Genomic DNA, 113805 nt, shown 5'->3' on the forward strand with positions numbered 1-113805 from the left:
TGTGGAGCTGACCGGTACTAATAGGCCGAGGACTTGACCACATCCAAACACACGTCCAAGAAGATGTGTCGCGTCCACTGTGCGGTTCTGAAAGCACGAACACACCCCGTGTGTTCACCCCACCCCCCACCACCACCACTACGGTGCCCGGAGGGCGGGACACTTTCACAGCGTTACGGCGGTCATGGCGAGAGGGAAACGCCCGGTCTCATTCCGAACCCGGAAGCTAAGCCTCTCAGCGCCGATGGTACTGCCCGGGGGACTGGGTGGGAGAGTAGGACGCCGCCGGACACCATTCCATCAAGGGGGTCACAGCACACACGCTGTGACCCCCTTGATGCATTTCCGGCACCCCCGACACCGATCTGGACGAGGTACGACGAATCCATGACTGGACCCCGACGAGGCGCTGGCGGACCCGATCGCGGAGGCCGTGGTCGACCGACCGGCGCTGGTCGGTCGGATCGTCCCGGCGACGACGAGCGTCGCGATACAGGCGGGCAGGGTCGCCCCCGCGCCCAGGGTGGCGGAACGTCACGTGACGACCGTGCGCGAGGCGGGGAGCCGGGCCGCCGGGCCGCTCACGGTGGTCGTCAGGGTGGTTCGTCCTGGCAGGACCGGCGACATGGTGCGGGATCTGGTGCACGGAACGGGGGCGCACCCACGAACTCCGCACGGCCCAGGGATGACGGTCGTGGCGTGGACCGAGGACCGGACGCGAGGTCCGGCAGCGGTGATCGCCGCGAGCGCGGTCCTGCGGCGCCGCAGCGCGACGGTGGGGACCAGCTGCACGGGGCCCGTGAGCGTGCTCGGCTGAGCGGCGAGTGGCGTCCGCGGTACGGCGCCGGGCACCAGCCACGGAGCGCTGGCGGGTCTGCCGACCTCGGTGGCCGTTCCGGTGGTGCTGCCGCGTCGTGGCGAGACCGCCGTCCGGCGAGGGAGGACCGCCCGGGTCGTCCCAGCGACCGCGCCGAGCTGGGCCGGTCCGCTGCCGGCCCCGCGGCGGGCAGCCGTCGCAACCAGGCCCCCGGCTCGGGTCGGCCGGCGTGGCAGGACCGTCGGCCCGCCAGGGACGGTGGTCGGCCGGCATGGCAGGACCGTCGTCCGGCCGGGGACGGTCGGCCGTCGCGTGACCGGGGTGAGGACCGTTCCCAGGGTCCCGACCGCCGCTCCGGAGCAGCGCGGTCCCCGCGCGACGACCGGGGCCCCGCGCGCGGTGCGGGTCGGGCGGTCGGAGGTCGGTTCGAGTCCCGTGGCGAGGTCCGGGGCGAGGACAGGGGCGAGCGGCGGCCGGCTGGCCCGCCCATCCCCGAGTGGGCCGACCCCCGGGAACTGGACGCACCGGTGCGGCGCGCGCTGCGGGGGTTGGAGAGCCGCAACGCCACGGTCGTGGGGCAGCACCTGGCGGCAGCAGGGGGCCTGGTGGACGAGGATCCGCAGGCTGCCCTCGCCCACGCCCAGGCCGCCCGGGAGCGCGCCTCCCGCATCGCCGTGGTCCGGGAAGCCGTCGGCGTCGCGGCCTACCACGCCGGTGAGTTCGCCGAGGCCGCCCGTGAGCTGCGGGCTTACCGGCGGATGAGCGGCGACGAGTCCTACCGCGCCGTCCTCGCCGACTGCGAGCGCGCCCTGGGACGGCCGGACGTCGCGCTGCGCCTGGTGGCCGAGGCGCTGGCGCAGGAGCCGCCCCACGACGAGGTCGTCGAGCTCCGGCTGGTGGAGGCCGGCGCTCGCCAGGACATGGGGGAGGTGGCCGCGGCCGCGCTGGTGCTGGAGGCCGCCCTGGGCGGCCGTCCGGAGCCGGCCCAGCTGCAGGCCGGCGACCTGGGTCAGCTGCGCCTGGCCACGGCCTACGGTGACCTCCTCGAGGCCCGGGGCGAGGAACAGCAGGCCCAGGCCTGGTTCGAGGCGGTGATGGCCGCCGACCCGGCGGACGAGACCGGGGTCGCCGCCCGGTTCGACGCGGTCGAGTTCGACGAGCTGGACGACGTCGACGAGTTCGACGGGGTCGACGACGTCGACGAGGACTCCGACAGCTCCGACGACGACGACCCGGCGGATGGCGTGGCGGTGGACGGCGAGGGGCGCGCCGACGGCGTCGAGCCCGGCGGTGAGGCCGGGGTGGGGGTCGCCTCGGGCGGTGGTGCCGAGGACGAGCTGCCCGGCACGGACGTCCCCGTCGAGTACGACCCCGACGAGCAGGACCTGGAGGAGGAGGTCGCCGAGCTGCTGGGTGAGATCCCCGTGCCCGGGTTCTCCGACACCCAGGTCGAGCAGCCGGTCATCCGCACGCAGCCGCGCCCGATCCCGGCCGACAGCACCGGTCTGTTCAGCGCACCGGAGGACGGCTCCCCAGGGGAGCACACCCCACCGACGAACTGACCCCGTCCGTCCCCCACGACCGGGTCCGTCCACAGATCGTGGGCGGGCCCTGGTGGTCGTCGACCGCGCAGGCGACGCTGCCGGCATGCCCAACTCCACTGCGGACCACCCGGCCACCGACCGGAACGACGTGGTGCTGCGGGGTCGGCTCGCCGCGCCGGCGGTCGTGCGCGAGCTGCCCAGCGGCAACACCCTGCTCGTGTTCAAGCTGGTGGTGCGGCGACCGGTGACCCGCCCACGGGAGCCGGGTCACGACACGATCACCTGCGTGAGCTCCGCCGCCGGTCTGGTGCGCCGAGCCCCCACGTGGCAACCCGACGACGTCCTCGAGGTCGAGGGCTCGCTCCGCCGCCGCTACTGGCGCAGCCCGACCGGCGGCGCCGTGGTGCACGAGGTCGAGTGCCGACGGGCGCGGCGCTGCCGAGCGCCCGGCGCGCGAGGGGAGTGAGGAGTCAGTGCGGCCGGAAGACCAGCCCGGTCCGCGGTTTCGGCACGAACAGCGTCGACTTACGGGGCATGCGCGCACCCGCACGGGCCACCGCCGCGACGTCGGCGGTGGACGAGGGGTGCAGCAGCAGGGCCACCCCGGCGTGCTCGACGGCCGAGGCCAGCGCCTCGCCGACGTCGTGGGCCACCAGGACCGACTCCGGGTCGTCGGCCCGGTCCCAGCAACCGGTGATCAGTCCGTGGTGGGCCAGCACGACGTCGAGGGACCGCCACGCCTCCGGTCGGTCCGCCGGCACCCGGGCGAGCACCTCGGCTGTCGGCTCCGCCAGCAGGAGGGCCGAGCGACCGTCGGTGACCAGGAACCGTCCGGCTCCCGGCGACCAGGAGTCCCCGCGACCGGGGACGGGCACCTCGGCCGCGGTCACCGCGAAGCCCCGAGCTGCCCGGCGCCCGGCCTCGTGCAGGTCCAGACCGGGGACCACCCGGTGGATGGCCCGCACCCGCAGACCGTGCGGGCCCATCGGTGTCAGCAGGGCGAGCACGCGACCCGGTCGCCGGCCCGCACAGGCCTTCGCCGCCGCGAAGCGGTGGTGCCCGTCCGCGACGACGGCGGCCACCTCGGCGAGGCCGCGCTGCAGCCGGTGCAGGGTCACCGGGTCGGTGACCCTGCGCAGCTCGTGGACCACCCCGTCGCCGTCACCCACCCGCAGGTCGGCGCGCGCGGCCAGCGCGGTGTCGGTGACGTCGGCGACGTCGGGGGACGGGTCGTGGGCGAGCACGATGGGCTCCAGGTCGGTCCCGGTGGCCGCCAGCAGGAGCCGTCGTCCCTCCACCGCCGGCGGGTACACGTCCTCGTGGGGCAGCACGGCCGGCGAGCCGTCATCGGGCAGGTCGAGCGCGGCCAGCCAGCCGACGGTCGCGGCCCCGTCGAGCCCGCGCATCAGGTAGACCCACATCGCCGGGTCGGAGTCCTCGACCAGCACCCCCTCCGCCCGCCACCGTCGCAGGGTCGCCGCGGCCCGGTCGGCCGACGCAGCGTCGCACCCGCCGGCGTCACCACCGGACCGGTGGTCGGTGGCGCCGGGCAGGATGAGACGGACGACGTTGTGGGGGTCCGTCGCGGCCAGACGGGCCCGCCCCTCTGCGGTCACCAGGTCGTAGGCCGGCGAGCTGACCTTCGCCAGGTGGTCCGGTTCGGCGGAGGCGTAGGTCAGTGCCCGGAACGGGTGCACCGACAACCCGTGACCGGCCGAGCGGGGCGGGGGCATCCCGCGATCCTAGGAGGCCGACGACGACCGTCCGCGGGCGCGCCGGGCGCCGACCCGTGGTCCCATCTCGGGGTGACCGACGACCCCGACCGACCGGTGCCGCTGGCCCCCGGTGCCCCCGAGCGCCCTGACCGGGCCCACGACGTCGCCCTCCTGGACCTCGACGGCGTCCTGTACGTGGGACCGGACGCCGTGCCCGGTGCCGCCGACGCACTCGGGCGCGCCCGGGCCTCGGGCATGCGGCTCGGTTTCGTGACCAACAACGCGGCCCGGACCCCGCAGGAGGTCGCGACGCACCTCACCGAGCTCGACATGGCCGCCGAGCCCGACGACGTCATCACCAGTGCGCAGGCGGCCGCGACCGTCGTCGCCGGCCGGTTCGGGCACGGGGCCGCCGTGCTCCCCGTCGGGGGACCCGGGGTGGCGGCCGCACTCGTCGAGGCGGGGCTGCGCCCGGTCGAGCGTGCCGAGGACGACCCGGTCGCGGTGGTGCAGGGGTACGGCCGCGAGGTCGGCTGGACCCAGCTCGCCGAAGCCGTGGTGGCGGTCCGCAGCGGGGCCCAGCACGTGGCCACCAACGTGGACGCCACCATCCCCTCACCGCGCGGCGTGCTCCCCGGGAACGGTGCCCTCGTCGGGGTGGTGGCGGCGGTGACGGGTCAGCAGCCGCTGGTCACCGGCAAGCCCGACCCGGCCATGCACGCCGAGTGCGTCCGCCGCACCGGGGCACAGCACCCGCTGGTGGTGGGCGACCGCCTCGACACCGACGTGGAGGGCGGACGTCGCGTGGGGGTGGCGACCATGCTCGTCCTGTCGGGGGTCACCGCCCCGGCCGACCTGCTCGCGGCCCCGCCGCGGGCTCGTCCCGACCTCCTGGCCAGCGACGTCTCCGGCCTGACCCACCCGCACCCCCCGGTCGAACCGGTGGAGGACGGCTGGCGCTGCGGCGCGTGGACCGCGACCGCCGCCGACGACGGGCTGCAGCTGGGCGTCGGCGGCGCGCCCGACCCCGATGCCCCCGACGACCTGGACGGCCTGCGGGCCCTCTGCGTGGCCCACTGGGCCAGCGGTCCTGCGGAGGACGCCGAGCCGCCCCGGGTCGCCCCGGCGCCGGGTTCCCCCGACGCGGTCGGGGAGGCGCTGAGGCGTTGGGGTCTCAGCCCCCGGTGAGCCCCCCATGAGCCCCGGGAGGGGGCGCCGGGTGCGGTGCTGGATCGGTGCGCGTCAGAGCAGGGCGCGCAGACGCAGCATGTCGCGGAGCCCGGCCTCCAGCTTGACCCGGCCGGTCGCCCAGGCGGACCCGAACGACAGCCGGCCCGAGGTCAGCTCCAGGAGGTCCTCGCTGGTGGTGGTGATGCGGATGTCGGCCTTGGGCACTGCCGGCCCGGCCGGCACGGCCGCCATGCCCTGGGCGGTGCCGTTCACCAGGCGCCCCTGGACCACCTGGTCGAGGTCGGTGATGCGGCAGGACACCGTGCGGTCCAACCCGCCGAGTGCCGGGTTCGCGGCGAGGTCGCCGACGAACTTCTCCAGAGCGGTCATGCACTGCTCGAGCGTGGCCACGTGCGGCTGCCTCCGGGGGTGTCGGTCCCGCTCCTCGTCGGGGTCGCGGGCACGCTACCGCGGGGCGGGCGCCGGCCCCCGGCGCCCCCGGAGCGTCGGCGGTGGCCGGTAGCCTGCGGGGTACCCGGGGAGGTGCTCCGGGGCACGGGACTCGGCAGGAGGCACCAGGCATGAGCACCCCGCCCGGGTCGTCCCCCGCGACCCCGAGCGAGCAACCCGCACCGCTCGTCGAGCCGTCCGCCGACGGCCCGGGCGGCCCGGTCGACCTCGGCGACCAGGTGGCTGGGTTGCCGGTCGCCGAGCACGTCGCCGTCCTCACCGCCGAGCACGACCGCCTGCACCGGCTGCTCGCCACGATCGACCAGCTGTGACCGCACCCACCCGCGGTGGTCGGCGCTGATGGCCCGTCGCGCGCGGCTCGACGCCGAGCTGGTCCGCCGCAGCCTCGCCCGGTCCCGTGAGCACGCCCAGACGCTCATCGCGGACGGCCTCGTGCTGGTCGCCGGGCAGCCGGCGACCAAGCCCTCCACCGGCGTGGAGGCCGGCACCCCGCTCGTCGTCCGGCCCGACCCGGCCGGGCCGTCCTGGGTGTCGCGCGGGGCCCACAAGCTCATCGGGGCTCTCGACGCGTTCGACGTCGACCCCGCCGGCCGCCGGGTCCTGGACGCCGGGGCCTCCACCGGTGGTTTCACCGAGGTCTGCCTGAGCCGCGGCGCCCGCGAGGTGGTGGCCGTCGACGTCGGCTACGGCGAGCTCGCCTGGTCGCTGCGCACCGACGCCCGGGTCGCCGTCCACGAGCGCACCAACGTCCGCACCCTCGCCCCCGAGCAGATCGGCGGTCCGGTCGACCTGGTGGTGGCCGACCTGTCGTTCATCGGCCTCCGCCTCGTGCTGCCCGCCCTGCTGGCCTGCACCCATCCCGACGGTGAGCTCCTGCCGATGGTCAAGCCGCAGTTCGAGGTGGGCCGGGAACGGTTGGGGTCCGGCGGGGTGGTCCGCGACCTCGGCCACCGGGCCGAGGCGGTCACCGCCGTGGCGGAGGCGGCCCACGCACAGGGCTGGGGCACCGCCGGGGTCGTCGCCAGCCCGTTGCCCGGCCCCTCGGGCAACGTCGAGTTCTTCCTCCACCTGCGCCGCGCCGCTCCGGCGCCCGACCACGCGGCGATCACCCGAGCAGTCCAGGAAGGCCCCACGTGACCTCGACCCCGCCCGCCGACAGCTCCGCCTGTGCCCCCGCCGGGGGGGTGCGTCGGGTGCTCCTGGCCGTGCACACGGGGCGCGCCGACATCATCGCGCTGGCCCGCACCTCGGCCGAGCGGCTGGCCCGCGCCGGCCTGGTCGTGCGGGTGCTCGACGACGAGGCCGAGGACCTCGCCATCCCCGGCGCCGAGGTGGTGCCCTTCGGCCCCGGGGCGGCCGAGGGGGCCGAGGTGGTCATCGTCATGGGCGGTGACGGCACCTTCCTGCGCGCCGCGGAGCTGGCCCGCGCCACCGACGCGGCCCTCACCGGGGTCAACCTCGGCAAGGTCGGCTTCCTGGCCGAGACCGAACCCGAGACCGTCGAGGAGACGCTGTCGGCCATCGAGCAGTGCGAGTACTCGGTGGAGGAGCGGCTGACCCTCGCCGTCGACGTGTTCGACGCCGACGGCGGCCTGGCCGGCCAGACGTGGGCGCTGAACGAGGCGTCGGTGGAGAAGGTCGAGCGGTCCCGCGTGCTCGACGTCGTGATCGCCATCGACGGCCGGTCGCTGACCAGCTTCGGCTGCGACGGCGTGCTCGCAGCCACCCCCACCGGGTCCACCGCCTACGCCTTCAGCGCGGGCGGCCCGGTCGTGTGGCCCGACGTGGAGGCCCTGTTGCTGGTGCCCACCAACGCGCACGCCCTGTTCGCCCGCCCGCTGGTCACCTCCCCGGAGTCCGTGCTCACCATCGCCGTGCCCGCCGACGGCACCCGGGCCCGGGTCTCGGCCGACGGCCGGCGCACCGTCGAGATCCCGCTGGGCGGGCGGGTCGACGTCCGGCGCTCGGAGCGGCCCGTCCGCATCGCGCGGGTGCAGCCCCGCAGCTTCGGCGACCGGCTGGTGGCCAAGTTCGGCCTGCCCGTGCGGGGGTTCCGCAACGTGCGCGGCCACGTCGGCCCCGGTCAGGAGCTGAACCGGTCGCGCAACGTGCTGCTCCGCGACGACACCGCCGACGGCCCGACCGACACGGGGGTGCCCGGTGGCCAGGCGTGAGCGCGGGGGGCGCGCCCCCGACCCCGGCTCCGGCACCCGCGCCGCCCGGCCGCGGCGCAACGGTGCGCTGACCGAGCTGCACATCCACGGGCTGGGCGCGATCGACGACGTGACCCTCGACCTCGACCCGGGCTTGACGGTCGTGACCGGCGAGACCGGCGCCGGCAAGACGATGGTGGTCACCGGCCTGAGCCTGCTGTTCGGCGGTCGGGCCGACCCCGGGCGCGTGCGGGCCAACGGCCGGGCCGGGGTGGAGGGGCGGCTCGCGTTGCCGGCCGACTCCCCGGTCTGGGCGCGGGTGGCCGACGCCGGGGCCGAACCCGACGACGACGGCACCCTGATCCTCGCCCGCACGGTGAGCGCCGAGGGGCGATCACGGGCCCACCTCGGCGGGCGCAGCGTGCCGGTCGGCGTCGTCGCCGAGATCTCCGAGGACCTGCTGGCCCTGCACGGGCAGACCGACCAGCTGCGGCTCACGCGGCCGGCCGAGCAGCGCCGCGCGCTGGACCGCTACGCCGGCGCCGCCCACCTGGCCCTGGTCGAGGAGCACCGCCAGGCACATGCCCGCTGGCGTCGGCTGGCCGACGACCTCGAGCACCGGCGCGGCCAGACCCGCGAGCTGGCCCAGACCGCCGAGGTGCTGCGCCGGGGGCTGGAGGAGATCGCCGCCGTGGCCCCCCAGCCCGACGAGGACACCCAGCTCGACGCCCAGGCCGCCCGGCTCGGCGACGCCGATGCCCTGCGGGTCGCCGCCGACGAGGCCCGGTTGGCACTGGTGGGGGACACCACCGGCGACCTGGGCGCCGGCGACGACGCCCCGCAGGACGCCGTCAGTGCCCTCGCCGCCGCCCAGCGCGCGCTGGCCGCGGCCGGCGATCCCGAGCTGCGGACGCTGGCCACCCGGTTGGGCGACGTCGGCGCGGTGGTCGCCGACGTCGGCCTCGAGCTGGCCGGCTACGTCGCCGACCTGGACGCCGACCCGGCCCGGCTGGCCGAGGTGCTCGACCGGCGGGCCGCCATCACCGCGCTCGTGCGCACCTATGCCGACCCGCCCAGCGGCGTGGCCGGCGTGCTGGCCTGGGCCCAGGACGCCGAGGAACGGCTCGGCCGCCTGGACGTCTCCGACGAGGCGCTGGAGCGGCTGACCGCCGACCGCGACGCGGCGCGCGAGGAGCTGCGGGCGCTGTCCGTGCGGGTGACCGCCGGCCGCACCGCCGCTGCCGACGGCTTCGCCGCCGACGTCGGCCGTGAGCTGGCCGGGCTGGCCATGGCCGCCGCGCGGGTGTCCTTCGCCGTCGACACCGACCCCGAGCACCCCGGCCCCGAGGGCGCCGACGAGGTCGCGCTGCTGCTCGCCGCCCACCCCGGTGCGCCGGCCCGCCCGGTGCACAAGGGCGCCTCCGGCGGTGAGCTGTCGCGGGTGATGCTGGCGATCGAGGTGGTCTTCGCGGGCGCCGACCCCGTGCCGGTGATGGTCTTCGACGAGGTGGACGCCGGCGTCGGCGGGCAGGCGGCGGGGGAGATCGGCCGTCGCCTGGCCGCGTTGGCCGCCGAGCACCAGGTCGTGGTGGTCACCCACCTGGCGCAGGTGGCGGCGTTCGCCGACACGCACCTGGTGGTCGACAAGTCCGCCGACACCGGTGCCGGCGTCACCGCCACCGACATCCGTGCGGTGACGGGGGAGGACCGGGTCCGCGAGCTGGCCCGCATGCTCTCCGGCCTCACCGACTCCGACACCGGGCAGGCCCATGCCCGCGAGCTGCTGGAGAAGGCGCGAACCCGCTGACCCCGGGGCACCCCGGTCGGGCAGTCAGGTGCGGCGGTCAGGTGCGGCGCTTGGCGTAGCTGGCCAGGCCGAACTGCAGCAGGGCGAGGCCGCGTTCGCCGCTGGCCTGCAGCTGTGCACCGAGATCAGTGTCCTGGGCGGGGTCCGGGGCGTCGGCGAGGTCCGGGGCGTCGCCTGCCCCGCGCGTGACGTCCGCGGCGAGCACCCGGTCGCGGGCCAGCTCCAGCAGCGACTGGTACAGCCCCAGCACCGCGTGCGCGGCCAACCACGGCTCCAGCTCCCCGGGGGCGGCGCGCGTCTCCAGGGTGATCTGCTCGGCCAGCGCGTCGGTCAGCTGGCCCAGGATCTCGCGCTCCCGCACCTGCAGGGTCCGCGAGCCGCGGATCACCCGCGCCATCTCGGCCACCGCCGGCGCGGCGGCCGGGTCGCCGAGCCGGCTGCAGGCCGCGACGATGAACGTGCCCGCCGCCGCGGCCACCGACTCCCCGGCCGGGCGCCGTCGGACGGCGTCGAGCAGCGCCGCCTGCATCGGCGGGTCGGCCTCGAAGACCAGTCCCTCCTTGACCGGGAAGTGGTTGAACACCGTCTTCTCCACCACGCCGGCGCGCTGCGCGATCTCCAGCACGCTGACGTGGTCGAAGCCGCGCTCGGCGAAGAGCGCCGCCGCCGCGTCGACGATGGCCTCCCGGGTCTGCTGCCGCCGGACCTCGCGCAGGTTGACGCCCTTCTTCCGGCGCCGGGGGGTGCGCGGGGCGCGGGCGGACCCCGCCCCGGTCGCGCTCCCGGTCGGAGCGGCGGGCGCGGGCTCGGGCACCGGCTCGGGCGCGGGCTCGGTCGCCTCGGGCGCGGGCTGACCCGCCTCGGGGACGTCGGTGAGCACGCGCTCCACCTCGTCGGGGGCGGCGGCGCGGGCCTCGGCACGGGCCTGCTCGGCGACGACGTCCTCGGCCCGGACCCCCGACGTCGCGGGTGGGTGCACGGGTGCAGTCGCAGCACCGACCGCGGCCCCCTGGCCCTGGGACCGGACAGTCGCTGCAGCTCGCCCTGCCCGGGCCCCACCAGTCACGCGAGCCACGCTAGAGGGCCGGGTCCAGTGGCCATGACCCGGTGGGTGCCCCCTTCCCGGCGTGTCGCCGGCGCCCGGTGTCGCTCACGGTGGGTCACTGCACGGTCGCTGCGGTGGAGTCCGGCCGGTGCCCCCGGAGCGCGTCGGGGACCGGTCCTGTCGGGGGGCCGTGCGACGATCGTGACCATGCGTATCGGCTCCCTGCGGCGTGGGCGCGCCACCGAGACCGCCCCCGGTGTCAGCGGGACGGTCCGGCTCGACCGCCGCACCAAGAACCTGACGAAGCGGCTGCGGCCGGGCGACATCGCCGTCATCGACCACGTCGACATCGACCGGGTCAGCGCCGACTCGCTGGTCGCCTGCAAGGTCGCGGGGGTGGTCAACGCCGCGGCCAGCACCTCCGGGCGTTACCCGAACCTGGGCCCGGGCATCCTGGCCGCTGCCGGCATCCCCCTGGTGGACGGCGTCGGCCGCGAGGTCTTCGCCGCGGTGAAGGAGGGGGCCACCGCCCGGCTCGAGGGCGACACCCTCTACCTGGACGACCAGCCCGTCGCGACCGGCACGGAGCAGACCGAGGCCACGATCGCCGAGGCGATGACCGAGGCCCGGGCCGGGCTGTCGGCCCAGTTGGAGGCCTTCGCCGCCAACACGATGGAGTACATGAAGTCCGAGCGCGCGCTCCTGCTCGACGGCGTCGGCGTGCCCGACGTGCACACCGACATCGACGGCCGGCACGTGCTCATCGTGGTGCGCGGCTACGACTACAAGGAGGACCTCGCGGCGCTGCGGTCCTACATCCGCGACTACCGCCCCGTGCTCATCGGGGTCGACGGCGGCGCCGACGCCCTCAAGGAAGCCGGCTACCAGCCGGACATGATCATCGGGGACATGGACTCGGTGTCCGACGACGTGCTGCGCTGCGGGGCCGAGGTCGTGGTGCACGCCTACGCCGACGGTCGGGCCCCCGGTCTGCAGCGGGTGCTCGACCTGGGCGTCGACGCCATCACCTTCCCGGCCGCGGCCACCAGCGAGGACATCGCCATGCTGCTGGCCGACGAGAAGGGCGCCACGCTCATCGTGGCGGTGGGCACCCACGCCACGCTCGTGGAGTTCCTCGACAAGGGCCGCGGCGGCATGGCCTCCACCTTCCTGACCCGGTTGCGCCTGGGCGGCAAGCTCGTCGACGCCAAGGGCGTCAGCCGGCTCTACCGCAGCCGCATCTCGACCCTCGCCCTCGTGCTGCTCGTGCTGGCGGCCCTGGTGTCCATCGGGGCTGCGCTGGCCGTGTCCACCGCCGGCCGCATCTACGTCGACCTGCTCGTCGACCAGTGGGACAGCCTCGTGTTCTGGTTGGAGAACCTCTTCTCGTGATCGACTTCCGCTACCACCTCGTCTCCCTGATCGCGGTCTTCCTGGCCGTCGCGCTGGGCATCGTGATCGGCACCACCGCGCTCAACGGCGGGCTGCTGGACAACCTGCAGGGGCAGGTCGGTGCCCTGCAGGAGGACAAGCGCACGCTGGAGGACACCAACCAGGCGCTGCAGACCCAGCTCGACGCCACCGGCGGGTTCGCCGAGGAGATCGGGCCCGCGCTGGTCGCCGGCACCCTGACCGACCGGTCGGTGCTGCTGGTGGTCGGCAACGAGGACGTCACCGGCGACGCCGTCGACGAGGTCTCCGGGCTGCTGGAGGACGCCGGCGCGACGGTGAACGGGACCCTGCGGCTCACGCCGGCCTACAGCGACCCGGCCACCGCCAGCAGCCTGCAGAGCTACCTCACCGGTCCGGGCGCGCTGCCCGCCGGTGTGACGCTCCCCGAGGACGCCGCGGACACCGACGAGCTCGTCGCCGGGCTGCTGGCCCAGGTGCTGGTGGTCCCGGCCGGCGGCGCCGGCGCCGCACCGAGCAGCGCGGCCACCACCCAGGTGCTGAGCGGCCTGTCGACGCTGGGCGTGCTGACCCAGGAGAGCCCCAGCGTCAGCCCCGCCGACCACGTCGTGTTCTTCACCTCGGGCTCCCTGTCGGCGGAGGACGCCGAGCAGCGCAACGCCGCGCTCATCGCCCTGGTCACCGCCCTCGACCGGCAGGGCTCAGGTGTCGTGGTCTCCGGCGATGCGGGCTCGGCCGGTGCCAGGGGCCTGGTCGGCGCCATCCGCGCGGACACCTCGGCCTCCACGCTGGTGTCCACCGTCGACAACGCCAACGCCCCCGAGGGCCGGATCAGCACCGTGCTCGCCCTGTCCGCCGAGCGCGAGGGCACCTCCGGCAAGTACGGCAGCGGTCAGGATGCCCAGCCGGTGCCGCCGGTGCCGACCGCGGCCGCGGAGGTCGTCAACTGATGGCCCGTCGCGCCGCGTTGGTCGCCGCCGGCGCCGTCCTCGCCCGGGCCGCGCTGACCGGAGCGCTGCGCGTCGGCGCAGGTCCGGCCGGGCAGCGGTGGCGGCGGGTCAACTACGCCGGCCGCCCGCTGACGCTGCTCGGCGGTCCGGCACTCGCCTGGGCCACCACCCTCTCGGCCACCGCCGGTGCACCGTCGGGCTGGCGCCCGGCCGCGGCCCTGGTCGGCACCGTCGCCGGGGCGGTCGGTGCCTACGACGACCAGGTCGGGGCCCGGCCCGAGCAGGCCCGCGACAAGGGCCTGGCCGGGCACCTGGCCGCGCTGCGGGCAGGTCGGGTGTCCGCCGGGGCGGTCAAGGTGGTCGGGCTCGGCGCGGCCGGGGCGGTGGCCGGCCTGCTCACCGTCGACCGCCGCGCCGACGGCGGACAGCCCGGCCGGCTGCTGCCCGGCACGGTCGATGTCGTCCTCACCACCGGCCTGGTCGCCGGCACCGCCAACCTGGTCAACCTGCTCGACCTGCGGCCGGGCCGGGCCGCCAAGGCCGGCACGCTGCTCGGGCTGCCCCTGCTGGCCGGCCCCGCCGGCGGGCTGGCGGCCGGTCCGGTGGGCGCCTCGCTCGCCGTGCTCCCGGCCGACCTGGACGAGCAGGTCATGCTCGGGGACTGCGGCGCCAACGCCCTCGGCGCCGTGCTCGGGCTGCGGCTGGCGGCCGGTCCGTCCCGGGCCCGTCGTGCGGTGGCCCTGGGTGCGGTCACCGCGCTGACCCTGGCCAGCGAGCGGGTCAGCTTCACCCGGGTCATCGAGTCGACGCCGGGTCTGCGGGAGCTCGACCGGCTCGGCCGGCGTCCGGCCTGAGGTGACCCGCACGCAGGCCGTCCGCGGGGTCGCCGGGGCGGCCGCGCTCATCGCCGTCCTCACCGTGCTGGCCCGGGTCGCCGGGTTCGGCCGCACCGTGGTCTTCACCAACACCGTGGGCGCCGACAGCACCGGCGACACCTACCTGGCGGCCAACAACGTCCCCAACATCGTGTTCGAGGTGGTCGCCGGCGGGGCCCTGGCCAGCCTCGTCGTCCCGATGCTGGCCGGGGGCATCGCCGCCGGCGACCGCGAGCAGGTGCGGGCCACCGCCTCGGCGCTGCTCGGGTGGTCGCTGCTGGTGCTCACCCCGTTGGCGGTGGCCCTGGCCCTGCTCGCCCGCCCGATCGCGGCCGCGTTGCTCGGCGACGACGCCGCCGACCCGGGCAAGGTGGACCTCGCGGCGCGGTTCCTCGTGGTGTTCGCCCCCCAGGTGGTGCTGTACGGCCTCGGCATCGTGCTCACCGGCGTGCTGCAGGCCCACCGCCGCTTCGCCGGGCCGGCCCTGGCGCCGCTGCTGTCCTCGGTCGTGGTCGCGAGCGCCTACCTGACCTTCGCCGCGATCGGGGGCGGCCGGGAGGTCGGCGACCTGTCCCGCCCGGCCGAGCTGGTGCTGGGGGTCGGCACCTCCCTGGGGGTGGTGGCCCTCGCCGGCTGCCTCCTCGTGCCCGTGCGTGGCCTGCGGCTCGGGTTGCGCCCGACGTTGCGGTTCCCGGTCGGTGCGGCCCCGCGCGTGCGCCGGCTCGCCGTCGCCGGGGTGCTCACCCTGGCCGGCCAGCAGCTCGTGGCGGTCGTCGCCATCCGGCTGGCCAACGCCGGCGCGGTGCCCGACGGCACCAACGTCGTCTACTTCGCCGGGATGACCCTGTTCCTGCTGCCCTGGGCGGCGTTGGCGGTGCCGCTGGCCACCTCGGCCTACCCGGGGTTGTCCGAGCGGGCCGCCGCCGGGGACGACGCCGGGTACCGGGCGCTGCTGGCCCCGGTGGTCGCCCTCGTCGTCGCCGCGTCGGCGCTCGCCGCGGCCGGGCTGGTGGCGGTCTCCGGGCCCATGGCCCGGGTCTTCCTGGTGTCCCCCGAGGACGCCGACCGGGCCGCCGCCCTCGCGCCCACCATCGTGGCCTTCGTGCCCGGGTTGCTCGGCTACGGCCTGGTGGCGGTGCTGAGCCGTGCGCTGTACGCCCGGGGGCTGTGGCGGTCGCCCACCGTCTGCGTCGGTGGCGGTTGGCTGGTCGCCGTCGTCGCCGACCTGGTGCTGTCGGCCACGCTGCCGGTCCAGGACCGAGCCGTGGCGCTCGCCCTGGGGCACACGGTCGGCGTGACCGTGGCCGGCGCGGGCCTGCTGCTGGTGGTGCGCCGGGTCGCCGGGCCGTCGGCGCTGGCCGGGGTGGCCCGGGTGGGCGGGGTCGCCGTGGCCGGAGGCGTGCTCGCCGCCGGCGCGGGCCTGGTGGTCGCCCGCGCCCTCGGCGCCGACCCGGTGCCCCCCGGCGGCGTGCTCGCCGCCGTGGGCACCGGGGTGGTGGCCGGCGCCGTCGTCCTCCTGGTGGCGGGGACGGTCATGATGGTGGGCGCCCGGCGACCGCTGCGGGCCGCCGTGGCCGCGCTGCGCGGGTCCGGGAGCACGATCGGGACGACGACCGGGAGCACGACCGGGACGACGACGGGGGAGGAGACCCGGTGAGCACTGCACCGCTGCACGGACGGCGCATCGCCGAGGTGCTGGCCACCAGCACCGGCGGGGTCGGCACCCACGTGCGGTCGCTGGTGGGCCCGCTGGGCCGGGCCGGCGCGCTGCTGCGGGTCTGCGGGCCGGCCGCCACCGACGAGCTGTTCGGGTTCGGCGCCGCCGGAGCCGCCTTCCGCCCGGTGCAGATCGGACCCGTCCCCGGTGACCCCCGGGCGGTGCTGGCCCTGGCCCGGGCCACCCGCGGCGCCGACCTCGTGCACGCCCACGGCCTGCGGGCCGGCCTGGTCGCCGCGCTGAGCCGGCACCTCGTCCCGCACCCGGCCGGGGGCCGCGCGTCGCTCGTGCTCACCCTGCACAACGCGCTGCAGCCCTCCGGCGGTGCGGGTCGGTGGGTGCTGAGCCGGGTCGAGGCCGCCACCATCCGGGCCGCAGACCTCGTGCTGGCAGCCTCCGGCGACCTGGCCGACAACGCGTGGCAGGCGGGGGCGCGCGACGTCCGCGTGGCGCCGGTCTCGGCGCCGCCGCTGCCGGCGCCCACCCGCGACCGGGACGCGGTGCGCGCCGAGCTGGGCGTGCCCGACGGGCGGCCGCTGGTGGTCGCCGTCGGGCGCCTGCACCCGCAGAAGAGCTACGGCACCCTCCTCGACGCCGCCGCCGAGTGGTCGGACCCGACCGCGGTGGACACCGCCGGGACCGGTGCCCCGGTCGTGGTGGTGGCCGGGGACGGGCCGCAGGAGGCCGAGCTGTCCGCGCGCATCGCCGCCGAGCGCCTGCCGGTGACGCTGCTCGGCCGGCGCACCGACGTGGCCGACCTGCTGGCCGCCGCCGACGTGTGCGTGCTGCCCTCGGTCTGGGAGGCCCGCTCGCTCACCGCCCAGGAGGCCCTGCGCTCGGGCACCCCGCTGGTGGCCACCCGGGTGGGCGGCATCCCCGAGCTGGTCGGTGACGCCGCCGTGCTGGTGCCCCCCGGGGACGCCGCAGCGCTCGCCGGTGCGGTGAGGGACCTGCTGGCCGACCCCGCCCGGGCGGGGCAGCTGGCGGACGCCGGCCGGGTCCGGGCGGCGCAGTGGCCCGACGACGCCGACACCGCCCGTGGGCTGGTGGCGGTGTACCGCGAACTGCTCGGCGCGCCCGCGTGAGCGCCACCCGGCGGGTGGTGGCTGCCGCGCTCGCCCTGCTGGCCCTGGTGCTCGGGCTCACCGACCCGGCCCGCGCCGCCCAGGGACCCGTGGCCGACCGCGTGGTGGTGCTCGGTGTACCGGGGTTGACCTGGTCCGACGTCGACCCGGTGGCCACCCCGGCACTGTGGGACCTGGCCGGGCAGTCGGCCATCGGCTCGCTGTCGGTGCGGGCGGCCCGCTCCACGACCTGCGTGCTCGACGGCTGGGCCACCCTGGGGGCGGGCAACCGGGCCCGGTGGGCCGGTCGCGTCGACCCGCTGCCCCCCGTGCCGTTGCCGGAGGAGCAGACCGGCGGCGACGGCGCGGCGGCCGAGCCGCCCGGGTTGTTCGACAGCCCGCCCGAGGACACCTCGCTGTCCTACTGCGGGCTGCAGGAGCAGGTCGCCGCCGTCGGCCTGGCCGACCCGCAGGCCGCCGTCGCCCAGATCGCGGTGGACCCGGCGACCGAGCGCTTCGGCGCAGAGCCGGCAGCGCTGGCCGACGCGGTGGGCTGCGCGGTCACCACCGGCCGCGCCGCGACCGTGGCGGCCGCCGGCCCCGACACGCTGCTGACCGCCCTGGACGCGCTGCCGGCCGACCCGGTGGCGACGGCCGACCTGCTGGAGGACTGCCCGCTGTCGCTGGTGTCCCTCGACCCCCTGGTCGACGCGGGCACCCCTGGCGCGTCGGAGACCGACACCGGCACCGACCCGACGTCCCGCCCCGTCGCCCTCGACGAGGTCGACCGCACCGTGGGCGGCCTCCAGTCCGTCCTGGGCGGGTTGCCCGGCCGCACGCTGCTGCTGGTGGTCGGGGTGTCGGAGGTCAACGACGGCCGGCCCCAGCTGCACGTCGCGATGGCGGCCGGTGCGGGCCTCGACGGGGGGTGGCTCTCCTCGGCCAGCACCGGGCGGGCGCCCTTCGTCCAGCTCATCGACGTCGCCCCGACGGCCCTCGCCGCGCTCGGGGTCGACCAGCCGGCGTCCATGAACGGGCAGCCGATGACCGCCGTGGGCGGGCGCCCCGGTCTGTCCGCCGCGGTCGAGGAGCTCCAGCAGGCCAACAGCCGGGCGGTGGTCCACTACCGCAGCACCGGGGACTTCTTCTGGGCGCTGGTGCTGACCGTCGCCGTCGTGGTGGGGCTGGGGCTGCTGACGGTGGGCGGCTGGCGGGCCCCCCGGGCCACCCCGCAGCGCCTGCGCGACTGGTGGGCGCGGCACTGTCCCACCGCCTCGACCCGCGACCGCCTGCGCCGGGTGCTGCGGCCCGTGTGCCTGGTCGCGGCGTCGGTCCCGGTGGCCAGCTACCTGGCCTCGCTCGTGCCCTGGCAGGACAGCAGCTCGCCGCGTGTCGCCCTGGCCGCCTCGGTGGTGGGGGCGACGCTGCTGGTGACCCTGGTCGCCGTGCTCGGACCGTGGCGCCGGCACCGGTTGGGCCCGGCCCTGGCCGTGCTGGTGGTGACCGCGGCGGTGCCGGTCATCGACGTCCTCACCGGGTCGCACCTGGAGCTGGACGGGCTGCTCGGCTACGACGCGATCGTCGCGGGCCGGTTCACCGGGTTCGGCAACCTCACCTTCGGCCTGATGCCGGTGGCCGCGCTGCTGCTCTCGGCGGCGCTGGCCACGTGGGTGGGACGGCGGGCCCCCGGTGACGGTCGGCGTCGGGCGATGGTCACCGTGCTGGTCGTCGGGGTGGTCGTGGTGGTGCTGGTCGGCGCGCCCGGCCTGGGGCGGGACTTCGGCGGGGTGCTGGGCGCGGTGCCCGGTTTCCTGCTGCTGGCCATGTTCCTGGGCGGCGTGCGGGTGACCGTCGTCCGGTTGGTGGCGGTGCTGGGCGTCGCGGTGGTCGCCGTCGGCGCGGTGGCGGTGCTGGACTGGACCAAGCCGCCGTCCGAGCGCAGCCACCTGGGCCGCTTCGTGGCACAGCTGGCCGACGGGCAGGCGTGGACGGTGATCAGCCGCAAGGCCGAGGCCAACATCGGCATCCTGCTGAGCAGCCCGCTGGCCTGGACCCTGGCGGTCGCGGCGGTGGCCGCGGTGTGGCTGCTGCGGCCCGGCGGTCCGCTGCGCAGCACGCCCACCCACCGGGCCGGGGGCCTGCCGGCCCGGGACGTCGCGGTGCTGCGGGCCGCGCTGACGTCGGTGGCCCTGGCCCTCGTGGTGTCCACCGTGGTCAACGACTCCGGTGTCGCCATCCCGGCGACGGCGGCCACCCTGCTGCTGCCGCTGCTGGTGTGGCTCGTCGCACCCCCGATCGGGCCCGTGGAGCGGGAGCGTCCCCGTGTTAGCGTGAGCGCCCGTGGGTCGACTGACTGAACAGCGGAACCTCCTCCCCAACTCAGCCCCGACGAAGTTCGTCTTCGTGACCGGTGGCGTGGTCTCCTCCCTCGGGAAGGGGCTGACCGCGAGCTCGCTCGGGGCCCTGCTCTCGGCCCGGGGGCTGCGGGTCACGATGCAGAAGCTGGACCCCTACCTCAACGTCGACCCCGGCACGATGAACCCGTTCCAGCACGGCGAGGTGTTCGTCACCGAGGACGGCGCCGAGACCGACCTGGACATCGGCCACTACGAGCGGTTCCTGGACACCGACCTCACCGGCCGGGCCAACGTGACCACCGGCCAGGTGTACTCCGACGTCATCGCCAAGGAGCGACGCGGCGAGTACCTGGGCGACACCGTGCAGGTCATCCCGCACATCACCAACGAGATCAAGGCCCGGATGCTGGCCGGGGCAGACGCCGCCGGCCGCGACGGGGACCCGGTCGACGTCGTCATCACCGAGATCGGCGGCACCGTCGGCGACATCGAGTCGCTGCCCTTCCTCGAGGCCGCCCGCCAGGTGCGGCACGAGATCGGCCGGGACAACTGCTTCTTCCTGCACATCTCGCTGGTGCCCTACATCGCGCCGTCGGGTGAGCTGAAGACCAAGCCGACCCAGCACTCGGTGGCCTCGCTGCGCAGCATCGGCATCCAGCCCGACGCGCTGGTCTGCCGCTCCGACCGCGAGATCCCCGACGGCATGAAGCGCAAGATCAGCCTGATGTGCGACGTCGAGGCCGAGGGCGTGATCTCCTGCGCCGACGCGCCCTCGATCTACGACATCCCGAAGGTGCTGCACCGCGAGGGTCTGGACGCCTACGTCGTCCGCCGGCTGGGCCTGCCCTTCCGCGACGTCGACTGGACCGTGTGGGGCGACCTGCTCGAGCGGGTGCACAACCCCAGGCACACGGTCACCGTCGGCCTGGTCGGCAAGTACATCGACCTGCCCGACGCCTACCTGTCGGTCACCGAGGCGCTGCGGGCCGGCGGGTTCGCCCACCGCACCCGGGTGCAGATCCGCTGGGTGCCCTCCGACGACTGCCAGACCCCCGAGGGCGCGGCGGCGGCGCTGGCCGGCGTCGACGCGGTCTGCGTGCCGGGCGGGTTCGGGGTGCGCGGCATCGAGGGCAAGCTCGGGGCCCTGCGGCACACGCGCACCCAGGGCATCCCGACCCTGGGCCTGTGCCTGGGCCTGCAGTGCATGGTCATCGAGGCCGCCCGCAACCTCGGCGGCATCGAGGGCGCCAACTCCGCCGAGTTCGAGCCGGCGACCCCGGACGCGGTCATCTCCACCATGGCCGACCAGGTCGACATCGTCGGCGGACGCGGCGACCTCGGTGGCACGATGCGGCTGGGCAGCTACCCGGCGGCGCTGACCACCGGGTCGGTGGCCGCGGCGGCCTACGGGTCCACCGAGATCACCGAGCGGCACCGGCACCGCTACGAGGTGGCCAACGCCTACCGCGACAGGCTCACCGACGCCGGCCTGGTCATCTCGGGCACCTCGCCCGACGGCACGCTGGTCGAGTTCGTCGAGCTCCCCGCCGACGTCCACCCCTTCTACGTGGGCACCCAGGCCCACCCCGAGCTCAAGAGCCGGCCGACCCGGCCGCACCCGCTGTTCGCCGCCTTCGTGAAGGCCGCGGTCGACCGGCAGGAGTCCGGCCGCATCCCCGTGCCCGAGACCGTCGAGATGGGCATCTGATGTACGAGGTCCTCGGCCGCGAGGAGGTCTACGAGGGGCGGGTCATCTCGCTCCGCCGGGACACCGTGGCGATGCCCGGTGGCGGCTCCTCGGTGCGCGAGGTGGTCACCCACCCGGGCGCGGTCGGCATCGTCGCCCTCGACGACGACGGCGCGCTCGTGATGCTCAAGCAGTACCGGCACGCCATCGGCGCGCACCTGTGGGAGCTGCCGGCCGGGCTGCGGGACGCCGAGGGGGAGCCACCGCTGCGGACGGCGCAGCGCGAGCTGGCCGAGGAGGCCGGGCTGGCCGCCGACCGGTGGCAGCTGCTGACCACCTCGCTGTCCACGCCGGGGTTCTGCGACGAGCTGGTCGGCCTCTACCTGGCCGAGGGGCTGACCGGGGTCGAGCGCCCCGAGGGCTTCGTGGTGGAGCACGAGGAGGCGGACATGACCGTCGAGCGGGTGCCGCTCGCGCAGGCCCTGCAGATGGTCTTCGACGGCACGGTGCGCAACGCGCTGGCCGTCATCGGCATCCTGGCCGTCACCGCGCACCGCTCGGCCTCACCCCAGCTGCGCCCGGTCGACACCGCCTTCTGACCCAGCCCTCCCGACGATCACGGGCCTGCGTCGAGGACACGCCGAGCCCGGGTGTCCTGGGGGCCGTGATCGTCGGAGCTGCGGAGGCCGAGGCGGCGCAGCTCCAGCTCGGCGAGGACCCGGGTGGCGCCGGGGTCGCCGGCCCGCCAGGCGGCACCGATCCCGGCCGGCAGCCCGGCCAGCGCCGGCAACGGTGCAGTGGCCACCGCGCGGGCGGCGAGCAGGTCGACGTCGAGCCGGCCGGCGGCGGCCGCCTCGCGCGCCCAGCCCAGCCGCCAGCGGGCCCACCGCAGCAGCGCCCACCCGACCGGGACGACGACCAGGGCGAGGGCGAGCACCCACGCCAGGGTGTGCACGGCGTCCTGCACGCCCTGGCCGGCACCGGCCACGCCGTCCCCGGAGTCCCCCAGCGCGTCGAACGGGGCCGACAGCTCGTCACCGACGAGCGGGACGTCCTCGGCGACCCCGGCCGCGTCGCCCATGGTGTCGCTGATGGAGCGGCCCAGGGACTCCAGCTGGACCCCGGGTTCGGCCAGCACGAGGACGGCGGCGTGCACCGCGCGGGCCAGCACCACCCACAGCACCGCCCAGGCCAGCAGGGCGAGGTCGGCGAGCACCTGGCGGGAGCGCAGGGCAGGACGGTCGGCGTAGGGGCGCATGCCGGCGATCCTGCGGTGCCGGGCGCGTCCGCACCCGGTGATCACGCAGTCCAGGACGACCTCACCCGGCGCGTCGGCTCCCCAGGTCCGTGGTCATCGGGTGGAGTGGGTGGGTGGCGAGGGGAGCGGCGGTGGCGGCGGGACCGCCGGTGGCGCGTGTGGTCAGCGGCTACCTGGACCACCTGGCGGTCGAGCGGGGCCTGGCCGCGAACACCATCTCCTCCTACCGCCGCGACCTGCGCCGCTACGCGGAGTTCCTCGAGGACGTCGGCGTGCGCGGGTTCGGCGAGGTGGGGGAGTCCGACGTCGCGGCGTTCCTGGTCGCACTGCGCAGCGGGGACGAGGACCACCCGCCGTTGTCGGCGTCGTCGGCGGCCCGCGCGGTGGTCGCGGTCCGCGGGCTGCACCGGTTCGCCCTGCTCGACGGCGTGGTCGCCGACGACGCCGCGGCCGAGGTGCGTCCCCCGACGCCGGGCCGCCGGCTGCCCAAGGCGATCACCGTGGAGCAGGTGGAGGCGCTGCTGACCGCCGCCGGAGCGGGGGAGGGCCCGCGACCGCTGCGGGACCGGGCGCTGCTGGAGGTGCTGTACGGGACCGGCGCCCGGATCTCGGAGGCCGTCGGCCTGGCCGTGGACGACCTGCACACCGCGTCGGGTGTGGTGCGGCTCGCCGGCAAGGGCGGGAAGCAGCGGGTGGTGCCGGTGGGCAGCTACGCGGTGCGCGCCGTCGAGGACTACCTCGTGCGGGCCCGGCCGGCACTGGCGACCGAGCGGGCCGTGCGCGGCGCGCTGTTCCTGAACTCCCGGGGTGGCCCGCTGTCGCGCCAGTCGGCCTGGGCGGTGCTGCGCAGCGCGGCCGAGCGGGCCGGGCTGGCCGAGCTCGCCGACCTCTCCCCGCACACGTTGCGGCACTCGTTCGCCACCCACCTGCTCGACGGCGGCGCCGACGTGCGCGTGGTGCAGGAGCTCCTGGGCCACGCCTCGGTGACCACCACCCAGGTCTACACGTTGGTGACCGTGGACCGGTTGCGCGAGGTCTACGCGACCAGCCATCCCCGGGCGCTGCGCTGACCAGTCGGTTGGCACTGCTGGGACGGGAGTTGCACAGGGAGGTCACGCCGCGGGCGAGAACTGCCGATGGATGGGTCGGAGGACGACAAGTCGACAAAGCGTCCCCCGTTCGAGCAGACGCAAGGCCCGACGCACCCGACCGGAAGAGGCACCGAGGATGGCGACACCCGTCGTGACGAGCTCCGCCGTCGCGCACCCGTACGCGGATGCGGAGGTGGAGATGGGCGCCCCGGCCGGCCGGGTGGACCCGGCGAAGGCCCGGCAGCGCCCGCTGCCCACCCCCAAGCCGCTGGACCGGCACGGGCCCGCCCGCATCGTGGCGATGTGCAACCAGAAGGGCGGGGTGGGCAAGACCACCTCGACCATCAACCTGGGTGCGGCCCTGGTCGAGCACGGCCGCCGGGTCCTGCTGGTCGACCTCGACCCGCAGGGCGCCCTCTCGGTGGGCCTGGGCATCCAGTCCCAGCAGCTGGAGCGCACCGTCTACAACGCGCTCATGGAGCGGCACACCACGCTGCGCGACGTCATCGTGCGCAACGTCGGCCACGTGCGCGGTCTGGACCTGGCGCCGTCGAACATCGACCTCTCCGCCGCCGAGGTGCAGCTGGTCAGCGAGGTCGCCCGCGAGCAGTCCCTGCTGCGCGTGCTGGCCGAGGTGCGCCAGGAGTACGACTACGTGCTCATCGACTGCCAGCCCTCGCTGGGTCTGCTGACGGTCAACGCGCTCACCGCCGCCCAGGGCGTGATCATCCCGTTGGAGTGCGAGTTCTTCTCGCTGCGCGGCGTGGCCCTGCTGGTGGACACGATCGACAAGGTCAAGGAGCGGCTGAACCCCTCCCTGGAGGTGGACGGCATCCTCGCCACGATGTACGACTCGCGGACCGTGCACGCCCGCGAGGTCTTCAGCCGGGTCGTCGAGGCCTTCGGGGACACCGTGTTCCAGACCGTCATCACCCGCACCGTCCGCTTCCCGGAGACCACGGTCGCCGGGCAGCCCATCACCACCTGGGCGTCGACCTCCACCGGTGCGCAGGCCTACCGAGACCTGGCCAAGGAGGTCCTGGCACTGTGAGCGAGCGTGCGAGCGAGCCAATCTGCACAGTGACCATCGGAACGATGGTCCCGAGCGCCAGCGAGGGGGCATCGTGACCCGTCGTCCCGTCCTCCCCGGCGCGAGCGAGCTGTTCTTCCGGCGCACCGACACCGCCTCGAGCGAGGCCGCCGAGGCGGCCCCGGTCGCGCAGCTGCCGTCGCTGGCCGCGGCCGCCGCCAGCCCGTCGCTGCGCGGCAACAAGCGGACGGCGGAGCCCGTGCTCCCCGCCGAGGACGCCGCCCCGGCGGCGACCCCGCTGCAGCTGATCCACGGGGAGGCCCGGGACGAGCTGGCCTCCCTGCGGACGCTGCCCAGCACCTCCCGCGGCCGCAGCCGCGTCAAGCACGAGGAGAAGATCACCGTCTACTGCTCGGCCGAGGAGCTGCTGGCGCTGGAGACGGCCCGGCTGAGCCTGCGCGGCGACCACGGCGTGGTGGCCGACCGTGGCCGGATCGTGCGGGAGGCCGTCGCCGTCCTGCTGGCCGACCTGGACGCCCACGGCGAGGACTCCGTCCTGGTCCAGCGCCTCCGCAGATGATCAGCCGCCGCTAACCTCGGGGTGTGACCAGCCTGGCCGAACCGCCCGTCGCCGCTGCCGGCGACGGGCGGTTCCGCGTGCGGCTGACCAACTTCGAGGGCCCGTTCGACCTGCTCCTGCAGCTGATCGGCAAGCACCAGCTCGACGTCACCGAGATCGCCCTCTCGCAGGTGACCGACGACTTCATCGCCCACCTGCACGGCATGGGCGACGAGCTCGACCTCGACCAGGCGTCGGAGTTCCTGCTGGTCGCGGCCACCCTGCTCGACCTCAAGGCCGCCCGGCTGCTGCCCGCCGCCGAGGTGGAGGACGACGAGGACCTCGCCGTCCTGGAGGCCCGGGATCTGCTGTTCGCCCGGTTGCTGCAGTACCGCGCCTACCAGCAGGCGGCCGGGTTCCTGCGCGAGCGCGAGGCCGAGGCCGCCCGCCGCTTCCCGCGGGCGGTGCCGCTGGAGCCCCGGTTCGCCGCGCTGCTGCCCGAGGTGTTGCTGGGGGTCACGCCCGAGCAGTTCGCCGAGCTCGCCCGGCGCGCGCTGACCCCCACCCCGCCGCCCACGGTGGACACCACCCACCTGCACAGCTCCGCCGTCGACGTGACCCAGCAGCTGCTGCTGGTGCGCCGCCGGGTCGCCGAGCGCGGCCGGGTCACCTTCACCGCGCTGACCGCGGACTGCGCGCACACCCTGGAGGTGGTGGCCCGCTTCCTGGTGCTCCTCGAGCTGTACCGCCAGCAGCTGGTCGAGGTGGCGCAGGAGGTGCCGCTGGGGCAGCTGGTCGTCTCCTGGACCGGCCCGCAGCTGGTCGGCGGCCGGCTGCCGGGGGAGGACGACGGGGCACTGGCCCGAGCGGCGGCGGACGACGCATGAGCGACCCCACCCCGCCGCCGGACCGGGGCCCCGGCCCCATCTCCTGGGAGCAGCTGGCGGCCGAGCTGGCCGCGGCCGAGGAGCGGGCGACCGGCAGCACACCGGCGGGGGAGTGGGACGCCGCTGCGGCCGCGCTGGCCCGTTCGTTCGCGGCCCCGCCCCACCCGGTGCGCGCCCCCGACCGGTCCGGCGCCCCCGAGGAGCCCGGTGCCCCCGAGGAGGCCGGTGCTCCCGACCAGCCGTGGGACGACGACCTGCCCGCTCGGGTCCCGGCGCCGGCCGTCGAGCTCGAGCCGGTGCCGCTGCGCCCGCTCGACGAGGCGCCCGTGGAGGAGGCCGCGCCCGGAGCGACGGATCCCGACGACGAGGACGGCGATCCGGTCGGCGACCCGTGGGCGCTGCGGGGCGGGTTGGAGGCGCTGTTGTTCGTCGTCGACACCCCGCTCGACGAGGTGACGGCGGCGGAGGCGCTGCGCTGCACCGTCGGGCAGGTGCGGGCGGCGCTGGCCGAGCTGGGCGCCGACTACGACGAGCGGCGGGCCGGGGTCGTGCTGCGGCGGGTGGGGGAGGGCTGGCGGCTGTACACCCGCGACGAGCACGCCCCGGTGGTCGAGCGGCACCTCATCGACGGGCAGCGCAGCCGGCTGACCCAGGCCGCGCTGGAGACGCTGGCCGTCATCGCCTACCGCCAGCCGGTCACCCGCGCGCGGGTCTCGGCCATCCGCGGGGTCGGGGTCGACGCCGTGGTGCGTACTCTGGCGTCCCGGGGACTGGTGTACGAGTGCGGCACCGACCCCGACAGCGGCGGTGGGCTCTACGCCACCACCCCGCTCTTCCTCGAACGGCTGGGCCTGACCGGGCTCGACGAGCTCCCCGAGCTCGGTCCGCTGCTGCCCGAGACCCGCGCCGTGATCGCCGAACGACACGAACACTGAGGTACCGATGACCGACAGCACGCCCCCGTCCGACGAGACCGCCGCGCAGGGGGACGCGCACGGCGTCTGGTCCGAGGACATGGAGCTGGCCCCGGTGCACCCCGGTGACCGCGACCCCGCGCCGGAGCCCGAGGCAGGCCAGGGCGAGCGGCTGCAGAAGGTGCTCGCCCGGGCCGGCGTCGGCTCGCGGCGGGTCTGCGAGGACATGATCGAGGAGGGCCGGGTCTCCGTCGACGGGAAGGTCGTCCGCGTGCAGGGGATGCGCGTGGACCCCTCGACCGCGGTGATCGCCGTCGACGGGTCGCGCATCGAGATCCGCAACGACCGGGTCACCTACGCGCTCAACAAGCCCTTCGGCGTGCTGACGGCGATGAGCGACGACCGCGGGCGGCCCTGCGTGGGCGACATGGTGGGTGACCTGGCCAAGGGCCTGGTGCACGTCGGCCGGCTCGACCAGGACACGGAGGGCCTGCTCATCCTCACCACCGACGGCGAGCTGGCGCACCGGCTGGCGCACCCCTCCTACGAGGTGCGCAAGACCTACCTGGCGCAGGTGTCGGGCTCCATCCCGCGCGACCTGGGCCGCCGCCTGCGGGCCGGCGTCGAGCTGGAGGACGGCCCGGTCGCCGTCGACGACTTCGCGGTCGTCGACCAGCACGCCGGTCAGTCCGTCGTCCAGGTCGTGCTGCACGAGGGCCGCAAGCACATCGTGCGCCGGCTGCTCGCCGAGGTGGGCCTGCCCGTGTCCCGGCTGACCCGCACCGCGGTCGGCCCGCTCGACCTCGCCCGCATGCGCACCGGCGTCATCCGCAAGCTCACCCGCGCCGAGGTCGGCGCGCTGCAGGAGCTCGTCGGTCTGTGACGACGCGATTGCGGAGCCGGGTGTGACACCCTGGCAAGCATGACCGCACCCGTCGACTCCTCCCGGGAGGCCCAGCTGCTCGCGGCGATCAGCGAGCTGTCCGCCGGCACGACTCGCGTCGTCGGCGCTGAGATCGAGCGGCGTCGGGAGCCCGACGAGAGCTACCTCCTGCTGACGGTGGTGCTCAACCAGCCCAGCGGCGAGACCTGGCCCTCCGACGAGTTCTACGAGATCCGGCGGCAGGCCCGCGCGCTGACCGGTCACGTGCTGGGCGACGAGGACACGCGGCTGTCCTACCGGACGCAGGCCCGGGAGGAGGACGACGTGGTCGCACCGATCGAGGGTGCCTCCGGCAACAAGAACGCCAGCGGTGACGACGCGTGAGTGTTCGGTTCCTGCACCCGAATGACCTGTTGGACCTCGCGGACGAACTGGTCGGCAAGAATGCTGGTCAGGGGCGCCCCAAGGTGGTGCGGCTCCGGCGCGGCATCAGCACGGCCTACTACGCCGTCTTCCACGAGCTGCTGACCCGAGTCGTCTACGAGGTCGTCCGGCCAGCAGACTGGACGGCGCAGGCAGCAGCCGTGTCCCGCTGGGTGACTCACCAAGATCTCGCCGCCCTGTCCAAGGCCGCGACCGGCAGCGGGAACCAGGCTCTGCGGGACGCGCTGGCCCCGGTGTCACCGGGTACGGAACGCATCGCGCAGGCATTCCTGGACCTGCAGGATGTCCGGCACCGGGCCGACTACGACGATCTGTTCGATGTCGACAAGATTGCTGCGGTCGGCTGGGCCGAGGCCGCTCGCGACGCGGTGGACCGGTCGTGGGACCTGGTGAGGTCAAGAGACCTCTCCTACCGCAGGTTCCTCGCACTCGGGCTGGGCGCCGTCAAGATCGCGAAGGCCCGTAGCTGACCCAGCTGGCCCCGATTCCCCTCTCAGACAGCAACAAGGAGCGTGCACACACGTGGCCGTCCGAGCCATCCGGGGCGCGACGCAGGTCGACGCCGACGATCGGGAGCAGGTGCTCTCGGCGACCCGTGAGCTGGTCACCGAGGTGATGAGCCGCAACGGGCTGTCCAACGAGGACCTGATCAGCATCCTGTTCACCGCCACGCCGGACCTGGTCAGCGAGTTCCCCGCGCTGGCCGCCCGGGAGCTGGGGCTGGGCGACGTCCCGCTGATGTGCGCCACGGAGATCGCGGTGCCGCACGCCCTGCCCCGGGTGCTGCGGTTGATGGCTCACGTGGCCACCGACCGTCCGCGCGCCGAGGTGCAGCACGTGTACCTGCGCGGCGCCGTGGCCCTGCGCAAGGACATCGCCCAGTGACGGCGTACGGCGCGGTCTTCCGGGGCCAGGTCACGCTCGACGGGCCGTCGGGGACGGGGAAGTCCAGCGTCGCCCGCGCCGTCGCGCTGGAGCTGGGCGCCGCGTACCTGGACACCGGCGCGATGTACCGGGCGGCGACGGTCGCCGTCCTGGACGCCGGGGTCGACCTGGACGACGCCGAGGGCATCACCCGCGCGGTGCGCGAAGCGGCCATCGGCATCGGCACCGACGCGGCCACCGAGCGCGTGACCGTGGACGACGTCGAGGTGACCGACCGGATCCGCGGCACCGAGGTCACCCGCGCGGTGTCGCCGGTCTCGGCGGTGCCCGAGGTGCGCCGTCTGCTGGTCGACGCCCAGCGCGCGCTGGTCGCCGACGCCGCCGCGGTGGTGGTCGAGGGCCGGGACATCGGCACCGTCGTCCTGCCCGACGCCACCCTCAAGGTCTACCTGACCGCCGCCCCCGAGGCGCGGGCCGAGCGCCGGGCCGACCAGCTCGGCGTCACCGACCCGGCCAGGATCGCCGCGATCGCCGCCGACCTGCGGCGGCGCGACACCTACGACAGCACCCGCGCAGACTCCCCGCTGCGCCCGGCGGCCGACGCCGTCACCGTCGACAGCACCCACTGGGAACGGCACCAGACGGTCGCCCGGATCGTCGAGCTGGCCCGCGAGAGAGCAGAAGCATGAGCACCCCACCCACCGGTCCGTTGCCCGTGGTGGCCATCGTCGGGCGCCCCAACGTGGGCAAGTCGACGCTGGTCAACCGGTTCATCGGCCGCCGTGCCGCCGTCGTCCAGGACATCCCCGGGGTCACCCGCGACCGGATCTCCTACGAGGGGCTGTGGAACGGCAAGACCTTCACCGTCGTCGACACCGGGGGCTGGGAGCCCAAGGCGTCCGGCATGGCCGCCTCCATCGCCCGGCAGGCCGAGTACGCGATGCGGACCGCCGACGTCATCGTGCTGGTCGTCGACGCCCAGGTCGGCGTCACCGACACCGACCTCGCGGCCGCGCGCGTGCTGCGCCGGTCGCAGACCCCGGTGATCCTGGTGGCCAACAAGGTCGACGACGAGCGCGGCGAGGCCGGCGCCGCCGAGCTGTGGTCGCTGGGGCTGGGCGAGCCGTTCCCGGTGAGCGCGCTGCACGGGCGCTCGGCCGGTGACCTGCTCGACCTGGTGCTCGACACGCTGCCCGAGGCGCCGCGGGAGTCGCTGGAGGTCGGCGGTCCCCGACGTGTCGCGCTCGTGGGCCGGCCGAACGTGGGCAAGTCCAGCCTGATCAACCGGTTGTCCAGGGAGGAGCGCTCGGTCGTCGACTCCGTCGCCGGCACGACCGTGGACCCGGTCGACTCGATCGTCCGGCTGGACGGCGAGGACTGGAAGTTCGTCGACACCGCCGGCCTGCGCAAGCGCGTGGGGACGGCGAGCGGCACCGAGTACTACGCCAGCCTGCGCACCGAGGCCGCCATCGAGGCCGCCGAGGTCGCCGTGGTGCTGCTGGCCGCCGACGAGGTGATCAGCGAGCAGGACCAGCGGATCATCACGCAGGTCATCGAGTCCGGCCGCGCGCTGGTCATCGCGATCAACAAGTGGGACACCCTCGACGAGGACCGGCACGCCCAGCTGGAGAAGGAGGTCGAGCGCGACCTCTCCCGCGTGACGTGGGCGCACCGCGTGAACATCTCCGCGCTCAAGGGGCGGGGGGTGCACAAGCTGGCCGACCACCTGCGCGGTGCCTTGGCCTCATGGGAGTTCCGGGTGCCCACCGCTGAGCTCAACACCTACGTGCGGGCGCTGGTGCAGGAGACCCCGCCGCCCGCCCGCGGCGGCCGCGCCCCGAAGATCAAGTACGTCACGCAGGCCGACGTCCGCCCGCCCCGGTTCGTGGTGTTCTCCACCGGCTTCCTCGAGGCCGGGTACCGCCGCTTCCTGGAGCGCAAGCTGCGGGAGAAGTGGGGCTTCGAGGGCACCCCGATCGAGGTGTCGGTCAAGGTCCGCGAGACCAAGGCCCGGGACCGGACGAAGGGCTGACCCGGCTGCGGGTGGCCATCTGGAGTCGGGTAACCTTCTCGACGCAGCTCACCGGCGCCTACGGGCGACGCGAGCTCGGGCTGTAGCGCAGCTTGGTAGCGCACTTGACTGGGGGTCAAGGGGTCGCAGGTTCAAATCCTGTCAGCCCGACAGAGAAACCGCAGGTCAGAGGCGGGCCGTCCGAACCGGGCGGCCCGCCTCCTGCGTCTGTGCAGCAACCCGTACAACAACCAGGGTGAAGGGCCCACCGGCGGTCGTGGACGACCCGTGGCGAGCATCCGCGCACCACGGAGCGAGCCCGGTGGGCGCCCTGCTCGGTCCCACCAGGGGGGCCTGGCGCCCCCAGGTGCGCGCGCGGTCGGACATGGCCCTGTGCACCCCGGGGTCCCGGGGCCGGTGCCCGTGGTGTGCACGTGCAACGGTGTCGATCCTGGACCGGTCATGCCGGCTCTTCGTCGGCGCCGGGTCGGTCAGGGCTTGAGCACGTAGTTGCTGAAGCCGCCGTTGCGGTTGGCCATCACGGCCAGGGCCTCGTTGACCTGGTCGAGCCCGTACACCTCGTGCTCCAGCACCGACAGGTCGAGCACACCGCTCTCGACCATGCTGGCCATGGCTTGGCCGTCGGCGGTGTCGAACCACAGAGAGGCGACGACGCGCTGGTCGTTGGACATGAGCACGTTGAGGTTGACCGGCAACGGGCCGAGCACCCCGCCGATCGGGGCGTGCCGGCCACCCCGGGCCAGGCCGCCCATGGCCTCGAGCAGGGGTTCGGCCTGGGCGCCGGACTGCAGCGCGTCGATGACGATGTCGGCACCCCGGCCCCCGGTCCGCTCCTTGACCCAGGCGGCCACCGCGCCCTCGGCGGTGCCGGTCGTGGAGAAGACCTCGACCCGGCCCGGCGCCAGCGCCTCGACCTTCGCCAGCAGCTCCTCGTTGCGGGCGATGCCGAGCACCTTGCGGGCGCCCATCGCCAGGGCCATCAGCACGGTGCCGACCCCGAGGGTGCCGCTGGTGCCGTTGACGACCACCACGCTGTTGGCGTCCACGCCCGATGCGCGGAGCGCGCGGTAGGCGGTCCCGAGGTAGCCGAAGCGCGCAGCGGCCTCGAAGGACAGGTTGTCCGGAATGGTGACCAGGCTGTAGAGCGGTGCGGTCATGTACTCGCCGAACCCGCCGTAGGGGTAGTCGGCGTAGAGCTGGGCCGATCCCGGCCCGAAGCCGAAGTAGCCGTTGAAGGTGTAGGCCGGGCACTCCTGCGGGTCGCCGGTCCGGCAGGCGTGGCAACCCCCGCAGTGACGGCCCGGGTTGACGTACACCCGCTGCCCGACCTCGATGCCGTGGACCTGGTCGCCGACCGCCTCGACGACCCCGGCGACGTCGAGCCCGAAGATGGCCGGCAGCGGCGGGAAGGTCAGGTGCGGCCACCACTCGGGCAGGAAGTTCAGCACGTTCCCGAGGTTCGGGACGATGCCGCAGGCCTCGACCTTGACCAGGACGTCGGTCGGGCGCGGGGTGGGCACCTCGACCTCGTCGACGGTGAAGGGCTGGTGCTGGGCGTGCATCCGCGCGGCGCGCATCGTGGGCATGGTCGGCCTCTCAGGTGTGTCGTCGTCGACGTGCTGCTGGCTCAGGCGAGGTGGAGCCGGATCGGGAGTGACTCCCACATCCGCAGGGTGTTGTTCAGGTGCCGGCGGGGGGTGGCGACCAGCTCCAGCCGCTCGACGCGGGGGAGCAGGGCAGTGATGAGCGACTCGGCCTCCAGGCGGGCCACGTGCTGCCCGACGCACTGGTGCACGCCCATGCCGAACCCGACGTGGCCCGAGGGCTCGCGGGTGATGTCGAAGGCGTCGGGGTCGGGGTGCTCGGGGGTGGACCAGCGCCGGGGATCGCGGTTGGCGGAGCCGAGGAACATCAGGATCTTGTGGCCCTCGGGGACCAGGGCGCCCTCGATCCGGACGTCGGACGTCGCCACCCGGAAGAAGGTCTGCACCGGTGACTCCCAGCGCACCGCCTCGTCGAAGGCCACCCGGATGAGCGCCGGGTCCTCGCGCAGCCGGCGCCACTGGTCGGGGTGGGTGGCGAAGGCGTACAGGATCGCGGCGATGCCACTGATGGTGGTGTCCAGGCCGGCCGACAGGAGGGCACGGACCAGCATGGGGGCGTGCTCGGGCAGGATCTCGCCGCGGTCAGCCGCCGCCCAGACCATCGCCCCGAAGCCGTCGTCGGTGAGCACCTCACGGGCGGTCTGGGCCATCACCCAGGCCAGCAGCTCCTCGGCCCGGGCGGCGTGCCGGTCCCTGATCTCCCCGGGTGGGCCCAGGGCGTTGAACTGGTGGTCGCCGTAGGGCAGCAGGTTCTCGCGGCCCTCCCGGGGGATGCCGACCTCGTCGGGGAAGACCCGCAGCGGGAACGCCTCCGCCAAGGAGGGCACCGCGTCGAGGTCGACGGTGCCGCCGCTGGCCCCGGTGAGCAGCTCGTCGACGATCTGGTGGCCGTCGGCCGACCACCGGTCGCGCAGCCGCCGCAGCGACCGCGGCGACAGCACGTCCTTGAGCACCCGGTACGGGGCGTCGTGGCGCGGCGGATCGGCCTCGAGCAGGATGCTCGGCGTCCACCAGGGCTTCTCGTGCCGGAAGTTCGGGAACCCGACGCCGGAGGACGACTCGAACCGCTGCCAGTCGCGCAGCGAGGCGTGCACCTGCTCGTAGCGGGCCATGGCGTGGACGTCGTAGCGGTCCAGGTAGACGACGGGCCCGGCGTCACGCAGCTCGCCGTGCATGGCCAGCGGGTCGGCGAGGACGTCGAGGGCGAAGGGGTCGGCGTCGGAGTGGGGCACCCCGGTGCCCTGGTGCGTGGACAGGCTCATGGTGGTCCTCCTCGGTCGGGAACGCGGTCAGAGGTCGAGGACGAGACGGGGGGTGCGCGAGCGGGACACGCAGATGTACATGCAGTCGCCGAGCGCGCGGGCGTCGTCGTCGAGCAGGGAGTCGCGGTGGTCGGGGACCCCGGCGAGGACCGGTGTCTCGCAGGTGCCGCAGATGCCCTGCCGGCACGAGGACAACGTGTCGGCGCCGACGGTCCGGACGGCGTCGAGGACCGACTCGCCGGGGGAGACGGTGACGGTGGCGCCGGTGCGGGCCAGCTCGACCTCGAACGGGCCCTCCAGGGCCGGGGGGCCTTCGTGGGCAGCGACGAACCGCTCGATGCGCAGCGCGTAGCGGGGCCAGCCCGCGCAGGCCGCCTCCATCGCGTCCAGCAGCGGGGCGGGGCCGCAGCAGTACACCTTCACGCCCGCGCGCGGCTCATCGAGGAACTCGTGGAGGGGGAGCAGGCCGGCCTCGTCCTGGGGGTGGACGCGCACCCGGTCGCCGTGCACCTCGAGCTCGTCGAGGAAGGCCATCGACCCCCGGCTGCGGCCGCCGTAGAGCAGGCGCCAGTCGGCGCCCAGCAGGTCGGCCTGGGCGATCATCGGCAGGATCGGGGTGATCCCGATGCCGCCGGCCACGAAGAGGTACTGCTCGGAGGGCAGGAGGTTGAAGTTGTTCCGGGGTGCGCCGACGCCGACCAGGTCGCCGGGCCAGAGCTCGTCGTGCACGTACGCCGAGCCGCCGCGCCCGTCCGGCTCGCGCAGCACCCCGACGCGGTAGGAGTAGGCATCCCAGCGGTCCCCGCACAACGAGTACTGGCGGGTCACGCCCTGGGGCAGCACCAGGTCGACGTGCGCGCCCGGTGCCCAGTCCGCCAGCCGCCGCCCCAGCGGGTCGGCCAGCTGCAGGGTCACCACCCCGTCGGCGCGTCGGGTCTTGCTCTCGACGCGCAGCGTCGTGACGGTCGGGTCGACCACGGTGTCCCCATCTCCTCGGCTGCGTGACGGGGCGCACACCGTCACGGACCCCGTGAGTGTTGCCCTCGCCACATCGCGCCGACAACGAGGAAAAACCGATCCCCCTGCTCAGCTGAGCCGAACTGCACCGGTCAACGGTCCTCGGGTCGGGGTGCCCGGGAGAACACCTCGGCGGCCGCGTCGGCGAACCCCGCCGGCTGACCCAGGTCGTCGAACGCGCGGGCCACCTCCCGCATCTCGCCTGACCACCGCCAGCCCTTGTCCGCCACGGAACGGCGGGCGACGGCCAGCCGGTCGACGAGCTCGGGATGGGAGAGGGCCCACTCGGCCTGCAGCTGCTCGCCGACCCCCAGGGAGCGGGCCGCCCCGTCGATGCCGACCAGCAGTGCTGCGGTGATCTTGGTCCAGGCTGCGTAGGCCATCTTCAGCGACGACGCGGCCACGTCGTCGCCGTCCAGCACGACCGTCCCCAGCGGCGTCCCGGTGAACAGCGCGGCCGCCTCGGCCGCCCGCGCACCGGACAGGTAGAGACGGGTGGTCCCCGGGGCGGCGGGCGGCGGGCCGACCACCCCGCCGTCGACGACGTCGGCGCCACCACCCAGGACGAGCGTGGCGATCTCGCGCGCGGTGGCCGGGGCGACGGCGTTCGCGTCGACGTACAGGCCGCCGAACCCGCAGACGCTGCGGGCCGTGTCCAGCGCGGCGTCGGGCGGGCACAGCGACACCACCACATCGCGGTCGGTGAGGTCGGTCAGCTCGGTCAGCCCGGCCTCGGCCGCCCGGCGGCGGGTGCCCTCGCCCCGCCCGGCGGGCAGCCAGCCGACGTCGTGCCCGGCCTCCCGCAGCACCCGGCCGATCGCCGCGCCCATCCGCCCCGGGTGGAGGACGGCGATGCGGCGGGGGGCGCTCACCGCCAGGACACCGTGCTCGGCCGGCCGACGCTGCCGCGCAGCGTCAGGGCGCCGCGGGTGACCGAAGCGTGCGGATCGGCGGCCAGGTCCGGGTCGGCGAGCAGCCCCAGCAGCCAGGCGCCGCACCCGGTCGCCAGGTCGGTGACGGGCAGGGTCACCGTGGTCAGCCCCGCGCCCCACCAACCGAACCCGGGCTCGTCGCCGAAACCCACGAGCGACAGGTCGTGGGGCACCGCGAGCCGCAGCGCCGTGGCGGCGGCCAGCACGCCCCGGGTGATCTGCGTGGATCCGGTGACGACGGCGGTGGGGCGGTCGGGGAGCGAGAGCAGGTCGCGCAGGGCGGCCGCTCCGAACGTGGGGCCGCCCTGCTCGGTGGACGACGGCGGCCCGACCCGTTCGTGCTCGGGGAGGGCCGCCACCCCGGCGTCCCGCAGCGCGTCGCGGTAGCCGTCGCGCCGGGCGGCACCGGTGGGCACCTCGGCCGTGCCGCCGACGTAGCCGATCCGGGTGTGGCCGGCGGCCAGCAGGTGGTCGGTGGCCTGGCGCACGAGGTCGTGGTCGTCGACCCCGAACCAGTGCGGGGCCAGCTCGGGCACCCGCCGCATCAGCTGCACGTGGGGGACGGTGCCCAGCAGCCGCACGGTCTCGGGGTCGGGTGCACTGCTGGGGACCAGGACGACCCCGGCGACCTGGGCGGCCACCAGGTCGCGCACGTGCTGCAGCTCGGTCCTGCGGTCGTCGGCGGTCTCGCAGAGCACGAGCTGGTGTCGGCGGGTGCCCAGCAGGTGGCCCAGCGCATGGGCCACCGAGGTGAAGAAGCTGTTCCTGACGTCGGGGACGATCAGCCCGACCACGGTGCTGGGGGCGCCCCGCATCATCCGGGCCGACCGGTTCGCGACGTATCCCAGCTCAGCCGCCAGCGCTTGCACGCGGGCCCGGGTCGGGGCGCTGATCCGCGGGTCGTCGGAGAGGGCGCGCCCCACCGTGGACACCGAGATCCCCAGGTGCTCGGCCAGGTCGCGAGCCGTGGTCGCGCGTGCCCCCGGACGAGCCGTGCCGGCGCCGGTCATGGCGCGACCGTAGCAACGGCGTCGGGGTCGTGGCCGGTCCACGGGTGAGTTCGACGCAACCTTCGTGGGTCTTCGGATCTTCCGCGCTTCGGCTTCCTGCACGCGTCTTGACGCGTGATCCAGGCCACTGCTCTGCTATCGATAGCACTGGCAACGATGCCCTGAGGAGCTGCATTGGACCGCACCATGAGGGTCGCGCGGATGCACAGCATCGGCGAACCCCTGCAGATCGACGAGCTCCCCGTGCCGGAGCCGCGCCCGACCGACGTCGTGGTCGAGGTCAAGGCCTGCGGGGTCGTCCCCAACCTGGGCAACGTGCTCAACAACATCGGGAAGTGGTTCCCCCACCTCGCGCTGCCCGAGCTGCCCGCCGTCTTCGGCCTGGACGCCTCCGGCGTGGTCTCCGCCGTCGGCTCGCAGGTCTACGGCATCGAGGTGGGCCAGCGGGTGTACGTCAACCCCGCGCGCTACTGCGGCGGCTGCCGGCACTGCCGGACCGGCGACCCCATCTCCTGCGACCACTACACCTTCGCCGGCTACTTCGGCTTCGGGTCCGGGTCGCCGAGGATGTTCCAGGACTACCCCTACGGCGGGCTCGGCGAGTACCTGACGGCCCCGCAGTACGCCCTGGTCACCCTGCCCGACGAGGTCTCGCACGAGACCGCCGCCCGCTGGGGCTACCTGGGTACCGGCTACCGCGCCCTGCGCCGTGCCGGCGTCGGCCCGCAGAGCACCGTGCTGGTCAACGGGGCCAGCGGCACCCTGGGCCTGGGCGTCGTGCTGTTCGCCCTCGCCCTCGGGGCCCGGCGGATCTTCGGCACCGGCCGTGATCGCGACCTGCTGACCAAGGTCGAGGCACTGGCCCCCGGCCGCGTCCTCACCCACTCCCTGGACGACGAGGTCGGCGTCGCTGACTGGGTGCGCAGCCACACCGGCGGCGAGGGCGCCTCGGTCGTCATCGACGCGTTGGGACCCGGCGCGCCGCAGGAGAGCATGCTCGACGCCTTCCGGGCCATGGCCCGCGGCGGCGCGCACGTCGACATCGGCGCGGTCGGCGGGGAGGTCCCGGTCAACCTGCACGAGGTCATGGACCGCAACCAGACGCTGCACGGCTCGCTGTGGTTCACCACCAAGGACGGCCAGGAGATGGCCGACCTCGCCGAGACCGGTGCGGTCGACCTCTCGGTCCTGGAGCACGAGCGCTTCCCGCTCAGCCAGGTCAACGAAGCGCTCACCGTGCTGAAGAACCGCAACGGCGGCTTCAGCAACTACGTCGTCGTCCCCTGACCCCTCACCCGCCCCAGGAGAACCCCATGCAGATCAGACGAGTCGTGGCCGGCGTCGACGCCGAGGGCACCACGCGCTTCCTGTCCGACGGCCCCGTGCCGTTCTCGCACGAGTTCGTGCACCTGCCCGGTCAGGCGCACGCCCGGGTGTGGCACTCGCACACCGTGCCCACCACGACGCCTCCGGCGGAGGAGACGACGTCCGACGACGGCCCGATCCTGGCCGAGCCCGGCGGCGCAAGCTTCCTGCTCGTGCAGTACGCCCCGGACTCGGTGGCCTTCCAGGACGGCTTCGACGGCGCCGCGGCCGGCGGCGAGTTCGCAGCCAAGCTGCCCGACCTCGCCGCGACCATGGACCCGGCCGTACCGGGCATGCACCGCACCCGGACCGTCGACTTCGGCATCGTGCTCGACGGCGAGATCTGGCTGGAGGTCGGCAGCGGCGAGGAGAAGCAGCTGCGCGCCGGGGACACCGTCGTCCAGCTCGCCGGCCGCCACGCCTGGCGGAACAAGTCCGACCGACCCGCGACGATCGCGTTCGTCCTCACCGGCGCGTCGGAGACCGGGTCGAGCGCGTGACGGTCGGTCAGCCGGGTGCCGGTGAGCCCACGCTGGTGCCGAGGGAGCGTCCGACCCGCTCGGCCCGGGAACGGGTGGAGCCGGGCCCGATGTACGAGGCCATCATCAAGCCGGTCCGGCCCTTCACCGGCATCCGGCTGACCGACGACGAACCGGGCGCGACCACCGAGTGGCCCCCGCCCGGCCCGGCCGACGAGGCGCTGGCCATCGAGGTCACCCAGGCGCTGCAGGCGGTGCTCGACGCCCTCTCGGCCGACCAGCGCGACCGGGTCTCCTTCGCGGCCGACGCCCCGGAGTGGCAGACGTGGCTCAACACCCACCCCAACGTGGTACGGCAGGGGGTCCTGCTGGAGGAGCTCGACGGCGGCCAGCGTGACCGGGTGCTCGCGCTCATGCGGGCCTCCCTGTCCGAGCGGGGCTACCAGCAGGCCCGCGACATCATGCGGATCAACGGTCTGCTGGTGGAGCTGGTGAGAAGCCCCGAGGAGTTCGGCGAGTGGCCCTACTTCCTCACCGTGTTCGGCACCCCGGGTGAGGGCCGGTCCTGGGGGTGGCAGCTCGACGGCCACCACCTGAACCTCAACGTGGCCGTCGTCGGCGGGCGCGTCGTGACCACCCCGGCCTTCATGGGGTCCGAGCCCACGTCGGTGACGTCGGGGCCCTTGGCCGGCACCACCGTGCTGCGGGCCGAGCACCGGGCGGGCCTGGAGCTCATGCAGGCGCTCAGCGCCGACCAGCAGGCCACCGCGACCTCGCACCCGTCGATCCTGACCGCCGACCTGCCCGAGGAGCTGCGGCACCTCATCAACGGCCGCACCCTGGCCGGGCCCTTCGCCGACAACGTCGCCCTGGACCACCAGGGCGTGCGGGGCGCCGACCTCGACGGCGCCCAGCGCGACCTGCTCCGGGCTGCCATCGGCACCTACCTGGACTGGAGCCCGGCCTCCAACGCGGCGGTGCGCGCGGCCCTGGTCGACGAGCACCTGGACCGGACCAGCTTCACCTGGATGGGGGCGGTGGCCGACCGGGGGCCGTTCTACTACCGCATCCTCAGCCCCGTCGTGCTGGTCGAGTTCGACCACCACGCGGGCACCGTCTTCGACGTCCCCGACCCCACCTGGCAGCACATCCACACGATGGTGCGCACCCCCCGCGGGGGGGACTACGGCGTCGACCTGATCCGCCGTCACCACCAGCAGTACGACCACTCGGACGGGAGCCACCGACCATGGAGCTGAACGAGGACGCACCGGACCGGCCGGTCGAGCTGCCCGAGGCCGCCTGGGCAGCCCTGCAGCAGGTCAGCGTCGAGACGCTGGTGCACGTGCTGCAGAAGCGCGGCATCACCAACAGCTTCCTCACCGGCCTGCGGCCGCTGCTGCCCGGGAAGCGGATGGTCGGCTACGCCCGCACGCTCCGGTTCGTGCCGCTCCGGGAGGACCTGCAGGCCGACCTGGTCCGTGGGCGCAACGCCCAGCGGGTCGCCGTCGAGGAGTGCCGGGCCGACGACGTCCTGGTCATCGACGCCCGGCAGGTGCCCGACGCCGGGACCATCGGCGACCTGATGGCCATGCGCCTGCAGCGCCGGGGCGCAGCCGGGGTGGTCACCGACGGGGCGCTGCGCGACGCCGCGGCCGTCGAGGCCATGGGTTTCCCCACCTACCGGCAGGCCGACCACGCGGCCACCTTCGGTCGCCGGCACATGCCCTTCGAGACCAACCGGCCGGTGTCCTGCGCCGGGGTGTTCGTCGTGCCCGGCGACCTGGTGGTCGGCGACGCCGGCGGGTGCGTCGTCCTCCCCGCCGCGCTCGCCGCGGAGGTCGCCCTGGCCGCCGTCGAGCAGGAGCTCGAGGAGACCTGGGCGGCGGAACGGATCGACGCGGGGGAGCCCACGCTGGGCACCTTCCCGGTCGGCGCCGACCGGCGCGCCGAGTTCGACGCCTGGCGGGCCCGGAGAGAGCAGGGATGACCGGGCGACGGTCGATCGACATCGAGGGGTTCGGGCACCGCAACCCCCTCCCGGCCGCCTCACGCCTGGGCCCGCTGCTGGTCTCGAGCATGGTCGTCGGCTACGACGCGGGGACGACCACCGTGCCGCCGGAGCCGACGGCTCAGGTGGCCAACCTGTTCCAGCACTCCGCCGCCGTCCTCGCCGCCGGCGGCGCCACCTGGGACGACGTGGTGCGGATGACGTTCTACCTCCCCGACCTCGCCGACCGCGCCGCCGTCAACGAGGTCTGGACCCGGGTGTTCCCCGTCGCCGACCGGCGTCCCGCGCGCGTCGCGCACCAGGCGGACAGCCACCTCGGCATCCGCTGCGAGTTCATCGCCTACCTGACCGGGGAGGAGTCGGCCCCGTGCTGAGCGAGGAGGTCCGGGCGGAGTGCGCCCGCGCGTTGTTCGCCGCCGAGCGCGACCGGGCGTGGATCGAGCCGCTGACCTCGGTGCACCCCGGTCTCGACGTCGCCGACGCCTACCGCATCGCCGGCCTCGTCACCGAGCTGAAGGTGGCCGCCGGCCGTCGCGTGATCGGGCACAAAGTGGGTCTGACGTCGGTCGCGATGCGCGAGCTGGTCGGCTTCGACGAGCCCGACTACGGGGCCGTGTTCGACGACTGGGTGGTACCCGAGTCGGGCACCATCCCGTTCGCCGAGCTCAACCAGTCCCGCGCAGAGATCGAGCTCGCCTTCGTGCTCGGCCGGCCGCTGGACATGCCGCGGCCGACCGCCGCGGACGTCATCCGGGCCACCGACTTCGTGCTGCCCTCCATCGAGGTCGTCGACAGCCGCTTCCGGGTACGCGGGACCGTGGTCGACAGCATCGCCGACGCCGCCACCTGCGGACGGGTGGTGCTCGGCAGCCGACCGCGCCGGCTGACCGACATCGACGTCCGCGAGGTCGTCGGCACCCTCGAGGTCGACGGCGAGGTCGTCGAGCGCGGCACCGCAGCGGCGTCCATGGGCAGCCCGGTCAACGCCGTCGCCTGGCTGGCGGCCACGATGCACGACTTCGGCGTCCCGCTGGAGGCCGGACACGTGGTGCTCTCCGGCTCCTTCGTCCGGGCGCCCTGGCTGTCGGCTGGGCAGCGCGTCGTGGCCAGGTTCGAGGGGTGCGGCTCGGTCGAGGTGCACATCGGGGAGGACCCGTCGTGATCGCGCTGCGCGACACCTGGGCCGCGGGCGGCACGGCGTGGGGCGGCTGGCTGCTCGGCGCCGACCCGCTGACCGCGATGACCACCGCGTTCGCCGGCTTCGACTACGTCGGCCTCGACGTGCAGCACGGCGCGCCCAGCGCGGAGTCCGTGCCCGGCCTGGTGACGGCCGTCCTGCCCTGGTCGGCGCCGCTGGTCCGGGTGTCGAGCAACGACGCCGCCGAGATCGGGCAGGTCCTCGACGCGGGCGCGCTGGGGGTCATCGTGCCCATGGTGGAGACCGCCGAGGAGGCCCGTGCGGCGGTGGCCGCGTGCCGGTACCCGCCGACGGGCGGGCGCAGCTTCGGGCCCGCCCGGGCCCGGTTGCTGCACGGCGCGGACTACGCGACGCGGGCCGACGAGCTCGTCCTCTGCCTGCCGATGATCGAGACCGCGCGCGGGTTGGCCAACGCCGACGAGATCCTCGGTGTGCCCGGCGTGGACGGGGTGTACGTCGGCCCAGCGGACCTCTCCCTCGGCCTGGGGCTGCGCCCGTTGCTCGACCAGGACGCCGCGGTGTTCACCGATGCGCTGACCACCATCACCGCGGCCGCGCGACGGCACGGGGTGGCGGCCGGCGTGCACGCCAGCGCCGCGCTGGCCGCCACCCGGCAGGAGCAGGGGTTCACCATGATCACCGTCGGCATCGACCAGACGGTCCTGGCGGAGGGCCTGCGCGCCGCGCTGGACCGGTCGCGCTCAGCGGGTGAGGCGTGAGCGCCCCCGCCGTGGACGTGGAGGTGCTGGTCGTGGGATCGGGCCCGATGGGTACGGCCACGGCGCTGAGCCTCGCGCGGGCGGGCATCGGCGTCCAGGTCGTGACCAAGCGCCGCTGGTTCGCCGACGGCCCGCGGGCGCACGTGACCAACCAGCGCACGATGGAGGTGCTCCGCGACCTCGGCGTCGAGGACGCGGTGACCGCTGTGGCGACGCCCTGGCACCTGATGGGCGACATGGCGTTCATGACCAGCGTGGCCGGCCCCGAGCTGGCCCGGATGCGGGCGTACGGCACCGGCGACGACCGGCGCAGCGACTACCTCACCGGCAGCCCCTGCCCGCAGCTGGACGTCCCGCAGGACCGGCTCGAGCCGGTGCTCGCCGACGCCGCGGCCCTGGCCGGCGCGGTGTACCGGATGAACACCGAGTACCTGTCGCACCGGCAGGACGACGACGGCGTCTCGACGGTCCTGCTCGACCGGCTGACCGGGACCGAGCACACGGTCCGCTCGCGCTACCTGGTGGGGGCAGACGGTGCCCGCTCCAAGGTGTTGGCCGACGCGGGCCTGACGGTCGAGGGCCTCATGGGCCGTGCGACCAGCATGTACACGATCTTCAGTGCCGACCTGACCCGGTACGTCGAGCACCGGCCCAGCGTCATCCACTGGATCCTCAACCCGGCGGTGGGCTTCGGCGAGATCGGCATGGGCACGTTGCGGGCCATCCGGCCCTGGACCGAGTGGATCGCAGGTTGGGGCCACGACCCGGACACCGGCCCGCCGGACACCAGCCCGGAGGCCGTGCTGCCCTCGATCCGGGCGATGATCGGCGACCCCGACGTCGAGGTGCGGATCCGGTCGACCAGCACGTGGCAGGTCAACCAGGCCTGGGCACCGCAGTACTCCGCCGGGCGGGTGCACTGCGGGGGCGACGCCGTCCACCGGCACCCGCCGAGCGGCGGCCTGGGGTCGAACACCTCGATCCAGGACGGCTACAACCTGGCCTGGAAGCTCGCCTACGTGCTGCGGGGCTGGGCGGGGGACGAGCTGCTGGAGTCCTACTCCCTGGAGCGGGCGCCGGTCGGCCGGCAGGTGGTCATGCGCGCCAACCAGTCCCGGTTGGACTACGGCCCGATCCGGGAGCTCTTCGCGGCCCGCGACGCCGCGGACCCGGCGGCCGAGATGGTCCGCCGGTTGCGCGACCCGGGTCCTGCGGGCGTGCAGCTGCGCGAGGAGCTGTCGGCGGGCCTGGCGCTGAAGGACACCGAGCACAACGCGCAGGGCACCGAGATGAACCAGCGGTACTCCTCGGGCGCCGTCGCAGCCGCCCCGGAGGAGGAGGTCGCCGACCGTGACCCGCTGCTGCACCTGCAGGCCACCACGCGGCCGGGCGCGAAGATCCCGCACGTGTGGTTGACCGACCGGTCCGGGCGACGGCTCTCCTCCCTCGACGTCGTGGGCCGCGGTGGCACCACCCTGGTCACCGGCCCGGCGGGGTGGGCGTGGGCCCGCGCCGTCGAGCAGCTGGGGCTGCCGTTCCTGCGCAGCGTGGTGGTGGGCGGCGACGAGGTGCACGACCCCTACCTCGCCTGGCACCGGGCCCGGGGGACCGCGGAGGACGGCGCACTGCTCGTGCGTCCCGACGGCTACGTGGCCTGGCGGCGCGAGGACGGGGTCGGCGACGTCGGCGAGGCCGTCGAGGTCCTGCGGGGCGTCCTGGCCCAGGTGCTGGCCCAGCCCCCGGACTGACCCGGCGGCCGGTGCCCGCGCACGCACCTCGACCACCGACGGCCCGGGCCGGCGGGCGTACCCCTGCCGGCCCGGGCCGTCGGTCGTGGTGCTCCGGTCAGCCGCGCAGGTAGACCGTGGTGGTGTGGGTGAAGAACTCCCGCGATGCGCGTCCCTGCTCCTTGGGCCCGTAGCCGCTGCCCTTGGCGCCCCCGAAGGGGACGTGCGGGTCGGCCCCGGCGGTCTCGGAGTTGACGTGCAGGATGCCGACGTCGAGGTGCTGGACCGCCGAGAGCGCGGTCGCGATGTCGCGGGTGAAGACCGCTGCCGACAGGCCGAACTCGCTGTCGTCGGCCATGGCGAAGGCGCTGGCGACGTCGTCCGCGCGGCGCACCGCCACCACCGGGCCGAACAGCTCCTCCCGCCACAGCGCGGGCCGGTCGGAGTCGAGCTCGAGAACGGTCGGCGGCACGAACCACCCCTCGGCCAGCTCACCGCTGCGGTAGGCCTCCCCGCCGGTGAGCGACCGGGCACCCTCGGACAGCGCGCGGTCGATCCCCGCCTGCACCCCGGCGCGGGCGCCGGCGCTGACCACGGGACCCATCTGGGTCCCGTCGGCCACGGCGTCCCCGACGACGAGGTCCTCGGCCCGGCGGGTGAACGCGGCCAGGAACTCGTCGGCGATGCCGGACTGCACGACGACCCGCGAGGTCGCCGTGCACTTCTGGCCGGTGGACCGGAACGCGCCGAGCAGCACCTGCTCGACTGCCAGGTCCAGGTCGGCGTCGTCCAGGACGACCGCCGGGTTCTTGCCGCCCATCTCGGCCTGCACCGGCACCCCGCGGGCCGCCGCGGAGGCGGCGATGGCCCGGCCGACCCCGGTCGACCCGGTGAAGGTGATGCCGGCCAGCCCCGGGTGCTCCACCAGGTGCTGCCCGGCGTCCACGTCGGCGGGGACCAGGTTCAGCACGCCGGCCGGCAACCCGGCGTCGTGCAGGGCCCCGGCCAGCCGCATGGCCAGCACGGGCACGGTCGATGCCGGCTTCCACACCAGGGTGTTGCCGTGCACCAGCGCCGGTGCGATCTTCCAGGCCGGGATGGCGATCGGGAAGTTGAACGGGGTGATGACCCCGACGACGCCGATCGGCCGGCGGGCGACCATGATCTGCTCGCCGCGGCGGGGGGAGTGGAACAGCTCGCCGGCCTCGCGGTCGGCCTCGCCGGCGGCGTAGCGCAGCACCTGCGCGGCGCGCACGACCTCGCCGACGCCCTCGGCTGCGGTCTTGCCCTCCTCGGCGGCGAGCTCGCGCCCCCACACGGGCGCGGCGGCCTCGACCGACCCGGCGGCCCGGACGAGCAGGGCGGCCCGTTCGTGCGCCGGGGTGGCCGCCCAGCCGGGCAGTGCCCGGCCAGCCGACCCCACGGCGTCGTCGAGGTCGGCGATCGACGCCGACGTGCCCGCACCGACGACGTCGGTGGGGCGCGACGGGTTGATCGACCGGAGCTCCGGTCCGCGGCCGGCCCTCCACCGGCCGTCGACCAGGCAGGCGATGTCGGCCGGTGTGCCCGTCACCGGATCAGGCGGACGCGGTCGTGTTGGACCGGTACTCCGAGCGCGCCTTCGCCACGAGCGGCGCGGGCTGCACGGTCGCGCGGACGGCGACCTGACGGTGGTCCTCGACCTGCACCTTGGACGACGCGGGGTTCTCGCCCCAGAGCACGACGACCTCGGTGCCGGGCTCGGCGTGCGCGGCGTCCACCACGGAGATGGACAGGATCGAGCGCTCGTTGGACGAGTAACCGACGTAGTTGGACCGGCCGACGTAGTCACCGCCCTCGGTCTGCACCCGGTCGTACTGGTAGGTCGCGTAGTTGGCCAAGGGCAGCGCCATGTGCTTGGCGCCGATGCCCTCGTCGAACATCGAGCCCATGATCTTCGCGGTGTCCTCCCGGTTCCAGACCAGGGTGACCTTCTTGTTGGCCTGGGCGGTGCCGTCGGCGACCTGGGCCTCGAGGGCGCTGCGGCCGATGAAGTCGTGGTCGAACTTCACGATCCGGCCGTAGTCGAGGTCGTAGGGGGTGAAGTAGTAGTCCTCGACGTCGGGGGAGAAGAAGCTGCCGCCCAGCGAGGCCCGCGCGTCGGGGGAGGTGTCGGACAGCCAGCGACGGTGCGCGGCGGTGCTCTCACCGGTGTAGATGGCCGGCAGCGGGCGGGGCAGCCAACCCGACTCGAGGGTGTTGGTGAGGTAGGCGCGGCCACCGACCTGGACCATGCCGTGCTTCTGCCCGGCGGCCAGCAGCGCCTCGTGCACCGCCTCCCGCTCCTCCCACGGCCCGACGAACTCGAAGCCGGGCTCCCCGGCCATGCCGTGGCGCAGCGCGCGGACCTGCACGCCACCGATGGTCATGCGGGCGCCGTGGAAGAACTTGACGCTGGGCACGTCCTGGCCGACCGCCTCACGGATGACCTCGATCGCGCCCGGGCCCTGGACCTCGTAGCGGTAGACGCGCGGGGGGCCCTGGCGCATGGCCGAGGGGGCGTCCTTCCACAGCTCGACGTCGTAGCCGCCGGTCTCGGCGTGGAACTGCAGCCAGTTGATGGTCGCGGCCATGCCGACGGCCTGGAACTCGTCCTCCTCGTAGCGGAAGAGGATGTTGTCGCCGATGAGATTGCCCTCGCCGTTGACCGCGACGTACTGCTTGGCTGCGTCGACCGGGAAGTACGCGGTGCTGTTGACCGCGGTGTCGCTGATCAGCTTGAGCGCGTCGGGGCCCTTGACGTTCAGGTTCCACATGTGGTGGGACTGGTCGAACAACACCGAGGTGCGGCGCCAGGCCAGCTGCTCGTCGCGCCAGTTGGTGAATTCCGGTGCCATCCCCGCGATCGTGGTGGCGGGCGTCTGCGACTCCCACAGCAGGGTCTGCGGACGGCCGGCGTCAGCGATGGCGTCGTCCAGGTTCCGGGTCATGTCGTCCTCCAGTAGTACCGGTGCAGCGTCGGTCGACTGTGCGCTGCGTCGCACCCCGCGGTAAAGCGGGGAGAAGCGCACAGACAGTTCGGCCCAGACGGAGACCAGTTGTTCGGTCCGGTCGACGTCCGACTGCGGGAACGTGCGCTTCCGTGCTGCGCCGGCGAGTGGTCACCATTCCGGAATGCGACGTGCAACCACGGCGAGGACGAAGCAGTCCGACGCCGTCCTCCGGCGGGCGTTCCAGACGATGGGGTTCGAAGTCATCCCGTTCAGGCGGACCGAGGAGGAGGTGGTGGCGACCATCCCGCACGACGTGCGGTTGACCGTCACCGCCTCACCGGCGAAGGGCCAGGACGCCACCGTCGACCTCGCCGCGAGGCTGACCGCCCGCGGGTACACCGCGGCCCCGCACCTGTCGGCTGCCCTCGTCCGCGACCGGGCGCACCTGCAGGCGGTGGTGGACCGCTGCCGCGATGCCGGCATCACCGAGGTGTTCGTGGTCGGCGGCGACCGGGACGGCGAGCCGACCACCTTCGGCGACGCGCTGGCCCTGCTGCGGGCCCTCCACGAGCTCGACCACGGGTTCACCGAGATCGGCATCGGCGGCCACCCCGAGGGGCACCCGTCCGCCGACGACGAGGTGCTCATGCAGGCGATGGCCGACAAGGCGCCACTCGCCACCTCGATCACCACCCAGATCGTCTTCGACCCGGCGCGCATCCTCGAGTGGTCGCGCGACCTGGCGCGCCGGGGCATCACCCTGCCGGTGCACGTGGGAGTGCCCGGCGCGGTGACCCGCAGCAAGCTCGTGCGGGTCTCGGGCAACCTCGGCATCGGTGCGTCGGCGACGTTCTTGACCAAGCAGCAGGGCATGTTCTGGCGGTTCTTCCGCCCGGGCGGCTACAACCCCGACCCGATCATCCGCGGGCTGCTGCCGCACCTGGGCCGGCCCGACAACCACCTCGAGGGGTTCCACGTCTTCACCTTCAACGACCTCGGGCCCACCGAGGAATGGCGGACGGCGACCCTGCGGAGGACGGCATGACCACCACCGTCGCGCTGCCCTCGACCCCGCCCCGGGGCCCGGTGCCGGCCGACCAGGGCTGCCTGGTCGTGCAGTGCCCGGACACCCCCGGTGTCGTGTCGGCCATCAGCACCTTCCTGACCGCGGCCGGGGCCAACATCCTGACCCTGGACCAGCACGCGACCGCCGAGACCGGCGGCCGCTTCTTCCAGCGCACCACCTTCCGCCTGCCGGGTCTGGTCGCTGCGCGGACCGAGCTGGAGGCCCGGTTCGCGACGGAGGTCGCCGACCGCTTCGGCATGCAGTACCGCCTGACCGAGGTCGGCAAGCCCAAGCGGGTCGCGATACTGGTCTCCAAGACCGACCACTGCGTGCTCGACCTGCTGTGGCGCAACCGCCGCGGGGACCTGGCGATGGACGTGGCCATGGTCGTGTCCAACCACCCCGACCTCGCCGACCGGGCCCGGCCCTTCGGCGTGCCGTTCTTCCACGTGCCGGCCACCCGCGACAACCGGGCCGAGGCCGAGCAGCGCATCCTGGAGCTGCTGCGCGGCAACGTGGACCTGGTGGTGCTGGCCCGGTACATGCAGATCATCACCTCCGAGTTCCTGGCCGAGGTCGGCGTCCCGCTGATCAACATCCACCACTCGTTCCTGCCGGCCTTCATCGGCGCGGGGCCCTACCAGAAGGCCAAGGACCGTGGGGTCAAGCTGATCGGGGCCACGGCGCACTACGTCACGCCCGACCTGGACGAGGGGCCGATCATCGAGCAGGACGTCGTGCGCGTCGACCACCGGCACGCCACCCACGACCTGGTCCGGCTCGGCGCCGACGTCGAGCGCGCTGTGCTGTCCCGGGCCGTGGCGGCTCACCTGGAGGACCGGGTGCTGCTGGACGGCAACTCGACGATCGTGTTCTGATGCCCGGGTCGGGGCGCCTGACCGTCGCGCGGGCGGGCCGGCACGGTCCCCGGGATGCCGTCGTCGGGCAGCCACCGGGCCGACCGTGCGTACTCCACCAGGGCCTGCGCCCGCGGCCCGAGCGACAGGGCGGCCGACCAGATCAGCACGACCTGGATGGGGTCGACCTCCGGGGCGATGGGTTTGCGCACCACCGGGAAGGGCGAGCAGTCGGAGTGGTCGGGCTGCTGCTGGATGAGCATGCCGTAGCCCAGGCCACGACCGACCAGGGTGCGGACGACGTCGGGGTTGCCGGTGCGGTGTCGCACCCGCGGGGTCAGTCCGCGCGCGGTGAAGTTGCCCAGCGCGTGCTCGGTGGACGGCGGTGCGTCGAGCATGATGAAGTCCTCGTCGACGAGGTCCTCCAGCTGCACGGACGGCTCGCCGGCCAACCGGTGGTCGGCGGCCAGCAGGATGTGGGGGCGCAGCGCGAACGCCGTGGCCCGGGGGACCTGGGCGGGCAGGAAGGCGTCGTAGGCGAAGGCGACGTCGAGGCGGCCGGCGTCGAGCATGGCCACGAGCTGGTCCTGCGTCGACTCGGTGAAGGTGATGTCCAGGCCGGGGTGGGCGGGGCTGAACTCGTTGAGCACAGGCGGCATCACGGTGGGCGCGATCGTGCCGAAGCAGCCGATCGCCAGCGGCCCGGCGAGCCGGTCGCCGCGGGTGTCGACGGCGACGCTGAGCTCATCGGCGGCCCGGAGCAGCTCGCGGGCGTCGGCGACGGCGCGCACCCCGGCGCTGGTCATCGTCACGCCGTGGGACTTGCGCCGCACGCACAGTCGGGCGCCGAGCACTCGCTCCAGCTCGGTGATGGCGTCGGACATCGCCGAGGGGGAGACGTGCATGCGCTCGGCCGCGCCGATGACGGTGCCGGTGTCGGCGACGGCGACCAGGTAGGCCAGCTGGCGGAGCGTGAACGACGGCGGGTGGGGGTTCAACGTGACGGGCTCCTCGCTGCTGCAGTGGTCCAGGACACGACGGGAGAGGTCTGATGGTGGCAGGGACGATGGACGGGGCGGCGATCGCCCGCGGTGTGCGCGAGCAGGTGGCCGGGGACGTGGCCCGGTTGGTGGCCGCGGGGGGCACCGCGCCGGGTCTGGCGACCGTGCTGGTGGGGGAGGACCCCGCGTCGGAGGTCTACGTGCGGAACAAACGGCGCAGCTGCGCGGCGGCCGGGATGGTCGACCTGCACCGGCACCTGCCCGGGGACGTCACGCAGGCCGACGCCGCGGCCCTGGTCGACGAGCTGGCCGCCGACCCGGCCGTGTCCGGCATCCTGCTGCAGCTGCCCTTGCCCGACCACCTCGACCCCGGCGAGCTGCTCGCGCGGATCCCGGTGGGCAAGGACGTCGACGGGCTCACCGTCGGCAACGCCGGCCTGCTGGCCCAGGGTCTGCCCGGGCTGCGCCCCTGCACGCCCGCCGGCGTGCTGGAGATCCTCGACCACCACGAGGTCCCGTTGGCCGGGGCCGAGGCGGTGGTCGTGGGCCGGTCGGTGCTGGTCGGCCGTCCGGTGGCGCAGCTGCTGCTCGAGCGCAACGCCACCGTGACCATCTGCCACTCGCGCACCCGGCACCTGGCCGAGGTCTGCCGGCGCGCCGACGTGCTGGTCGTCGCGGCCGGCATCCCCGGCCTGATCGGGCCCGAGGCCGTGCGGCCCGGTGCGGTGGTGGTCGACGTGGGCATCCACCGCGGCCCGCAGGGTCTGCACGGCGACGTGCGGTTCGACGCCGTGCAGGACGTCGCCCGCCTGCTGACCCCGGTGCCCGGCGGGGTGGGGCCGATGACCATCGCGATGCTGCTGGCCAACACCGTCACGGCGGCGGCCCGGCAGCAGGGGATCGCGCTCTAGCGGCCTCACGGCCCCAGCGGCGCGGGCTCCGCCGCGGTGAGCCAGCGGCGCACCTCCTCGGAGTCCGCCCCCAGGCTCGGGGGGCGACGGTCGTGGCGCAGCTCGGTCCGGCTGAAGCGGACCGGGTTGGCGAGGGTGCGTACGGGGACGGGGCCGTCGTGGGTGACCACCGGGGACAGCTCGAGCTCCTCGGCCAGCGCGATCCCCCCGGCGATGTCCTCGACCCGCCCGCAGGGGACACCCACCGCCTGCAGCCGGTCCGCCCACGCCCCGGCACCTGCGGTGGCCAGCGCCTGCTCCAGCGCCCCCACCAATGCCGGCCGGTTCGCCACCCGGTCGGCGTTGGTGGCGAACCGGGTGTCGCCGGCCAGCAGGGGGACCGCCAGGACCTGTGTCATCGCGGCGAACTGCCGGTCGTTCCCGACGGCGACGGCCAGCGGGCCGTCGGCGGTGCGCAGCGTCTCGTAGGGGGCGATGCTCGGGTGGGCGTTGCCCATCCGGCCGGGCACCGCGGCGCCGTTGACGACGGCGGAGGCCTGGTTCACCAACGAGGCCACCAGGCTGGAGAGCAGGCTCACCTCGACCACTTGGCCGCGGCCGTGGGCGTCGCGGTCCCGGAGGGCGGCGAGCACGCCGATCGTGGCGTGCAGACCGGTGAGGACGTCGACCAGCGCCACCCCGGCCTTCACCGGTTCGCCCTCCTGGTCGCCGGTGATGCTCATGAGCCCACCGACGGCCTGCACGACGAAGTCGTACCCGGGCCGGGTGGCCCCCGGCCCGCTGCCGAAGCCGGTCACGGAGCAGTAGACGAGGCCCGGGTTGGCCGCGCGGGTGCTCTCGGCGTCCAGACCGTAGCGGGCCAGGGTGCCCGGCAGGAAGTTCTCGACCAGGACGTCGGCGCGCCGGGCCAGCTCGCGGGCGAGCGCGAGGTCGGCCTCCTGGCCCAGGTCGAGGGTGACGCTGCGCTTGCCGCGGTTGACGCCGGCGAAGTAGGTGGTGGTGTCGCCGACCCAGGGCGGACCCCACTGGCGGGTGTCGTCACCGGCCCCCGGTCTCTCGACCTTCACCACGGTCGCGCCGAGGTCGGCCAGGAACATCGTCGCCAGGGGGCCGGCCAGGACCCGGCTGAAGTCGGCGACCAGCACGCCGTCGAGGGGGCGCCGTGCCGCGTGGGGGGTGGTCATGCCGAGGACCCTAGTGTTAGATCTTAGAAAATCTAGGCACACCCGGTGGAGGCGGAATGGCGCAGGACGGCACCCCGCGGCTGCGCACGGTCGTCACCGTGCAGCACGCGACCTTGTCCTGGTTGCGCGAGCAGCTGGCGACCGGCCGGCTCAAGCCCGGTGACCAGGTGCGCCAGGAGGTCCTCGCTCGCGAGTTCGGGGTGAGCGTGCCCCCGATGCGCGAGGCACTGAAGACGCTCGAGGCGGAGGGGCAGCTGGTCTACCACCCGCACCGCGGCTACTTCGTCGCCTCCATGAGCTACGAGGAGCTCGCCGAGACCTACCGGATCCGGCAACTGCTCGAGACCGAGGCGATCACCCGGTCGGTGCCGCTGCTGGGTGCGGAGGAGGTCGCCCGCATGCGCGAGGCAGCCCAGGTCATGGAGCACTCCCACGGCACCGCCGACGTCCGGGCCATCGCCGAGGCCAACCGCGTCTTCCACTTCACCCTGTTCGACGCCGCCGCCATGCCCCGGATGGCGGACATGATCCGGGTGCTGTGGGGGTCCACCGACCGCTACCGCGCCCGCTACTTCTCCACCGCCGAGCACCGCCGGCGGGTCAACCGCGAGCACCGGCAGATCCTCGCCGCGGCCGGCCAGGGCGACGCCGCCCTGGTCGCCGAGCTGTCCCACCAGCACCGCACCCACTCCCTCGACGCCCTCGCCCGGGCCCTCGAGGACTCGACCGACCGCTCAGCCGCCTGCGGCTGACCACCACCCAGGAGAAGACCGTGCCCCAGCCCGTCACCGACCTGCTCGACGTCGACACCCTGCTGTCGGACGAGGAGCGGGCCATCCGCGACACCGTGCGCACCTTCGTCGACAAGCGGGTTCGCCCCGAGATCGGCCAGTGGTTCGAGGACGGCACCAGCCCCAAGGAGCTGGCCGCCGAGCTCGGCGAGCTGGGCGTCTTCGGCATGCACCTGGAGGGCTACGGCTGCGCCGGCACCAACGCGGTCAGCTACGGCCTGGCCTGCATGGAGCTCGAGGCCGGCGACAGCGGGCTGCGCAGCATGGTGTCGGTCCAGGGTTCGCTGTCGATGTTCTCGATCTGGAAGTACGGCTCGGAGGAGCAGAAGCAGGAGTGGCTGCCGCAGCTCGCCGCCGGCGAGGCCCTCGGCTGCTTCGGCCTGACCGAGCCCGACTACGGCTCCAACCCCTCGGGCATGCGCACCAACGCCGTCCGCAAGGGCGACGACTGGGTGCTCAACGGCTCCAAGATGTGGATCACCAACGGCTCGGCCGCCTCGGTCGCCACGGTGTGGGCGCGCACCGACGAGGGCGTCCGCGGCTTCGTCGTCCCGACCGGCACGCCGGGGTTCACCGCCACCGACGTGCACCACAAGCTGTCGCTGCGGGCGTCCACCACCTCGGCCCTCTACCTCGACGACGTCGTCCTGCCGGCCAGCGCGATGCTGCCGGGGGCCACGGGGCTCTCCGGCCCGCTGGGGTGCCTCAACGAGGCCCGGTTCGGCATCGTGTTCGGCGCGATGGGTGCCGCCCGCGACTCCCTGGACACCGCGCTGGAGTACGCCACCTCGCGCATCCAGTTCGACAAGCCGATCGCGGCCTTCCAGCTCACCCAGGGCAAGCTCGCCGACATGTCCGTCGAGCTCTACAAGGGCATCCTGCTGGCCCTGCACCTGGGCCGGCTGAAGGACGCCGGCCGGGTGCGGCCCGAGCAGATAAGCATCGGCAAGCTGAACAACGTCCGCGAGGCCATCCAGATCGCCCGGACCTGCCGCACCATCCTGGGCGGGTCGGGCATCACCACCGAGTACTCGCCGCTGCGGCACGCCAACAACCTGGAGTCGGTGCTGACCTACGAGGGCACCAGCGAGGTCCACCAGCTGGCCCTCGGCCAGGCCCTGACCGGCATCTCCGCCTACCGCTGACGCGGGGGACGTCGTCCGGCCGGTTGCCCCCGCCCCGGCCGGACGACGTCGGTCACGGCGCGATGATGAAGTTGGTGAACCCGCCGTGCCGGGCGGGCAACGAGTCGAGCGCCTCGTTGACCTGGTCCAGCCGGTGGACCTGGTTCTCCAGCACCGACAGGTCGATGGCGCCCGCGCCCACCAGGTCGGCCATGTCCTGGGCCTCGCTCGTGGTGAACCAGAGGCTGCCCAGGAGGCTGATGCCGGCGGTCATCATCCAGAGGACGTTCAGCGGTGCCGGCTCCATCATCCCGCCGATGTTCACCGCGATCCCGCCACGGCGAAGACCGGAGACGGCGTCGACCATCGCCTGCGCCGGGGCATCGGGCGCCAGCGCATCGATGAGCACGTCGGCGCCCAGCCCGTCGGTCTGCTCGCGGACCCAGTCGGCGACCGGCCGGTCGCCGGCGGCCAACACCTGGATGCGGTCGGGGGCCAGAGCCTGCACGTCCGCGAGCAGGTCGGCGTTGCGCCCGGTGCCCAGGATCGTGGTCGCACCGAGCCCGAGGGCGATCAGCGTCGCGCCCACGCCCAGGGTGCCGCCGATGCCGTCGATCAGCACGGTGCTGCCGGGGCCGACTCGACCCTTGCGCAGCGCCGAGAAGGCCGTGCCCAGGTAGCCGAACCGGGCGCCCTGCTCGAAGGTGACCGAGTCCGGCAGCCGGACGAGATTGCCCTGCGGGGCGGTGAGGTACTCGGCGAAGCCGCCGTAGGGGTAGGCGTCGAACAGCTTCTGACCGTCGGCGCTGAAGCTGAAGTAGGCCATGAAGGTGTAGGTGGGGCACGCCTGGACCTCACCCGCCACGCAGGCCCGGCAGGCGCGGCAGGACAGCGCGGGGTTGACGTAGATCCGGTCGCCGACGGACCAACCGGTGACCTCGCTGCCGACTTGGCTGACCACCCCGGCGGAGTCCAGGCCGAAGACGGCGGGCAGCTCCGGCAGGGGCAGAAAGGGGAACCACTCGGCGTAGAGGGCGAGCACGTTCTTGAGGTTGGGCACGAAGTTGCACGCCTTGACCTCGACAACGACGTCGGTCGGTCGAGGCTCGGGGACGGGCACCTGCTCTAGGCGCATGGGGTCACCGATGGCGTGCAGACGCGCGACCTGCATCGTCGTCATGGGGGGTCCTCCCGGGGCGGACGGTCATCCGGTGCGGTCGCCGCGACCGCGCCCGGGCACGGTGACAGACGCCACAACCCGCCGTACAACAGTTGATCCCGAGGACGCCCATCAGGTAATCCGATGGCGCCCCGGCCTGGCTCAACCGTGCTCCGGGTCCTCCGGGACGGGCGGTCTGGTCGAGGAGCCCGGCGTCGGGTTGAACCGCGCCGGGACCGCCGAGCGGAGGAGCTCGACGACGGCCTGGGCGCGGCGGCCCAGCTGCCGGTCGGGCAGCCGGGCGAGGACCACGGCGTGGTCGGGCACGCCGCTCTCGAGGTGCACCGCGGCCAGGGGCAGACCTTCGATGCTGAGCGGTGTCGGCCAGACCTGCAGCAGGATCGCGTAGCCCACCCCCCGGGCGACGAGGGACCGGACGACCTCGATCTCGGTCGACTCGACGACCCGGCGGGGCAGCACCCCGGCCTCGTGCATGACGTGCAGCCCGCCCAGCGGGCCCGGTCCGGGGGAGTACTGCACCAGCGTGTCGTCGGCCAGTTCGGTGATGCGGATCGTGGGCCGGCCTGCCAGTGGGTGGTCAGCAGCGAGTAGCACGTAGGGGCTCGGCCGTACCAGCGTCTCGGTGTGCAGGCCGGGGCCGAGGCCTGCCTCGTAGGTCAGCAGCACGTCGCACGCTCCGGTGGTCAGCGCCCGGCGCAGCTCCTCCTGGCCGCCCTCGACCGTGCTGAGCTCCAGCGCCGGGTGGAGGCGCTGGAGGTCCTGGTGCAAGGCGGGGATGTGGTGGGGGGCCATCGTGCGGTAGCAGCCCAGCGTCACCGGCCCGCGCAGGTCCGCGTGCGGGGCCCGCGCCCGGACCTGGACGTCGGCCGCCGCCGCCAGCGCCCGCCGCGCATCGGCGACCACACCGGCGCCGGCCTCGGTGAGGCTCACGCCGTGGCCGGGGCGACGGACGAGCAGCTGGACGCCGAGATGGCGCTCCAGGTCGGTGATGCCCGTCGAGATGGCGGCCTGCGAGACGTGCTGGGCCTCGGCGGCCGAGGTCATCGACCCGGCCTCAGCCACCGCGACCAGGTAGGCGAGCTGGCGCAGCGAGAAGTGGGGGACCATGGCCTCGGTTCCGTCGACGTGCCCGATCGGGGATCGGCTGTGCCCGATCCGGGGACGACACGGTCTCACCCGATGGTCACGTGTTGCTGGTCGGGCTCCTGGACTGTTCGGTTCTGCCGGTCAGGCAGCACGGAAAATCCCCTTTGTGGCCTCTGTGTGAGCCGGGCAACACTCCTCGGGACCTGATGGCCGCCCTTCCGCAGCTTCTTCTGCACCGCGGCCGACACCCCAGCTCGAGATGAGGGCACCGTGCTCGGTGATGCGCTGTGACGTCTCCACCGCTGTTGTCCGTCGAGCACCTCGACGTCGTCTACGACGGCACGATCACCGCGCTGTCGGACGTCTCGCTCACCGTCGCCCCCGGCCAGGTCGTGGCCGTCCTGGGCTCCAACGGCGCGGGGAAGACCTCGCTGCTGCGGGCGGTCTCCCGCTCCCTGCAGCCCTACGGCGGCACCGTCACCGGCGGCACCGTCAGCTTCGCCGGTGCGGACCTCGGCCGCGCCGACGCCGCCGACGTCGTCCGCCGCGGCCTGGTGCAGGTGCCCGAGGGACGGCGGATCTTCCGCGACCTCACCGTCGCGGAGAACCTCCGCGCCGGCGGCTACACCGTCAAGGACGCCAAGGCCCGCGCCGAGGCCCGCGACCGGGTGTTCGACCTGTTCCCGATCTTGGCGCAGCGGCGTGACCAGCCCGGCGGCCTGCTGTCGGGCGGTCAGCAGCAGATGCTCGCCATGGGCCGCGCGCTCATGGTCAGCCCGCAGCTGCTGCTGCTCGACGAGCCCTCCCTGGGCCTGGCGCCGCTGCTGGTCGATCAGATCGGCGAGATCGTCACCGAGATCAACAAGCAGGGGACGGCGGTGCTGCTCATCGAGCAGAACGCGGTCATGGGCCTGCGGGTGGCCGACGCCGCTTACGTGCTGGAGACCGGCCGGGTCACCGCCGCGGGGACGTCGGCCGAACTGTCGGCCAGCGACGAGGTCCGGGAGCGCTACCTGGGGGTGGCCGCCCCCGTGGTGGAGACCGAGACGGTGCGCGGTGAGCCGGCCATCGCCACCGCGCAGCCCCCGCAGCAGCTGCGGGTCGAGGGCTTGACCGTGCGCTTCGGCGGCATCACCGCGCTGTCGGAGGTGTCCTTCACCGTCGAGCCGGGCACCGTGCACGCCCTCATCGGCCCCAACGGCGCGGGCAAGTCCACGCTGGTGAACGTGCTGGGCGGGGCCTACCGGGCCACCGAGGGCAGCGTGCACTACGGGGACGCCGAGCTCACCGCGCTGCGCTCGGACAAGGTCGCCGGACTCGGCGTGGCCCGCACCTTCCAGAACATCTCGCTGGCGCTGGAGGACACCGTCGAGGACAACCTGTTGGTGGGCCGGCACCGGTTGATGCGCCGTGGCTTGCTGTCCGGTGCGCTCACGCTGCCCGGTGCGCGTCGTGAGGAGCGCGCGCACCGGGAGACCGTGGCCGGGATCGCCGAGCTGCTGGGCATCGGGCACCTGTTGGGCACTCCGGTGCACACGTTGGCCTACGGCGACCGCAAGCGGGTGGAGATGGGCCGGGCACTGGCGGCTCGGCCTTCGTTGCTGCTGCTGGATGAGCCGGTGGCTGGCATGACGCATGGGGAGAGCCAGGACATGGCCGACACCATCCGCCAGGTCCGCCGTGACCTGGGCTTGTCGATCGTGCTGGTCGAGCACGACATGCCCTTCGTGATGGGGCTGGCCGAGCAGGTGACGGTGTTGGACTTCGGCAAGAAGATCGCCGAGGGCACCCCGGCGCAGGTGCAGCGCGACCCCGAGGTGCTGCGGGCCTACCTCGGTGCCTCGGCCGCAGGGGACGCAGCGGCATGAGCTACTTCTTGGAGCAGGTGCTCAACGGGTTGTCCTACGGTTTGGTGCTGAGCTTGATCGCGGCCGGGTTCGCGATCGTGTTCACCTCGACGGGGGTGTTGAACTTCGCGCACGGCTCGATCGTGCTGCTGGGTGCCTATCTGGTCGCGGTGTTGCACGAGGGCATCGGTTTCTGGCCCGCGGTGCTGGTGGGGCTGGCCGGGGCGGCGCTGGTCGGGGTGGCCATCAACGCCGTCCTGGTGCGCAACCTGGCCGACAAGGGGCCCGACACCGCGGCGATCCTCATGCTGGGTGTGGACATCGTGCTGCTCACCGAGCTCACCCGCCGGATCGGCAACCAGGTGCTCACCCTGGGGGCGCCGTGGGGTGCCTCGGTGGTGCGCCTGGGGGACATTTCGCTGCCCACGGGCCGGGTGCTGGCCGCCGGTGTCACCGTCGTGGCTTTCGCCGGGCTGTGGTACCTGTTCTCCCGCACCGACCTCGGGGTGGGTATGCGGGCCGCGGCCGCTGATGGCCCGACGGCGTCGCTGATGGGTATCCGGTTGTCCCGGACGGCGGCCACCGGGTGGGCGCTGGCCGGGGTGCTGGCCGCGGTGGCCGGGGTCTTCCTGACCTCCTTCCCCGCCCCCGGCGTGGCCCCGACGGTGGCGCTCAGCGCGCTCGCGGCCATCCCCGCCTGGGTGCTCGGCGGCTTCGACTCGGTGCCCGGGGCCGTCGTCGGCGGCCTGGTCATCGGGCTGACCAGCGCGCTGGTCACCGGCTACGAGGCGCAGCTGGAGCCCTTCCTGGGCACCGGGTTCGGCGAGGTCGCGCCCTACGTCGTGATGATCGTCGTCCTGCTCGTGCGGCCCTCGGGCCTGCTGGGCAGCAAGGAGGCCGTCCGTGTCTGACCTGCCCAAGAAGCTCGCCGGGGCGGTGCTGCTGCTCATCGCGCTGGCGCTGCCGTTCGTGCTCACCGACTTCTGGTTGCAGACCGGGTTGTTCGTGATGGCCACCGCCATCGGTGCGGTCGGGCTCACCCTGCTGGTCGGGGTCGCCGGGCAGTTGTCCCTGGGGCACGCCGCGTTCGCCGCCATCGGGGCCTACGTGTATGCCTGGACGTCGGGGGAGGCGACCGGGAGCGTGGCCGGTCTGGGCCTGCCGCCGGTGCTGGGCCTGCTGCTGGCCGCGCTGGCCGCGGCCGGGGTGGGGGCGGCGTTCTCCCCGGTGGCGGGTCGGCTGCGCGGGATCTACCTGGGTCTGGCCACCCTGGGGTTGGTGTTCGTGGTGCGGCACCTGGTGGTCAACCTGGAGGACTGGACCGGTGGGTTCGTCGGCCGCTCGGTGCAGCCCTTCGCCGTCGGCGGGTTCAGCTTCTCCAACCGCGACCCGGACTACCTGGCGATCGCGGGGGTGGAGTTCGAGGGGCTGCACCGGCTGTGGTACCTGTTCCTCGCCCTGGCGGTGGCCGCCATCTGGCTGGCGGCCAACATCCGCAACGGCCGCACCGGGCGGGCCTGGGCCAACGTGCGCGACTCCGAGACCGCCGCGGCCGCGATGGGCATCGGCGTCGCCGGGGCCAAGCGGTCGGCGTTCGTGGTGTCCTCGGGCTACGCCGGGCTCACCGGGGCGATGCTGGCGCTGGCCTACGGCCGGGTGGCCCCGGACGTGTTCTCCCTGACCGCCTCGATCGACTTCCTGGTGATGATCGTGCTCGGCGGGCTGGGGTCGGTGGCCGGCGCCGTCGTCGGCGCGGTCTTCGTCACCTCCCTGCCGCTGGTGCTGGCCCAGTACAGCTCCTCGCTGCCGTTCCTGGCCGCCCCCGGGTCGGGGGGCCTGGAGGCCTCCACGGCGTCCCGGATCGTCTACGGGCTGGCCATCATCGCCGTCCTGGTCTTCGTGCGCGGCGGGCTGGCCGGGCTCGCCCGCCGACGCCTCACCCCGTCGGCAGCCCCATCCCCCACCCGCACCCCCGTCGACGACGGCCAACCGGCCACCGTCAACCCACCCAGGTCGAAGGAGACCACCCGATGAAGCACCGCGTCCGCGCAGCCTCGCTGTCCGTCGCCGCCTTGGCGCTGGCGGCCTGCAGCACCACCGCCCCGACCTCCTCCGGCGGAGGGGGCGGGGACGACGTGACGACCGGCAACGGGGTCACCGACTCGACCATCACGGTCGGCGTGCTGACCGACCTGTCGGGTCCCTTCTCCGGGACCGCCGGGATCCAGGTAGCCGGGTTCCAGGCGTACTGGGACCAGGTCAACGCCGACGGCGGCATCTGCGACCGCGACGTGACAGTCGACGTGCAGGACCACGGCTACGACCCGCAGAAGGCCGTCACCCTCTACCGCTCGGCCGCGCCGGACATCATCGCCCTGCAGCAGGTGCTCGGCGGCCCGACCAGCGCCGCGGTGCTGCCGCTGGCCGAGCAGGACGGCGTCTACGTCGGCGGTGTGGGCTGGGCCGGTCCGACCCTGGTCTACGACAACAACCAGCTCCCCGGCGCCACCTACGGCGTTGCGGCCGCCAACGCCGTCGACTACATGGTCGACGAGCTGGACGTCCCCGAGGGCTCGACGGTCGGCGTCGTCCACTTCGCCGGCGACTACGGCGGCGACGCCCTCGCCGGCGCCGAGCACGCCGCCGACGAGCGCGGCCTGCAGGTCCTCGTCCAGGAGATCAACCCGACCAACACCGACCTGTCCGCGCAGGCCTCCGCACTGGCCCAGGCCGACGTCGCCGGCGTCGTGCTGGCCGCCGCGCCCACCCAGCTCGCCTCGCTGGCCGGCGTGCTGTCGGCCCAGGGCGCCGACGTACCGGTGTTCGCGATGGGGCCGGCGTTCAACCCGTCCATCCTGGCGACCCCGGCGGGGCCTGCGCTGGAATCGAACGTGTACGTCCTGACGAGTTCGTCCCCCTTCGTCAACCCCGACTCGGCCGGGGTGCAGACCGCTGACGACCTCTACACCACGGCCGACCCCGACGGGGCCGTCGGCTGGGAGGTGCCGTTGGCCTACGTGCAGGCCGAGCTGCTCCGCCAGGCCCTCGAGGGTGCCTGCGACGCCGGTGACCTGACACCGGAGGGCGTCGTGACGGCCTTCCGTGAGGGCGGCACGGTCGACACCCAGGGTGTGCTGCCCGACGACCTGGACTACGCAGAGACCGGCCAGTCGCCCAGCCGGACCGTGTTCCTCTCGCGCGCCAGCGGGACCGTCGACGGTGGTCTGGAACTGGTCGAGCAGCTCAGCGGGCCCAGCGCCGAGTCCTTCTCCTACGGCAGCTGAGCCGTGCCCGCCGTCCCGCCGGGGTGCCAGAACGGCGGGACGGCCGCACCGGCCGCCGGCGGGACGTCCCGGTGAGCCCGGTCCGGCCGGTCCGCGGCCCCACCCCGGAGGGTTGCCGGGTCATGGGCATCGTGAACGTCACCCCGGACTCGTTCTCGGACGGCGGGCTGTACGACCGTGCCCCGGTGGCCGTGGCGCACGGTCTCGAGCTCGTCGAGCGTGGTGCCGCCTGGATCGACGTGGGGGGTGAGTCAACCCGCCCGGGCGCTGACCGGGTGCCCGAGGCGGAGGAGCTGCGCCGGGTCCTGCCGGTCGTGCGGGCTCTCGCCGCGTGCGGCGCCCCGGTCAGCATCGACACCACCCGTCCCTCGGTGGCGCGCGCGGCGGTGGAGGTCGGCGCCCTCATGCTCAACGACGTGAGCGCTGGTCTGGCGGACCCGCAGATGGTGCCGACCGTGGCCGAGCTCGGCGTCCCCTGGGTGCTGACCCACGGCCGCGGCCCCAGCCGCGACATGGACACCCGCGCCCACTACCGCGACGTCGTCACCGAGGTGCGGGACGACCTGCTCCGCCGGGTCGACCAGGTCGTCGCCGCCGGCGTCGACCCGTCGCAGGTGCTCGTGGACCCGGGCCTCGGCTTCGCGAAGGGCGCCGAGCACAACTGGCAGCTGCTGGCGAGACTGGACGTCCTGGTCGGCACCGGGTTCCCGGTCCTGCTGGGGGCTTCTCGCAAGGCATTCCTGGCTGCAGCCGTGCGGAACGGCGGCTCGCGGGCCGCTGCGGACCGCGACGTCGCGACGGCGGCGACCACGGTGCTCGCCGCCCAGGCCGGGGCATGGGGTGTCCGGGTGCACGACGTGGACGGCTCGTCCGACGCGCTGCGGGTCCTACGAGCTGCTCACGCGGCCTGCGCCCGCTGACGTGCGGGGCCGCACGGGGGACCGCGACGAGGTGCGCAGGACGTCGTCGGCCGCGCTTGGTGCGCGGTGGCGGACGTTGTGCGTGGTCTCCACGGTGGGCAGGTGGACCCGGCCGGTGATGGTGAGGCCGTAGCCCTCGAGGCCCCCGTACGTGGCCGGGTTGTTGGTGATCAGCCGGATGCGGGTGGCGCCGAGGTCGCCGAGGATCTGCGAGCCGAGGATGTCCCCGGTCAGGACTCGGAGTGCACCCGCACCAGCACGCCCTTCGGGGTCCGGGACGCCGCGGCCAGGTCGCCCATCACCAGTACGAGGTGCTCGGTGCCGTCGAGGGTGCTGCGGTAGCCAGCGCCCGGGGGTCGCCGAACTCGGTGGGCATCTGCGCCGACCCGACCAGCTCCACGAGATGCTCGGTGGCCCGGCGGTGCCGCACGAGGTCGGCGATGGCCAGCACGGGCAGCCCGTGCTCCGCCGCGAACGCCGTCAACGACACCCCGGCGCGCATGGAGCCGTCCTCGTCCACGACCTCACCGATCACCCCGACCCCGGACAGGCCGGCCATGGTGGTCAGGTCCACGGCGGCCTCGGTGTGCCCGGCCCGCACCAGCACCCCGCCGGCGCGGGCGATGAGCGGGAACACGTGCCCGGGACGGCGGAACTCCGCCGCCGGCGCCGAGGTGAGCGCGCGCACGGTGGCGGCGCGGTCGGCGGCCGAGACGCCGGTGGAGGTGGAGACGTGGTCGACGGTGACGGTGAACGCGGTGCCGTGGGCGTCGGTGTTGTCGGTGACCATCAGGGGCAGCTGCAGCTCGGCGGCTCGGGCGGCGGGCATCGGGGCGCAGACGATGCCGGTGGTGTGCCGCACGAGGAAGGCCATCTGCTCACGCGTGCACAGCTCGGCGGCGACGACCAGGTCGCCCTCGTTCTCCCGGTCGGCGTCGTCGACCACGACGACCATGCCGCCAGCGGCCAGGGCGGCGACGGCGGTCTGCACGGCCTCGCTGGGGGTGCGCTTCACGAGATGACCTCCAGTGCGGCATGCGTCCCGAAGACCCTCGAGTGGTAGGTCAGTGGTGCGCCGTCGACGGTCGCGGCGGCGGTGACCAGGCCGAGGACGACGACGTGGTCGCCACCGGTGACCAGCGAGTCGACGTCGCAGGCCAGCCACCCCGGCACGCCGGGCAACCGGGGCAGGCCGTGGTCGTCGGCCCAGTCGACGTCGGCGAACTTGTCCGGGCCCTTGCGGGCGAAGGACAGCGCCAGCGCCGACTGCGTCGCCCCCAGCACGTTGACGCCGAACCGGCCGGTCACCCGCACCAGGGCCAGCAGGTCCGAGCCGCGGTCCAGGGAGACCAACACCATCGGCGGGTCCATCGACAGCGACGCGAACGCCGACACCGTCGTCCCGTGCGGGACGCCGTCGGCCGACACCGCGGTGATGACCGAGACCGGGGTGGCGACCCCGGCCATCACCTCGCGGAAGGCGGGCTGCAGGTCGTCGGCTCGTGGCTGAGGGTGCATCAACGGCTCTTCTCGGTACGTCGCCGGCGCGCCAGGAGGAGCGTCCCCACCAGCAGCGCGAGCGTTCCGCTCCCGGTCATGGTGAGTGCCATCAGCACAGGGTTCGTGCCGTTGATGGAGACGAGCGGCACGATGGCGCCGCTGAGGCCGAACTGCGCCAGGCCCATCACGCCCCCTGCCGTGCCGGCTCGATCGCCGTGGTGGGCCAGGCCGAGCGCGGTTGCGGTCGGCATGACGAGCGAGACACTGGACACGGTCAGGAAGAGGATCGGGAGAAGGACCACGAGCCCCGCCCCGCTCGCAACCGCGACCAGGAGGGCCGCGCTACCCACCCCGCCGATGACGAGCCCACGTCGCAACGTCGCCGCGGCACCGCGGCGCGCGACGAGGATCGCCCCCCACCGGCCGACGGCGAGCAGCCCCGCCGAGTTGACCGCGAACACCACCGCGAAGGTCTGCGCATCCAGCTCGTAGGCGCCTTGGAGGACGAATGGGCTCATGATGATGTAGGCGAACAGGATCCCGCAGCCCAGGGCGAGCACCGCGGTGAAGCCGAGGAAGTCCCCATCCCTCAGCAGAATCGCGGCGTGGCTGCGGAGGGCGGTGCGCCCCCCGGATGTCCGCGCGCCCACGGGGAGGCTCTCCGGGAGGGATCGGGCGGTCAGGGCGAGGAGGAGCACACCGATCACGGCCAGGGCGTTGAACAACCCGGGCCAGGTGGTCCACCGCAGCAACTGCCCGCCGACGATCGGAGCGACGACCGGGGCGACGGCGGTCACCACGACCAGCAGGCTGAAGACCTGAGCAGCGGCTTCGGTGTCGTAGCGGTCCCGCACGGCGGCGCGGGCGATGACGATCGCGGCGCCACCGGCCGCGCCCTGGATGAAGCGCAGGGCCACCAGCACGAGGATGTCGGTGGACAGTGCGCACAGCAGGGATGCGGCCGCGAAGACCGCCAGCCCCACCAGGACCGGAGTGCGGCGGCCGTAGGCGTCGGTGACCGGGCCGGTGACCAGCTGACCGAGCGCCAGCCCCACCATGCACGAGGTCATGGTCAGCTGCGACGCCGACGCCGACGTGCCCAACGCATCGGCCAACCGGGGGAGTGCCGGCAGGTACAGGTCCATGGAAATCGGTCCGAAGGCGGACAGGGCACCAAGCACCAGCAGCAACCGCAGGGGTACGCCGGCAACCGTGCGCTGCGCACGGCGCCCCGGCGAGGTCGGGCTCCGTACGAGGTCCGGCAACCCAGGGTTGGTCACCGGAACATGCCCACGAACGCCGTGCCCTCCGGTAGTCCTTCCCGGGCGATGTCCCGGGCGAGGAGGTCCGCTGCGTCGAGACCGAGCTCCTCCAGGACGGCCCGGGTGTCGCTACCCGGGGGGCCGACGGGACGACCAGGTCGGGGTGGGGTGCGGGACAGCCGTCGGGACGGCCCTGCCATCACGGCACGACCGAACCCAGGGTGGTCGCGCTCGACTGCCAGCCCCCGTGCGCGGGTGGACGGGTCGTCCATCAGGTCGGCCTGGTCGACGAGGACGTGGGCGCCCATCCCCGCGTCGACCAGGAGATCGACCCACGTCTCGGCCGGCCGTGATCGGAAGACCTTCTCCAACGCGTCCTCGTCGAGGCCGGCGAGCTCACCGAGGGTGTCGAACCCGTCCGGCGCGGTCACGTAGAACCAGCGGTCGGACCCGGCGTACAACCGGTCGGCCGGCCCCCACCCCTTGGCCGCCTGGCCGGCCGGCTCGTCCCACACCCGACCGGGGGCCGCGACCATGAAGGGCACCTGCAGGAAGGTGGCACTGTGGGTCAGGGACGACTGCACGTGCTGTCCGGTGCCGCCCCGCATGCGGTGGTACAGGGCGAGGAGCGCCCCGAACGCGGCGAGGTTGCCCGAGCCGTAGTCGTTGTAGGGGTAGGGCGCCATGAGCGGTTCGCCGTCTCCACCGAGGCGGTTCTGCATACCGGTCGGACCCTGACCCAGCTGTTCGCGCCCGCGCCAGCCACCCCGGTACCCTTCGTGGCCGAAGGCGCTGATCGAGACGTAGACCAGACCCGGGTTGACGGCCCGGAGTGCCTGCTCGCCGACGCCCATGCGGTCGGTCACCCCGCGGGTGAAGTTCTGCACGAAGACGTCGACGCCGGAGCTGAGCCGGTCGAAGACAGCTAGTCCGTCTGCGGTCTTGAGGTCGAGCATGATCGAACGCTTGCCGCTGTTGGTGTACAGGTGCATGCCGAGCTGTCGGTCGACGAAGCTGTGGATCTTGACGACCTCCGCGCCGTACTCGGCCAAGACCCGACCGACGGTCGGTCCGGCCAGGACCTGGGCGACGTCGAGCACGCGGACGCCCGCCAACGCCTCGGTCAGGTCCTCGACCGGTTCCCGCGGGCCGTTGGTCACCGGAGCGGGGCGGGTGAGCTCGTCGAGCACCGCCGCCCGGTCGGCGTCCAACGGCCGTCGTGGGAAGGACACCGTCGGTGGGGTGGCCGACATGCGGATCGGGTGACCGGCCTGTGCCGTCGTGCCGAGCACCGGGTCCTCGACCTCGACGACGGCGCCTGACTCGCGGGCATGGGAGTCCTCGAGCAGCCAGTCCTCGGAGGTCTGGCACAACGCAGCCGAGGCGCCGCTGACCTCGTTGATCGCGATCTCCCAGTCGCGGGCGGGTCGGGTCGCGAAGAGTTCGGCGTAGCGCGCCCGTGCCCGCTCCTGGAGGTCCGGGTCCGTCAACATCCGGACCGGGTCCGCCATGCCGTCCGCGATGTGCTCGGCCGGCAGGAAGGCGTCGGCGAACCAGCGCAGGTGCTTGTCCTGGAAGAGGCACAGCTCCAGCCACCGGCCATCTGCGCAGCGGTAGTGGCCGAGCTGGGGCATGGACGTCGAGATCCGCGGTCCGGCCGCCGTGGGCCGCGGTGTGTCGGTGCGCATCACCCCGGACCCGATGAGCTCGAAGCACGCGTCGTACAACGGCACCTCGATGCGCTGCCCGCGGCCGGTCCGCTCCCTGGCCACGAGGGCCGCGGCGACGGAGTGCGCGGCCACGATGGCCGCATAGGAGGACGCCGCGGGCAGGGCGCTGAAGATCGGCTCACCGGTGCGGTCGCCGACGTAGTCCATCGGTGAGCAACCGGGGTAGAGGTACAGGCCCGCCGCGGCGCTCACGACCCCTTCCCAGGCGGCTACCCCGGCGCGGGGGTCATCTTCGGCGAAGCCTGGCAGGGAGCAGTACAGGAGACGCGGGTTGGCCCGCACGGATCGCTCGGGACCGAGGCCCAGACGTTCCATGACGCCTGGGCGGAAGTTCTCGACCACGATGTCCGCCCGGTCCACGAGCTGCTCAGCCACGCGGTGGTCGGTCTCGTCGGTCAGGTCGAGGACGATGCTCCGCTTGCCCCGTTGCAGCATGGCGTTGGCGGGGTGGTCCCACCGGGGACCGCCGGGCGGGTCGATGCGCACGACGTCCGCCCCGGCGTCGGCGAGCCAGGCCGAGAGCAGGGGGCCGGCCAACCACTGGCCGAAGTCGACCACCCGGAGTCCGTCCAGGGCACGTGTCACGGTGTACTCCTCAGATCATGCTGGCCGCCGGTGGGCCGGTGGACGTGCCACCGGCCCACCGGCGGAGGTGGCCCGGGTCAGCCGAGGTGGTGGCCGAGGAAGGCCTCGGCGCGGGAGGTCGCATCGGCGGCGGCGGCCGGGACGAGCGAGCTGGGGGCGTCCGGCCCGAACCGGATGTCGATGTCGAAAGCGTGCCCGGCGTCGGGGTAGCGCACCACCTCGGTCGATGCAGGTGCTTGCTCCAACGCCGTCTCGAACTCGTCGAGTTCGCCGGGCTGCAGCAGGAAGTCCGTCTCCCCGTAGAGGCCCAGCCAGGGCGTGCGGAGGTTCTCGATGTGGTCGGCCAGGGCCGGGAGGTCCTCGTTGCCCGGGTAACCGGGCCGCTGGATACCGGTGCCGTAGAAGGTCACGGCGGCGCCCAGCTCGTGCCGAGCGGCGGTGAGGAAGGCCGCCCGCCCGCCGTAGGAGAAACCGACGACGCCGGTGCGCCGGCCGTCGACCCCTTCGCGGCGGACGAAGGCCAGCACCTCGTCGACGTCGGAGGCGATCAAGTCGTCCCCGGGCAGGAAGGCTGCGAAGGCCCCGAGGTCCCCGCCGAAGCGCTCGCCCGGGTCCACGGACTCGACCCCGCGGTGGTGCAGGAGCAGGGGCGCCACGGCGAGGTGCCCGGCATCGCCCAGGCGGGTGAGCCAGTCGGCCACTTGCGGTGACCACCCCGGCGCCTGGTGCAGGACCACCACGGCCGAGGATGCTGCCCCGGCGGGCCGGGCGACCCGGACCGGGACGGCACCGAGGGTGCGGGACTCGATCGTCGTCATCGTCGTCCCCTCAGACCGACGTGACGACGGGGAGGTCGATGCCGTCGAGTTGCTGCTTGCGCCAGGCCTGGTGCTCGGCGTCGCGCTCTCGGAACTCGGGGATCACCTGGGTCGCCCAGATCTCCAGGGACTCCATGAGGTGCTCGTGCTTGGTCGTGCCGAACTGCTGGTTGAGCAGCAGCCCGTCGGCGTGCGTGGCCTCGATGGCGCGGGTGAACTCACGGGCGCGCTCAGGACCGCACATCATGGTGCCGGGGAGGTCGGCGAAGTGTCGCCCCATCTCGAGGAGCATGGGGGGCGTACCGGCTTCGGTGCGGATGTCCGAGCGGCCGGCCTTGAAGTCCTGGAAGGCGTTCCAGAGGTGGTGGTCCGGATCCCCGATCCGCGCCATGGCACCGCCGGTCAAGCCGAAGCCGAAGAACTCCAGGCCCTCCCGGGCGCGCTCCTCGGCGAGCTCGTCGGTCGGCGCCAGCAGGCCGATCGTGAAGGTGAAGACGGCGGGGTTGATGCCGCGGCCCATCGGCTGCACGGAACCGCTGCGGAGGGTGTCCCAGTAGGCGGCGACCTCGGCGGCAACGGCGTCGGGGCCGGCGAGGGTGAGCATGAGCTGGCCGAGACCGCGGGCCGCGACGCCGGGGGCCATCCCCGGCAGCGCCGTCGAGGTCCACAACGGCGGGTGCGGGGTCTGGTAGGTCTTCGGCACCACGTTGCCGGCCGGGAAGTCGAAGAAGTCGTCGTGCACCCCCGGCCACACCCCGCGGCTGGCGAGCACGTCGATGGACACCTGGGCCGAGGCGTGCGCCCTCTCGGCCTTGCGGTGCAGGTCGGCGCCCAGCCATGGGGCGATCTCCTGCGTGGTGCCGGGGCCGAAGCCGAACTCGGCCCGCCCCCCGGTCAGCTGGTCAAGCGTGGCAATCCGCTCGGCGGTGCGGATCGGGTCGTTGTGCGACGCGTGCACGATCCCGGTTCCCAGCCGGATGTTGCTGGTCGTCTGCGCCAGTGAGCCCAGCAGCACCTCGGTCGCCGAGTTGTGCGCGTACTCGGGCATGAAGTGGTGCTCGCCCAGGAAGGCGTAGTCGAAGCCGAGGCTGTCGGCGAAGCGGATCTGCTCGAGCATGTTCAGCAGCGCCTCCCGCTCCTGCCCCGGATCCCAGTCCTCCTGGTCGGATGCCTTGGGCACCATCGGGTTGTAGAAGACGCCGAACTTCATGGGGACCTCCGTTGGTCTGCTCGGTGCGGGACGCACGCTCGAGCGTGGTCCCGGTCACGAGGTTGACCGAAGTTTGACCAGTGGTCAAGAAGAACTTCGACCATGGGTCGAACGCCGAGCGGAGGGGGTCAGACGCTTGTGCGGGGTGCCCTGTAGGTGGCGAGGACCGCGTGGAGTTCGGCCTCGAGCACGGCGCCCACGAGAACTCGGTCCCAGGTCCCGGTGCGCTGCACGCGGAGCGCGGTGTCGACGCAGTGCAGCCCCCAGCTGACCAGCAGTGCACGAAGCACGGGGTCGTGCTCGGGCAGTGCGAAGGCCCGCGTGACCCGGGCAGCCGTGAGGTCGCTCATCGTTGCGCCGGCGTCGTCGACCTGGCTCGACCAGTGCTGCTCCATCAGGGTGCGCATGGACTGCGGGTGGGCGTCCATGATGTCCAGGAATGCGTCGATCTCGGCCCGCAGCCAGGCGGCCGGGTTGTCCGCCGCCTGCGGGTCGTTCGCCGCGAAGCGGGCGCGCTGGAGGTCCAGGAACGCGGCCACGACCTGGTCGAAGTAGGCGTCCTTGTCGCCGAAGTAGTAGAAGAACAGGCCGCGGGTCATGCCGGCTCGCACCGTGATGGCGGTGATCGTGATGTCGGCATAGGGCATCTCGTCGAGCAGTTGGACGCCGATCTCGACAAGTCGCCGTCGTTTGCTGCCAGCGCGGTCGACCTTGGCGGGGGTGCTCACCACGGGGAGCCTACGAGCGTGGTGGCCGGGCGGGAGCGGCGGCACCGTTCAGCTGGACGGGTGGGGGACCGGCTCGAACTGCGGTACGCCCGGCAGGGTGGTCACCAGGTGCACGACCGCTCGCTCGGTCAGACAGAGGTGCTGGTGGGGTACGTCGCCGGGGAAGCGGACGAAGTCTCCGGCGGCCAGGTCGACCGGGTCGCGCAAGGGTCCGGTCCGGACCCGTCCGGTGATGACGTAGAGGTGCAGCAGTGCGCCGGTCGGGTGCGGCGCAGCCACGACGGGCGCTGCGCCTCGGCGGAACCGGAGGACCTGGTTGCGGACGTAGCCCGAGCCGTACAACTGATCAAGGAGACGCTCTGCATGGTCTGCGGTCCCGGTCCAGACGTCGTCGGTCTGTCGCTGCACGAACACCGGCGTACCCCACTCGGTCAGCAGCCGGCGGGGTGAGACGTCGAGGGCGGTGCTGAGGAGCGCCAGTGTCTCGACCGTGGGGTTCCCGGTTCCCTGCTCCACCTTGGACAGCGTCTGCTTGGACAAGCCTGCCCGGCGGGCCAGCTCGCCCATCGACAGCCCCCGCTCCTCACGGAACCGCCTGGTGTTGCGGGCCACGCGGCGATTGTGGTCAGCGGGGGATGTCTGCATGGTGTCACTTTAGATGGACGGTTGTCATTCTTGACCGACACCATGGCGCCGGTCACCATGAGGCCAGTCCGTGACCGGGGTGCGGCAGCGCACCCGCTCCACATCGGGGGTTGACCATGACGACGGCTGTGGCCGAGGGACGCCGCGAGGACCGGGCCGCCGTGGACAAGGCCATCAGCCTGCTGCTGTCCTTCGGCGACGGGCAGGCTGCAGAGCTGGGGGTGAGCGAGCTGGCCCGAAGGGCCGACCTGAGCAAGTCGACCGCTCACCGGGTGCTCGGACTGCTGGAGCGCAACGGTGTCGTGGAACGGGTGGGGACCGCCTACCGGCTGGGGAACCAGCTGCACCGGCTGGGCCGGTCGGTGTACCCGGCCGCCCACGACCAGATCCGTGACCTCCTCATCCCGCACGTGGCCGAGCTGTACGAGCGCACGCACGAGACGGTCCATCTGGCCGCCATGCACGGGGTGGACGTGGTCTACCTGGCCAAGCTCTACGGGAGCAGGCAGGTGAAGTCGCCTTCGCGCATCGGTGGCCGCGTCCCGGCCCACTGCACGGCGGTGGGGCAGGCGATGATGGCCCACGACGGGCAGGCCGCTGCGCTGGTGATGGCAGGTGAGCTGCAGGCCTGGACTCCGACGACCATCACCGACCCGGCGGCGCTCGCGGCACGGTTGCACGTGGTGCGCAGCCGGGGTGTGGCGATCGATGACCAGGAGGCGCAGCCCGGCCTGAGTTGTGTGGCCGGCGCTGTGCTGGGTGCAGACGGTCGGCCCGTCGCCGCGATGTCGGTCTCGGTGGCTGCGGGCCGTACCGACCCTCGGATCCACGAGCAGGCCCTGCGCAGTGTCTGCGCCGAGGCCACCCGCACGGTGGCACGTGCGGCACGTGTTCGCGGACCGGTGCCGGCCCGGAGCGCCTGACCCGTCGTCGACGTCAGGATCCAGGCACCGCATCAGCGGCTTCGTCGGCCACCGAGACCCACTCGGGCTCGGAGACCAGCAGGCTCAGCTCGGCGTCGACCAGGTCGACGTCCACCACGTACCGGAAACCGGCCTGCTCGGAGGCGGCGACGGCGCCGACCTGACCCCGCGGGGCGCCGTAGATGATCCGGCGGCAGGCGGGCTCGGCCGACCGCACGGCCCGCACGACTCCCTCCAGCACAGCAGTCAGCAACCCGCCGTCCGACAGCGCCACCACCCGGATCTCCACGTCGCGCACGCTGGCCGGGTAGGCGCTCTCGAGACGCCCGGCTACGCACCGCTCCAGACGGATCTGCGCGGTGGCGCCCGATTCGTGCTCCAGTTCCAGGTCGGTCCGGGCCGAACTGTTCTCCTGCTGCCTCACCCGCCAGCTGGGCTCGAGGACGAGTGAGGGAAAGGGGACGGTGCTCAACGGGGGACAGCCTCCTCGGCGAGGTGTGGGATCAGTAGGTCGTGCAACGCGCCCGGTGCGGGGCGATGCACGCCAGCGCTCGCCGAGCCCGCGCGGGCGCCGGTCACAGCTGCGCACCGAGGTCGTCGCCACCGGCAGCGGTCGCGAAACCGCGGACCCCGATGCCGCCGTCGGCGGCGATGGCGTGCCCGGTGATGGTGCCGGCCTGCCGGCGGGAGGCCAGCAGGACGTACGAGCCGGTGACGTCCCGAGGGTCGGTGCTGGAGTCGTGCAGCGGGATCGGCGGGGGAGGGGTGTCGGCGGTGCGTTTGGCGAACGAAGCCGCGATCGAACGCTCCGCCATGCCGAGGCTCGCCGGTCCCCTCAGGTCGGTGTTCATGCCGCCGACGGCCACGCCGTTCACCCGCACCCGGGGGGCCAGCTCGTAGGCGAGCTGCTTCATCAGACCCAGGCACGCGTGCTTGGAGGCGGTGTAGACGGGGCCGCCGCCCGCGACGTACGTCGAAGCGTTCGACAGGGTCATGACCACGTTGCCGCGGGTCCGCACCAGCTCGCGCCAGGCCGCCTCCACCGCGAGCAGGTACCCCTTGACGTTGACCGCGAACAGCTCGTCGAAGAGATTGCCGAGCTGGACGCCGTCCAGCCGCGTGACCGGGCGCTGGTAGTCCCACAGCCCTGCGTTCGTGACCAGGGTGTCCAGCTTGCCGAACCGGTCGACCGTGTCGGCCACTGCGCGGTGCAGTGCCTGGCTGTCGCGGACGTCGGCCTCGACAGCGAGCATCCGGGTGGGGTCGACGGACTCCTCGACGACGGCTCGCAGTCGTGGTGCGTCGCGGTCCACGACCGTGACGGAGGCTCCCTCGGCCACGAACCTCTCGGCCACCGCGCGGCCGATGCCGGAGCCACCGCCGGTGACCAGGGCGACGTCGCCCTCGAGCCAGCTGCTCACGGGTGAGCGGCCAGGAAGTCCGCGACCAACCGCTCGAACTCAGGCTGACGCTCGAGCTGCACCCAGTGACCGCACTTGCCGAAGACGTGCAGCTGCACGTCTCGGATCTGCTTCAGCATCAAGGCTGCGCCGTCGAAGGTGATCGTCCGGTCGTCACGGCCCCACAGCAGGAGGGTGGGGGCCTTGATCCTGTGCAGGTCTCGCCACAGCGGGTCCATGCCGCCGCGGGCGCCGAAGGCGGCGTTGTACCGGTGGTAGAACTCGACGTGGCTCTCGTCCAGCGATGACTCGTACCGCTGACGGACGACGTCCTCGCCGAACTGCTTGTGGTCGTAGACCATCGCGCGGATGAAGGCGGCCATCTTCTTCTCCGACGGCCCGGTCCCGTTGTAGTAGCGGAACATCTCCTTCTGGCCCTCGGTGGGGGTGGGGCCGAACGGTACCCACCCGCCCCCGGGTGCCATGAGGACCAGGGTGCTCACTCGTTCGGGCCGGGACTGGGCCATCGCGATGGCGGCAGCGCCGCCGAGGCTGTTGCCGAGCAGGTGGAACCTGTCGATGTCCAGCTCGTCCAGTGCCTGGAGGAGTGCGTCGACGGTGATCTCGGTGATGGAGCGGGCGTCGAGGTCGTCCTGGCTGGGCCGGTAGCTCCCGCCGAACCCGGGCTGGTCGGGGAGCACGACGCGGAAGTGCTGGGACAGAGCGGGGAGGTTCTGGGCGTAGTTGCTGAGGCCGGAGGCTCCGGGGCCACCGCCGTGGAGCATGACCAGCACGGGTCCGTCGCCGACCTCGGCCACGGCGATGTCGCCGAGCGAGGTGGGGACGGTCCTCCGGGTGATGGACAGGTCGTCGGTGGCGGTCAGGGTCATCAGGCACCTCGTGGCATCGGTGGGCGCTGCCCCCCTCGGGACGGGCAGCGGGCAGGTCAGAAGAAGGTCGAGATGTTCTTGGCGGTGAGCACGTTCTGGTCGAGCAGGATGGTGCGGCGGGCCACCCGGAGGACACCTTCCTCACGGCGGAGAAGATCGGTCCGCTGGCCGGCGAAGACGTTCTCCTCCCGTTCGAGCCGGTTGCGGTAGACCAGGAAGGCCGAGCGCGCGACCAGGTCCTCGGCGGTGGCCTGGGGGGTCTGCTCGGGGTCGGCGTGCCGCACGACCACGTTGGTGACGAGGTGGCGGGTGCGGGAGGGTGGGTCCTCGGCCCACGCCATCCCGGAGTCGAAGCGCCGGATGCGCCAGGCCAGGCTCTCCTTCGTCTCGTCGTAGAAGGCGGCCTCCCCGCGGGCGGCCACCGACAAGGCCTGCTGGCGCCGGAGCCGGTTGGTGCGCGTGGGCATCCAGTAGACGAGGTCCTCGGCCAGCAGCTCCAGCCAGTCGGTGTAGCGGCCCTCGTCCAGCAGTTCGGCTTCCTCGTAGTACAGCTGCTCGACCTCGAAGTGGGTGTCCCGGTCGGCGCGCTGGCCAGCGCGGGTGAGGGTGGCCTGCAGGCTGTCGGTGGTGCTCACGCGGTTCGGCCTTTCGTGGTCGGGTTCGGGGAAGGGATCGGGGTCAACCGCGAAGCAGCCGACGCAGGTCGGTCGTGGGGTCGGCCAGAGCGCCGGGGTCCACGGCGAGCCGCCGGTCGACCATCCGACGGGCGGCCCGGACCGCGGTGGGGTCGTCCACGGCCGCGGCGGCGACGACACGACCCTCGTGCAGCCCGAACACGGCGAACGACGGGGCATCGGTGGTCCCGCGCAGCACGACCTGGTCGGCGGCGCCGAGATGACCGATGGCCTCGACGTGCCGGTGGTGCCGGTCGGACCAGAACCACGGTGCGGTCTCCGCCGGTGGTGCCACCCCCAGGATGGAGGCCGCGGCCCGCTTCCCGTCGTGCTGGGCTGCCTCCCAGTGCTCGGTCCGTGGCAGCAGCACCCCGTCGCGGCGCACCCTGGTCGCGTCGCCCACCGCCAGCACGGCTGGGTTCGCGGTCCGCTGAGCCGGGTCCACCACCACCCCGCGGTCCACCTCGATGCCGGCTGCGACGGCGAGCGACGTGTCGGGCGACATGCCCACGCCGAGGACCGCGACGTCGAACTCCGCGGCGTCGGGCTGCCCGACGAACCGGGCGGTGAGGACGGCACCGTCCTGACCGAGCGACTCGACACCGGCGCGGACGACGCGAACGCCGCGGGCGGTGTGCAGGTCGTGCAGCCAGGTCGCGATGGTGGTGCCGAGGGCCGCGACCAGCGGAGGGTCGACCGGGTCGACCAGGACGACGTCGCAGCCCAGGTCGAGGGCGGTCGAGGCGACCTCGGCGCCGATGAGGCCGGCCCCGACGACGAGCAGGCGAGCTCCCGGGACCAGGGCCTTGTGGAGACGGTCGGCGTCCTCGATGGTGCGCAGGGTGTGCACGAGGTCCCCGTCGGCCCCGGGCAGGGGTGGTCGGGCGGCCCGGCCACCCGTGGCCAGCACCACGCGGTCGGCGGCCACCCTGCTGCCGTCGTCGAGCTCCAGCGCTCCCTCGGCGGTCCGTAGGGCGGCCACCGAGGTGCGAGTGCGCAGCTCGATGCGGTTGTCGTCGAACCAGGCGGGGCTCTGCAGCCACAGGTCGGTCGAGCTGCAGGCGCCGGCCAGGTAGTCCTTGGACAGGGGCGGGCGGTCGTAGGGGAACTCGCCGGCGTCGACGAGAGTGACCCGCCCGTCGTAGCCGCCCTGGCGCAGGGCGCCGACGGTGCTCACCCCACCGACGCCGCCCCCGACCACCACGACGTGCCCGAGGTCGGAACGGGAGTTCACGGGGTCTGGCCCGGGAACAGGTAGACCTCGCCGTCACGGACCTCGACCCGGTGCGCCACCGTGTCGCGGGTGGCCGGGAGTCCGTCGACCTCACCGTTGCGCAGACAGAACCGGGAGGAGTGCAGGGGGCACTCGACGTACCCGCCCTCGACCCAGCCCTCCGCCAGCGAGGCGGTCTGGTGGGTGCAGGTGTTGTCCAGTGCCCAGATGCTGCCGTCGTCGTCCTTGAGGAGCGCGATGTCGTCGGCGGTGCCGGCGACGTCCCTGCCGATGGTGATGCCCTCGCCCTCGGCGATGTCCTCCGCGGACGCGACCCGGATGCCCTGGCTCACTTCTGGTCCGCCTCGTGCCAGGCGGGGGTGTTCATCAGGTCGCGCCACCGGGCGTAGAAGGACCTCCCGGCCGCGTCGCTGTACAACTCGCTGGTCTGCCCCGGGTGGCGCCCGTCCTCGCGCTCGGAGCCCATGCCCATCTGGTAGTTCAGCGCGACGCCGTTGGTGATGAAGCCGTGCGCGATGGACTGGACCTCGCTCCAGTTCTCGCCGTCGTCCTGCTCGAAGATCCCGCTGGGACCGAAGGTGCGCAGGTTGTACAACCGCTGGGCCTCGCGGACCTCCTCGGGCATGGACTTGTCGACGATCGTCCAGGCCCAGACCTCCATCTTGTCCGGGCCCTTGGGGTGCCAGATGCGCACCGAGCCGTTGACCGGCAGGTAGGAGAAGTTCGGGAACACCGTGGCGTGCCCGTTGGTCAGGGGCCCCTCCACCCGCGCCTCACCCAGGCGCTCCCGCATCGCGGGGTAATCGGCCCAGTCGTGCACGGTGCGGGCGTCGAACCGGTTCTTCGGGTGGACCGGGAAGCCGGCCCCGTGCCCGTTGGGGTCCACGTACTGCCGGCCGGTGCGGTGCACGATCTCGTCCTTGGGCTTCTTGCCCGAGGGCGACATGACCATCAGGGCCGAGGCGTGGCTCATGTTGACGTGGTACCAGTCGGTGGCGAACTGCTCGGCGGCCAGCTTCCAGTTGCCGGCGAGCACCCACTTGTGCACCCCGCCGACGACGACGGTGCCCTCGTCGTCGTGGTCGAGCATCGCGTCCATGTACCAGGCCATGTCGCCCAGCGATTCGCGCAGGGACACCGGCTCGGGGTTCCAGGTGCCGAACACCAGACCCCGGTAGCTGTCGACGTGGGGGACCTCGACGAGACCCCACTGGCCGGGGGAGAAGTCGGCGGGGTAGCCCTCCTGGTTCGGGACGCTGACCAGCTTGCCTTCCAGGTCGTAGGCCCACCCGTGGTAGGTGCAGGTGAAGTTCCTGGTGGCCCCCATGTCGGCCCGGCAGACACGGGCACCGCGGTGCCGACAGGAGTTGAGGTACACCCGCAGCTTGCGGTTCTTGTCCATGGTCACGATGACCGGGTCCTCGCCCATGTACGTCGTGAAGAAGTCACCGGGCTTGTGGAACTGGTCGGTGTGGGCCAGGAACAGCCAGCTGGGTGCGAACACGCGCCGCAGTTCCTGACGGTAGAGCTGGTCGTCGGTGAAGACCGCGCGGTCGAGCAGGCCACCCTCGGCATCGACGAGGCCGCTGACATCGAGGTTGCGGGTCATCGCCGACGGCCGGCGGAGCGCACCGCGGGGCGCCGAGGTGGCTTCGCCCCGCCGCGGCGGATCGGTGGCGTCCGGCTCGGACCCGGGGGTGGCCGGTCGGGTGGTCGACGTCATGGCCCCAGCGAACTCGCCGGACGCCGACCGGCCCAGGCTGTGTTCCGCTCTGCGGCACGAGTGCTGGGCTCGCCGTCCAGAGCCGAGTGACCGTTGCTGCCATGCTCGCAGCCGTTGCCGTGTCGCAGAGTGCGACCGACCCCCTGTCCGGTCTGCACGTCACGGACGTACCGGTCCCTGTCCCGCCCCCGGGCTGGTCCCTGGTCAAGGTCGTCGCCTCGTCGCTGAACATGCACGACCTGTGGACCCTGCGGGGCGTGGGGCACCCCGCCGACCGCCTCCCGATCGTGCTCGGTTGCGATGCCGCCGGCTACGACCAGGACGGCAACGAGGTCATCGTGTACCCGGTGCTGGGCAACGCCGACGCCGGCATGGGGGACGAGACCCTGGACCCCGACCGCGCCCTCCTCTCCGAGCGGCACGACGGTGCCTTCGCGGAGTACCTCACCGTCCCCACCCGCAACCTGGTGCCCAAGCCGGCCTGGCTGTCCTTCGACGAGGCCGCCTGCCTCCCCGTCGCCTGGACCACCGCCTACCGGATGCTGTTCACCCAGGCCCGCATCACCGCGGGCGACCGGGTGCTGGTGCAGGGCGCCGGCGGGGGAGTGGCCTCGGCGGCCATCAAGCTCGCTCTGGCTGCCGGTGCGGTCGTCTACACGACCAGCCGCAGCGAGGACAAGCGACGCATGGCGGAGGAGTGGGGTGTGCGGGCGGCAGTGCCCAGCGGCACCCGCTTGCCGGAGCGGGTCGACGTGGTGGTCGAGACGGTCGGCGAAGCGACGTGGTCGCACTCGCTGAAGTCGCTCCGCCCGGGCGGCACGCTGGTGGTCGCCGGTGCGACCAGCGGCATGAACCCTCCTGCCGATCTGGGCCGCATCTTCTACCTGCAGCAACGCATCCTCGGCTCGACTGGCTGCACCCGCAGCGAGCTGGTCGCCCTGCTCAAGCTCATGGACGCCACCGGTGTGCGCCCGGTGATCGACCACACCATGCCGCTCGGGGAGATCCACAAGGGTTTCCAGTTGATGATCGACGGCTCCTTCGCCGGGAAGCTCGTCGTCCACCCGCCCACCACGTCAGGAGCTCCGTCATGACCTTCGCCGCCGTGGGCCTGTCCCACTCCCCGCTGATCGGGAAGAACGACCCGGCACCCGAGGTGCTGACGAGGATCGACGCGGCGGTCGACCAGGCCCGGGCCTTCGTGCACGAGTTCGAACCCGAACTGGTCGTCCTGTACGCCCCCGACCACTACAACGGGTTCTTCTACAAGGACATGCCGCCGTTCTGCCTGGCCACCGCGGCCACCGCCGTCGGCGACTTCGGGTCGCAGGCTGGCCCGCTGTCGGTGGATCGCGACATCGCCGACACCGTCGCCGAGGGCGTGCTGGATCTCGGCATCGACCTCACCGTGTCGGCGCGGATGACCGTCGACCACGGTTTCGTCCAGCCGCTGGAGGTCCTCTTCGGCGGGATCGACACGGTGCCGGTGGTCCCGGTGTTCATCAACGGTGTCGCCACCCCGCTGGGCCGGGTCAGCCGCATCCGGGCGCTGGGCGACGCGGTCGGGCAGGCCACGGCCCGGTTGGACAAGCGCGTGCTGTTCATCGGTTCGGGCGGTCTGTCCCACGACCCGCCGGTCCCCACGCTGAAGGGCGCGCCTGCTCGGGTGGCCGACGCGCTGATCGAGGGCCACCCCCCGACCCCGGAGCAGCGGGCCAAGGGTGAGGCCCGCGTGCTGCAGGCCGGCCGCGACTACGCCGCGGGCGCCTCGACGATGGTCCCCATCAACCCTGCCTGGGACGCCCTCGTCCTCGATGTGCTCGAGAACGGGACGCTCGCCGACGTCGACGCCTGGACCCCGGACTGGATGGCGCGCGAGGGGGGCGGGTCGGCGCACGAGGTGCGCACCTGGATCGCCGCCTTCGCCTCGCTCGCAGCGGCCGGGCCGTACGAGATGACGTCCCGGTTCTACGAGCCCGTGCCGGAGTGGATCGCCGGCTTCGCCGTCGCGACCGCACTGCCCCGCTGAGGGAAGGAACCACCCGACATGAGCGAGACCCCCACCCTCACCGCCGACCAGGTCTGCGATCTCGCCGATCGGCTCACCGCGGCGACCGAGACCCGCACGCCGTGCGCCCCGGTCCGGGACGTGCTGGCTGCCGGGGATCTGACCTCGGCCTACGCGGTGCAGCAGGAGCTGACCAGCCGCCGGCTGTCGACCGGCCGGACCGTCGTCGGGCGGAAGATCGGGCTGACCTCCCCGGCCGTGCAGGCCCAGCTGGGCGTCGACCAACCCGACTTCGGCGTGCTGTTCGACGACATGGACGTCTCCGCCGACGAGGCGGTCGACTCGCGCCGGTTGCTCCAACCCAAGGTCGAGGCCGAGATCGCGTTCGTGCTGTCGGCCGACCTGGACGAGGGTGCCCTCGACGCGGACCAGGTGCGCAGCTCGGTGGCCTACGCGGTGGCGGCCCTGGAGATCGTGGACAGCCGGATCGCCGGCTGGGACATCACCTTGGTGGACACGGTGGCCGACAACGCCTCCAGCGGGTTGTTCGTGCTCGGGGACACCCGTCTGACCCTGGAGGAGTTCGACCCGGTCGAGGTGGCCATGACGATGGACGTCGACGGGCGCGAGGTGTCCCGCGGCACGGGTGCGGCCTGCCTCGGTGACCCGATCAACGCGCTGTCGTGGCTGGCCCGGACCGCCCGCGACCTCGGCGACCCGCTGCGCGCCGGGCAGGTCGTGCTCTCCGGTGCCCTCGGCCCGATGGCTGCAACGCCACCGGGCAGCGACGTGGTCGCCCACCTCGGATCCCTCGGCACGGTCCGTGCCACCTTCACCCTCGCTCCGGAGGAACAGGCATGAGCAAGACCAAGGTCGCCATCATCGGGTCGGGCAACATCGGCACCGACCTGATGATCAAGGTGCTGCGCACCTCCGACGTGCTGGAGATGGGCGCCATGGTCGGCATCGACTCGGCCTCGGACGGGCTGGCCCGCGCCGCCCGGATGAAGGTGCCCACCACCGCCGACGGCGTCGACGGGCTCATCGCGATGGAGGGGTTCGACGACATCGAGATCGTCTTCGACGCCACCAGTGCCGGCGCCCACCGTGCCAACGCCGCCAAGCTCGCCCCGTACGGGAAGAAGCTGGTCGACCTCACGCCGGCCGCGATCGGCCCGTTCGTCGTCCCGCCGGTCAACCTCGACGAGCACCTGGACGCCGAGGCGACCAACCTGAACATGGTCACCTGCGGCGGGCAGGCCACCATCCCCGTCGTCGCCGCGATCGCGGCGGTCACCCCGGTGCCCTACGCCGAGATCGTCGCCTCCATCTCCTCGAAGTCGGCGGGCCCGGGGACGCGGGCCAACATCGACGAGTTCACCGAGACCACCGCGCACGCCATCGAGGCCGTCGGCGGCGCCGCCCACGGCAAGGCGATCATCGTGCTCAACCCCGCCGAGCCGCCGTTGATCATGCGCGACACCGTGCTGTGCCTGATCGGGGACGCCGACCACGACGCCATCCGCGCCTCGGTGGAGGAGATGGCCCAGCGGGTGGCCGCGTACGTGCCCGGCTACCGGCTCAAGCAGCAGGTGCAGTTCACCGAGCTGACCGACGAGCCGGTGCACACCCTCACCGGCCCCGACGCCGCCCCGGTGACGACCAAGGTGACGGTCTTCCTCGAGGTCGAGGGAGCCGCGCACTACCTGCCGGCCTACGCCGGCAACCTCGACATCATGACCTCCGCGGCCCTGCAGGTCGGCGAAGGCCTCGCCCGCCGCGCTGCCCGACGAGGCGCTGACCGAACCCCGGAGCAGGTGACCGCATGAGCACCACCGAGACCCCCGACATCTACGTCCAGGACGTCACCCTGCGGGACGGCATGCACGCCATCCGGCACCGCATCAGTCCCACCGACGTCGGCCGCATCGTGGCCGCGCTGGACGCCGCCGGGGTGGATGCGATCGAGGTCGCGCACGGCGACGGCCTGGCCGGCGGCAGCCTGAACTACGGGCCGGGCAGCAACACCGACTGGGAGTGGATCGAGGCCGCTGCCGACAACCTGCAGCGCGCCGTCCTCACCACGCTGCTGCTGCCGGGCATCGGCACCACCGCTGAGCTCAAGCACGCCTACTCCCTCGGCGTGCGGTCGGTGCGTGTGGCCACCCACGCCACCGAGGCCGACGTCTCGGCCCAGCACATCGCCACCGCCCGCGACCTGGGCATGGACGTGTCCGGGTTCCTGATGATGAGCCACATGGCCCCCGCGGCCGAGCTCGCCGCCCAGGCCAAGCTGATGGAGTCCTACGGCGCGCACTGCGTCTACGTCACCGACTCGGGGGGTCGGCTGACCATGGACGGCGTCCGCGAGCGGGTCCGGGCCTACCGCGACGTCCTGCAGCCCGACACGCAGATCGGCATCCACGCCCACCAGAACCTGTCCCTGTCGGTGGCCAACTCCGTCGTCGCCGTGGAGGAAGGCGTGCGGCGGGTCGACGCCTCCCTGGCCGGGCACGGCGCCGGGGCCGGCAACGCCCCGATCGAGCCGTTCATCGCGGTGGCCAACCTGCAGGGCTGGACCCACCGGTGCGACCTGTTCGCCCTGCAGGACGCCGCCGACGACATCGTCCGCCCGTTGCAGGACCGGCCCGTGCAGGTCGACCGGGAGACCCTCACCCTCGGCTACGCCGGGGTGTACTCCAGCTTCCTGCGGCACGCCGAGGCCGCCTCGGCCCGCTACGGCATCGACGTGCGCACCCTCCTGCTGGAGGTCGGCAAGCGCGGGCTGGTCGGCGGTCAAGAGGACATGATCGTCGACATCGCCCTGGATCTGCTCGCCGCCCGGGGCCAGGCTGCGCCAGCGATGCCGGTCGGAGGGGTGCGGTGAGGATCGTCGCCGTCGAGGAGGCGTTCTCGGTCCCGGGGGTGACCCCAGAGCTGTTCGGGCCCGGGATCGGTCTGCCTGAGGTCTGGGCCCGGGAATGGCGGACCAGGCTGGGCGACATCGGGGAGCTGCGGCTGGCCGACATGGACGCCCACGGCGTCGACGTCCAGGTCCTCTCGCTGACCGCCGGCGTCGAGCGGCTGACCAACCCGGCGGAGGCGGTGGATGCGGCACGCCGGGCCAATGACCACCTCGCCGCTGCCGTGGCAGCCCACCCCGACCGCTTCGCCGGCTTCTGCGTCCTTCCCCTGCAGGACCCGGCCGCCGCGGTGGGCGAGCTGCGCCGCTGCGTACTCGAGCTGGGCATGGTCGGCGCACTGCAGAACGACCACGTGGGCGGCCGCTACCTCGATGACATCCGGTTCGACGAGGTCTGGGCAGAGCTCGCGCAGCTGGCCGTACCGCTGTACCTGCACCCCACGTACTTCGCCGCTGAGAGGCTGGCGCTCTACGCCGACGTCCCGGCGCTGTTCGGTCCTACGTGGGGCTGGACAGCGGCAACCGGTGGGCATGCACTGCGCCTGGTCTACAACGGGGTCTTCGACCGGCACCCCGGGGCGCAGCTGCTGCTGGGGCACATGGGCGAGTTGCTGCCGTTCCAGTCCGCCCGGCTCGACAGCCGGGCCGAACAGGTCCCGGACCAACTACGCCCACCCATGGCACCGTCGGAGTACCTGCGGCGCAACGTGCACATCACGACCAGTGGGGTGGCCTCGCCGGCTGCGCTGCGGGCCGCGATCGACCTCGTCGGGGTCGACCGGGTCCTGTTCGCAGTCGACTACCCCTACGAACGGACGGCCGAGGCGGTCGAGTTGCTGGCGGCCCCGGGTATCAGCGACGCCGAGCGTGCCGCGGTGGCCCACGGCAACGCCGACCGCCTCCTGCGACTGCGCCCGGCGGGCTAGGCCCCCCTGCGTCCGAGCCCCCCGTGGGAGACCGAGCTGCTGGGAGTCCTTGTGCGTGTTGAACTGGACAGGTCCCGCGGATCCGCAGTGGTCACCGAGGTCGACGATCTACGCCGACTCGAGGTGACGGCGCCCGTTGGCATGACCACCGATGAGCTGGCCCGATGTCTGACCGGGCTCGGCGCGCCCGACGGGGCTGGCCACGTCTGGCTCGACATCGTGGCACTGCGGAAGGCGGGTGGACGGTCAGCAGATCCTGACTGGTCGGCCCGGTTCGACGTGATGATCTCCTTCGCGCAGGAGCAGCACTGGGTGGGAGTCGACGGAACCGCCGTTCGTGCTCACCTGGTACGGGTCCGGTGATCGAGGTCGTCCGCGACGCCGGCACCAGGAACCACTGGCACGGTGTCGGTGACGTCCGGTCCTTCCTCTCCCGCCACCGGATCGTGCTGCCCGGGGACACCGGGTTCATGGACACCGAGGTGGGGAGCGTCGGGGCGGGGCGTTGACCGCTCCTGACAGCCCTCGTCAGCTCATCGTCGAGGAGCCTGCGGCGACGAGCAGGTGAGGGTTGACAGCATTGGCTCGCCGCGCAACCCGGTGACCGCCACCCAGGGTGACGGTCACCGGGAACTGCCCACGAGCTCGTCCACGGCTCGCCACCCATGCTGGTCGCAGCCGCGACCTGCTCGTGCGGCCGATCGAAGCCGGCGGCCCGTCAGGTGGTGACCGTCTCCGTGGCCGAGTGCGCGATCATGTCGCGCACCTTGTTCTTCTCCAGCTTGCCGGAGGCGTTGCGGGGCAGCTGCGCGGTCACGTGCAGGTGCCTGGGGAGCTTGTAGCGGGCCAGCCGGGCGGCTGCGTGCTCGCGTACGTCGTCCAGCGTCACCTGCGAGTCCGGCACCAGGGAGACGACCGCTACCACGGTCTCCCCCCACTCGGGGTCCAGACGACCGACGACAGCGACGTCGGCGACGCCCGGCATGTCTGCGAGCGCTCGTTCGACCTCGGCCGGGTACACGTTCTCACCACCGCTGATGATCATGTCCTTGAGACGGTCGACGATGTAGAGGCATCCGTCCTCGTCGACGTAGCCGATGTCGCCGGAGTGGAACCAGCCCTCGTCGTCGAACGCGGCCTTCGTGGCTTCGGGGTTCTCCCAGTAACCGGGGGTGACGTTCGGTCCGCGGACGACGACCTCGCCGGCAGCCCCGGCGGGGAGGGGCGCACCGGTCGCCGCGTCCACCACCCGCACCTCGGTGTAGGGCATCGCCACGCCGGCCGACCCCAGCTTGGTCAGTGTCCGTTCCCGGGGGAGATGGGTGGCGAAGGGGGCCGTCTCCGTCAGTCCCCAGGCCTGCTCGAGGAGGACTCCGTGCTGCGCGAACTGCTCGATGAGCGACGGCGGCACCGGGGCCCCCGCAACCACCACGGCACGCAGGGAGCTGAGGTCGGCGTCGAACACCCCCGGGACACGGCTCAGGCCGAGCAGCATCGCAGGGACGGCGAACATGCTGTTGACCCCGAACTCTTCGATGTCCCGCAGCAGACCGTCGGGGTCGAACCCTCGTCGCAGCACCAAGGTCCCACCTCGGCTGAGCGTGCGGATCGCGAAGCTGTTCAGTGCGCCGATGTGGAACAGCGGCGCCGCGGCGTGGGTCACGTCGCCTCGACGGGTGTCCATGCGCAGATCGACGTTGACGGAGTTCCACCAGGCGTTCCCGTACGTGATCACGACTCCCTTGGGCGAACCCGTGGTCCCGGAGGTGAACATCAGTACCGCCGGGTCGTCGGCTGTCCGGGCGAGGACCTCGACGTGGACGGGGGCTCGGTCGATCGCGCTGGACCAGGGCTCCCAGCCCTGGGGGGCAGGGTCCGGGGCAGGGACTTCCGGGTCGTCGTCGACCAGGAGGAAACGGTGCAGCGCGGTGCTCTGCCGAACCGCGTCGACCGCGAGGCGGTGACCTTCCTCGGCGATGATCGTGACGGCTCCGCTGCGTTCCAGGACGCTGCGGAGCTCGGGTTCTGCAAGCCGGAAGTTCACCGGGACGAACACGGCGCCGAGCCGCCAACTGGCCAGCATGGTCAGGATGAAGGCCGGGCTGTTCAGGCCGAGGTAGGCCACGCGGTCGCCCGTTGCGACCCCGCCCGCGGCCAGGACCGAGGCAAGCTGTGCTGCCCGTCGGTCCAGTTCGGCGTAGGTCACATCGCCGCCGGCGTAGCGGATGACCGCGTGCTCACCCTGCAGGGCGGCTTGCCGGGCGACGGCCGAGGCGGGGTTGATGTCGACGGCGAGGCCGGAGTTGGCCGGGTGTCCGATGACCATGTCGGTGGTCCTGCTCCTGCTCTTGGGGGTCGCCGTGGGCGGCCTTGATGGGTGCTCGCCGTCCTCTTCGTCGACGGGCTCGACGAGGAGGCGGTTCCGGGCCCACGGGGGCGAGCACCCCGTAGAGCGCCGCGGCGTCCGCGGACCCGGTGCGCGAGTCGTGCAGCAGAGCGGGCAGGCGAGGGGTTGACCGTCCGCTCCTCGAACAGCTCGATCAAAGGTGCTGAGCGACAGTCGGCGTAGCGGTCGTGCCGCTCTGCGGAACGGGGCCTGTGCCGAGGACCGACCCACGAATGGCCATCGGGCACCGCCCCCTGGGCCCGACCGGGCCGTCCACGTCCATGACCGCCGACGACCATCTCGTCATCTCCCCGTCGAGGCCCGGCGAGGCGTGCAGCGGGACACCCGGGAAGTCGTGCGATCAGGTGTGGCGTGGGGCCGACGGATGGACGGGGACCAGTCGCCGATGAGGGGCGCAGCCATCCCGTCGGTCCTGGGTGGTTGCTGCTGGGGGCCGGACGACGGAGGTCTGGGCCGCATCGAGCACCGACCCCGCAGGCCCGCGGCTCACCGGAGCACGTCGGCGCTGCCGTGGGTCAGGAGGTCCCAGTCCGGTTCCATTCCCAGTCCCGGCTGCTCGGGGACCTGCACCATCCCCTGTCCGTCCAGGGTGAAGGGTTCGGCGAGCCCGTACTCGAGCTGGCTGAAGCCGTGCTCCCCAGGGGGGTTGATGACCAGCACCTCGAACCAGTCGCAGTTCGGCAGGGACGCTGCCAGGTGCAAGGTCGCCAGGTTGTTCAACGAGGTGTAGGCATCGTGCAGCTCGCAGTTCAAGTGGAACGCTTCGGCCAGGTGGGCGATCTTGCGCAACCCTGTGATGCCCCCCTTGAGCACGACATCGCCCCGGAGGAAGTCGGTGGCCCGCTGGGTGACCCACGGCGCCAGCGCCGTGAGCCCACCCGAGGTGATCTCCGTAGCCATCAGCGGGATGGCCAGGTGCTGCTTCAGCCGCACGTAGCCGTAGAGGTCGTCGGCGGACAGCGGGTCCTCGAGCCATTCGTACCCCAAGGCCTGGACCGCCCTGCCGACCCGGAGTGCCTCGCCGAAGTCGTAGGCCCAGGCAGCGTCGAGGAACAGACGGTGGCCGTCGCCGACGGCATCGCGGACCCGACGGCACAGATCGATGTCGGCTTCAGCCGCCACCGGCGTCCCGGCGAACGATCGCAGCTGGGTGAGCGGGTGGAGCTTGTGGCCGGTCACGCCGAGTTCGCGGTAGGCCAGCGCGTCGTCGACGTAGTCGGCGGGGTCGCGGTAGACCCACGAGGACGTCTGCACCGGGACCGCGGTGCGGGTGCTGCCGAGCAGACGGTGGACGGGGAGTCCGGCTGCCTTGCCGGCGATGTCCCACAAGGCCACGTCGATGGCTCCCTGCAGCGTCGGCGGCAGACCTCGTCGGCCGAGCGTCAGCCAGATCCGGCCGATGTCGAGCGGGTCGGACCCGAGCAGGGTGGGCTTGACCTGGCGGACGAGCGTGCTGCCGAGTGCGACCACGTCCTCGCCAGGAGCACCGAGGAAGGTGTGGCCAGAAATGCCCTCATCGGTGTCCACGGTCAGCAGGGCGAGAGTCGTGGTCGGTGGACCGACGACTGCCGGCATCGTGCGCTCGTGCAGCAGGACCCGCAGGTCGGTGATCTTCATGCAGGGATCCCGGTGATGGCCATGGCGCCTAGCGTCCTCCAGCAGAAGAAGGTGAGCAGTGGATGTTCCCTGGTCTCGAACACGCGTGCGTCTACGCCGTGGTCGGGAGCGTCACCGCGGCTCGGGGGGCCTCGTACTCGTCCGGGCTGCTCTGGCCGCAGGCGGGGTGTCGGCGCGCTGCTCGCACGGGGCCGTGCCGGCCTTGGAGGTGTACTGCTCTCCGTGGTTCCCGCGGAGGACCGCCCCGGCCGAGCTGCCGCGGGTCGCGTCAGTGGCGTGCAGGGCACAGATCGGTCCCGTCGGCGGAGGGCAGGTGCGTGATCCACGCAGCCGAGCCAGCTCAGCGGCCGGTGTCCTCCAGCCACCCGGACAACGAGTCCATCATCCTCAGGTCCCCCGACACCCACTCCGGCAACCCGGCCGGCCAGGGCGGCGGAGGCGGAGCTGCCCCGGTTCCCGGCGGAGAGGGCGCCGTCGGAGGGTTGCCCACCGCCCCTCCCGCGGCGCCGGCGTGGGAGGGGCGGTGGACCTCAGGCCGGGGTGTGCTCCGTCGCGAACCGCGGGACGAGGAACTCTCGAACGGACTCGTGCATCTCCACCGCGCGCGGGACCAGGGCCGTCATGACGAACGTGCCGTGGAACAGTCCGTCGAAGCGGGTCGTCTGCACCTCGACCCCAGCCGCACGGAGGAGCTCGCCGTACTGCTCTGCCTCGTCCCGCACCGGGTCCAGCTCCACCGTCAGCACGAGGGCGGGGGCGAGGCCGTGCAGGTCGCCCTCGCGCGGAGAGGCCAGCTCCGGGGCCGGCTCCGCGCCCAGGTACATGTCCCAGAACTTCCTGCCCGCGGCGGTGGTCAGGAAGGGGCCGTCGGCGAATTCCCGGGAGGAGTCGGTGTCCGCGCCGGGTGCGATCGCGGGGTAGACCAGGACCTGGGCGCGCAGCGGGATCGCGAGGTCGCGGGCGCGCTGGGCGGCGACGGCGGCCAGGGTGGCCCCAGCGCTCTCCCCCATGACACAGACCCGTTCGGGGTCACCGCCGAACTCCGCGCCGTGGTCGCGAACCCATCGCAGGGCGTCGGTGACGTCCTCGACCGCGCTGGGGCAGGGGTGCTCGGGGGCCAACCGGTAGTCCACGGACGCCACGACGGCACCCAGACGGTCGGCCAGGTCGCGGCACAGCGGGTCCACCGAGTCCACCGAGCCGGCCACGAAGCCACCCCCGTGCGCGAACACCACGATCGGCAGGGACCCGGTTCGGTCGGGCACGTAGAGACGCAGCCGGGTGCCCTCGGGTTCCAGGGTGCGCACCCCGCCGGCCGACGCCTGCAGCGCCACTCCGCCCTCGTTGAGCGCGCGGACCTCCTCGACCGAGTACTCCTCCAGGGGCCGGAACCCGGAGTTGAGCATGTTGGCCAGCACGAGCGCAGCGGCCGGGTCCAGCCGCACCAACGGCGGCGGGGGCGTGACCTGGTCGTCGATGGCGAACCCGGCCCACCCGTTGGCCTTGGTCTGCTCGTACATCGACCAGTACAGGGGACCGCCGATCGGGAGGACGTAGGCCCCCTGCGGCTTGTCGGCGATGTTGGCGCCGGTGAACCACGAGTTCGTCGCCGTCGACCACAGGCTGATCGGGAACACGCCGTTGACCAGGTCGACCCACCGCTGCTCGGCCTGGGGGGTGGCGTCGATCGTGCGCGCACCCCGGTCACGCACCTCGAGCATGGCATCGGCGGCGAAGTCGACCTGTGCCTCGATCAACAGGGGGGTGTTGTAGAGCGCGACGATGCTCAGCGGGCCGATGATGTTGAACAGGTTCGGGAACCCCGAGATCTGCACGCCCAGGTAGTTGCGTGGTCCGCCGGACCACTTCTGCTGCAGGGTCACCCCGCCGCGCCCGGTGGTGGGGATGGCGAGCGATGCGCCGGTGAAGACGTCGAAGCCGGTTGCCAGGATGATGACGTCGACGTCGTGGTGTACATCGCCAGCGGTGATGCCGGTCGGGGTCACCGCCCGGATCGGGGCCGACCGCACGTCGACCAGGTCGACCTGGTCGAGGTTGAACGCCTCGTAGTAGTTGGTCTCGAAGGGGGGTCGCTTGGTCGCGTAGTGGTGATCGGTGGGGGTCAGCAAGCGGGCCGTGGCCGGGTCGTCGACCCGCTCGGCGATCCGGTCGCGGATGTACTGCGCGGTCACCTCGTTGGTCTCCGGGTTCCACATCATGTCGCCGAAGGTGTTGACCAGGTAGAGCCCGCCCTTGTCCCACGCCTCGTCGAGGATGCGGCGCCGCTCGTCGGCCGGGACGGCCGCGGCCGAAGGTGCCTGCGGCGGGTAGGGCAACCCGATCGGGGAGGCGAAGCTGTTCCCCCGCGCCTCGTGCCAGTTGTGGGCGAGCCACTTGCTGCGCTCGGGTGCCACCGAGTGGTTCTTCAGAGGGGTGGCGTAGTTGGGGGTTCGCTGGAACACGGTGAGGTGGCCGACCTTGTCGGCGATCTCCTGGATGACCTGGATGCCCGAGGCGCCGGTGCCCACGACGGCGACCCGCTTGCCGGTGAGGTCGACGTCCTCGGCCGGCCAGCTGCTGGTCCAGTACAGCTCGCCCTCGAAGGTGTCCACCCCCGGGAAGTCGGGCACTTTGGGCTTGGACAGTCCGCCGACGCCGGAGAGCACGTAGCGTGCGGTGGTGGTGGCCCCGTCGTCGGTGCTGATCCGCCAGTGCGCCGCGTCCTCCTCCCACTGCAGCGACGTCACCCGGACGGCGAAGCGGAAGGACCGGCGCAGGTCCAGCCGGTCGGCCACCCACTCGAGGTAGCGCAGCAGCTCGTCCTGACGGGCGTACCGTTCGCTCCAGTGCCACTCGCGCTGGATGTCGTCGGAGAACGAGTAGCTGTAGTGCACCGACTCGATGTCGCACCGGGCACCCGGGTAGCGGTTCCACCACCAGGTCCCGCCGACTCCTTCGGCTGCCTCGAAGCCGGCTACGGTCATGCCCAGCTGGTCGCGGAACTTGTGGACTGCGTAGAGGCCGGAGAAGCCGGCCCCGATCACCACGACGTCGTGGTCGGTCGTCTGCATCATCACTCCTGGGTCGCTGCAACGGGATGTCTGGGTCGAACGGGTGCGGTCAGGTCTGGAATGCGGTCGGCACGGCTCCTGAGCGCATCCGCTGCAGGCGCTCCTCGGTCGTGTCGACGTCGATGTCGGGGTGGGTGAGGACGGGGAACCGGTCCTGGCTGATCGCCTCGACCAGGAGCCCACCCACGTCGGCGGGGTCCATGCCAGCGGTGGACACCAGCTGCGCCATGGCGTCGAGGTCCGCAGCGGCGAGGTCCGCAGCGGCGAGGTTCTCCACGCTCCCCACGATGTGCACCGCGCCTCCTCCCTTCCGGTCAGCTGTCCCGGCCTGTGTGGCTGGGATCACGCTGCGGTGCGGCGAAGGTAGGAGCGGGGGATCGGCCTGGACAATGGTCACCTGGCGCATCACGGTCGCGATCTGCTGTGCAGATGGCGTACCGCTCGTCGGCGCCGCGTGGTGCGCACGGGGACGTCGTCCCACCTCGGAGGTGGAGGGAGCAGCTGGCACACTCCGCGCATGGGGTCCGGCCCGGCACGAGAGGCGGTACGGCAGTCGACGGCCGGTGTCGTACTGGCGGACAGGGTGTCGTTCGTGCGGCGCATGGCGGCCCACCTGGTGCAGGCCATGCCCGAGATCGGGAACGCCCACGTCGAGGAGCTCGTGCTGCGGAGCCTGCAGGCCAACATCGCGGTGGCCTTCGACCAGTTGGCCCGGGGGGTGTCCCCGACCGAGCACAGCATGTCGCCCGAGGTGCTGACCTACACCCGCGAGATGGTGCGTCGCGGTTTCGCGCTGGATGCGGTGATGCGGGGCTACCGGCTGAGCACCGTCTACCTGGTGGACTGCTGGATCGACTGCGTGGCCGCGTCGGGTGCGCCGGCGCAGGTCGCCCTCGACGTCGTCAAGGAGGGGTCAGGCTTCCTCTGGACGTGGGCGGAGGTGGCTGTCGGTCAGCTGACGGCGGAGTACGAGGCCGAGGCCAAGCGGTTGGCGCTGGAACGGTCGCAGGCCCGATTGCTCGCGGTTCACGGGCTGCTGGACGCGGCGCAGCCAGAACCAGCCGCGGCGGCCCGCAGACTCGGGCTGGATGTGAGCGCACGGCACCTGGCCATCGTGATCAGCTCGGCGGAAGGTCCGGGCAGCAGCGATGTCCTCGACGCTGCACTGCGGGCTCTGAGCCGGGACCTGGGCCCCGGTCGGCTGGCCGTCCACGCCGATGCGCGCACGCTGTGGTGCTGGTCCCAGTGCCCCGACGGCGTCGTCCTGGACAGCTCGGGCCTGCAGGCGCCGGTGCTGGTGGGCACCGGCCGACCCGGCACCGGGGTGGAGGGCTTCCGACGCAGTCACCGCGAGGCATTGGCGGCCTCCCGGGTGGCTGAGCAGGTGAGGGGTGCGCGCCCCCTGGTCGTCGCGTACGCCGACGTCCGGCTGGCAGCGATGTGCGTCGCCGAGCCGCTGGAGCTCGAGGCCTTCGTGCGGGACACCCTGGGGTACCTGGCCGGTGCCCAGGCCGACACCCGCAGGCAGCGGGAGACGCTTGCGGCATTCCTGTCCGCCCACTGCAACTACCGGGCCGCCGCAGCCGTGCTGGGCATCCACCACAACACGGTCCGCTACAGGGTGGAGCAGGTCGAGCGGCGTCTGGGCCGCGATGTGACCTCCCACCGGAGGGACCTCGAGGTGGCCCTGCACCTGTCCCACGTCCTGGGCCTCCACGACGCCGGCTCCGTCCGCGGGGCGCACCGGGAGAGTGACCGCAGCTGAGCGGTGCCACGGGCGCCGCACCGTCGACCCGGAGGTCGACGGCTACGGTGGACCGGTCGGCGCAGTGATGGGGACGAGGAACAGGGGTGCCGGACGTGTCGGAGTCCTCGTCCGTGTCCTCCTTGGGCGAAGCTGCCTACCGGCTTCTGCGAGCAGAGATCGTGACCTGCCGGCTGGCACCCGGAGAACGTCTCACCGAGCGCCAGCTGTCGGCCCGTACCGGTTTCGGCATCTCGCCGGTGCGCGACGCCCTGACCCGCCTGGACCAGGACGGGTTGGTGCAGACCCTGCCCCGGAGGGGCTACCACGTCACCCCGATGACACCGGGGTCGATCGACGAGCTGCTCGACGCCTGGTCGGTGCTGGGTCCCGAGCTGGCACGACGGGGGGTGCGGCAGGCCGACGACCGGCAGCGCGCACGCCTGGCGGAGGGGTTCACCGCGGTCGACGAGCTGAGTCGCCAGACCCCCGGTCCTGAGCTGGCCTTCTTCATCGTGGCGCGGTTGGACGAGGTGTTCACCACCCTGGTCGAGGCGGCCGGCAACCGCTACCTGCACACCATGTACCGCGGACTGTCCGGGGACCTCTCGAGGCTGTGGGTGCTGACGTTGTCGGCCGATCCGTCCCTGGTGGGCGCCGAGTCGGTGGCCGGGTTGCTCACCGCGATCGGACAGCCGGCGGACGGCGATGCTCTCGCGCGCAGCGTCACCCGCACGTTGGCATCGTTCCGGGCCCTCGTGCAGCAGACCGTGATGCGGTGGCCGTCGGTCACCGAGGCGCCCCTCCGCGCGCCCGACGCCCCCGCGTGACCGCGGCCGGCCCGAGGCGGGACGAGCTGTTGACATCCCTGATGTGTCAGTTCTAGCTTCTGCCACATCAGACCCGGTGTCTGGTGCAGCGGCACCCGGCGGTGGCTCCGCCGTCCCCGGGCCCGCCCCTCCTCCGACGACTGCAGGAGATCGGTCATGGACAAGTTCTCGGAACACCTGGGGCTCGCGGTGAGCTTCCGCCCCGCCAACCCGCTGTCGGAATCGGTCCCGGCGGTGCCGGACATCGACACCAGGACCTTCGTGCTCGAGCGCGGATCGGTGCACGGTGAGGGTGCCTACGCGCTGCCCTGCGACATCGTCGTGGACCAGGACACCCCGGTCACGTTGCGGGACGGGACGGTGCTGTGGGCCGACGTCTTCCGGCCGGCGACCGACGACCAGGTGCCGGTCGTGCTCGTCTACACCTGCTACAGCAAGCGTGGGGGGTGGTGGAACACCAACTTCCACGCCACGAAGTTCGGTGTCCCGGCCGGCGACCTGTCCGGGTTGCAGGCGTTCGAGGCCCCCGACCCCGGTGCCTGGTGCCCGAAGGGGTACGCGATCGCCTACGTCGACGCCGCCGGCACCTCCCGCAGCGGGGGGGACGAGGTCTTCATGGGCGAGGCGTCGGGTCGCAACGTCCACGACGTCGTCGAGTGGCTGGCCGAGCAGGCCTGGTGCTCGGGCAAGGTGGGCCTGGCCGGCAACTCCCAGCTGGCCATGGTGCAGTGGGCCGCGGCAGCGTTGCGCCCGCCGCACCTGGCCGCCATCGCGCCGTGGGAAGGGGTCAGCGACCTCTACCGCGAGGTCAGCGTCCGGGGGGGCATCCCCGACCCCAAGTTCCACACCGAGGACATCTCCGCGTGGATCTACGGCACCAACGACACCGAGGACGTCATCGGTGCCAACATCGAACGCTTCCCGTTGATGAACTCGTACTGGGCGGACAAGCGGGCCGACCTCGCCCGGATCTCCGTCCCTGCCTACGTGGTGGCGAGCTGGACGAGCCCGGTCCACACCCACGGCACGCTGCAGGCGTTCCGGGAGATCGGTTCCGAGCAGAAGTGGTTGCGGGTGCACAACGACCAGGAATGGATCGATGCAGCCGACCCGGCCAACGTGGCGGACCTGCAGCGCTTCTTCGACCGCTACCTGAAGGACGAGGACAACGGCTGGGAGCAGACCCCGCGGGTCCGCCTCTCGGTCCTGGACCCCGGTGGTGCCGATGTGGTGGGTCGCGCCGAGCAGGAGTGGCCGCTGGCCCGCCAGGAGTGGCGCACGCTGTTCCTGGACGCCTCGACCGGGGGGCTGACGGTCACCCCCGTCGAGGAATCGGTGGCCGAGTACGACGGGTCCGACCTGACCGCGTCGGCGACGTTCTCGTTCCTCGCCGACCAGGACCTGGAGGTGACCGGCTACCTGAACCTGCACCTGTGGGTGGAAGCCGACTCCGATGACCTGGACCTGTTCGCCGCGGTCTACAAGATCGACGCCGAGGGCCGCAGGAAGCACCACATCACCCTCCGCGCCGACGGCGCGCGGGCCTACGTCCAGTCCTTGGAGGCGGACGGGAAGCTACCCGCGACCCTGGCCTACACCGGTCCGGTCGGCCGGCTCCGGGTGTCCCACCGGGCGCTGGACCCGCAGCGGTCCACCCCGTCGGAGCCGTTCTTGACCCATGCGACCGAGGAGCGGGTCCAGCCCGGGGAGTGCGTGCCGGTCGAGCTGGCACTGTGGCCCACGGCGATGGTGGTGCACGCGGGCGAGCGGCTGGTCGTCGAGGTGGCCGGTCACCCGGTCGGCCCGCTCGCCGCGCCCAACCTCCCCGGCGGATGGCTGGAGATCCCCACCCGCAACGCCGGGGTGCACCGCATCAGGACCGGCGGCCGCTACGACTCCCACCTGCTGCTGCCGGTCGTGCCCTGACCGGGGAGCCGGTCGGGAACGGGTGAGCGCGATGCGGATGCCGGGCGCGACGAGGACGCCGCCGTCGGCGTCCTCCGGTGCGCCGCACCGGTGCGGGCCACCGGCTACGGGCCGGATTGCCGGCGGCGGGCGGTGATGGGCGGCCCGCACGGGGCCTGTCGGGTCGGGGGGGGGTGCTGCTCTGCCCGGATTGCGGTGCAGGGTGGTGGCGTCTCTGCGCCACCTCGGTGTGGACCCCGGCCGCGAGCACGGAGATCGCCGCGGAGTGCCTCAGCGTGTGCAGGTGGGATCCGGGGGCCCGAGCCCCGCAGACGTGCGCGTCGGCGCCGGGAACTGGCTGCCCTGCGGGATCCGACACCGGGCCGGGTCCGTGCCTGCCCGCCGGGTAGGTCCTCGTGGGTTCAGGCGGCATCACCCCCGGACGGCGCGGGCTCCCGGTCGGTGACCAGGGAGACGAGCCCGCGGTGCAGAGCCGGCACCTCGTCCTCGACCTCGGGCTTCATCAGCACGCTGCGCAGGATCCGGCAGTGGGGCTGATCGGGCTCCACGTGGTGCCCGCGGGCGGCGAGAGCGGCGCCGTCGACGGTGTAGGTGGCGACGAACAGCGACTGCTCGGGGGGCAGCTGCATACCGGCCGTCAGGACGCGGGCGCTGGTCGCGTCGATCTCCGACATGCGCCGGCGAGTGGGGAAGTAGCTGAGGATGTCCAGGTGCGGGCGTTGGAACAGGGTGAGTTCGTCGCTGCCGTCGACGAGGTCGGCCCAGGTCAGTGTGGCGCGCCGCCCCGCGCGCAGGGCCGCGCCCAGCCCGGTCGGGGTCAGCGGGAGCACCTGGAGGGTCAGCCACAGCGCGGCTGCGGCGGCACCGGCGCGTGAGCACTCCAGCGAGATCTCACCGAGGTGCAACTCCTCGGAGGTGAAGTAGGTGTACGGCGAGTCGTGCAGGAAGTGGGCGGCGACCCCGGGGTCACGGAACAGCACGGCCCCGCACCCGTAGGGCTGCAGGCCGTGCTTGTGCGGGTCGATGACCACCGAGTCGCACCGGGAGATGGCAGCGAAGGGTGCAGCAGCGACGCCGTCGGCCGTGTCGTCGGCGATCAGGGTGAAGAAGCCGCCGTACGCGGCGTCCACGTGCACCCGCGCGCCGTAGCGCTGGCACAGTGCGAGGATCTCGTGGACGGGGTCGACCGCCCCCAGCCCGGTGGTCCCCGTGGTGGCGACCACGGTGCCGACGTTCCCGACGCGGAGCAGCTCTTCCAGGGCCTGCAGGTCCATCGTTCCGTCGACTGCGGTGGGGACGGCGACGGAGTCGACGCCGAGCAGGCTGCACATCCGCCCGTGGGTGTAGTGCGCGTCGGCGCTGTGGGCGACGCCCTTGCCGGGGTGGGTCTGGCGTGCGACGAACAGTGCTTCGAGGTTGGCGATGGTGCCGCTGCTGGTCAGGTGCCCCAGGTGCTCGGCGAACCCGAACATCGCGGCCAGCTGGGCCACCACCTCCTTCTCCAGGGCCGCGGTGGCCGGACCGCCGTCGAGGGCGTGGTTGTTCGGGTTGATCAGCATGGCGCTCAGGTAGCCGATGACCGCGGCCGGGTGAGGTGGTTTGAGCATCTGCCCCACGTAGCGGGGGTGGAAGAACGGGTAGTTGTCGCGCAACCGGAGGTGCAGCTCCTCGGTCGCCTCCAGCAGGGCCCCGCGGGGCACCTCCAGCGAGGGGTGGGGGGTGACCGGGCCGTACTCCGACATCCAGGAGTCGATGCGACCGATGCTGTGGGCGAGCAGGTCGGCCACCTGCTCGAAGCCCGCGGCGCTCGAGCGGAGCACCGGGGCGGGGTCTGACGGGCGGGGGGTCGTGCTGGCCATCACGGCACTCCTCGGGGCGGCGGTTCGGCGACGTCCCGCGGGGGCGGCGTCGGGCCCCAAGTTATCAAAGCATCACTATCAGCACATCATCCAGGGGCTAGGATGGCCGGATGACGGGAGATCCAGAGGCCGACCCCTACGCCGAGTTGGCCGACCTGATCCTCAACGTGGGCCGACTGATCCGGGTGCGGACACCATCCGGACCCGAGGTCGTCCCCCTGACGCCGACCGAACGGCAGGTCATGCGGATCGTCGATCTCCACCCCGGCAGTGCGCCCAGCGAGATCGCACAGCGGACACACCTCCAGCGGACCAACGTCAGCACGGCACTCCGGACCCTCCAGGGGAAGGGCATGGTCATCAGGGAGGCTGGGCCCGGCCGAGGCGTCGCCGTCCATCCCACGGGTCGCGCCGTCGCCAATCTCGCGACCCTGCGCTCGGCTTGGTCGCGACACCTGTGCGACGTCCTGCCCGGTGAGCGCGACGCAGTGGAAACCTGCAACCGGCTCCTCGGCCGGCTGGAGGCAGGACTCACCGCCCCGCCGACGGCCGGTGCGCAGGGGGACGGGCACACCTAGGCGGCCAGCTGTCCGACGCTGCGCACGCTCGACCGGCCGGCGCGCCTCGGCTGAACACCGGGTGGAGCTCCGACCAGCCGGGACGCCCGGCCGCGAGGCGGTGCAGGCGCAGTGCGACCTGCAAGCTCGAGGTCCCACCCGGGTCCGCCCAGCCCGGGCGGAGCACCTCGGTGACCCGGCCCAGTCACGGTGCCGGCCCTGCTCGCCGCTCGCCGCGGGGACGGGTGCCGCACCGAGGTCCGCGGAGCGGTCGTCGGGCTCGACGCCGCCGAGCACCTGTCCGTCGACGCCGCGCGCGTTGCTCCTGACCCGCCGCACACGCACCCGGACCGGGTGGCCCGCGCCGCGTCGGGGACCACGCCGTCCCCGGACGCGGCGCGCACGTCAGAACGAGATGACGCCCCGCAGGCTGCGGCCGTTGCGCATGTCGTCGTAACCGGTGTTGACCTCGTCGAGGCCGTAGGTGTGCGTGCGCAGCTTCTCCAGCTCCAGCTTGCCGGTGCGGTGCAGCTCGAGCATGCGGGGGATGTCGGCCCGGGGGTTGGACGACCCGAACAGCGACCCGCGCACCTGCTTCTCGAACAGCGTCAGGTCCAGCGCGCTCATCGACACCTGGGTCTCGGTCGCCTGGTGCAGGTTGGTCACCACCACCCGGCCGCGCTTGCCCACCATGCCCAGGCTGGCCCCGATCTGGTCCCCGGACCCCACGCCCATGGTGTTCACGCACACCTGGGCCATCCGGCCGCGGGTGAGCTCGGCCAGCAGCGCGGTGGCCTCCTCGTTGGTCTCCACCGCGTGCGTGGCGCCGAACTCCAGGGCCTTCTCCCGCTTGAAGGCCACCGGGTCCACGGCCACCACGTGCTCGGCGCCGGCGGCGACGGCGCCCTGCACGGCGTTGATGCCGATGCCGCCCACCCCGACGACGGCGACGATGTCCCCGGCGCGGGCCTCGCCGGTGTAGACCACCGCGCCGTAGCCGGTGATGACCCCGCAGCCCAGCAGGCAGGCCACGTCCAGGGACAGGTCGTCCTCGATCTTGATGCAGTTGGCCTGGCTGACGACGGTGTGCTCGGCGAAGGTGCCCAGCAGGCACATCAGGCCCAGGTCCTGGCCCCGTGCGTGGTGGCGGGCGGTGTGGTCGGAGATCTGGGTGCCCTCGCCCAGGTACATGCCCAGCTCGCACAGGTTGCTCATGCCGCGTGCGCAGGCGCTGCAGCGCCCGCAGACGGGGAGGAAGCTGAAGATCACCCGGTCACCCGGTGCCAGCCCGACGACGCCGGGTCCGACCTCCTCGACGGTACCGGCGCCCTCGTGGCCGCCGATCATCGGCAGCGGCCAGGGCAGGTCGCCGGTGACCACGTGCTCGTCGGAGTGGCACAGCCCGCTGCCCCCGAGCCGCACGAGCACCTCGCCGTCCCTGGGCGGGTCGAGCTCGATCTCCTCGACCGACCACTCCTTCTGCCGGTTCCACACCACTGCTGCACGGGTCTTCATCGCACGTCCTCCTCGACGGGCCAGCGGTTCGCGGCTGCCACGGACCTCACCGGTCGTGGCGCACGCCACAACCCTGCAGGCAGGTGCGGCCCGGCATCTGTGCCGTCCTGGCACACCCGCGCCTCAGCGGGTGGCCGGATCGATGCGCAGGCTGCGCAGGCGCCGGTACAGGGTGTTGCGACTGACCCCCAGCACCTCGGCGGCGTGCACCTTGTTGCCCCGGCACTGGCGCAGCGCAGCGACGACCGCATCGCGCTCGGCCTGCCAGAGTGCCCCCACCACCTGCGGGCGACCGGCGTCGCGGTAGCCGGGCGGGAGGTCGGCCTCCGTCACGTCCCCGGTACCGCGGCGGGCGGCGACCTCCTCGACGACGGTCCGCAGCTCGCGGAGGTTGCCCGGCCAGTCGAGGGCGGCGAGGGTGCGCAGCGCGGCCGGGGTGAAGCGGGCTCGTCCCTGCGTGGCGGCGGTCAGCAGGGCCGTGGCCAGCGCCGGCAGGCCGAGTACCTGCGCTGGCACCCCAAGCGCACCTGGCAGGGCAGCGAGGACGCCGCGGCTGCCGCCCCGCGCGAGGACCGCATCCGCGACCTGATCCGCACCTTCGAGCTGGCGATGCACGCCCTGCTCGACGAGCCGCCGGGACCGCCGGCCGCGCCGGCGCCCGTGCCCGACGCCGCGGTCGCGGCCCTGCTGCAGGCCTTCGCCGACGCCGAGGGCGGCGCCATGCACAAGCTCGAGGCGCACCAGCTCGCCCGCCGGTTGTCCCCGGACAGCTACCTGGTCGCCGGTCTCTACCGCCAGGACCCGCCGCTGCTGCGGGCCGACCGCGAGGTGCGGGCCATCACCCCGGCCGGCCGGGCCTGGCTGTCCCGGTACCGCAGGGCGCACCCGGGCAGCTGAGCCCGGGCTGCTGTGCCGGGGCTGCTGTGCCGGGGCCGGGGACGGGGGCGCAGGCGCCGACGCGCCTTGCCCGGAGCTGGCATCCTCCTCCCATCGAGGTGGGCGCAGCGCCCGCCGAACCCGCCGGTCCGGCGGACGACGACCGGGAGGGCACATGGGTGCAACGGCAGGGCAGTCCGCGCAGCCGCAGGACCAGGACAGTCGCCGCGGCGGATTCAGCTCGCGCAAGGTGTTCATCCTGGCCGCCATCGGGTCGGCGGTCGGGCTGGGCAACATCTGGCGGTTCCCCTACGTCGCGTACGAGAACGGGGGTGGGGCGTTCCTGCTGCCCTACCTGGTGGCGCTGCTGACCGCGGGCATCCCGTTCCTGCTGCTGGACTACGCCCTGGGCCACCGGCACCGAGGTTCGGCGCCGCTGTCGTTCGCCCGGCTGCGCCGGGGTGCCGAGGGGCTGGGCTGGTGGCAGGTCGGCATCTGCTTCGTCATCGCGGTCTACTACGCCGCGGTCATCGCCTGGGCGCTGCGCTACACCTTCTTCTCCCTCGACGAGGCATGGGGCGCCGACCCCGAGGGCTTCTTCTTCGGTGAGTTCCTGCAGGCCGGGGACATCGCCGTCACCACCGACGTGGTGCCCGGGGTCCTCGTGCCGCTGGCGATCGTCTGGGTGGCCGTGCTGGCGATCATGGCCCTGGGGGTGCAGCGCGGCATCGGCACCGTCTCGCTGGTGTTCATCCCGCTGCTGGTGGTCGCCTTCATCGCCCTCGTCGTGCAGGCCCTGCTGCTGCCCGGCGCGGGCACCGGCCTGGACGCGCTGTTCACCCCCGACTGGTCGGCGCTGGCCTCCGCGCCGGTGTGGGCCGCCGCGTACGGCCAGATCTTCTTCTCGCTGTCCATCGGCTTCGGCGTGATGATCACCTACGCCTCCTACGTCGACCGGCGCGAGGACATGACCGGCTCCGGCCTGGTCGTGGGCTTCTCCAACTCCGGCTTCGAGCTGCTCGCCGGTATCGGGGTCTTCGCCGCGCTGGGCTTCATGGCCCAGGCCAACGGGGTCGCCGTGGACGAGGTGGCCGGGGACGGGATCGGGCTGGCCTTCGTCGCCTTCCCGGCGATCATCAGCGAGGCACCGGGCGGCGGGCTGCTGGGCGTGCTCTTCTTCGGCTGCCTGGTGATCGCAGGCATCACCTCGCTGGTCAGCGTGATCGAGGTGGTGATCTCCGCCGTCCGGGACAAGCTGGACACCTCCCGGGTGACCGCCACGCTCGTGGTCGGCGTCCCCGCCGCGGTGCTGAGCCTGGTGCTGTTCAGCACCACCAGCGGCGTCTACGTCCTCGACGTCGTCGACCGGTTCGTCAACCAGTACGGCATCCTCGTGGTGGCGCTGCTGAGCATGCTGGCGGTGTCCTGGGCGCTGCGGGCACTGCCCGTCCTGGGTGGGCACCTCAACGTCCACGGTCGGCCCCGGATGGGCACCGGCTGGCGGGTGCTGACCAGCGTGGTCGCGCCCGCCGGCCTCGCGGTGGTGCTCGTGCTGTCGCTGCGGGAGGACTTGGCCGCGGCCTACGAGGGCTACCCGACCTGGCTGCTGGTCGGCTTCGGGTGGGTGCTCGTCGTGGCGCTGCCGGTCGTGGGGTTCCTCGTCGCCCGGCTGCCGTGGCGGGACGGGACGCACCTGGAGGGCCCGCCGCCGGGCTCGGACCCGGCACCACCGGCCGGTGCGGTCACCACCGGGCACGACGCGGAGGGGACCCGATGAGCACCGTGGCGATCGTGATGATGGTGGTGGCCATGCTGGTCATCTGGGGCGGGCTCGCCCTGGCCGTGGCCAACCTGGTCCGCCACGGTGCCGTCGAGGACCGCGTCGACGACGGGCCACGGGGGCGCTGACCCCGGCGACCGTGCCCGGGCCCGCCGGTCAGCTGCTCGCGGTCCCCCCGGCGTCGAGCAGGTCGGCCAGCGCGCCGGCGTCCCGGACGTCGGTGAACCCCAGCTCGACCATCCGGTCGGCGGCCGCCGCCGAGCGGGCGCCACTGCGGCAGTACACGACGTAGGTGCCCGCCGGGTCCAGCTCGGAGATGCGGGCGGCGAAGTCCTCGGCGCTGACGTCGACGTTCACCGCACCGGCCAGGTGACCCTCGGCGTACTCCTCGGGGGTGCGGACGTCGACCACGGTGACGTCCCCCTGCCCGGCCAGGTCCACCGCGGCGGCCGGGTCGACCTGCACCACCGGCGCGGTGCCGGCCGCTGCCGGGGGCGGATCGGCGGGCTGGGGTGCGGCGCACCCGAGGAGCACGGCGGCCGGCACCGCCAGGGACACCAGGAGCGGGCGCGTGCGGCGGATGTCGGCCTCCCGGGTCGACGCGGTGCGGTCGGGGACACCACCATGGTGGCACGGCGCCACGCCCGGACAGGACCAGCACCGGGAGACCCGGCTGCCCGCGGGCCGGTGCTCGCGGGCAGCCGGCGGATCAGCCGCTGATGACCTGGGGGACGGCGACGGCCTTGAGGCCCTCGACCCCGAACTCCAGGCCGTAGCCGGACCTCTTGTGCCCGCCGAAGGGGATCATCGGGTGCACGCCGCCGTGCTTGTTGATCCACACCGTGCCGGCCTCCAGCCGGGCGGCGAGGTCGCGGGCGGCGTCCCGGTCGCTGCTCCACACCGAGGCGCCCAGGCCGACGTCGAGCCGGTTGGCCATCGCCACGGCCTGGTCGACGTCGCGGAAGCGGATGATCGGCAGGGCGGGGCCGAACTGCTCCTCGGCCACCAGCGCGTTCTCGTCGTCGATGTCGGCGACCAACGTGGTGGGGTAGAAGTTGCCCGGGGCGTCGGGGTCGGGGTCGCCGCCGATGAGGATGGTGCCCCCGCCGTCACGGGCGGCGTCGACCAGGCGGGCGACGATGTCGTACTGTGCGCGGTTCTGCAGCGGGCCCAGCACGTTCTGCTCCTCCAGCCCCCGCCCCATCGGCATCGCCCGGGCCACCTCCACCAGTGCCGCGCAGACCTCGTCGTAGACGTCGGTGTGCACGTACAGCCGCTTGAGCGCCGCGCACGTCTGGCCGGTGTTGATGAACGCGCCCCAGAACAGGTCCTGCGCGATGGCCTGCGGGTCGACGTCGGGCAGCACGATGCCGGCGTCGTTGCCGCCCAGCTCCAGGGTCAGCCGCTTCACGGTGTCCGCCGAGCTGCGGATGATGGCCTGGCCGGTGGCGGTGGACCCGGTGAACATGACCTTGTCCACGTCCGGGTGGCCGGACAGCCGGGCCCCCACCTCGCCGTCGCCGGCGACGGCGCCGAGCACGTTGGCCGGCAGCACCTCGTTGAGCACCGCCGTCAGCGCCAGCACGCTCAGCGGGGTGTACTCCGAGGGCTTGACCACCACCGTGTTGCCCATCCGCAGGGCCGGGGCCACCTGCCAGATGGTGATCATCATCGGCCAGTTCCACGGGCCGATGGCACCGACCACGCCGACCGGGCGGTAGTGCAGCTCGGCGTGCTCGTCGGCGTCGTCGACCACGGTCTCCACCGGGAGCTCGGTGGCGGCGGTGGCCCGCAGCCACGCCGCGCACGCTCCGACCTCGAAGCGGGCGTTGGGACCGTTGAGCGGCTTGCCCTGCTCGCGGGAGAGCAGTTCGGCCAGGGACTCCGCGGCGGCCTCCACGGCGTCGGCGGCGCGCTGGAGCAGCTCGACCCGTTCGGCGTCGGGGCGGGCGGCCCAGGCCGGCTGCGCGGCGCGGGCGCGGGCGACGGCGTCGTCGACGTCGGTCGCCGATCCCTGCGCGACGTGCCCGACGACCTCCCCGGTGGCGGGGTCGGGCACCGGGCGGCCCCCGGGGTCGGTGATCCGGTCCAGCAGCTGCTGCAGGGTCGGGGTGTCCTGGGTGGGCTGCACGGGGGTGCTCACGTCGGGTGCGGTCATGGTCGGCCTCCTGGTCGTCGTCGACGGTGGGGGATGGATGGGTGGTGCCGGTCAGCCGGCGGTGGTCGCGTCGTCCAGCCGGCGTGCGTCCCGGGCCTGCAGCCGGTGGCGGGCCAGCTGGGTGGCCGCGGCGATGCCGACGGCGGCCACCAGGGCGACGCCGCTGGCCACGTTCTGCCAGAAGGTGGGCACGCCCAGCAGGGTCAGGCCGTTGCGGAGCAGGCCCATGAACAGCACCCCGACGAGGACGCCGAACATGCTGCCCTCACCGCCGGTCAGCGCGATGCCGCCGAGCAGCACCGCGGTCAGCACCGACAGCTCGAACCCCAGCCCCAGCTGGCTGGCCGGTGCGCTGTTGAGCCGGGCCACCGTGATGGCCCCGGCCAGGCCCGCGGTCGCGCCGGCGGCGACGAACAGCAGGAACGGGATGCGGCGCACGTCGACGCCGGACAGGAAGGCCGCCTCCCGGTTGACCCCGATGGCGTAGACGTGCCGGCCGGCCGGGGTGCGGGTGAGGAACACCGCCGCGACCACCAGCACGGCCACCGCGACGAGCACCGCGACCGGCACCCCGGCGACGTTGCCGATGCCCAGGAACCCGAACGCGTCGCCGAAGTTGCTCAGCGGCAGCGGGGTGACCAGCTGGGCCACGCCGCGCACCGCGGTGAGCATGCCCAGGGTGACGATGAAGGAGGACAACCCGAACACGGTGGTCAGCACCGCGTTGACCACACCGATGGCCGCGCCCGCCGCCACCGCGGCCAGCACCGCCACCGCCGGGTTCGCTCCGGACTGGACCACCTTGCCGGCCACCACGCCGCCCAGGGCCAGCGTCGAGCCGACCGACAGGTCGATGTAGCCGGAGATGATGAGCATGCCCACCGGCGCGGCCACGATGGCGATGACCGCGGCGTCCAGCAGGACCCCGCGCAGGTTGCCCCAGGCCAGCTGGCTCCCGGTGGCCAGCTGCACGCCGGCGACCATCACCACCAGCAGCACCACCAGCGGGTTCTTGACCAGCCAGGCGCCCGCGGCGCCGACCGGGGACCGGCTGGCGGCCGGAGCGGGGGAGGTGCGGGTGCGCGCACCGCCGACGGCGGGCGGGGACGTCGTGCTCATGGGGTGTGCTCCAGGTCGCGGTGGATGAGGTCGAGCAGGGTCTGCTCGGTCGTGGCGCCCATGTCCAGCTCGTCGACCACCTCGCCGCGGCGCATGACCAGGCAGCGGTGCGCCAGCGCCACGACCTCGTCGGGGTCGTTGCTGGCGAACAGCACCCCGATGCCGTGCTCGGCGGCCACGGCGCGCACGACCTGGTAGATCTCGGCCCGGGCCCCGACGTCCACCCCCTGGGTGGGGTCGTCGAGCAGCAGCACCCGGGTGCCGGCCCGGTCGTTGACCCAGCGGGCGATGAGGACCTTCTGCTGGTTGCCGCCCGACAGCCGGGCGACGGCGACCGAGGGGTCGGCCGGGCGCAGCCCGAACGCGCCCGCGGCGGAGGCGAACACCTGCCGCTCGGCGCCGCGGCGGCGCCAGCCGGTGCGGGCCAGGAGCGACATCACCCGCATGACGGTGTTCTCCGCCGAGGAGAGCGACCCGAACAGCCCCTGCTGCAGCCGGTCGCCGGGGACCAGCGCCAGGCCGGCGCGCAGCGCGTCGTCGGGGGTGGCGACCCGCACGGGGACGCCGTCGACGTGCACGGTCCCGCCGGTGGCCCGGCGGCGGCCGAACAGCGTCTCCAGCAACCGGGAGCGACCGGATCCGACCAGCCCGTACAGCCCCACGACCTCCCCGGGACGCACCTGCAGGGACACCCCGGGCAGCCCCGGCGCCCGTAGGTCGCGGACGTCGAGCACGGGGTCGGCCCCGGCGGTGACCGGCGCCGGTGCCGCGGCGCCCGCGGAGGCGCGCCCGCTGACCGCGGTGACCAGGTCCTGCTTGGTCACCCCGGCCATCGGCGAGGACCACACGACCCGGCCGTCCCGCATGACCGTGGTGCGGTCGGCCAGCTCCAGCACCTCGTTGAGCAGGTGGGTGACGTAGAGGATGGCGATGCCGTCGTCCTTGAGCTGACCGACCAGCCCGGCCAGCCGGCGGGCCTCCACCGGGGACAGCGCCGCGCTGGGTTCGTCCAGCACCAGCAGCCGGGCATCCCGGCCCAGCGCCTTGGCGATCTCGACCAGCTGCCGCTGCCCGATGGTCAGCTCGCCCACCGGGGTGTCCGGGGACACGGTGAGGCCCACCCGGTCCAGCAGCTCCAGCGCCCGCGCGCGCTGCTCGGCGCGGCGCACGAAGACCCCGGCGGTGGTCGACTCCTGGCCGAGGAACAGGTTCTCGGTCACGGTCAGCCGGTCGATGAGGCTCAGGTGCTGGTAGATGACGGCGATGCCGGCCGCGATCGAGGACCGGGGGTCCAGGGCGCGGTGCTCGGTGCCGTGGACGGTGAGCGTCCCCGCGGTCGGGGAGGTGCCACCGCCCAGGCACTTGATGACGGTGGACTTCCCCGCCCCGTTGTGCCCGAGCAGCGCGTGCACCTCCCCGGCGGCGAGGTCGAGGTCGACGTCGTCGAGGGCGAGGGTGGCCCCGTAGCGCTTGGTGAGGCCCCGGATGGAGACGGTCACGAGGTCAGCCGCCGAAGGCGGTGATGTACTCCTGCAGGTCCGGGCTGTCCGGGGTAACCAGGTACACCGGGACGTCGGTCTCGGGCTCCTCGCCGCGGGCCAGGGCCAGCGGGATGTCGATGGTGGCCGCCACGATGTCCTCGGACTTCACGGTCACCACCCCGCGGACCATGTCCCCGGCCTGCATCGACTGGAACAGCGACAGGTTGCCGTCCAGCCCGCCGACGTAGGTCTCCGGGTCGTCGGCGGCCCGGCCCGTCGACAGCAGCGCCTGGTAGGCGCCCTGCGCGGCATCGCCCACGGCGGCCAGCACGATGTCGACGTCGGGGTTGGCGGCCAGCACCGAGTTGGTCACCGTCAGGGCGTCCTGCGGGGTGACCGCCTGCTGCTGGGCGACGATCTCGGCGTCGGGGGCGGCCTCGGCCAGGCCCTCGACGATGCCGCGGGTGCGCTCCTGGCCGATCTGGGTCAGCTGGTCCTCCAGCACCAGCACCCGGGGTGCGCGGCCGAGGGCCTCCTGCGCCCACTGCGCGGCGTCCTCGGCCAGCATCCGGCCGGACTCCTCGAAGCTGAACTGCAGCGTGCTCGACTGGTTGTCCATGTCGCCGGCGTAGGTGACCCAGTACTTGCCGGCGTCGATGTACTGCCCGGCCAGGGACTCCACGCTGGCCGGGTCGATCGGGAAGGACACCACGGCGTCGACGTCGCTGTTGAGGTAGGTCGTCAGGTTCGACACCTGGGTGGACAGGTCACCGTTGTCGTTGGTGAACTCCACCGTCACGCCCTGGGACTCGGCGTACTCGGCGAGCTGCCCGCTGAGCACGGAGTAGATCGGCAGCGAGGTGAACGGGAAGTCGAACAGGATGGTGTCGACCTCGGTGGGGCCGTCGGCGGGGGAGGCGGACCCGCCGGCTGCGCCGGACTCGCTGGTGGTGCTGCACCCGGCCAGGGCCAGGGACAGCGCCACGGGGACGGCGACGGCGGCGGTGGTGCGCCGGCGGAGTCGGGACATCGTTGACCTCGTTCTCTCGGGGTGCGGTGCGGTGGGGACGGGGGGTCAGGAGCGGGTGAAGACCTGCCGACCGGCGAACCAGGTCTGCAGGGTGGTGACCGACGCGAGCTCGGTGTCCGGCACGGCGAACGGGTCGCGGTCCAGGACGACGAGGTCGGCCGACAGGCCCGGGGTCAGCGCGCCGGTGACGTCAGCGAGGCCCATGGCCCGGGCCGCCGAGGTCGTGTAGGCCGCGACCGCCTCCTGCACGGTGATCGCCTGCTCGGGCCAGACGGTCCCCGGGAAGCGGCCGGTCGGGTCGGCCCGGGTGACCAGGCCGGCGATGGCCGGCCACGGGTCCGGTGACTCGGCCACCGGCCAGTCCGAGCCGCCGGCGACCAGTGCCCCGGTGTCGAGCAGGTCGCGGTTGGGCTGCAGGCGGCTGGCCTGGGGCTCGGCCCGGACGGTGCGCAGCGCCTCGACGATGACGCCGGGGAACCACAGGGCGGGGGAGATGTCGGCGACCACGCCGAGCTCGGCGAACCGGGGGACGTCGTCGGGGTGCAGGTACTGCCCGTGGGCGATCTGCACCGGCACGGTGATCCCCTCGGCCCGGCCGGCGGCCACCACGTCGAGCACCATCCGCGCCGAGGCGTCACCGGTGCAGTGGATCTTCAGCCCGATGTCCAGCTGCGCGGCCCGGCGCAGCCAGCCCGTGAGCTCCTCGACCGGCATCGTGGTGTGCCCGCGGGTGCAGGCGCCGTGCTCGTCGGGCAGGTAGGGCTCCAGGAACGCGCCGGTGCGCGAGGTGGGGACGCCGTCGAGGAAGATCTTGGCGAAGTCGGGCCGGTGGTGGCGGGTGCGGAACCGCTCGCCCTGGGGCAGCAGCTGCTCGCCGAGCACCTGGGTGCCGAAGATGAAGTCGTTGACCAGCATCGAGGTGACCACCCAGGCGTGCAGCCGGCCCTCCTCGTCGAGCTTGCGCAGCCCCGCCATGGTCTCCAGCCCCGCGGCGGCGTCCTGGAAGGCGGTGATGCCGTGGGCGTGCAGCAGCTCGATGCCGCGCTCGGAGTTGCGCGCGGCGTACTCGGCGTCCCGGTCGACGGTGGCTGCCCACGCCTGCTGCACCAGCCCGCCGGCGGCCTCGATGAGCACCCCGGTGGGCGCGCCGGAGGCGTCGCGGACGACGCGGCCGCCGGTGGGGTCCGCGGTGAGGTCCAGGACGCCGGCGGCGGACATGGCCGCGGTGTTGGCCCACTTGTTGTGGTGGCTGTCGTCGGTGAGCAGCACCGGGTGCCCGGCCGACACCTCGTCCAGCGCGGCCAGCACCAGGGGGGTGCCCAGCTGGTCGATCAGCCCCGAGCCCCAGGACTCACCGACCACCCACGCGCCGGGCTCGAGACCGGCGGCGTACCGCCCGACGGCGGCCAGCAGCTCGTCGATCCCGGCGGTGGCCGGCACCAGCAGCTGGTGCAGGTCGGCCTCGCCGGCGGTGGCGTGGTGGTTGTGCACGTCCATCAGCCCGGGCAGCACGACCGCGCCGGCCAGGTCGACCACGGTGGTCGCCGGGCCGGCCAGCCCGGCCAGCTCGTCGTCCTCGCCGACCGCGACCAGCAGGCCGTCCCGCACGGCCAGCGCCGAGGCCCGCGGCCGGGCGGGGTCGAGGGTGTGCACCACTGCTCCGGTGAGCAGCAGGTCGACGGCGTGGTCGGCCACGTGTCCTCCTGGTCGGTGTGCGGGGTGTGGTGGGTGTCACGCACTCTGGTCGTCCGGCCGGGCCGGCGGTGACCATCTCGTGCACCCGGGTTCGCCGTTCCGTGCACCCGGACGCATGCGGTGCACCGGTCGGCGGTCAGGCCGGCGGCTGTTCCGCGGTGTGCACCAGGCGGCCGGCGAAGTAGGTGCGCAGCACCCGGGTGGCGTGCAGCTCGCCCGGGTCGACGGCGAAGACGTCACGGTCCAGGACGACGAAGTCCGCGGCCCGGCCCGCGGTGAGCCGGCCGGTGACGTCACCGAGACCCATCGCCTGGGCCGGGTGGGCGGTGAAGGCGGTCAGCGCCTCCTCCACGGTGAGCGCCTGGGCGGGGTTGAGCGTGCCGGGTACGGCCGGGTCGGGGTTGGCGCGGGTGACCATCGCGCCGAGCCCGGTCCACGGGTCGGGGGTGGGCGCCGCGCACGGCCAGTCCGACCCGGCGGCGACCACAGCGCCGGAGTCGACCAGGTCGCGGAAGGGCCAGGAGGCGGCCACCACGTGCTCGGGCACGTGCTCGGCGATGCTGTCCTGGATGACGCCGGGGAACCACAGGTGCGGGGAGGCGTCGGCGACCACGCCGAGGGCGGCGAAGCGGGGCAGGTCGTCGGGGTGGACGTACTCGGTGTGCGCGATCTGGAACCGCGGGCCGGGCCCGCGCCGGGCCTGCACCTGCTCCACGGCGTCGAGCACCAGGCGGACCGAGGCGTCGCCGGTGGCGTGGAACTTCGCCCCCAGGCCCAGGTCGTGGCAGCGCTCGACCTCGGCGACGAGGTCGTCGAGGGTGTAGTACAGCTCGCCAGTGGTGCCGGGCTCGCCGTGCCGGCACAGGTAGGGCTCCAGCAGCGCCGTCGTCCGGGTCATCGGCACCCCGTCGAGCACGACCTTGACGAAGTCGGGACGCACCAGGTCGCCGGTCAGGTCCCGGGAGCGGGCGATGAGGTCGGCACCGACCGGGCCCTCCTCGAGGAAGGGCCGCACCGGCATGGAGGCGACCACCCGCATGGTCAGCTCACCGCGCACCTCGAGGTCGCGCAGCGCGGCCAGCGGCGCGCCCATCGTGGCGGCCTCCTGCGCGCTGGTGATGCCGTAGGAGTTCATCACCCGCACCGCGGTGGCCACCGCCTCCCGGATGCGGGCGGTCATGTCCGGGACGGAGGCGGCGAACGCCGACTCGGCCCGGGCCGAGGCCAGCTCGTGCAGCACGCCGGTGAGCCGGCCGGCGCCGTCGCGGACGAACCGGCCGCCCTCCTCGTCGGGGGTGTCGGGCCCGACCCCCATCAGCTCCAGCGCCCGCGAGCTGACCCAGCGGTTGTGCATGGTGTCGTCGCGGATGAGCACCGGGCGCCCGCCGCTGGCCTCGTCCAGGGCCAGCCGGTGGGACTCATCGGTCAGCTGGCCCAGCACGGTGCTGCCGAGGATGCCCCCGACCACCCACTCCTCGGGGCCCAGCTCGGCGGCCCAGGCTCGGACCTTGGCCAGCACGTCGGGGAGCTGGTCGGTGGGCAGCAGCGGCAGCTCGAAGGCCGCCTGCGCACCGGCCAGGTTCAGGTGCACGTGCCCGTCGACCAGCCCGGGGACGACCAGGGCGCCGGCCAGGTCGTGCACCTCGGTGCCGGGGTGGGCGTGCCGGGCCAGCTCGTCGGCGGCGCCGACGGCCAGGAGCACCCCGTCGCGGACCGCGAGGGCCTCGGCCCAGGGCCGGTCGGGGTCGGCGGTCCAGATGCGGGCGCCGGTGACCAGGAGGTCGCACGGGGACGGGGTGGTGGGCACGGGCGCCTCCAGGGTCGGCGGGATGTCCGCGGCGGCCGGCGCCGGCGGTGCCCCAGCACACCCCGGGCGCCCGTGCGGGGCCCAGCCATCGCACGCACGCGGGACCGCCATTCCGTGCACGGGTGGCCGGCCCGGCGGCGCCTGCGCGCTCAGGCGGCGCGGGACTGCTGGCGACGCAGCTCGGCGGGCGAGTCGCCGAACGCGGCGCGGAACTGGCGGGCCAGGTGCGTGGTGTCCAGGATGCCCCACCGGGCGGCGATGGCCGGGGTCGTGCGGCCGGCCATCGCCGGGTCCAGCAGGTCCCGCCGAATGCGCTCCAGCCGCCGTCGGCGGATCCATGCCGCGGCGGAGAAGCCCTCCTGCGCGCACATCTTGTGCACCTGGCGGACCGAGACGCCGAGAGCGGCGGCGGTGGACTCCACGCTGAGGCCCGGGTCCCCGAGGTGGGCCAGCGCGTGGGCGCGCACCCGGTCGGCCAGGTCGATCCGCCCGGACCCGGCGACCTGGGGGAGCCCGGCGTAGACGGCCAGCATCATCGACACCAGCGCGTCGCCCAGGTGGCAGGCCGCGGGGGTGTCACCCAGACCGGCATCGTCGCAGCGGGCCAGCTCGTCGACCATGAGGGCCAGGGCGCGGGCCGGGCCGCTGGTGGCCGCCACCGGCATGGCCGTCCGCTGGCTGATCTGGCGCATCTGCGGTCCCAGGCGCTCCCGCGGGACGGCGACCACGACGGCCTCCCAGCTCGGGCTGATGGTCTCCAGCTCGTAGGGGCGGGTGGTCTCGTAGACGACCAGGGTGCCCGGTTGCACCTCGCAGCTGCGCCCGTCCTGCGCCAACCGGCTCACCCCGCGGCGGGGCCAGGTCAGCTTGACGAACTCCGGGTCGCTGGAGCTGAGCAGCCGCCCGACGCGGGAGACCGAGTTGGCGCCGGTCGCGAGCTCGGCGACCAGCAGCCCGTCGGCCCGGGTGCTGCGCAGCCGGCCCTGGAAGCCCCGGCCGGGGACCGGGCGGATGCGCACCGGGGCGCAGGCTGAGGACACCGCGGTCTGGAAGCTGTCGAGGGCGGCCTCGCCGTCGTCGGAGGGCGGGGGTTCGGGGTGCTGGACAGGCATGGTCACTCCCTTGTGGACCGGTGGTGGCAGCGCTGCGCCCGGACGTGGGCTCAGATCAGGACGCCGTCGAAGAACGCGGCCAGCTCGGCCGTGGCCGTCAGGGGCAGCACGTCGGCGACGTACTGGTCGGGTCGGACCACGACCACCGCGCCGTCGCGGCTGACGCCGCGCACCTCGAAGACGTCGTGGTCGGGGCCGGTGGCGTAGACCTTCTCCCAGTCCAGCAGCCCGAGCGCGCCGGTGCGGGGCCGGAACACCTCGGGGACGCGACGCAGGTCGACCTCGGCGAAGGGCTGCTGGTAGACCACGACCACCTCGACGTGGGCGTGGGTGTCCAGCTCGCGGGGGGTGTGCGCGCGCAGCGGGGAGGCCGGGTCCTCGGCCAGCCACGTCGCGAGGTCCTGCACCGGGCCCGAGCCCGGTGCTGCGCGGTCGGCGAAGACGTAGACCCGCCACCGGCCGTCGGCCCGGGCCTGGTGGCCCAGCTGCAGCGGGACGGTGTCGGCGACCCGGTGCACCCAGGTCGAGTGGAACCGCTTGCCGATCGGGAACCCGGCGGCGAGGTCCTGGTGGCGGGGCTGCGCGATGAGCACCGACGGCGCGTACTGGGTCATGAACCCGGCGGGGAACTCGAAGGTCTTGGTGTAGAAGTCCTGCAGGTACCCCGGTTCGGGCAGGTCCTCGGGAGCGGTGGCCATCAGGGTCGACCACTCCTTGTCGAAGGTGATCAAGTCCTGGGCGATGACCTGGCGCTCGGCCGAGTAGGTCTCCAGCAACGTCTCCGGTGCCCGCCCGCTCAGCACGTGGCCGAGCTTCCAGGCGATGTTCCAGCCGTCCTGGATGGAGACGTTCATGCCCTGGCCGGCCTTGGCGCTGTGGGTGTGACAGGCGTCGCCTGCGATGAAGACCCGGGGCCCGCGCCCGGGCGGGGCGTCGTCGGGGACGTCGTCGAACCGGTCGGTGAGCCGGTGACCGACCTCGTACACGCTCCACCAGGCGACCTCGGCCACGTCGAGGGTGTACGGGGTCAGGATGGCGTTGGCCCGGGCGACGATGTCGGCCAGCGGGGTCCGGCGGACCGCGCCGGCGTCGTCCTCGCCGACGACGCCGAGGTCGACGTAGAAGCGGGTGAGGTAGCCGCCCTCGCGGGGGATGAGCAGGATGCTGCCCCCGTCGCGGGACTGGATGGCGCACTTGGTGCGGTAGTCGGGGAAGTCGGTGTTGGCCAGGACGTCCATGACGCCCCAGGCGTGCATGGCCGCCTGGCCGACCAGCCGGCGACCGATCGCCTCGCGGACCCCGCTGCGGGCACCGTCGCACCCCAACACGTACCGGGCACGGACGGTGCGCCGTTCCCCGGCACGGGGACCGGTCACGTGCTGGACCTGGACGTGCACCGGGTGGTCGGGGTCGTCGGTGACCTCCAGCCCGAGGAAGTCCACGCCGTAGTCGGGCACCCCGCGGGCGGGGGAGCGGGCGGCGAACTCCACGAAGTAGTCCTGCACGCGGGCCTGGTTGAGGATCAGGTGCGGGAACTCGCTGATGCCCGAGGGGTCGTCGGGCACCAGCGCGGTGCGCACGATGCCCGAGGGGTCGTCGGGGTCGGGGTTCCAGAACGCCATGGACGTGATGCGGTAGGCCTCCTCGGTAAACCGCCCGGCGAAGCCGAAGGCCTGGAAGGTCTCCACGCTGCGCGCCTGGATGCCGTCGGCCTGGCCGACCTCGAGCCG

General features: G+C 73.5%; 107 protein-coding genes, 1 tRNA gene, 1 rRNA gene and 1 pseudogene (1 of these 110 only partly in view). 62 read left to right on the forward strand and 48 right to left on the reverse strand.

Annotated elements, in window-relative coordinates; genetic code table 11:
- Window positions 1–174 precede the first annotated feature (174 nt).
- The 3 genes from rrf to TEK04_RS05080 all read left to right on the forward strand — a co-directional run bounded on the left by rrf (window position 175) and on the right by TEK04_RS05080 (window position 2827).
- Window positions 175–291 (forward strand): 5S ribosomal RNA (rrf, locus tag TEK04_RS05070).
- Between the two features lie 1053 nt (window positions 292–1344).
- Complete coding sequence (locus TEK04_RS05075) at window positions 1345–2379, forward strand: tetratricopeptide repeat protein (protein ID WP_336403229.1); 1035 nt, start codon at window positions 1345–1347, stop codon at window positions 2377–2379.
- Window positions 2380–2464: 85 nt separating this feature from the next.
- Window positions 2465–2827 carry a single-stranded DNA-binding protein gene (locus TEK04_RS05080; protein ID WP_336403230.1) on the forward strand — a complete coding sequence of 121 codons (363 nt, stop codon included), beginning with the start codon at window positions 2465–2467 and terminating at the stop codon, window positions 2825–2827.
- Window positions 2828–2831: 4 nt separating this feature from the next.
- Here TEK04_RS05080 and TEK04_RS05085 read toward each other — a convergent pair whose 3' ends face one another.
- Window positions 2832–4094, reverse strand: coding sequence for a DUF1015 domain-containing protein (locus tag TEK04_RS05085; RefSeq protein ID WP_336403231.1), 1263 nt, complete (start codon window positions 4092–4094; stop codon window positions 2832–2834).
- 72 nt (window positions 4095–4166) lie between these two features.
- Here TEK04_RS05085 and TEK04_RS05090 point away from each other — a divergent pair, with 72 nt between their 5' ends.
- Window positions 4167–5264, forward strand: a complete 1098-nt coding sequence (locus TEK04_RS05090) for an HAD-IIA family hydrolase (protein ID WP_336403232.1) — start codon at window positions 4167–4169, stop codon at window positions 5262–5264.
- Between the two features lie 54 nt (window positions 5265–5318).
- Here the strand turns inward: TEK04_RS05090 and TEK04_RS05095 are convergent, their stop codons facing one another.
- A complete protein-coding gene (locus TEK04_RS05095) occupies window positions 5319–5657 on the reverse strand; it encodes an SCP2 sterol-binding domain-containing protein (RefSeq protein WP_336403233.1) in 339 nt (112 codons plus the stop codon).
- 170 nt (window positions 5658–5827) lie between these two features.
- Between TEK04_RS05095 and TEK04_RS05100 the strand changes: the two genes are divergently transcribed.
- Genes TEK04_RS05100 through recN form a run of 4 tightly spaced genes read left to right on the forward strand, consistent with a single transcriptional unit; the run spans window position 5828 to window position 9677 of the window.
- Window positions 5828–6028 (forward strand): hypothetical protein, encoded by a 201-nt coding sequence (locus tag TEK04_RS05100; RefSeq protein WP_336403234.1) that lies wholly within the window; start codon window positions 5828–5830, stop codon window positions 6026–6028.
- A gap of 28 nt (window positions 6029–6056) precedes the next feature.
- A complete protein-coding gene (locus TEK04_RS05105) occupies window positions 6057–6854 on the forward strand; it encodes a TlyA family RNA methyltransferase (protein ID WP_336403235.1) in 798 nt (265 codons plus the stop codon).
- Between the two features lie 56 nt (window positions 6855–6910).
- Window positions 6911–7891, forward strand: a complete 981-nt coding sequence (locus tag TEK04_RS05110) for an NAD kinase (protein ID WP_336403236.1) — start codon at window positions 6911–6913, stop codon at window positions 7889–7891.
- Entirely contained in the window at window positions 7878–9677 is a 1800-nt protein-coding gene (gene recN / locus TEK04_RS05115) for a DNA repair protein RecN (protein WP_336403237.1), read from the forward strand. The genes TEK04_RS05110 and recN overlap by 14 nt, the downstream gene beginning before the upstream one ends.
- Before the next feature lie 37 nt (window positions 9678–9714).
- On the opposite strand, the gene TEK04_RS05120 is transcribed toward recN, so the two are convergent.
- Window positions 9715–10656 carry a TetR/AcrR family transcriptional regulator gene (locus tag TEK04_RS05120; RefSeq protein ID WP_336403238.1) on the reverse strand — a complete coding sequence of 314 codons (942 nt, stop codon included), beginning with the start codon at window positions 10654–10656 and terminating at the stop codon, window positions 9715–9717.
- A 273-nt stretch (window positions 10657–10929) separates the two neighbouring features.
- Here TEK04_RS05120 and steA point away from each other — a divergent pair, with 273 nt between their 5' ends.
- From steA to TEK04_RS05160, 8 genes are read left to right on the forward strand one after another with little or no spacing between them, the layout of a single operon-like run.
- On the forward strand, window positions 10930–12114 hold the full coding sequence (gene steA, locus TEK04_RS05125; RefSeq protein WP_336403239.1) for a putative cytokinetic ring protein SteA: 1185 nt from the start codon (window positions 10930–10932) through the stop codon (window positions 12112–12114).
- Complete coding sequence (locus TEK04_RS05130) at window positions 12111–13082, forward strand: copper transporter (RefSeq protein ID WP_336403240.1); 972 nt, start codon at window positions 12111–12113, stop codon at window positions 13080–13082. Before steA ends, TEK04_RS05130 begins: the two co-directional genes overlap by 4 nt.
- Window positions 13082–13936: a hypothetical protein gene (locus tag TEK04_RS05135; protein ID WP_336403241.1), complete on the forward strand. Its 855-nt coding sequence runs from the start codon at window positions 13082–13084 to the stop codon at window positions 13934–13936. Before TEK04_RS05130 ends, TEK04_RS05135 begins: the two co-directional genes overlap by 1 nt.
- Before the next feature lies 1 nt (window position 13937).
- A complete protein-coding gene (murJ, locus tag TEK04_RS05140; protein ID WP_336403242.1) occupies window positions 13938–15614 on the forward strand; it encodes a murein biosynthesis integral membrane protein MurJ in 1677 nt (558 codons plus the stop codon).
- Window positions 15611–16759 (forward strand): glycosyltransferase family 4 protein, encoded by a 1149-nt coding sequence (locus TEK04_RS05145; RefSeq protein ID WP_336403244.1) that lies wholly within the window; start codon window positions 15611–15613, stop codon window positions 16757–16759. Before murJ ends, TEK04_RS05145 begins: the two co-directional genes overlap by 4 nt.
- Window positions 16756–19095, forward strand: coding sequence for a hypothetical protein (locus TEK04_RS05150; RefSeq protein WP_336403245.1), 2340 nt, complete (start codon window positions 16756–16758; stop codon window positions 19093–19095). Before TEK04_RS05145 ends, TEK04_RS05150 begins: the two co-directional genes overlap by 4 nt.
- Window positions 19079–20803, forward strand: a complete 1725-nt coding sequence (pyrG, locus tag TEK04_RS05155) for a CTP synthase (protein ID WP_336403246.1) — start codon at window positions 19079–19081, stop codon at window positions 20801–20803. Before TEK04_RS05150 ends, pyrG begins: the two co-directional genes overlap by 17 nt.
- Window positions 20803–21381 (forward strand): NUDIX domain-containing protein, encoded by a 579-nt coding sequence (locus TEK04_RS05160; RefSeq protein WP_336403247.1) that lies wholly within the window; start codon window positions 20803–20805, stop codon window positions 21379–21381. Before pyrG ends, TEK04_RS05160 begins: the two co-directional genes overlap by 1 nt.
- 17 nt (window positions 21382–21398) lie before the next feature.
- On the opposite strand, the gene TEK04_RS05165 is transcribed toward TEK04_RS05160, so the two are convergent.
- Window positions 21399–22040 carry a hypothetical protein gene (locus TEK04_RS05165; RefSeq protein WP_336403248.1) on the reverse strand — a complete coding sequence of 214 codons (642 nt, stop codon included), beginning with the start codon at window positions 22038–22040 and terminating at the stop codon, window positions 21399–21401.
- A 149-nt stretch (window positions 22041–22189) separates the two neighbouring features.
- Between TEK04_RS05165 and xerD the strand changes: the two genes are divergently transcribed.
- From xerD to TEK04_RS05225, 12 genes are all read left to right on the forward strand, one after another.
- Entirely contained in the window at window positions 22190–23110 is a 921-nt protein-coding gene (gene xerD, locus TEK04_RS05170) for a site-specific tyrosine recombinase XerD (RefSeq protein WP_336403249.1), read from the forward strand.
- A gap of 157 nt (window positions 23111–23267) precedes the next feature.
- Window positions 23268–24182: a ParA family protein gene (locus tag TEK04_RS05175; protein ID WP_091069342.1), complete on the forward strand. Its 915-nt coding sequence runs from the start codon at window positions 23268–23270 to the stop codon at window positions 24180–24182.
- 73 nt (window positions 24183–24255) lie between these two features.
- A complete protein-coding gene (locus TEK04_RS05180) occupies window positions 24256–24741 on the forward strand; it encodes a hypothetical protein (protein ID WP_336403250.1) in 486 nt (161 codons plus the stop codon).
- A gap of 23 nt (window positions 24742–24764) precedes the next feature.
- Window positions 24765–25607 (forward strand): segregation and condensation protein A, encoded by an 843-nt coding sequence (locus tag TEK04_RS05185; protein ID WP_336403252.1) that lies wholly within the window; start codon window positions 24765–24767, stop codon window positions 25605–25607.
- Entirely contained in the window at window positions 25604–26542 is a 939-nt protein-coding gene (gene scpB, locus TEK04_RS05190) for an SMC-Scp complex subunit ScpB (RefSeq protein ID WP_336403253.1), read from the forward strand. Before TEK04_RS05185 ends, scpB begins: the two co-directional genes overlap by 4 nt.
- 7 nt (window positions 26543–26549) lie before the next feature.
- Entirely contained in the window at window positions 26550–27404 is an 855-nt protein-coding gene (locus tag TEK04_RS05195; protein ID WP_336403254.1) for a pseudouridine synthase, read from the forward strand.
- Window positions 27405–27443: 39 nt separating this feature from the next.
- Complete coding sequence (locus TEK04_RS05200) at window positions 27444–27788, forward strand: hypothetical protein (RefSeq protein ID WP_336403255.1); 345 nt, start codon at window positions 27444–27446, stop codon at window positions 27786–27788.
- Window positions 27789–27817: 29 nt separating this feature from the next.
- The gene (locus tag TEK04_RS05205; RefSeq protein ID WP_336403256.1) at window positions 27818–28318 is read left to right on the forward strand and encodes a hypothetical protein; all 501 of its coding nucleotides are present in this window, start codon (window positions 27818–27820) and stop codon (window positions 28316–28318) included.
- A gap of 52 nt (window positions 28319–28370) precedes the next feature.
- Window positions 28371–28733: a chorismate mutase gene (gene aroH / locus TEK04_RS05210; RefSeq protein ID WP_336403257.1), complete on the forward strand. Its 363-nt coding sequence runs from the start codon at window positions 28371–28373 to the stop codon at window positions 28731–28733.
- A complete protein-coding gene (cmk, locus tag TEK04_RS05215; protein ID WP_336403258.1) occupies window positions 28730–29422 on the forward strand; it encodes a (d)CMP kinase in 693 nt (230 codons plus the stop codon). Before aroH ends, cmk begins: the two co-directional genes overlap by 4 nt.
- Entirely contained in the window at window positions 29419–30765 is a 1347-nt protein-coding gene (gene der, locus TEK04_RS05220; protein WP_336403259.1) for a ribosome biogenesis GTPase Der, read from the forward strand. The genes cmk and der overlap by 4 nt, the downstream gene beginning before the upstream one ends.
- 76 nt (window positions 30766–30841) lie before the next feature.
- A tRNA-Pro gene (locus TEK04_RS05225) sits at window positions 30842–30915 on the forward strand.
- Window positions 30916–31235: 320 nt separating this feature from the next.
- Here the strand turns inward: TEK04_RS05225 and TEK04_RS05230 are convergent.
- From TEK04_RS05230 to TEK04_RS05250, 5 genes and pseudogenes are all read right to left on the reverse strand, one after another.
- Window positions 31236–32342 carry an alcohol dehydrogenase catalytic domain-containing protein gene (locus tag TEK04_RS05230; RefSeq protein ID WP_336403260.1) on the reverse strand — a complete coding sequence of 369 codons (1107 nt, stop codon included), beginning with the start codon at window positions 32340–32342 and terminating at the stop codon, window positions 31236–31238.
- Window positions 32343–32392: 50 nt separating this feature from the next.
- Window positions 32393–33631: a cytochrome P450 gene (locus tag TEK04_RS05235; RefSeq protein ID WP_336403261.1), complete on the reverse strand. Its 1239-nt coding sequence runs from the start codon at window positions 33629–33631 to the stop codon at window positions 32393–32395.
- Window positions 33632–33658: 27 nt separating this feature from the next.
- Window positions 33659–34582 (reverse strand): annotated as a pseudogene (locus TEK04_RS05240) (PDR/VanB family oxidoreductase); the annotation flags it as partial.
- A gap of 158 nt (window positions 34583–34740) precedes the next feature.
- On the reverse strand, window positions 34741–35520 hold the full coding sequence (locus TEK04_RS05245; RefSeq protein ID WP_336403263.1) for an NAD(P)-dependent oxidoreductase: 780 nt from the start codon (window positions 35518–35520) through the stop codon (window positions 34741–34743).
- The gene (locus TEK04_RS05250; protein WP_336403264.1) at window positions 35517–36590 is read right to left on the reverse strand and encodes a LacI family DNA-binding transcriptional regulator; all 1074 of its coding nucleotides are present in this window, start codon (window positions 36588–36590) and stop codon (window positions 35517–35519) included. The genes TEK04_RS05245 and TEK04_RS05250 overlap by 4 nt, the downstream gene beginning before the upstream one ends.
- 201 nt (window positions 36591–36791) lie before the next feature.
- Between TEK04_RS05250 and TEK04_RS05255 the strand changes: the two genes are divergently transcribed.
- The 8 genes from TEK04_RS05255 to TEK04_RS05290 are packed head-to-tail and all read left to right on the forward strand — an operon-like array spanning window position 36792 to window position 44110.
- On the forward strand, window positions 36792–37877 hold the full coding sequence (locus TEK04_RS05255; RefSeq protein WP_336403265.1) for an alcohol dehydrogenase catalytic domain-containing protein: 1086 nt from the start codon (window positions 36792–36794) through the stop codon (window positions 37875–37877).
- A 26-nt stretch (window positions 37878–37903) separates the two neighbouring features.
- Complete coding sequence (locus TEK04_RS05260) at window positions 37904–38455, forward strand: cupin domain-containing protein (RefSeq protein WP_336403266.1); 552 nt, start codon at window positions 37904–37906, stop codon at window positions 38453–38455.
- Window positions 38452–39693 (forward strand): DUF3500 domain-containing protein, encoded by a 1242-nt coding sequence (locus TEK04_RS05265; protein ID WP_336403267.1) that lies wholly within the window; start codon window positions 38452–38454, stop codon window positions 39691–39693. The genes TEK04_RS05260 and TEK04_RS05265 overlap by 4 nt, the downstream gene beginning before the upstream one ends.
- A complete protein-coding gene (locus tag TEK04_RS05270; RefSeq protein ID WP_336403268.1) occupies window positions 39684–40424 on the forward strand; it encodes an RraA family protein in 741 nt (246 codons plus the stop codon). The genes TEK04_RS05265 and TEK04_RS05270 overlap by 10 nt, the downstream gene beginning before the upstream one ends.
- Window positions 40421–40819, forward strand: a complete 399-nt coding sequence (locus TEK04_RS05275) for a RidA family protein (protein ID WP_336403269.1) — start codon at window positions 40421–40423, stop codon at window positions 40817–40819. The genes TEK04_RS05270 and TEK04_RS05275 overlap by 4 nt, the downstream gene beginning before the upstream one ends.
- Complete coding sequence (locus TEK04_RS05280; protein WP_336403270.1) at window positions 40813–41607, forward strand: 2-keto-4-pentenoate hydratase; 795 nt, start codon at window positions 40813–40815, stop codon at window positions 41605–41607. The genes TEK04_RS05275 and TEK04_RS05280 overlap by 7 nt, the downstream gene beginning before the upstream one ends.
- Entirely contained in the window at window positions 41604–42362 is a 759-nt protein-coding gene (locus tag TEK04_RS05285; RefSeq protein ID WP_336403271.1) for an HpcH/HpaI aldolase family protein, read from the forward strand. Before TEK04_RS05280 ends, TEK04_RS05285 begins: the two co-directional genes overlap by 4 nt.
- Complete coding sequence (locus TEK04_RS05290; RefSeq protein WP_336403272.1) at window positions 42359–44110, forward strand: FAD-dependent monooxygenase; 1752 nt, start codon at window positions 42359–42361, stop codon at window positions 44108–44110. Before TEK04_RS05285 ends, TEK04_RS05290 begins: the two co-directional genes overlap by 4 nt.
- A gap of 97 nt (window positions 44111–44207) precedes the next feature.
- On the opposite strand, the gene TEK04_RS05295 is transcribed toward TEK04_RS05290, so the two are convergent.
- Both TEK04_RS05295 and TEK04_RS05300 read right to left on the reverse strand, forming a co-directional pair.
- Window positions 44208–45662 (reverse strand): aldehyde dehydrogenase family protein, encoded by a 1455-nt coding sequence (locus TEK04_RS05295; RefSeq protein WP_336403273.1) that lies wholly within the window; start codon window positions 45660–45662, stop codon window positions 44208–44210.
- Window positions 45663–45666: 4 nt separating this feature from the next.
- Window positions 45667–47058 (reverse strand): aminomethyl transferase family protein, encoded by a 1392-nt coding sequence (locus TEK04_RS05300; RefSeq protein WP_336403274.1) that lies wholly within the window; start codon window positions 47056–47058, stop codon window positions 45667–45669.
- Window positions 47059–47242: 184 nt separating this feature from the next.
- On the opposite strand from TEK04_RS05300, the gene TEK04_RS05305 reads away from it, so the two are divergent.
- Window positions 47243–48106, forward strand: a complete 864-nt coding sequence (locus TEK04_RS05305) for a methylenetetrahydrofolate reductase (protein ID WP_336403275.1) — start codon at window positions 47243–47245, stop codon at window positions 48104–48106.
- Entirely contained in the window at window positions 48103–49005 is a 903-nt protein-coding gene (purU, locus tag TEK04_RS05310; RefSeq protein ID WP_336403276.1) for a formyltetrahydrofolate deformylase, read from the forward strand. Before TEK04_RS05305 ends, purU begins: the two co-directional genes overlap by 4 nt.
- Here purU and TEK04_RS05315 read toward each other — a convergent pair.
- The gene (locus tag TEK04_RS05315) at window positions 48954–49982 is read right to left on the reverse strand and encodes a LysR family transcriptional regulator (protein ID WP_336403277.1); all 1029 of its coding nucleotides are present in this window, start codon (window positions 49980–49982) and stop codon (window positions 48954–48956) included. The genes purU and TEK04_RS05315 overlap by 52 nt on opposite strands.
- Before the next feature lie 68 nt (window positions 49983–50050).
- On the opposite strand from TEK04_RS05315, the gene folD reads away from it, so the two are divergent.
- On the forward strand, window positions 50051–50896 hold the full coding sequence (folD, locus tag TEK04_RS05320; RefSeq protein ID WP_336403278.1) for a bifunctional methylenetetrahydrofolate dehydrogenase/methenyltetrahydrofolate cyclohydrolase FolD: 846 nt from the start codon (window positions 50051–50053) through the stop codon (window positions 50894–50896).
- A gap of 5 nt (window positions 50897–50901) precedes the next feature.
- Here folD and TEK04_RS05325 read toward each other — a convergent pair whose 3' ends face one another.
- Window positions 50902–52080 (reverse strand): CaiB/BaiF CoA transferase family protein, encoded by a 1179-nt coding sequence (locus tag TEK04_RS05325; protein ID WP_336403279.1) that lies wholly within the window; start codon window positions 52078–52080, stop codon window positions 50902–50904.
- A gap of 56 nt (window positions 52081–52136) precedes the next feature.
- Between TEK04_RS05325 and TEK04_RS05330 the strand changes: the two genes are divergently transcribed.
- Together TEK04_RS05330 and TEK04_RS05335 are read left to right on the forward strand one after the other, a co-directional pair.
- A complete protein-coding gene (locus tag TEK04_RS05330) occupies window positions 52137–52832 on the forward strand; it encodes a GntR family transcriptional regulator (RefSeq protein WP_336403280.1) in 696 nt (231 codons plus the stop codon).
- Window positions 52833–52852: 20 nt separating this feature from the next.
- Window positions 52853–54016 (forward strand): acyl-CoA dehydrogenase family protein, encoded by a 1164-nt coding sequence (locus tag TEK04_RS05335; RefSeq protein ID WP_336403281.1) that lies wholly within the window; start codon window positions 52853–52855, stop codon window positions 54014–54016.
- Between the two features lie 52 nt (window positions 54017–54068).
- On the opposite strand, the gene TEK04_RS05340 is transcribed toward TEK04_RS05335, so the two are convergent.
- Both TEK04_RS05340 and TEK04_RS05345 read right to left on the reverse strand, forming a co-directional pair.
- Window positions 54069–55175: an alcohol dehydrogenase catalytic domain-containing protein gene (locus TEK04_RS05340; RefSeq protein WP_336403282.1), complete on the reverse strand. Its 1107-nt coding sequence runs from the start codon at window positions 55173–55175 to the stop codon at window positions 54069–54071.
- Window positions 55176–55316: 141 nt separating this feature from the next.
- Window positions 55317–56282, reverse strand: a complete 966-nt coding sequence (locus TEK04_RS05345) for a LysR family transcriptional regulator (RefSeq protein WP_336403283.1) — start codon at window positions 56280–56282, stop codon at window positions 55317–55319.
- A gap of 266 nt (window positions 56283–56548) precedes the next feature.
- Between TEK04_RS05345 and TEK04_RS21340 the strand changes: the two genes are divergently transcribed.
- From TEK04_RS21340 to folP, 5 genes are all read left to right on the forward strand, one after another.
- Window positions 56549–58129, forward strand: coding sequence for an ATP-binding cassette domain-containing protein (locus tag TEK04_RS21340; RefSeq protein ID WP_336403284.1), 1581 nt, complete (start codon window positions 56549–56551; stop codon window positions 58127–58129).
- Window positions 58126–59019 (forward strand): branched-chain amino acid ABC transporter permease, encoded by an 894-nt coding sequence (locus tag TEK04_RS05355; protein ID WP_336403285.1) that lies wholly within the window; start codon window positions 58126–58128, stop codon window positions 59017–59019. The genes TEK04_RS21340 and TEK04_RS05355 overlap by 4 nt, the downstream gene beginning before the upstream one ends.
- A complete protein-coding gene (locus TEK04_RS05360; RefSeq protein WP_336403286.1) occupies window positions 59012–60142 on the forward strand; it encodes a branched-chain amino acid ABC transporter permease in 1131 nt (376 codons plus the stop codon). The genes TEK04_RS05355 and TEK04_RS05360 overlap by 8 nt, the downstream gene beginning before the upstream one ends.
- The gene (locus tag TEK04_RS05365; RefSeq protein WP_336403287.1) at window positions 60139–61392 is read left to right on the forward strand and encodes an ABC transporter substrate-binding protein; all 1254 of its coding nucleotides are present in this window, start codon (window positions 60139–60141) and stop codon (window positions 61390–61392) included. The genes TEK04_RS05360 and TEK04_RS05365 overlap by 4 nt, the downstream gene beginning before the upstream one ends.
- A gap of 122 nt (window positions 61393–61514) precedes the next feature.
- Window positions 61515–62312, forward strand: a complete 798-nt coding sequence (gene folP / locus TEK04_RS05370; RefSeq protein ID WP_336403288.1) for a dihydropteroate synthase — start codon at window positions 61515–61517, stop codon at window positions 62310–62312.
- Here folP and TEK04_RS21345 read toward each other — a convergent pair.
- The 10 genes from TEK04_RS21345 to TEK04_RS05420 all read right to left on the reverse strand — a co-directional run bounded on the left by TEK04_RS21345 (window position 62280) and on the right by TEK04_RS05420 (window position 70757).
- Entirely contained in the window at window positions 62280–62546 is a 267-nt protein-coding gene (locus TEK04_RS21345) for a hypothetical protein (RefSeq protein ID WP_336403466.1), read from the reverse strand. The two genes, folP and TEK04_RS21345, sit on opposite strands and share 33 nt — an antisense overlap.
- Complete coding sequence (locus tag TEK04_RS21350) at window positions 62543–62617, reverse strand: hypothetical protein (protein WP_336403467.1); 75 nt, start codon at window positions 62615–62617, stop codon at window positions 62543–62545. Before TEK04_RS21350 ends, TEK04_RS21345 begins: the two co-directional genes overlap by 4 nt.
- A complete protein-coding gene (gene ribB, locus TEK04_RS05385; protein WP_336403289.1) occupies window positions 62611–63327 on the reverse strand; it encodes a 3,4-dihydroxy-2-butanone-4-phosphate synthase in 717 nt (238 codons plus the stop codon). The genes TEK04_RS21350 and ribB overlap by 7 nt, the downstream gene beginning before the upstream one ends.
- Entirely contained in the window at window positions 63324–63830 is a 507-nt protein-coding gene (locus TEK04_RS05390) for a flavin reductase family protein (protein WP_336403290.1), read from the reverse strand. The genes ribB and TEK04_RS05390 overlap by 4 nt, the downstream gene beginning before the upstream one ends.
- Window positions 63830–65092, reverse strand: a complete 1263-nt coding sequence (locus tag TEK04_RS05395; RefSeq protein WP_336403291.1) for a multidrug effflux MFS transporter — start codon at window positions 65090–65092, stop codon at window positions 63830–63832. Before TEK04_RS05395 ends, TEK04_RS05390 begins: the two co-directional genes overlap by 1 nt.
- On the reverse strand, window positions 65089–67389 hold the full coding sequence (locus TEK04_RS05400; RefSeq protein WP_336403292.1) for a CaiB/BaiF CoA-transferase family protein: 2301 nt from the start codon (window positions 67387–67389) through the stop codon (window positions 65089–65091). The genes TEK04_RS05395 and TEK04_RS05400 overlap by 4 nt, the downstream gene beginning before the upstream one ends.
- Window positions 67390–67466: 77 nt before the next feature.
- Window positions 67467–68207 carry a dienelactone hydrolase family protein gene (locus TEK04_RS05405; protein WP_336403293.1) on the reverse strand — a complete coding sequence of 247 codons (741 nt, stop codon included), beginning with the start codon at window positions 68205–68207 and terminating at the stop codon, window positions 67467–67469.
- A gap of 10 nt (window positions 68208–68217) precedes the next feature.
- The gene (locus tag TEK04_RS05410; protein WP_336403294.1) at window positions 68218–69417 is read right to left on the reverse strand and encodes an LLM class flavin-dependent oxidoreductase; all 1200 of its coding nucleotides are present in this window, start codon (window positions 69415–69417) and stop codon (window positions 68218–68220) included.
- A gap of 128 nt (window positions 69418–69545) precedes the next feature.
- Window positions 69546–70145, reverse strand: coding sequence for a TetR/AcrR family transcriptional regulator (locus TEK04_RS05415; RefSeq protein WP_336403295.1), 600 nt, complete (start codon window positions 70143–70145; stop codon window positions 69546–69548).
- 48 nt (window positions 70146–70193) lie between these two features.
- Window positions 70194–70757, reverse strand: coding sequence for a helix-turn-helix domain-containing protein (locus TEK04_RS05420; protein ID WP_336403296.1), 564 nt, complete (start codon window positions 70755–70757; stop codon window positions 70194–70196).
- 149 nt (window positions 70758–70906) lie between these two features.
- Here TEK04_RS05420 and TEK04_RS05425 point away from each other — a divergent pair, with 149 nt between their 5' ends.
- The gene (locus tag TEK04_RS05425; RefSeq protein WP_336403297.1) at window positions 70907–71713 is read left to right on the forward strand and encodes an IclR family transcriptional regulator; all 807 of its coding nucleotides are present in this window, start codon (window positions 70907–70909) and stop codon (window positions 71711–71713) included.
- A gap of 13 nt (window positions 71714–71726) precedes the next feature.
- On the opposite strand, the gene TEK04_RS05430 is transcribed toward TEK04_RS05425, so the two are convergent.
- The 7 genes from TEK04_RS05430 to TEK04_RS05460 form a co-directional block, all read right to left on the reverse strand.
- Window positions 71727–72137, reverse strand: coding sequence for a hypothetical protein (locus TEK04_RS05430; RefSeq protein ID WP_336403298.1), 411 nt, complete (start codon window positions 72135–72137; stop codon window positions 71727–71729).
- A 151-nt stretch (window positions 72138–72288) separates the two neighbouring features.
- Window positions 72289–73134: an SDR family NAD(P)-dependent oxidoreductase gene (locus tag TEK04_RS05435; RefSeq protein ID WP_336403299.1), complete on the reverse strand. Its 846-nt coding sequence runs from the start codon at window positions 73132–73134 to the stop codon at window positions 72289–72291.
- Window positions 73131–74003, reverse strand: coding sequence for an alpha/beta fold hydrolase (locus TEK04_RS05440; RefSeq protein ID WP_336403300.1), 873 nt, complete (start codon window positions 74001–74003; stop codon window positions 73131–73133). Before TEK04_RS05440 ends, TEK04_RS05435 begins: the two co-directional genes overlap by 4 nt.
- Window positions 74004–74059: 56 nt before the next feature.
- A complete protein-coding gene (locus tag TEK04_RS05445) occupies window positions 74060–74638 on the reverse strand; it encodes an aromatic-ring-hydroxylating dioxygenase subunit beta (protein ID WP_336403301.1) in 579 nt (192 codons plus the stop codon).
- Between the two features lie 43 nt (window positions 74639–74681).
- Window positions 74682–75911 carry an NAD(P)/FAD-dependent oxidoreductase gene (locus TEK04_RS05450; RefSeq protein ID WP_336403302.1) on the reverse strand — a complete coding sequence of 410 codons (1230 nt, stop codon included), beginning with the start codon at window positions 75909–75911 and terminating at the stop codon, window positions 74682–74684.
- The gene (locus TEK04_RS05455; protein WP_336403303.1) at window positions 75908–76243 is read right to left on the reverse strand and encodes a non-heme iron oxygenase ferredoxin subunit; all 336 of its coding nucleotides are present in this window, start codon (window positions 76241–76243) and stop codon (window positions 75908–75910) included. Before TEK04_RS05455 ends, TEK04_RS05450 begins: the two co-directional genes overlap by 4 nt.
- Window positions 76240–77634, reverse strand: a complete 1395-nt coding sequence (locus tag TEK04_RS05460) for an aromatic ring-hydroxylating dioxygenase subunit alpha (protein ID WP_336403304.1) — start codon at window positions 77632–77634, stop codon at window positions 76240–76242. Before TEK04_RS05460 ends, TEK04_RS05455 begins: the two co-directional genes overlap by 4 nt.
- A gap of 101 nt (window positions 77635–77735) precedes the next feature.
- Here TEK04_RS05460 and TEK04_RS05465 point away from each other — a divergent pair, with 101 nt between their 5' ends.
- The 8 genes from TEK04_RS05465 to TEK04_RS05500 all read left to right on the forward strand — a co-directional run bounded on the left by TEK04_RS05465 (window position 77736) and on the right by TEK04_RS05500 (window position 84000).
- Entirely contained in the window at window positions 77736–78728 is a 993-nt protein-coding gene (locus TEK04_RS05465; protein ID WP_336403305.1) for a zinc-binding dehydrogenase, read from the forward strand.
- Window positions 78725–79663 carry a 3-carboxyethylcatechol 2,3-dioxygenase gene (locus TEK04_RS05470; protein WP_336403306.1) on the forward strand — a complete coding sequence of 313 codons (939 nt, stop codon included), beginning with the start codon at window positions 78725–78727 and terminating at the stop codon, window positions 79661–79663. The genes TEK04_RS05465 and TEK04_RS05470 overlap by 4 nt, the downstream gene beginning before the upstream one ends.
- Window positions 79664–79681: 18 nt before the next feature.
- Complete coding sequence (locus TEK04_RS05475; RefSeq protein WP_336403307.1) at window positions 79682–80503, forward strand: 2-keto-4-pentenoate hydratase; 822 nt, start codon at window positions 79682–79684, stop codon at window positions 80501–80503.
- Window positions 80500–81471, forward strand: a complete 972-nt coding sequence (locus tag TEK04_RS05480) for an acetaldehyde dehydrogenase (acetylating) (protein ID WP_336403308.1) — start codon at window positions 80500–80502, stop codon at window positions 81469–81471. Before TEK04_RS05475 ends, TEK04_RS05480 begins: the two co-directional genes overlap by 4 nt.
- Window positions 81468–82529, forward strand: a complete 1062-nt coding sequence (gene dmpG / locus TEK04_RS05485) for a 4-hydroxy-2-oxovalerate aldolase (RefSeq protein ID WP_336403309.1) — start codon at window positions 81468–81470, stop codon at window positions 82527–82529. The genes TEK04_RS05480 and dmpG overlap by 4 nt, the downstream gene beginning before the upstream one ends.
- Window positions 82526–83491 (forward strand): amidohydrolase family protein, encoded by a 966-nt coding sequence (locus tag TEK04_RS05490; protein ID WP_336403310.1) that lies wholly within the window; start codon window positions 82526–82528, stop codon window positions 83489–83491. Before dmpG ends, TEK04_RS05490 begins: the two co-directional genes overlap by 4 nt.
- Window positions 83492–83578: 87 nt before the next feature.
- On the forward strand, window positions 83579–83854 hold the full coding sequence (locus TEK04_RS05495) for a hypothetical protein (RefSeq protein ID WP_336403311.1): 276 nt from the start codon (window positions 83579–83581) through the stop codon (window positions 83852–83854).
- The gene (locus TEK04_RS05500) at window positions 83851–84000 is read left to right on the forward strand and encodes a hypothetical protein (RefSeq protein ID WP_336403312.1); all 150 of its coding nucleotides are present in this window, start codon (window positions 83851–83853) and stop codon (window positions 83998–84000) included. Before TEK04_RS05495 ends, TEK04_RS05500 begins: the two co-directional genes overlap by 4 nt.
- 209 nt (window positions 84001–84209) lie before the next feature.
- Here the strand turns inward: TEK04_RS05500 and TEK04_RS05505 are convergent, their stop codons facing one another.
- From TEK04_RS05505 to TEK04_RS05520, 4 genes are all read right to left on the reverse strand, one after another.
- Entirely contained in the window at window positions 84210–85817 is a 1608-nt protein-coding gene (locus TEK04_RS05505; protein ID WP_336403313.1) for an acyl-CoA synthetase, read from the reverse strand.
- 567 nt (window positions 85818–86384) lie between these two features.
- Window positions 86385–87515, reverse strand: a complete 1131-nt coding sequence (locus TEK04_RS05510) for an enolase C-terminal domain-like protein (protein ID WP_336403314.1) — start codon at window positions 87513–87515, stop codon at window positions 86385–86387.
- A gap of 530 nt (window positions 87516–88045) precedes the next feature.
- The gene (locus TEK04_RS05515; RefSeq protein ID WP_336403315.1) at window positions 88046–90586 is read right to left on the reverse strand and encodes a flavin-containing monooxygenase; all 2541 of its coding nucleotides are present in this window, start codon (window positions 90584–90586) and stop codon (window positions 88046–88048) included.
- Between the two features lie 49 nt (window positions 90587–90635).
- The gene (locus TEK04_RS05520) at window positions 90636–90881 is read right to left on the reverse strand and encodes a hypothetical protein (RefSeq protein WP_336403316.1); all 246 of its coding nucleotides are present in this window, start codon (window positions 90879–90881) and stop codon (window positions 90636–90638) included.
- 306 nt (window positions 90882–91187) lie between these two features.
- Here TEK04_RS05520 and TEK04_RS05525 point away from each other — a divergent pair, with 306 nt between their 5' ends.
- From TEK04_RS05525 to TEK04_RS05535, 3 genes are all read left to right on the forward strand, one after another.
- Complete coding sequence (locus TEK04_RS05525; RefSeq protein ID WP_336403468.1) at window positions 91188–92351, forward strand: PucR family transcriptional regulator; 1164 nt, start codon at window positions 91188–91190, stop codon at window positions 92349–92351.
- A 113-nt stretch (window positions 92352–92464) separates the two neighbouring features.
- Entirely contained in the window at window positions 92465–93160 is a 696-nt protein-coding gene (locus tag TEK04_RS05530) for a GntR family transcriptional regulator (protein WP_336403469.1), read from the forward strand.
- A 156-nt stretch (window positions 93161–93316) separates the two neighbouring features.
- Window positions 93317–95086 carry a CocE/NonD family hydrolase gene (locus TEK04_RS05535; RefSeq protein WP_336403317.1) on the forward strand — a complete coding sequence of 590 codons (1770 nt, stop codon included), beginning with the start codon at window positions 93317–93319 and terminating at the stop codon, window positions 95084–95086.
- Window positions 95087–95487: 401 nt separating this feature from the next.
- On the opposite strand, the gene TEK04_RS05540 is transcribed toward TEK04_RS05535, so the two are convergent.
- Window positions 95488–96945: a pyridoxal phosphate-dependent decarboxylase family protein gene (locus TEK04_RS05540; RefSeq protein ID WP_336403318.1), complete on the reverse strand. Its 1458-nt coding sequence runs from the start codon at window positions 96943–96945 to the stop codon at window positions 95488–95490.
- A gap of 110 nt (window positions 96946–97055) precedes the next feature.
- On the opposite strand from TEK04_RS05540, the gene TEK04_RS05545 reads away from it, so the two are divergent.
- The gene (locus TEK04_RS05545; protein ID WP_336403319.1) at window positions 97056–97523 is read left to right on the forward strand and encodes a MarR family winged helix-turn-helix transcriptional regulator; all 468 of its coding nucleotides are present in this window, start codon (window positions 97056–97058) and stop codon (window positions 97521–97523) included.
- A gap of 384 nt (window positions 97524–97907) precedes the next feature.
- Here the strand turns inward: TEK04_RS05545 and TEK04_RS05550 are convergent, their stop codons facing one another.
- Both TEK04_RS05550 and TEK04_RS05555 read right to left on the reverse strand, forming a co-directional pair.
- Window positions 97908–99017, reverse strand: a complete 1110-nt coding sequence (locus TEK04_RS05550; RefSeq protein ID WP_336403320.1) for an NDMA-dependent alcohol dehydrogenase — start codon at window positions 99015–99017, stop codon at window positions 97908–97910.
- A gap of 123 nt (window positions 99018–99140) precedes the next feature.
- Complete coding sequence (locus TEK04_RS05555) at window positions 99141–99533, reverse strand: helix-turn-helix domain-containing protein (RefSeq protein ID WP_336403321.1); 393 nt, start codon at window positions 99531–99533, stop codon at window positions 99141–99143.
- A gap of 93 nt (window positions 99534–99626) precedes the next feature.
- On the opposite strand from TEK04_RS05555, the gene TEK04_RS05560 reads away from it, so the two are divergent.
- The 3 genes from TEK04_RS05560 to TEK04_RS05570 all read left to right on the forward strand — a co-directional run bounded on the left by TEK04_RS05560 (window position 99627) and on the right by TEK04_RS05570 (window position 101801).
- The gene (locus tag TEK04_RS05560; RefSeq protein ID WP_336403322.1) at window positions 99627–99914 is read left to right on the forward strand and encodes a hypothetical protein; all 288 of its coding nucleotides are present in this window, start codon (window positions 99627–99629) and stop codon (window positions 99912–99914) included.
- A gap of 154 nt (window positions 99915–100068) precedes the next feature.
- Window positions 100069–101670 (forward strand): sodium-dependent transporter, encoded by a 1602-nt coding sequence (locus tag TEK04_RS05565; protein WP_336403323.1) that lies wholly within the window; start codon window positions 100069–100071, stop codon window positions 101668–101670.
- Complete coding sequence (locus TEK04_RS05570) at window positions 101667–101801, forward strand: methionine/alanine import family NSS transporter small subunit (RefSeq protein WP_336403324.1); 135 nt, start codon at window positions 101667–101669, stop codon at window positions 101799–101801. The genes TEK04_RS05565 and TEK04_RS05570 overlap by 4 nt, the downstream gene beginning before the upstream one ends.
- Window positions 101802–101829: 28 nt before the next feature.
- Here the strand turns inward: TEK04_RS05570 and TEK04_RS05575 are convergent, their stop codons facing one another.
- The 9 genes from TEK04_RS05575 to TEK04_RS05615 all read right to left on the reverse strand — a co-directional run.
- Window positions 101830–102315: a rhodanese-like domain-containing protein gene (locus TEK04_RS05575; protein ID WP_336403325.1), complete on the reverse strand. Its 486-nt coding sequence runs from the start codon at window positions 102313–102315 to the stop codon at window positions 101830–101832.
- A gap of 67 nt (window positions 102316–102382) precedes the next feature.
- The gene (locus TEK04_RS05580; protein WP_336403326.1) at window positions 102383–103831 is read right to left on the reverse strand and encodes an aldehyde dehydrogenase family protein; all 1449 of its coding nucleotides are present in this window, start codon (window positions 103829–103831) and stop codon (window positions 102383–102385) included.
- Window positions 103832–103882: 51 nt separating this feature from the next.
- Window positions 103883–104950 (reverse strand): ABC transporter permease, encoded by a 1068-nt coding sequence (locus TEK04_RS05585; protein ID WP_336403327.1) that lies wholly within the window; start codon window positions 104948–104950, stop codon window positions 103883–103885.
- Complete coding sequence (locus TEK04_RS05590) at window positions 104947–106449, reverse strand: sugar ABC transporter ATP-binding protein (RefSeq protein WP_336403328.1); 1503 nt, start codon at window positions 106447–106449, stop codon at window positions 104947–104949. The genes TEK04_RS05585 and TEK04_RS05590 overlap by 4 nt, the downstream gene beginning before the upstream one ends.
- Before the next feature lie 4 nt (window positions 106450–106453).
- On the reverse strand, window positions 106454–107461 hold the full coding sequence (locus tag TEK04_RS05595; RefSeq protein ID WP_336403329.1) for a sugar ABC transporter substrate-binding protein: 1008 nt from the start codon (window positions 107459–107461) through the stop codon (window positions 106454–106456).
- A 45-nt stretch (window positions 107462–107506) separates the two neighbouring features.
- Entirely contained in the window at window positions 107507–109156 is a 1650-nt protein-coding gene (locus TEK04_RS05600) for an amidohydrolase (RefSeq protein WP_336403330.1), read from the reverse strand.
- A 136-nt stretch (window positions 109157–109292) separates the two neighbouring features.
- Window positions 109293–110963, reverse strand: coding sequence for an amidohydrolase (locus tag TEK04_RS05605; RefSeq protein ID WP_336403331.1), 1671 nt, complete (start codon window positions 110961–110963; stop codon window positions 109293–109295).
- 149 nt (window positions 110964–111112) lie between these two features.
- Window positions 111113–112075: an AraC-like ligand-binding domain-containing protein gene (locus TEK04_RS05610; RefSeq protein ID WP_336403332.1), complete on the reverse strand. Its 963-nt coding sequence runs from the start codon at window positions 112073–112075 to the stop codon at window positions 111113–111115.
- Window positions 112076–112125: 50 nt separating this feature from the next.
- A protein-coding gene (locus TEK04_RS05615) for an FAD-dependent monooxygenase (RefSeq protein WP_336403333.1) crosses the window boundary here: on the reverse strand, window positions 112126–113805 show its 3' portion. It continues 201 nt past the right edge of the window; the window shows 1680 of its 1881 coding nt (coding positions 202–1881); its start codon lies beyond the right edge, outside the window; the stop codon is at window positions 112126–112128.

Source organism: Klenkia sesuvii (assembly GCF_037083825.1).
Classification (GTDB): domain Bacteria; phylum Actinomycetota; class Actinomycetes; order Mycobacteriales; family Geodermatophilaceae; genus Klenkia; species Klenkia sesuvii.

Excerpts from the sequence above, each read along its gene's own strand:
- TEK04_RS05080 (WP_336403230.1), top strand. The coding sequence starts at position 2,465 with ATGCCCAACTCCACTGCGGACCACCCGGCCACCGACCGGAACGACGTG.
- TEK04_RS05085 (WP_336403231.1), bottom strand. The coding sequence starts at position 4,094 with ATGCCCCCGCCCCGCTCGGCCGGTCACGGGTTGTCGGTGCACCCGTTC.
- TEK04_RS05100 (WP_336403234.1), top strand. The coding sequence starts at position 5,828 with ATGAGCACCCCGCCCGGGTCGTCCCCCGCGACCCCGAGCGAGCAACCC.
- TEK04_RS05105 (WP_336403235.1), top strand. The coding sequence starts at position 6,057 with ATGGCCCGTCGCGCGCGGCTCGACGCCGAGCTGGTCCGCCGCAGCCTC.
- steA (WP_336403239.1), top strand. The coding sequence starts at position 10,930 with ATGCGTATCGGCTCCCTGCGGCGTGGGCGCGCCACCGAGACCGCCCCC.
- TEK04_RS05135 (WP_336403241.1), top strand. The coding sequence starts at position 13,082 with ATGGCCCGTCGCGCCGCGTTGGTCGCCGCCGGCGCCGTCCTCGCCCGG.
- TEK04_RS05160 (WP_336403247.1), top strand. The coding sequence starts at position 20,803 with ATGTACGAGGTCCTCGGCCGCGAGGAGGTCTACGAGGGGCGGGTCATC.
- TEK04_RS05165 (WP_336403248.1), bottom strand. The coding sequence starts at position 22,040 with ATGCGCCCCTACGCCGACCGTCCTGCCCTGCGCTCCCGCCAGGTGCTC.
- TEK04_RS05175 (WP_091069342.1), top strand. The coding sequence starts at position 23,268 with ATGGCGACACCCGTCGTGACGAGCTCCGCCGTCGCGCACCCGTACGCG.
- scpB (WP_336403253.1), top strand. The coding sequence starts at position 25,604 with ATGAGCGACCCCACCCCGCCGCCGGACCGGGGCCCCGGCCCCATCTCC.
- TEK04_RS05195 (WP_336403254.1), top strand. The coding sequence starts at position 26,550 with ATGACCGACAGCACGCCCCCGTCCGACGAGACCGCCGCGCAGGGGGAC.
- TEK04_RS05200 (WP_336403255.1), top strand. The coding sequence starts at position 27,444 with ATGACCGCACCCGTCGACTCCTCCCGGGAGGCCCAGCTGCTCGCGGCG.
- der (WP_336403259.1), top strand. The coding sequence starts at position 29,419 with ATGAGCACCCCACCCACCGGTCCGTTGCCCGTGGTGGCCATCGTCGGG.
- TEK04_RS05230 (WP_336403260.1), bottom strand. The coding sequence starts at position 32,342 with ATGCGCGCCGCGCGGATGCACGCCCAGCACCAGCCCTTCACCGTCGAC.
- TEK04_RS05235 (WP_336403261.1), bottom strand. The coding sequence starts at position 33,631 with ATGAGCCTGTCCACGCACCAGGGCACCGGGGTGCCCCACTCCGACGCC.
- TEK04_RS05250 (WP_336403264.1), bottom strand. The coding sequence starts at position 36,590 with ATGACCGGCGCCGGCACGGCTCGTCCGGGGGCACGCGCGACCACGGCT.
- TEK04_RS05255 (WP_336403265.1), top strand. The coding sequence starts at position 36,792 with ATGCACAGCATCGGCGAACCCCTGCAGATCGACGAGCTCCCCGTGCCG.
- TEK04_RS05260 (WP_336403266.1), top strand. The coding sequence starts at position 37,904 with ATGCAGATCAGACGAGTCGTGGCCGGCGTCGACGCCGAGGGCACCACG.
- TEK04_RS05270 (WP_336403268.1), top strand. The coding sequence starts at position 39,684 with ATGGAGCTGAACGAGGACGCACCGGACCGGCCGGTCGAGCTGCCCGAG.
- TEK04_RS05275 (WP_336403269.1), top strand. The coding sequence starts at position 40,421 with ATGACCGGGCGACGGTCGATCGACATCGAGGGGTTCGGGCACCGCAAC.
- TEK04_RS05300 (WP_336403274.1), bottom strand. The coding sequence starts at position 47,058 with ATGACCCGGAACCTGGACGACGCCATCGCTGACGCCGGCCGTCCGCAG.
- TEK04_RS05305 (WP_336403275.1), top strand. The coding sequence starts at position 47,243 with ATGCGACGTGCAACCACGGCGAGGACGAAGCAGTCCGACGCCGTCCTC.
- purU (WP_336403276.1), top strand. The coding sequence starts at position 48,103 with ATGACCACCACCGTCGCGCTGCCCTCGACCCCGCCCCGGGGCCCGGTG.
- folD (WP_336403278.1), top strand. The coding sequence starts at position 50,051 with ATGGACGGGGCGGCGATCGCCCGCGGTGTGCGCGAGCAGGTGGCCGGG.
- TEK04_RS05325 (WP_336403279.1), bottom strand. The coding sequence starts at position 52,080 with ATGACCACCCCCCACGCGGCACGGCGCCCCCTCGACGGCGTGCTGGTC.
- TEK04_RS05330 (WP_336403280.1), top strand. The coding sequence starts at position 52,137 with ATGGCGCAGGACGGCACCCCGCGGCTGCGCACGGTCGTCACCGTGCAG.
- TEK04_RS05340 (WP_336403282.1), bottom strand. The coding sequence starts at position 55,175 with ATGACGACGATGCAGGTCGCGCGTCTGCACGCCATCGGTGACCCCATG.
- TEK04_RS05345 (WP_336403283.1), bottom strand. The coding sequence starts at position 56,282 with ATGGTCCCCCACTTCTCGCTGCGCCAGCTCGCCTACCTGGTCGCGGTG.
- TEK04_RS05355 (WP_336403285.1), top strand. The coding sequence starts at position 58,126 with ATGAGCTACTTCTTGGAGCAGGTGCTCAACGGGTTGTCCTACGGTTTG.
- TEK04_RS05365 (WP_336403287.1), top strand. The coding sequence starts at position 60,139 with ATGAAGCACCGCGTCCGCGCAGCCTCGCTGTCCGTCGCCGCCTTGGCG.
- folP (WP_336403288.1), top strand. The coding sequence starts at position 61,515 with ATGGGCATCGTGAACGTCACCCCGGACTCGTTCTCGGACGGCGGGCTG.
- TEK04_RS05390 (WP_336403290.1), bottom strand. The coding sequence starts at position 63,830 with ATGCACCCTCAGCCACGAGCCGACGACCTGCAGCCCGCCTTCCGCGAG.
- TEK04_RS05405 (WP_336403293.1), bottom strand. The coding sequence starts at position 68,207 with ATGACGACGATCGAGTCCCGCACCCTCGGTGCCGTCCCGGTCCGGGTC.
- TEK04_RS05410 (WP_336403294.1), bottom strand. The coding sequence starts at position 69,417 with ATGAAGTTCGGCGTCTTCTACAACCCGATGGTGCCCAAGGCATCCGAC.
- TEK04_RS05425 (WP_336403297.1), top strand. The coding sequence starts at position 70,907 with ATGACGACGGCTGTGGCCGAGGGACGCCGCGAGGACCGGGCCGCCGTG.
- TEK04_RS05440 (WP_336403300.1), bottom strand. The coding sequence starts at position 74,003 with ATGACCCTGACCGCCACCGACGACCTGTCCATCACCCGGAGGACCGTC.
- TEK04_RS05460 (WP_336403304.1), bottom strand. The coding sequence starts at position 77,634 with ATGACGTCGACCACCCGACCGGCCACCCCCGGGTCCGAGCCGGACGCC.
- TEK04_RS05465 (WP_336403305.1), top strand. The coding sequence starts at position 77,736 with ATGCTCGCAGCCGTTGCCGTGTCGCAGAGTGCGACCGACCCCCTGTCC.
- TEK04_RS05470 (WP_336403306.1), top strand. The coding sequence starts at position 78,725 with ATGACCTTCGCCGCCGTGGGCCTGTCCCACTCCCCGCTGATCGGGAAG.
- TEK04_RS05475 (WP_336403307.1), top strand. The coding sequence starts at position 79,682 with ATGAGCGAGACCCCCACCCTCACCGCCGACCAGGTCTGCGATCTCGCC.
- TEK04_RS05480 (WP_336403308.1), top strand. The coding sequence starts at position 80,500 with ATGAGCAAGACCAAGGTCGCCATCATCGGGTCGGGCAACATCGGCACC.
- dmpG (WP_336403309.1), top strand. The coding sequence starts at position 81,468 with ATGAGCACCACCGAGACCCCCGACATCTACGTCCAGGACGTCACCCTG.
- TEK04_RS05505 (WP_336403313.1), bottom strand. The coding sequence starts at position 85,817 with ATGGTCATCGGACACCCGGCCAACTCCGGCCTCGCCGTCGACATCAAC.
- TEK04_RS05510 (WP_336403314.1), bottom strand. The coding sequence starts at position 87,515 with ATGAAGATCACCGACCTGCGGGTCCTGCTGCACGAGCGCACGATGCCG.
- TEK04_RS05515 (WP_336403315.1), bottom strand. The coding sequence starts at position 90,586 with ATGCAGACGACCGACCACGACGTCGTGGTGATCGGGGCCGGCTTCTCC.
- TEK04_RS05525 (WP_336403468.1), top strand. The coding sequence starts at position 91,188 with ATGGCGGCCCACCTGGTGCAGGCCATGCCCGAGATCGGGAACGCCCAC.
- TEK04_RS05535 (WP_336403317.1), top strand. The coding sequence starts at position 93,317 with ATGGACAAGTTCTCGGAACACCTGGGGCTCGCGGTGAGCTTCCGCCCC.
- TEK04_RS05540 (WP_336403318.1), bottom strand. The coding sequence starts at position 96,945 with ATGGCCAGCACGACCCCCCGCCCGTCAGACCCCGCCCCGGTGCTCCGC.
- TEK04_RS05545 (WP_336403319.1), top strand. The coding sequence starts at position 97,056 with ATGACGGGAGATCCAGAGGCCGACCCCTACGCCGAGTTGGCCGACCTG.
- TEK04_RS05550 (WP_336403320.1), bottom strand. The coding sequence starts at position 99,017 with ATGAAGACCCGTGCAGCAGTGGTGTGGAACCGGCAGAAGGAGTGGTCG.
- TEK04_RS05560 (WP_336403322.1), top strand. The coding sequence starts at position 99,627 with ATGCACGCCCTGCTCGACGAGCCGCCGGGACCGCCGGCCGCGCCGGCG.
- TEK04_RS05565 (WP_336403323.1), top strand. The coding sequence starts at position 100,069 with ATGGGTGCAACGGCAGGGCAGTCCGCGCAGCCGCAGGACCAGGACAGT.
- TEK04_RS05570 (WP_336403324.1), top strand. The coding sequence starts at position 101,667 with ATGAGCACCGTGGCGATCGTGATGATGGTGGTGGCCATGCTGGTCATC.
- TEK04_RS05580 (WP_336403326.1), bottom strand. The coding sequence starts at position 103,831 with ATGACCGCACCCGACGTGAGCACCCCCGTGCAGCCCACCCAGGACACC.
- TEK04_RS05585 (WP_336403327.1), bottom strand. The coding sequence starts at position 104,950 with ATGAGCACGACGTCCCCGCCCGCCGTCGGCGGTGCGCGCACCCGCACC.
- TEK04_RS05595 (WP_336403329.1), bottom strand. The coding sequence starts at position 107,461 with ATGTCCCGACTCCGCCGGCGCACCACCGCCGCCGTCGCCGTCCCCGTG.
- TEK04_RS05610 (WP_336403332.1), bottom strand. The coding sequence starts at position 112,075 with ATGCCTGTCCAGCACCCCGAACCCCCGCCCTCCGACGACGGCGAGGCC.